A 111,963-nucleotide genomic window follows, 5' to 3' on the forward strand; every position below is an offset into this window, starting at 1 on the left:
GGGGCGGGGGGCGCCGGCCCCCGCCGGGGGGGGGCGGCCCCCCGCCCGGGGCCCCCGGGGGGGGGGGGCCCCGGGCCCCCCCCCCCCCCCCCCCCGCCCTTCGTACGGTGTCGCGCGGCTCAGCTGAAGGAGTCGCCGCAGGCGCAGGAGCCCGTCGCGTTCGGGTTGTCGATCGTGAAGCCCTGCTTCTCGATCGTGTCCACGAAGTCGATGGTGGCGCCGCCCAGATACGGGGCGCTCATGCGGTCGGTGACGACCTTGACGCCGTCGAAGTCCTTCACGACGTCGCCGTCGAGCGAACGCTCGTCGAAGAAGAGCTGGTAGCGCAGGCCGGAGCAGCCGCCGGGCTGGACGGCGACGCGCAGCGCCAGGTCGTCACGGCCTTCCTGGTCGAGCAGGGCCTTGACCTTGGCCGCGGCGGCGTCGGTCAGGATGATGCCGTCGGTGACGGTGGTGGTCTCGTCCGATACGGACATCTACATCTCTCCCGGGTTGTACGGAGACTGCTTGCCGACGGTTCCAACCGGCGGGGCCGCGGATTCATTCCGGGACGGACCCGTGGTGTGCTCCTCGGCCTTCTCCTCATGCTCGCACATGCCCGTCGGCGCGGACAGCGGCCCGGGAACCGGGATTCACGTCACATCGACACGATGGGCATCGTCAAAGTGACGTGAAGCGGTTATGATATATAGCGTCAGTTCGACGAAAACTAGAAAGGGTGCGTGTCGTGACCACCGCCCAACCCCAGGAGCTCGACGTGCAGCCGTCGCCCCTCGCCCTGCTGCTGCTCGGCCGCGAGGCCGACCCGAGGAGCGAGCGCGGCGTGGAGTGCCCCGGCGACCTGCCCTCGCCCTCCGACCCCGACCTGGTCGAGCGCGCCCGCGCGGCCAAGGAGAAGCTCGGCGACAAGGTCTTCGTCCTCGGGCACCACTACCAGCGCGACGAGGTCATCCAGTTCGCGGACGTCACGGGCGACTCCTTCAAGCTGGCCCGGGACGCGGCCGCACGCCCGGAGGCCGAGTACATCGTCTTCTGCGGTGTGCACTTCATGGCCGAGTCGGCCGACATCCTGACCTCCGACGACCAGAAGGTCGTCCTGCCCGACCTGGCGGCCGGCTGCTCCATGGCGGACATGGCGACGGCCGAGCAGGTCGCCGAGTGCTGGGACGTGCTGACCGAGGCCGGGATCGCCGAGCAGGTCGTGCCCGTCTCGTACATGAACTCCTCCGCGGACATCAAGGCGTTCACCGGCAAGCACGGCGGCACCATCTGCACCTCCTCCAACGCCGAGCGGGCCCTGGGCTGGGCCTTCGAGCAGGGCGAGAAGGTGCTGTTCCTGCCCGACCAGCACCTGGGCCGCAACACCGCGGTGCGCGACATGGGCATGTCCCTTCAGGACTGCGTCGTCTACAACCCGCACAAGCCGAACGGCGGACTGACCGCCGAGGAGCTGCGCGCGGCGAAGATGATCCTGTGGCGCGGTCACTGCTCGGTGCACGGCCGCTTCAGCCTCGACTCGGTGAACGACGTGCGCGAGCGGATCCCGGGCGTGAACGTCCTGGTGCACCCCGAGTGCCGGCACGAGGTCGTGGCGGCGGCGGACCACGTCGGCTCGACCGAGTACATCATCAAGACCCTGGAGGCGGCCCCGGCCGGTTCCAAGTGGGCGATCGGCACCGAGCTGAACCTGGTCCGCCGGCTGGCGAACCGTTTCGCTCCCGAGGGCAAGGAGATCGTCTTCCTCGACAGGACGGTCTGCTTCTGCTCGACGATGAACCGCATCGACCTGCCGCACCTGGTGTGGGCGCTGGAGTCCCTCGCCGAAGGCACCCTCGTCAACCGGATCGAGGTCGACAAGGAGACCGAGGCGTTCGCGAAGCTGGCGCTGGAGCGGATGCTGGCGCTGCCGTAGCCTCCGGCGGTCGTACGGACAAGGTCGTACGGGCAAGGGGGCCGCACCCCGTGGGATGCGGCCCCCTTCGTCATGCGGCCGGGCCGGTCAGACCTGTGCCGGCTCCGGTTCCTCGGAGACCTCCGGCTTCGGCTCCCGCTTCGCCGCCCGCTTCCTCGCGCGCCGCTCCTTGCGCAGTTCCAGCATCGCGTAGAGCGTCGGGACCAGCAGCAGCGTCAACAGCGTCGAGGTGATCAGACCGCCGATCACGACCACGGCGAGCGGCTGGGCGATGAAGCCGCCCTCGCCGGTGACGCCCAGCGCCATCGGGAGCAGGGCGAAGATCGTCGCCAGGGCCGTCATGAGGATCGGGCGCAGACGGTGACGGCCGCCCTCGATCACGGCCTCCACGACGCCGTACCCCTGCCTGCGGTACTGGTTGATCAGGTCGATCAGCACGATCGCGTTGGTGACCACGATGCCGATCAGCATCAGCATGCCGATCATCGCGGGGACGCCCATCGGGGTGCCCGTGGCGATCAGCAGACCGATCGCGCCGGTCGCCGCGAACGGGATGGAGACCAGCAGGATCAGCGGCTGGGCCAGCGACCGGAAGGTGCCGACCAGCAGCATGAACACGATCGCGATCGCCGCGAGCATGGCCAGGCCCAGGTTGGCGAACGCCTCGTCCTGGTCGGCGGTGACGCCGCCGATCTCGGCCGTGGCGCCGGCCGGCAGGTCCAGCGCGTCGATCCTCGACTGGAGCTCGGTGCCCACCGCGCCGGTGTTGTCGCCGGTCGGCTTGGCGGTGACGGTCGCCGCGCGCTGCCCGTCGATGCGGGTCATCGACACCGGGCCGTCCACCAGCTCGACCGTGGCGATGTCACCGAGCCTGACCGCGCCCAGGTTCAGCGCCTTCAGCTCGGCCAGCGTCCGGGCGGGCTGCGCCGAGCGGATGACGACGTCGCGCTCGGTGTCGTCCAGGACCGCCTTGGCGGCCGGGGTGCCGCGCACCGCCTGGCCCACGGCCGCGCCGAGGGTCTGGTCGGTGAAGCCTGCCTCGGCGGCCTTCGCGTTGGCCTTGACCGAGATCCGCGGCACGCTCTGGGACAGGTCGCTGGTGACGTCGGTGACGTCGTCGAGGTCGGCGACCGTCTCGCGGACCTGCTCGGCGGCCTCGCGCAGCACCTGCGCGTCGGCCGCCTTGACGACCACGCTCAGGTCCTGGCTGCCGAAGCCGTCACCGGCGGCGACCGTGGTGGTGCCGATGCCGTCGAGCTTCGCGAGCCCGGCCTCCAGGCGGTCCTGGACGTCCTCGGACGACGCGGAGTCCTCCAGCATCACCTGGTACGAGGCCTGGTTGGTGTCCGTGCCGCCGCCGAAGGCGGCCATGAAGCCGGACGAGCCGATGGTGACCTGGTAGTCCTTGACGCCCTCGGTGTCGCCGAGCAGCTTCTCGACCTTCTTCGCCTGGGCGTCGGTCGCGGCCAGGCTGGTGCCCGGCTCCAGCTCCTGCTTGACGCTGAGGACCTTCTGCTCGCCCGCGTCGAAGAAGTTCGTCTTCAGCAGCGGCGCCATGCCGAAGGTGCCGGCCAGGACGACGACCGCGACGGCCACGCTGGTCAGACGGCGGCGGGTGGCGAAGCGCAGGACGGGGACGTACAGGCGCTGCAGGCGGCTCTTCGCCTCCTTCTCCTCGGCCAGGCGCCGTGCCTCGTCGGCGTCCTCGGGGGTGCCCTTCGGGGCGCGCAGGAACCAGTACGACAGCACCGGCACGACCGTCAGCGACACCAGCAGGGACGCCAGCAGCGCGGCGGTGACGGTGAGGCTGAAGGAGCCGAACAGCTCGCCGACCATGCCGCCGACCAGACCGATCGGCAGGAACACGGCGACCGTGGTGAGCGTCGAGGAGGTGACCGCTCCGGCGACCTCGCGGACGGCCTTGAGGATGGCCTCCTGGCGCTCCTCGCCGTAGCCGAGGTGCCGCTTGATGTTCTCCAGGACCACGATCGAGTCGTCGACGACGCGGCCGATGGCGATGGTGAGCGCGCCCAGCGTCAGCATGTTCAGCGACAGGTCGCGCGTCCACAGCACGATCAGCGCCAGCACCACCGACAGCGGGATGGAGACGGCGGTGACCAGGGTGGAGCGGACGGACGCCAGGAAGACCAGGATGACCAGGACGGCGAAGACCAGGCCGAGGGCGCCCTCGGTGGTCAGGCCCTCGATGGCCTGGGAGACGGCCGGGCCCTGGTCGCTGACGACGGTCAGGGTCGCGCCGGAGCCGAGCTGCTCGCGCAGGCCGGGGAGCTTGTCCTGGACGGCCTTCGAGATGGCGACCGCGCTGCCGTCGTGGTCCATGGTGACGGCGACGGCGAGGGACGGCCTGCCGTTGGTGCGGGTGAGGGAGTCGGCCCTGGCCTCCTCCTCCTCGACGGTGGCGACGTCGCCGAGGCGCACCGGCTTCTTCACGCCCTCGCCGGTGACCATGAGGTTCTGGATCTGCTCGAGCGAGGTGAAGCCGCCGCCGACCTGGACGGTGCGGTTGGCGCCGCCCTCGTCGAAGGAGCCGGCCGGGACGGTCGCGCCGCCCGCCTGCAGGGACTGGGCCAGCGCCTGCGGGCTCGCCCCGGCCTTCGCGAGCTTCGCCGGGTCGGGGGTGACGGTGACCTGGAGGTCGCGCACGCCGTCGACGACGACCTGGGCGACCCCGTCGATGTCCTTCAGCTCCGTCACGACGGTCCTGTCGAGCTGGTCGGCCAGGGCCTGCTGGTCCTTGTCCGAGGTGACGGCGAGGACGACGGTCGGGATGTCGTCCGTCGAACCGGAGACGACCTGCGGGTCCACGCCGTCCGGGAGCTGGGCGCGGGCCCGGTTGACGGCCTGCTGGACGTCGGCGACGAGCTGCTGGGTGCCGTTGCCGTAGTCGAAGGACGCCATGATCACGGCGTTGCCCTCGGCGGCCGTGGAGGTGATGCCCGAGATGCCGTCGACCGCTTCGAGGCTGTCCTCGATCGGCTCGACGACCTGCTTCTCGACCACGTCGGGCGGGGCGCCCTGGTAGGGCGCCAGCACGGACACCATGGGCAGTTCGATGGTGGGCAGCAGCTGTTGTTTGAGCTGGGGGACGGCGATCGCCCCGAAGACGAGCGCGACGATCGACATCAAGCCTATCAGGGCCCGTTGCGCGAGGCTGAATCTCGACAGCCAGGACATGGATCAGGGTCTCTCTTCTGTGGCCGAGCGGAGGAAGGGCACACGTGAGCGCCCACCCCACACCCTGTGCCATGGGCGGCCCCGGTTCCCTAGGCCCCAGGTCCATTTCCTTATGCGGCGCATACTCCCGCCGCAGTACGGCCGGGCCGGGGTCACTCCACCCTCGGACGTACCAGGCCGGACTCGTACGCGGTGACGACCAGTTGGGCGCGGTCGCGGGCGCCCAGCTTGGCCATCGCCCGGTTGACGTGGGTCTTGACGGTCAGCGGACTGACCTCGAGGCGCTCGGCGATCTCGTCGTTGGAGTGGCCTCCGGCGACCTGCACCAGTACCTCGCGTTCCCGCCCGGTCAGCGAGGCGAGCCTCCCCGCGCGGTCCGGGTCGCGGTCCGCGCCGTCCGCGGCGCCCTCCTGGGCGAGGAAGCGGGCGATGAGCCCCTTGGTGGCGGCCGGGGACAGCAGCGCCTCGCCGCCTGCCGCGACGCGGATCGCGCTCAGCAGCTCCTCCGGTTCGGCGCCCTTGCCGAGGAACCCGGAGGCACCGGCGCGCAGCGACTGCACCACGTAGTCGTCGACCTCGAAGGTGGTCAGGATGACCACGCGGACGTGGGCGAGAGCCGGGTCGGCGCTGATCGCGCGGGTGGCGGCCAGGCCGTCCGTGCCGGGCATCCGGATGTCCATCAGCACCACGTCGGGACGCTGTTCGGCGGCCAGCCGTACCGCCTCGGCGCCGTCGGACGCCTCCCCCACCACCTCCATGTCGGGCTCGGAGTCGACCAGCACCCGGAAGGCGCTGCGCAGCAGTGCCTGGTCGTCGGCGAGCAGGACACGGATCGTCATACGGACTCCCCCGCGGCGTCGGTGCGGCCCTGGACCGCGTTCTCGACGGGAAGGATCGCATGGACCCGGAAGCCGCCTCCGTAGCGGGGACCGGTGGTGAGGGTGCCGTCCACGGCGGTGACGCGCTCGCGCATGCCGAGCAGGCCGTGGCCGCCGCCACCGGCGGCGGGGGCCGCCTCCCCGGCGCCGTCGTCGAGGACGGTGACCTCGATGCGCGGTCCCACCCGGACGATGCTGACCTCGGCCCTCGCCCGCGGGCCGGCGTGCTTGTGCACGTTGGTCAGGGCCTCCTGGATGATCCGGTAGGCGGCCAGGTCCACGGCGGTGGGCAGGGTGGTGCCCTGGTCGGTGCGGGCCACCTCGACGTGCAGTCCGGCGTGGCGGAAGGTGGCGACGAGTTCGTCGAGGCGCTGGAGGCCGGGCGCGGGCTCGGTCGGGGCCCTGGGGTCGTCGGACTGGCGGAGCAGGCCGACGGTGGCGCGCAGCTCGTTCAGCGCGGACCGGCTGGCCTCCCGTACGTGGGCGAGGGCTTCCTTGGCCTGGTCGGGCCGCTTGTCCATGACGTGGGCGGCGACGCCGGCCTGGACGTTGACCAGGGCGATGTGGTGGGCGACGACGTCGTGCAGGTCGCGGGCGATGCGCAGTCGTTCCTCGGCGACGCGGCGCCGCGCCTCCTCCTCGCGGGTCCGCTCGGCCTTCTCGGCGCGTTCCCGGATGGCCTGCACGAAGGCGCGGCGGCTGCGGACGGCGTCCCCGGCGGTGGCGCCGATGCCGGTCCAGGCGAAGACGGCGAGGTTGTCCTGCGCGTACCAGGGCAGGGGGCCGGCCAGCATGGCGGCGCCGGTCAGCACGGCCATGGTGAGCAGGCCGACCCGCCAGGTGGTGGAGCGGTCGGTGGTGGCGGCGACGGTGTACAGCGCGACGACGGCGGACATGACGACCGGGGCGCGGGGGTCGCCGGTGACGCACTCGACGACCGAGAGGCAGCCGGTGACCCCGAGGACGGCCATCGGGGCGCGGCGGCGCAGGACGAGCGCGGCGGCGCCGAGCCCCATGAGGACGAGGCTGAGCGGGTCGGGGGTGCGCATGTCCCAGGTGACGCCGTCGGGGCCGTGCGGATCGGCGAAGGAGCCGGCCACCATGCACACCAGGACGGCCGCGGCGAGGGCCGCGTCCAGGGCACAGGGGTGCGCGGCGAGACGGCGGCGGGCGCGGGCGAAGGTGCTCACGCGTGTTCACGGTATCGGTGTGGACGCCGGTGCGTGCGGCACCCTGCGTTACCGGTGGGCGGACCGAGGGCCGCGCCCCCGGGTCCCCGCTTCGGCCTGGACGGCCTCGTCCTCGGTCTCCCCCGCGACGGGCTGACGGTGTCCCGCGTCTTGGGAGCTCTCGTCTCAGGAACCGTCCGGAATGAGGCCGTCGTCGCTCAGGAGTTCCCGGACCTCCTCCAGGGTGGCGTCCGGGGAGGGGAGGATGAGGTCGGACGGCTCCAGGGAGTCGTCGGGCAGGGGTTCGCCCAGTTCACGGACCTTGGCCAGCAGGGCCTGGAGGGTCGCGCGGAAACCGGGGCCGTCGCCCTTCTCCATCTCGGCGAGGAGCTCGTCGTCCAGCTTGTTCAGCTCGGCGAGACGGCCGTCGGCCAGCGTCAGCTGTCCCTCCCCCATGATCCGTACGATCATGTCGCCCTCCTAGGCGTGCCCTACTGCTTGTCGAAACGCGGAGTGTCCTGCGGCTGCTGCTGGGGCTGCGCCTGGCCCTGGCCGCCCTCGATGGCCTGCCGGTCGGAGGTGCTGCCTCCGGCCAGCTCGGCCTTCATGCGCTGCAGTTCCAGCTCCACATCCGTACCACCGGAGAGCCGGTCCAGCTCGGCCTGGATGTCGTCCTTGTGCATGCCGGAGGGGTCGTCCAGGGCACCGGAGGCGAGGAGTTCGTCGATGGCGCCGGCCCGCGCCTGGAGCTGCGCGGTCTTGTCCTCGGCCCGCTGGATGGCGAGGCCCACGTCGCCCATCTCCTCGGAGATGCCGGAGAACGCCTCGCCGATGCGGGTCTGCGCCTGGGCGGCGGTGTAGGTGGCCTTGATGGTCTCCTTCTTCGTCCGGAAGGCGTCCACCTTGGCCTGGAGGCGCTGGGCCGCGAGGGTGAGCTTCTCCTCCTCGCCCTGGAGGGTGGCGTGCTGCGTCTCCAGGTCGGTGACCTGCTGCTGGAGGGCGGCGCGGCGGGACAGCGCCTCGCGGGCCAGGTCCTCCCGGCCCAGCGCGAGCGCCTTGCGGCCCTGGTCCTCCAGCTTGGACGACTGGGACTGGAGCTGGTTGAGCTGGAGCTCCAGGCGCTTGCGGCTGGTCGCCACGTCGGCGACGCCGCGGCGCACCTTCTGCAGCAGCTCCAGCTGCTTCTGGTACGAGTAGTCGAGAGTCTCGCGCGGGTCCTCGGCCCGGTCCAGGGCCTTGTTGGCCTTCGCGCGGAAGATCATCCCCATACGCTTCATGACACCGCTCATGGGCTTCGCGCGCCCCCTTCTGGCCGACTCCAGCTCCAGCGACTGCAACAGAACCCACAGTACGGGCCCTGCATCCATTACCGCACTGTCCGGGGGCGGATGCGCTCATCCCCAAGGACGACTGTGCACGCCCCCCGTCCGGCGTGAGGAGTAGGTGCTCCCCGCAGGGACGTCCCGGACCCGGCGCCCCGGGCCGTACGCAACGTCCCCTCTTGTCCTCATACAGACGTCCGGTGTTGCCGGATCGTTCCCCACCGGGCTGGGGTCCACACCCCCTCACCCCGTACCCTTGGGTTTTGTGTTCCGTAGCCGTGCCAAGGAAGAGAAGGCACCGAGCCTCGTCAAGACGCCGGTGACCGACTCCAAGCAGCCCCGCGACCCGCAGGCCCCGAAGGGCAGGCCTACGCCCAAGCGCAGCCAGGCCCAGTCCCAGCGCCGCAGCGTCGCCAACACGCAGATGACGCGCAAGGAGGCCGCCAGGCGTCAGCGCGAGGAGCGTCGCGCCGCGCTGGAGCGGCAGCGCCAGGCGCTGGCCAACGGCGACGAGCGGTACCTGCCCGCCCGTGACAAGGGCCCGGTCCGCAAGTTCGCGCGCGACTTCATCGACTCGCGGTTCAACATCGCCGAGTACTTCCTGCCGATGGCCGTGATCATCCTCGTGCTGAGCATGATCCGGGTGGCGTCGCTGCAGAACGCCGCGCTGCTGCTGTGGCTGGTCGTGATCGTGCTGATCGTGCTCGACTCGCTCGTCACCGGCTTCCGGCTGAAGAAGCAGCTCGCCGAGCGCTTCCCCGACGACCGCAGGCGCGGCGCGGTCGCCTACGCGCTGATGCGCTCCCTGCAGATGCGCCGGCTCCGGCTTCCCAAGCCGCAGGTCAAGCGCGGGGAGCGGCCCTGAGCACCACGCCGTTCACCCAGGGCGCGGCCGACGCCCGGTTGGAGAAGCCGGGCGGTCTGCGCGACGTCGTACGGCAGGAGCTGGTGGCCCGGCAGCTCGACGAGCAGATCATCGGCCGCTTCCCGGTCGGCAAGCGGCTGCGGGTGCTCGACGTCGGCATGGGCCGGGGCACCCAGGCGCTGCGGCTGGCGCGGGCCGGGCACCAGGTGACCGGCCTGGAGCGGGACGCGACGATGATCGCGGTGGCGCGTGAGGCCCTGGCGGGCCAGCCGGAGGGCATCCGGGAGCGGATGCGGATCATCGAGGGCGACGGCCGGGACACCGGCGTGCACTTCCTGCCGGGCAGCTTCGACGTGGTGCTGTGCCACGGCGTCCTCATGTACGTCGAGGAGCCCGACCCGCTGCTGGCCGGGCTGGCCCGCATGCTCGCCCCGGGCGGCCTGCTGTCGCTGCTCGTGCGCAACGGGGACGCGCTCGCCCTGCGCCCGGGTCTGCGCGGCGACTGGGCGGGCGCGCTCGCCGCCTTCGACACGACCGCCTGCCTCCCCCATTCTCGAACCGACTCGAACGGGGAGACCCCCACCCGCCTCGGCGTGGACGTCCGCGCGGACCGGCTGGCGACGCTGACGGCCCGCCTCGCCGGCATCGGCGCCCCGCTGCACACCTGGTACGGCGTGCGGGTCTTCACGGACACGGCACCCGACGGCGCGGCGGCCCCGGAGGACCTCGAGACCCTGCTGGCCGTCGAGGAACGGGCCGGCCGGACCGACCCGTACCGCGGCGTCGCGGCTCTGCTGCACCTGTGCGGGGTGCGGGGATAGCTTCCCGGCGGGCGCCCGTTCGGGTGCTTCCCGCAAGCAGCGCGTCCGGGCCGCCGTGAGACTCGGGGCATGGACGTCTCCCGCCCCCGCGTGCCCCGGTTCCGTGCCCCCGCCGCCGTGCTGGCGTGTTCCCTGGCGCTCGTCGCCGGGTGCTCCGCGGCCGGCCGGGACTCCGGTGCCGGCACCGGCGGTGAGCGGGCGGGCTCCGCGACCCGGGCCGCCGCCCCGCTCGCGGCCGAGGACCTGCAGAGCGGCTACCAGCGGGTGATCGAGGACGTCCTCCCGTCGGTCGTGCAGATCCAGGCCGGGGAGGACCTGGGGTCGGGGGTCGTGTACGACGGCCGGGGGCACGTCGTCACCAACGCCCATGTCGTCGGGGACCAGCGGACCTTCCGGGTGACGACGGCGCACAGCGAGGAGCCGTTGTCCGCGCGGCTCGTCTCCTCCTACCCGGAGCAGGACCTCGCCGTCATCAAGCTGGACGAGGTGCCCCAGGGGGTGAAGGCGGCCGTGTTCGGGGACTCCTCGAAGGTCGAGGTCGGGCAGATCGTGCTGGCGATGGGCTCTCCGCTCGGGCTGTCCTCCAGCGTGACGCAGGGCATCGTGTCGGCGACCGGACGGACCGTCACCGAGGGCAGCAGCGGCGGCGGTACGGGCGCGACACTCGGCAACATGGTGCAGACCTCGGCGGCCATCAACCCGGGCAACAGCGGCGGCGCGCTGGTCGGCCTCGACGGGCGGGTCATCGGCATCCCGACGCTGGCCGCGACCGACCCCGGCATGGGCGGCAGCGCGGCACCCGGCATCGGCTTCGCGATCCCGGCGTCGATGGTGCGGACGGTCGCCGACCAGATCATCAGGGACGGCAGGGTCACCGACTCGGGCCGGGCCGCACTCGACATCACCGCCCGTACGGTCGTCGGCGAGGACTACCGCCCCGCGGGCGTGGCGGTCGTCAGCGCCGAGGACGGCGGTGCCGCGGACCGGGCGGGCCTGAGGGCCGGGGACGTCGTCACCCGGCTCGGCGGCACGGACATCACCACGATCACCTCCCTCGCCGAGGCCCTGGCGTCGATGCGGCCCGGCGACCGCACGAAGGTGACGTACACCCGCGACGGCGACGAGCGCACCGCCGAGGTGACACTGGGCGAGCAGTGACGCCGGGGAGGGCGGCCCGCGGTGGCGGGCCGCCCTCCTGGCGGCCGGTCAGGCGTCCTCGGCGTGCAGGCTCATCGGCCCGTAGATCTCCGTGGAGTCCTCGAAGAGCCGGACCTGGTCCGTGCCGCCCTCCTTGAGCTCCTTCCAGTGCTCCCCGATCCAGGACTCGGCGTCCCCTTGCGTGGTGAACTCCTCGGGCTCCACCGCGGGCCGGACCTCCGTCCCGTCGGCCGTCTCGAACCGCCACGTCCATGCCGCCATGTACGCCTCCAAGAGGTGAGCATCTGCAGATCGGGGGCCGGACACCCCGGTCCGGCTCCCGTCCGCAGCCTATGCGCTGCGCCGGGCCCGTCGGGGAGGACCGGGGCAGGACGGTGCTCCACGGGGGCCTCGGGCGCGCACGTCGCGGGGCGACCGGCGAAAATCGGGGCGTGGACGTGACTCTGCTCGGCACCGGTGCCCCCGCGGGACTCCCCCGCCCCGACTGTTCCTGTGCGGCCTGTGCCGTGGCGCAGGGCGAGGACGCGCGCGCGGCGACCGCGCTGCTGGTGGACGGGGCGCTGCTCCTCGACCTGACGCCCGGTGCCGTGTTCGCCGCCGCGCGGGCCGGGCACTCCCTGGGCGGCGTACGGCAGGTGCTGCTGTCGCACCCGCACGACGGTCCGGCCGTGGAGGTGCCCGCCGGGCTGCCGCAGCCGGGGCGGGTGCCGGACGGGCGGGAGCTGGCGCTGCTGACCGGGCACCGGGTGCGGGCGGTGGCGATGGACGCGCCGGGCACCGGGTACGCCGTGACCGGTCCGGACGGGCAGCGGCTGCTGTACCTGCCGCCGGGCGGGGCGCCGGCCGGGCCGGCGGAGCCCGCCGAGCCCTACGACCTGGTCCTCGCCGACGTCGTGGGACGCCCGGACGCGCTCGCGCGGCTGCGGGCGGTGGGCGCGGCGGGGCCGACGACGGACGTCGTCGCCGTCCATCTCGGCCACGACGTGCCGCCGGGCCGGGAGCTGGCGCGGCGGCTCGCGGCGGCGGGGGCGCGGGCGGTGCCGGACGGGACGACGCTGCTGGTGGGCGTGTACGAGGACGTGCCCGACGTGCCGCGGCGCACGCTGGTGCTGGGCGGGGCCCGCTCGGGGAAGTCGGTGGAGGCCGAGCGGCGGCTGGAGTCCTTCCCGGACGTGCTGTACGTGGCGACCGGCGGGTCCCGGGGCGGGGACGGCGAGTGGGCGGCCCGGGTCTCGGCGCACCGCGAGCGGCGGCCGGGATCCTGGCGCACCGTCGAGACCTGCGACCTGGTCCCGCTGCTCGGGGAGGACGGGCCGCCGCTGCTCGTCGACTGCCTGTCGCTGTGGCTGACGGACGCGATGGACGCCGTCGGGGCGTGGGACGACGCGGAGTGGGCGGGCGGCGGCGAACGGGCCCTCAGGGAACGGGTGCGGGAGCTGACGGAGGCGGTGCGCGCGACCCGGCGCACCGTCGTCGCCGTGTCGAACGAGGTGGGGTCGGGGATCGTGCCGGCCACCGCCTCGGGCCGCCGTTACCGGGACGAACTCGGGCGGCTGAACGCGGCGTTCGCCGGTGAGTGCGAGCAGGTGCTGCTGGTGGTGGCGGGCCAGGCGCTGGTGCTACGGGGCTGACGGCTCCTTGCGGGCGACGAGACGTGCGTCCCTCGGGCCGGTGAGGACCGTGCAGCCGCGGGCCTCCAGTTCGGTGCGCAGAACGGCCGGGTGCGGCGTGCCCGGCGGCAGGGGGAACAGGCGGCGCGGTCCGGCGGGGCCGAGCAGCAGATGGCCGCCGGGGCGCAGCACGTGGAGGGCGGCGCGCAGTTCGGCGCGGGGGTCGGGGACGCGTTCCAGGTGGCCGAAGAGGCTGACCACGTCGTAGCGGGCGCGGAGCCGGGCGGTGATGTGCGGGTCCGTCAGCCGGCCGACGTACGCCTCCTCGATCCGGCCGGCCGCGCGGGCCCGCAGGACGCGGTGGGTGGGGTCCACGCCGTCGAACGCGGTGTACGGGAAGTACGCGCGTGCCGTACGGGGGAAGGCGGCGTCGCCGGTGCCCACGTCCAGCCAGCTCTCGGGCTCGGGGCAGCGGCGGAGCACGGCGCGGGCGGCCAGGGCGTGTCCGAGGCGGCCGGCGGCGCGGACTGCGGGGTGCTCGGGCCGGGGCCCGGGCGGGGGGTTGCGGAAGGCGTGCCGGCAGTCGAGGCACCGGTCGAGGACGGAGCGGGCGGGTGCGCCCCGCCGCGGGTCCTGGCGGCCGGGCCGGGAGCGCAGTCGCCGCGAGCCGCACCAGGGGCAGTCCGCGCGGTGCGGGCCGTGGAGGGGGACGGGGGGCACCGGGGGCACGGGAGACGGCACCGAGGGGGTGGAGGGCGCGGACATGGGCGGCTCCCGACAGGCGGAGGAACATACGACGATCCAGCGCAAAACGTTACGTACGGGATGGCGGTCCGGAGGGCAACGACGCCGGACCGGCGCGGTGCGGATATGACCTCCGTGGGGTTCGGCCGGGGCCGGTACTGTTCGGCGAATGAGCTCGCTGAATCTCGACGACTTCACCGATCTGATCGAGCGCCCCGACGGCGCGGTACGCCGCGACGCCGAGGCGCGCCGGGAGCGCCAGGTCGTACCGCCCGGGGCGCTGGGCAGGCTGGACGACCTGGGCGAGTGGCTGGCCGCGGCGCAGTCCGCCGTACCGGTGCGGCCGGTCGGACAGCCCCGGGTGGTGCTCTTCGCCGGTGACCACAAGGTCGCCGAGCTGGGCGTGTCGGCGCGGCCCGCGGGCAGCGCGGGCGACCTGGTGCGCGAGGTGCTGGAGGGCGGGCGGCCCGTGTCCGTGCTCGCGCGGAGCCAGGGCGTGCCCGTGCGGATCGTCGACATGGCGCTGGACTGCGATCCGCAGACGCTGCCGGCCGAGGTCGTGAAGCACCGGGTGCGGCGCGGCGGCGGGCGCATCGACATCGAGGACGCGCTGACCCCGGAGGAGGCGGAGGCCGCCTTCCGGGCCGGGATGGCGGTGGCCGACGAGGAGGCCGACTCCGGTACGGACCTGGTGGTGCTCGGCGACGTCAGCGTGGGCGGGACGACGGCGGCGGGCGTGCTGGTCGCGGCGTTGTGCGGGACCGACGCCTCGGTCGTCACCGGCCGGGGCGGACTGGCCATCGACGACCTGGCGTGGATGCGCAAGTGCGCGGCGATCCGCGACGCGCTGCGACGGGCGCGGCCGGTGCTCGGCGACCAGCTGCGGCTGCTGGCGACGGTGGGCGGTGCCGACCTCACCGCGATGACGGGCTTCCTGCTGCAGAGCGCGGTGCGGAAGATGCCGGTGCTGCTGGACGGAGTGGTGGCCGCGGCGTGCGCGCTGGTGGGCCAGCGGGTGGCGTTCCGGGCGCCGGACTGGTGGCTGGCTGCGCACGACAGCGGGGAGCCGGGGCAGGCGAAGGCGCTGGACCGGATGGCGCTGGAGCCGCTGCTGACGCAGGGCGTGACGGTGGGTGAGGGTGCGGGGGGTCTGCTGGCGTTGCCGCTGGTGCGGGCCGCGGCGGCGCTGGCGGCGGAGCTGCCGGAGGTCTCCGACGGGGGTGCGGGGGTCTCCGACAAGGGCGCTGAGGTCTTCGACGAGGGTGCAGGGGTGTCCGACGAGGGTGCGGGGGCGTAGGCGCCGGCGTTTGCCAGGTGCCCGGTGCGGGTGTGGGCCGGGGGTGGGTCGCGTGGCCCGGCGTTGCGGGGTGCCTCCCCCGGAGGGGGACTCCCATGAGCGGGCCCCCAGTGCCCTGGGGGTACCTCCCAGGCCGTTCGGGCACTGGGGGAGGCACGACTGCCCGCAGCTGGGGCGGGGGCCCCGCAGGTCAGGGGGGCGGGGGGTTCGGGCGGCCGCCGATCCAGTTCTGGAGGGCGCGCCGCGGGCCGGTCCAGCGGCGGTCGTGGCGGTAGGCGCGCAGGCGGGACCTGGCGCGGGCGCGCGGGCGGCTGCCGTAGAAGCGGCGGGCCCAGAAGGAGCCGGGGCGGGCCAGGCGGACGGCGCCGATCAGGGCGACGAACGGGACGATCACGCCGAAGACCGCGAGGCGTGTCTTGCCCTTGGCCAGGGAGAGGAGGGAGAGGACGAAGTTGCCCGCGACGGTCGCGATGACGTTGGCGCGGTCCTGTCGCTCGTCCTGGGAGACGCCGTCGACGCCGAACGGCGCGAAGCCGGCGAGGACCAGACCGACCAACGCCGCGGTGACCACCACGACCTCCACGCTCTTGCGGCCGGCTTCGGTCCAGTAGACGTCGTCGAGGTGCAGGATCAGCGCGAACTCGTCCAGGACGAGGCCCGCCCCGATGCCGAAGACCACCGCCGCGAGGGCGGACCCGAACCCGTGCCGGCCACCGGCGACCGCGCCGAAGCCGCCGGCGACGGTGAGGACGACGCCGGGGACCACGTGGTGGATGTGCACGCCCCCCGTCTCGACGTTCCCGAACGGGCCCTTGCCCGCCCGGATCAGACGGGTGACCGTCCGGGTGATCACGAACGTCAGCACGAAGGCGCCGAGGGCGAGGAGCAGTGGCAGCTTGCCCGGTTCCACGATGTCCCGATGCCACCAATCTCCCATATGAGCAGATTAGGGCGAGGTGCCCGGATGCCGCAGGTTCCCCGGGCGGCGGAGGCGCCGCGGGGAGCGCCGGGTAGTCTGCGCCGGTGTCCAGGACCCCCTCCTCCCACGGCCTCCGGTTCGCCTTCGGCACTCTCACCGTGTTTCCGGTGCGGGTGACCCGCTGGGACCGCGGGGCGGCGCGGGGCGGCATGCTGTGCGCTCCGCTGGCCGGGCTGGCCGTCGGGGTCCTCGCCGCCGCCGTCGGGCTGGCGTTGCTGTTCCTCGGTGCCGGCGCCCTGCTCGCCGCGGTCGCGACCGTCGCCGTGCCCGCCGTGCTCACCCGGGGGCTGCACCTGGACGGGCTGGCCGACACCGCGGACGGGCTGGGCAGCGGCAAGCCCGCCGAGGACGCGCTGCGGATCATGAAGCAGTCCGACATCGGGCCGTTCGGCGTGCTCGCCCTCGTCCTCGTGCTGCTGGCCCAGGTGGCCGCGCTGGCCCAGGCGTACGAGGGCTCGTGGGCGCGGGGCGCGCTCGCCGCCGTGGTGTCGGGGGCGGCCGCCCGGCTGGCGCTGACCCTGGCCGCCCGGGCCGGGGTGCCGGCGGCGCGTCCGGAGGGGCTGGGCGCGGCGGTCGCCGGGACGGTCCCGGCGGGCGGCGCACTGGCCGTCGGCGCCGCCGTCACGGCGGCCGGGGCGGTGGCGGGCGCCTTCCTCGGGCCGTACGACGCGGTCCGTACGGCGCTCGCCGTGCCGGGTGCCGTCGCCGTCGCCGAACTGCTGCTGCGGCACTGCGTCCGCCGCTTCGGCGGGGTCACCGGTGACGTGTTCGGCGGGGTGGCGGAGGCGGCGGCGACGGCCGCGCTGGTCGTCATGGTGCTGGGCTGACGCTCAGCAGGCCTCGCGCCAGGCCCCCAGTTCGTACTTCTTCAGCACCGAACTCAGCCGCAGCGCGCGGGAGTCGGCGCAGAAGCGGTCGGCCGGCAGCTCGTACTCGGCGTGGAAGACGGCCTTGTCCGCGTCGATGAAGGGCTTGTTGGCGGCGCACTCGCCGTACTGGGCGCACTGTTCGTTGACCGCGAAGTCGAAGTCGTCGACCAGTTCCGGGATCTGGTCGAGGTCGTTCTTCAGGCCGACGGCCATGCCGCGGTCGTGGGCGAGTTCCGCGATCAGCCGGTTGTAGCGGAGCTGGTCGCCGGCGGTGAGCGGGAAGCCGGTGTCGTTCCGGTAGCCGTCCATGTTGTCCGGTTCGACGGCGTCGAAGCCCTTGTCGCGGCACATGTCGAGACGCTCGGCCATCAGCGGCTCGAGGACGTCCGTCGCCCGGATGTCGAGCCAGCGCTCGCCCTCCCAGCCGTTGCCCTTGCCCAGCACCGCCTTCGGGAACTTCCCGGCGTCGGGGCGGAAGTCCTCCCAGGCGCCGGTGGAGACGTAGCAGACGACCTTGCGGCCGTCGTCGTGCAGGCCGGCGACCGTGGCCTTCGTGTGGTCGAAGCCGTCGATGTCGTAGACCGGCACGTCGACGGAGGTGTCGAGGGTGCCGCTGAGCTGCCACTGCCAGGCGGTGCCGGGGCGCGGCCGCCAGTGCCCGGCGTCGCTCCGCTCGTCGTCGGGGGAGGCCGGCGAGCAGCCCGCGAGCAGCAGGAGAAGGGCCGTCAGCAGGACCGGGCGTCTCATGGGCGTGCTCCAGGAATGCGGGCAGGAATGCGGGGGCGGCGTACCCCGGAATGATCCCTTACGCCCCCGCGGCGCGGGAAACACGGGACGGGGGAGGGAACCGGCGGCGGTGCGAGCGTAGGCTCGTGCCGGGTGTTCGCCTGTCCAGGCGAGGACCGCATCGCAGGAGGGCTCCAGGGTCGGTTGTCGGGCCCGGTCGACCCACCCGCATTCGGCCACTCAGGAACTTCGTACGGAAGCGAGATTTCACCACCGTGACTGCTCTCACTCTCTCCACCGCCGCGGTGCCCGGCCTGCGGGCCGACGCCATCGTGATCGGTGTCGCCAAGGGCGCACGCGGCCCCGTCGTCGCACCGGGCGCCGAGGCCGTGGACAAGGCGTACGACGGCCGCCTCGCCGGCGTGCTGGAGACCCTCGGTGCCTCCGGCGCCGAGGGCGAGGTGACGAAGCTGCCCGCGCCGTCCGGTTTCAAGGCACCCGTCGTGGTGGCGGTGGGCCTGGGGGCCGAGCCGGAGAAGGACGCCGGTTTCGACGGCGAGGCGCTGCGCCGGGCCGCCGGTACGGCCGCCCGCGCGCTCGCCGGTTCGAAGAAGGCCGCGTTCGCGCTGCCGCTGGCCGACGGCGCCGACGCCGGCGCCGTCGGCGAGGGCGTGCTGCTCGGCGCGTACTCCTTCGACGCCTACAAGGCGGAGGCCAAGGGCGCCAAGGCCAAGGACGCCAAGGCCCCGCTGGCGGAGGCCGTACTGCTCGGCGGCAAGCCCCGCGACAAGGCGTACAAGGCCGCGGTCGAGCGTGCCGTGGCCGTCTCCGAGGAGCTGAACCGCGCCCGCGACCTGGTCAACACCCCGCCGAACGACCTCAATCCGGAGGCGTTCGCGGCGGTCGCGCAGGCGGCGGCGAAGGAGCACGGCATCAAGGTGCAGGTGCTCGACGAGAAGGCGCTCGCCAAGGGCGGCTACGGCGGCATCCTGGGTGTCGGCGCCGGTTCGGCGTCGGGCCCGCGGCTGGTGAAGCTGTCGTACACCTCGCCCAAAGCGAAGAAGACCCTCGCCTTCGTGGGCAAGGGCATCACCTACGACTCGGGCGGCATCTCGCTGAAGCCGGCCGGGCACAACGAGACGATGAAGTGCGACATGGCCGGTGCCGCCGCCGTGTTCGCCGCGGTCGTCGCCGCCGCGCGCCTCGGCCTGGAGGTCAACGTGACCGGCTGGCTGGCGCTGGCCGAGAACATGCCGTCGGGCTCCGCCACCCGCCCGGGTGACGTGCTGCGCATGTACAGCGGCAAGACGGTGGAGGTCCTCAACACCGACGCCGAGGGCCGGCTCGTGCTCGCCGACGCGCTGTGGGCGGCCTCGCAGGAGAAGCCGGACGCGATCATCGACGTGGCGACCCTGACCGGCGCGATGATGCTGGCGCTGGGCAGCCGGACGTACGGCGTCATGGCGAACGACGACGCGTTCCGCACCGCGGTGTACGAGGCGGCCGAGGAGGTCGGCGAGCCGGCGTGGCCGATGCCGCTGCCGGAGCACCTGCGCAAGGGCATGGACTCGGCGACCGCGGACATCGCCAACATGGGCGAGCGGATGGGCGGCGGGCTGGTGGCCGGCCTGTTCCTGCGGGAGTTCGTCGGCGAGGGCATCACCTGGGCGCACCTGGACGTCGCGGGTCCGGCCTTCAACGAGGGCGGTCCGTTCGGCTACACGCCGAAGGGCGGCACGGGTACGGCGGTGCGGACGCTGGTGCGGGTCGCCGAACTGGCGGCTGCGGGTGACCTGGGCTAGGGGCGCCTGAGAGCTCGGGGCGCGGGTGATTCCGGCGGCCGCGGGTCCGTTGTGGCTCGTCGCGCCCACGCGGCGAAGCCGCAGATCGGACACAGCCTGCGCCCCCGAGGGCGTCTCCGCTCCCTTCGCCGCAAGCGAACGTGGGGCGTCTCACACACCGGCCCCACGTCTCGTCGGTCCCCCACAAGTGCGAAGATGGGCTCGGCAGGACAGGGCCCCCACCTAAGGGCCGAGAACAATGAGCGGCCGGACACCAGCCGCCGACCGGTCACTGGAGACCGGCGTGGCGCACATGCATGGAGGACGTGACGTGGCGAACGACGCCAGCACCGTTTTCGACCTAGTGATCCTCGGCGGTGGCAGCGGCGGTTACGCCGCGGCCCTGCGCGGGGCGCAGCTGGGCCTGGACGTCGCCCTGATCGAGAAGGACAAGGTCGGCGGTACCTGCCTGCACAAGGGGTGCATCCCCACCAAGGCCCTGCTGCACGCGGGCGAGATCGCCGACCAGGCCCGCGAGAGCGAGCAGTTCGGCGTGAAGGCCACCTTCGAGGGCATCGACGTGCCGGCCGTCCACAAGTACAAGGACGACGTGATCTCGGGCCTGTACAAGGGCCTGCAGGGGCTGATCGCCTCGCGCAAGGTGACGTACATCGAGGGTGAGGGCCGGCTGTCCTCCCCGACTTCCGTGGACGTGAACGGCCAGCGCATCCAGGGCCGCCACGTCCTGCTGGCGACCGGCTCCGTGCCGAAGTCGCTGCCGGGGCTGGACATCGACGGCAACCGGATCATCTCCTCCGACCACGCCCTCGTCCTGGACCGTGTGCCGAAGTCCGCGATCATCCTGGGCGGCGGCGTCATCGGCGTCGAGTTCGCCTCCGCGTGGAAGTCCTTCGGCGCCGACGTCACGATCATCGAGGGCCTCAAGCACCTCGTGCCGGTCGAGGACGAGAACAGCTCCAAGCTGCTGGAGCGCGCCTTCCGCAAGCGGGGCATCAAGTTCAACCTGGGCACCTTCTTCGAGAAGGCCGAGTACACCCAGGACGGCGTCAAGGTCACCCTCGCCGACGGCAAGGAGTTCGAGGCCGAGGTCCTGCTCGTCGCCATCGGCCGCGGCCCGGTCTCGCAGGGTCTGGGCTACGAGGAGGCCGGGGTCGCCATGGACCGCGGCTACGTCCTGGTCGACGAGTACATGCGGACCAACGTGCCGACCATCTCGGCCGTCGGTGACCTGGTTCCGACGCTGCAGCTCGCGCACGTCGGCTTCGCCGAGGGCATCCTGGTGGCGGAGCGGCTGGCCGGTCTGAAGACCGTCCCGATCGACTACGACGGCGTGCCGCGGGTGACGTACTGCCACCCGGAGGTCGCCTCCGTCGGTCTCACCGAGGCCAAGGCCAAGGAGATCTACGGCGCGGACAAGGTCGTCTCCATCAAGTTCCCGCTGGGCGGCAACGGCAAGAGCCGCATCCTGAAGACCGCCGGCGAGATCAAGCTCGTCCAGGTCAAGGACGGTGCCGTGGTCGGCGTCCACATGGTCGGCGACCGCATGGGCGAGCAGGTCGGCGAGGCCCAGCTGATCTACAACTGGGAGGCGCTGCCGGCCGAGGTGGCCCAGCTCATCCACGCCCACCCGACGCAGAACGAGGCGCTCGGCGAGGCGCACCTGGCGCTGGCCGGCAAGCCGCTCCACATGCACGACTGACCCCTTCGGTCTTCGGGCGCGACGACACAGACTTCCGCAATTTCGTAAGGAGCAACCGAAACCATGGCGGTTTCCGTAACCCTTCCGGCGCTCGGCGAGAGCGTCACCGAGGGCACCGTCACCCGTTGGCTCAAGGCCGAGGGTGAGCGCGTCGAGGCCGACGAGCCGCTGCTCGAGGTCTCGACCGACAAGGTCGACACCGAGATCCCGGCGCCCGCCTCCGGCGTGCTGTCCTCCATCAAGGTCGCCGAGGACGAGACGGTCGAGGTCGGCGCCGAGCTGGCCCTGATCGACGACGGCTCCGGCGCCCCGGCCGCCGAGCAGGCCCCGCAGGCCGAGCAGGTCGCCGAGCCCGCCCCCGAGCCGGCCGCGGCCGCCCCCTCCACCGAGCAGGCCGCCCCGGCGCCGGCTCCGACGGCCGAGGCCACCTCGGGCGGCGGCTCCGCGCAGGGCACGGACGTGGTCCTGCCGGCGCTCGGCGAGTCCGTCACCGAGGGCACCGTCACCCGCTGGCTGAAGTCGGTCGGCGACAGCGTCGAGGCCGACGAGCCGCTGCTCGAGGTCTCGACCGACAAGGTCGACACCGAGATCCCGGCGCCCGCCTCCGGCACCCTGCTGGAGATCGTGGTCGGCGAGGACGAGACCGCCGAGGTCGGCGCCAAGCTGGCCGTCATCGGCGAGGCGGGTGCCGCTCCGGCCGCCGCCCCGGCCCAGGAGGCCCCGGCCGCCCCCGCGCAGCCCGAGCCCGCCCAGGCCCCGGCTCCGCAGCAGGCCGCCCCGGCTCCGGCCGCCCCTGCCGCTCCGGCCCCGCAGGCGCCCTCCGCGCCCGCCCCGCAGCAGCAGACCACCCCGGCGCCCGACCCGGCTCCGTCCGCCCCGGCGCCCGCGCCGGCCCCGGCCGCAGCTCCGTCCGCCACCCGGCCGGCGGACGACGGTGCCTACGTCACCCCGCTGGTGCGCAAGCTCGCCGCCGAGAACGGCGTCGACCTGTCCACCGTCAAGGGCACCGGCGTCGGCGGCCGTATCCGCAAGCAGGACGTCACCGCCGCCGCCGAGGCCGCGAAGGCCGCCGCCCAGGCTCCGGCCGCCGCCGCCCCGGCCGCGCCCGCCGCGAAGAAGGCCCCCTCCCTGGAGGCCTCCCCGCTGCGCGGCCAGACCGTCAAGATGCCGCGCATCCGCAAGGTCATCGGCGACAACATGGTCAAGGCGCTGCACGAGCAGGCGCAGCTGTCGTCGGTCGTCGAGGTCGACGTCACCCGTCTGATGAAGCTCCGTGCCAGGGCGAAGGACTCCTTCGCGGCGCGCGAGGGCGTCAAGCTCTCGCCGATGCCGTTCTTCGTCAAGGCCGCGGCGCAGGCGCTGAAGGCCCACCCGGTCATCAACGCCAAGATCAACGAGGCCGAGGGGACCATCACCTACTTCGACACCGAGCACGTCGGTATCGCGGTGGACTCCGAGAAGGGCCTGATGACCCCGGTCATCAAGAACGCCGGTGACCTCAACATCGCCGGCATCGCCAAGGCCACGGCCGAGCTGGCGGGCAAGGTCCGCGCGAGCAAGATCACCCCGGACGAGCTGTCCGGCGCGACCTTCACCATCTCCAACACCGGTTCGCGCGGCGCGCTGTTCGACACGATCATCGTGCCGCCGGGCCAGGTCGCGATCCTCGGCATCGGTGCCACGGTCAAGCGTCCGGCCGTCATCGAGACGGAGGAGGGCACGGTCATCGGCGTCCGCGACATGACGTACCTGACCCTGTCCTACGACCACCGCCTGGTGGACGGCGCCGACGCCGCCCGTTACCTGACGGCGGTCAAGGCGATCCTGGAGGCGGGCGAGTTCGAGGTCGAGCTCGGCCTGTAATCCCCCTGCCAGTGGGCCTCTACGGTGCCCCCGCCCGGAGCTCTCCGGGCGGGGGCACCGTTGTGTTCCGGGCCGCACACGCCGTGTAAGTCTCGTCTCACCTGCGTAAAAGCGCCCCTGTGCGCCCCTCCCGCGCGCCGTGACCGCCGTATTGTCTAAGCGTCAACGCCCCGGGGCCCGCCCGCCGACGACCATCCCCCTCCACGAGGCCCTTCGGGCCGCCGCAGAGAATCCGTGCCCCTCCCGAAGGAGCCCCTCATGACCGCGCCCGTCGTCCACTCGCTGCGCGAACAGATCCGCGAGCACATCCTGGAAGGGATCATCAGCGGACGCTGGCAGCCGGGCGAGCGGATCGTGGAGCGGCGGATCGCCACCGAGCTGGAGGTCAGCCAGACCCCGGTGCGCGAGGCGCTGCGGGAGCTGGAGTCGCTGCGGCTGATCGAGTCGGCGCCGAACAAGGGCGTGCGCGTCCGCAATCTGACCGCCGCCGACCTGGAGGAGAGCTACCCGGTCCGGGCGGGCCTGGAGGCGATCGCGGCGGAGCTGGCGGCGGAGCGGCTCGCCGAGGACTGCTCGGCCCTGGAGCCGCACGTGGCCGCCCTGTACGAGGCCGACCGGGTGGCCGACGGGACGGGACAGGTGCGGCACACGGTGGGTTTCCACCGGGAGCTGGTGCGGGCGGCCGACAACTCGGTGCTGCTGCACACCTGGGAGGGGCTGGGCATCGAGGTGTTCACAGCGCTGTCGATACGGTGGCTGGGCACGGTGCAGCAGTCGTACGCGGAGGAGCACGAGGAGCTGGTCGCGGCGTTCCGGCGGCGTGACCCGCGCATCGCCGACCTGGTCAAGTCCCACGTCCTGGGCTGCGCGCCGCGGGCGTAGTCTCCTCGCCCCCGCCGCCCCTTCCCGTCCCGACCCCGGGGGCTGCGCCCCCGGACCCCCGGTTCGCGCCCACGCGGCGGAGCCGCACACCGGCACAGCCCCGCGCCCCTGAAAGGGTGCGGGGAACTGCGCGATCAGCCGCGACGCACCGGCAGACGCCGACTCACCGAACCACCCGAGCCGTACCGCGCTCACCTGCACAAATGCCCACCAAACAAGGTCACCCCGTGCCACCGCCGGAGGCACCCCGTGCCGACTTTCTCGAGATCGAGAGGTTTTGGCCGTCGACCCTTTGATCGATCATCGATCAGGGGGTTACAGTCGCCAACGGGCTTGTATCCAAGCTCCAGCCCTGTCCTGCCAAAGATCTAGGGCACCCCCGAACCCTTGCCGATGAGGGAACCCCCTTCGACTGAGGAAGGCGGCGACATGACCGACCCCAACGCCATCCAGCCGAGCGAGCTCGACCAGCTCCCGGACCGCGACCCGGAGGAGACCGCCGAATGGCAGGCCTCCCTGGACGCCGTCACCGAGGCGGCCGGGCCGCACCGTGCCGCGTACCTGATGCGCCGCACCCTGGAGCGCGCCGAGGGAGCCGGCATCGCGCTGCCGAAGCTCCTCGAGACGGACTACGTCAACACCATCCCCACCTCCGCCGAGCCGGCGATCGACGGTGACGAGGAGATGGAGCAGCGGATCACCGCCTGGAACCGCTGGAACGCGGCGGCGATGGTGACCCGCGGCAGCAAGTACGGCGTCGGCGGCCACATCGCCACCTTCGCCTCCGCGGCCTGGCTCTACGAGACCGGCTTCAACCACTTCTTCCGGGGCAAGGAGCAGGACGGCTCCGGCGACCAGCTCTACGTCCAGGGCCACGCCTCCCCCGGCATCTACGCCCGCGCCTTCCTCGACGGACGCCTGAACGAGGAGCAGCTCGACAACTTCCGCCGCGAGGCCGGCGGCAACGGTCTGCCGTCCTACCCGCACCCGCGGCGCCTGCCGTGGCTGTGGGAGTTCCCCACCGTCTCCATGGGTCTCGGCCCGATCTCCGCGATCTACCAGGCGCGGTTCAACCGCTACCTGACCAGCCGCGGCATCAAGGACCTGAGCAACTCCCACGTGTGGGCGTTCCTCGGCGACGGCGAGATGGACGAGCCGGAGTCCACCACCGCGCTCACCCTCGCCTCCCGCGAGGGCCTGGACAACCTGACCTTCGTCATCAACTGCAACCTGCAGCGCCTCGACGGTCCGGTCCGCGCCAACTTCAAGATCGTGCAGGAGCTGGAGGCCCAGTTCCGCGGCGCCGGCTGGAACGTCGTCAAGACGCTGTGGGGCACCGCCTGGGACGAGCTGTTCCAGCTCGACACCACCGGCGCGCTCGTACGCCGCCTGCGCGAGGTACCGGACGCGCAGGTGCAGACGTACCAGACGCGCGACGCCGCCTACATCCGCGAGGACTTCTTCGGCAAGGACCCGGCGCTCGTCGAGATGGCGAAGCTGCTGAGCGACGACAAGATCCTCGAGTGCTTCCACTACTCGCGCGGCGGCCACGAGGCCCGCAAGGTCTACGCCGCGTACAAGGCCGCGCTCTCCCACAAGGGCGCGCCGACCGTGATCCTGGCCCAGACGGTCAAGGGCCACACCCTCGGCTCCGGCTTCGCGTCCAAGAACGCCAACCACCAGATGAAGAAGCTCTCGGTGGACGAGTTCAAGGCCATGCGCGACCTGCTCGGCCTGCCGATCAAGGACAGCGACTTCGTCGACGGCGTGGTTCCCTACGGCCACCCGGGCGCCGACTCCCCCGAGGTCCGCTACCTCCAGGAGCGCCGCGCCGCCCTCGGCGGTCCGGCCCCGGCCCGCCGGGTGCACCCGGTCGCGCCGCTGCCCGCGCCCGCCGAGAAGGCGTTCGCCTCCTTCGACAAGGGCTCCGGCTCGCAGAACGTCGCCACCACGATGGCGTTCGTCCGCCTGGTCAAGGACCTGGTCCGCGACAAGGAGACCGGCAAGCGCTGGGTGCCGATCGTCCCCGACGAGGCGCGCACCTTCGGCATGGAGTCGCTCTTCCCGTCGCTCGGCATCTACTCGCCCAAGGGCCAGACGTACGAGCCGGTCGACCGCGACCAGCTGATGTACTACAAGGAGGCCAAGAACGGCCAGATCCTCAACGAGGGGATCACCGAGGCCGGCTCCATGGCCGACTTCATCGCCGCTTCGACGTCGTACGCGACGCACGGCGAGGCGATGATCCCGTTCTACATCTTCTACTCGATGTTCGGCTGGCAGCGCACGGCCGACCAGATGTGGCAGCTCGGCGACCAGCTCGGCCGCGGCTTCCTCATCGGCGCCACCGCCGGCCGCACCACGCTGACCGGTGAGGGCCTGCAGCACGCGGACGGCCACTCCCCCGCCATCGCGGCGACCAACCCGGCCGCGCTGACGTACGACCCGGCCTTCGCATACGAGGTGGCGGCGATCGTCAAGGACGGTCTGCGCCGGATGTACGGCGAGACGGCCCCGGGCGAGGACCCGAACGTCTTCTACTACCTGACCGTCTACAACGAGCCGCTGCCGCAGCCCGCCAAGCCGGCCGGTGTCGACGAGGGCATCGTCAAGGGTCTGTACCGCTTCAACACGGCGGAGTCGGCGGGCCTGACCCCGGCGGCGAACGCCCCGCGGATCCAGCTGCTCGGCTCGGGCACGGCGATCCACTGGGCGCTGAAGGCGCAGAAGCTGCTCGCCGAGGAGTGGGGCGTGGCCGCCGACGTGTGGTCCGCGACCTCCTGGACGGAGCTGCGCCGGGACGCGATGGAGGCCGACGCGGCGCTGCTGCGCGGCGAGGAGCGCACGCCGTACGTCCGCCAGGCGCTGCAGGGCGCCGAGGGCCCGGTCCTCGCGGTCTCCGACTACATGCGCCAGGTCCCGGACCAGATCGCGCAGTGGGTCGAGCAGGACTGGTCCTCGCTGGGCGCCGACGGCTTCGGTCTGTCGGACACCCGTGAGGCCGCCCGCCGTCACTTCGGTGTCGACGCCGAGTCCATCGTGGTCGCCGCCCTGGCCCAGCTCGCCCGCCGCGGCGAGGTCCAGGCGACGGCCGTGAAGGAGGCGCGCGAGCGCTACGGCCTGTGAGGCTCTGACCTGTGAGGAGGCCCCCGCTCCGGCGGGGGCCTCCTGCATGATGTGGGCATGCGCGCTGCCCGCCTCATCAAGATGGTGCTGCTGCTCCAGTCCCGCCCGTCGATGACCGCCGCCGAGCTGGCCCGGGAGCTGGAGGTCTCCGAGCGGACCGTGACCCGGGACGCGCAGGCGCTGTCGGAGGCGGGCGTACCGGTGTACGCGGAGCGCGGGCGGGCCGGCGGCTACCGGCTGATCGGCGGTTACCGGACGCGGCTCACGGGGCTGGCCCGCTCCGAGGCGGAGGCGCTGTTCCTGTCCGGGGTGCCGGAGGCGCTGCGGGAGATGGGGCTCGAGGACGCGGCGTCGGCGGCCCGGCTGAAGGTGTCGGCGGCGCTGCTGCCCTCGCTGCGGGACGCTCCCCGTACGGCGTCCCAGCGGTTCCACCTGGACGCGCCGAACTGGTTCCGGGACCCGCAGACGCCCGTGCTGCTGCCGGCGGTCGCGGACGCGGTGTGGGACGACCGGCGGATCACCGCGCGCTACCGGCGCGGGGAGAAGGAGGCCGTGCGGGAGCTGGAGCCGTACGGGCTCGTGCTGAAGGCGGGGATCTGGTACCTGTGCGCGCGGGTGGCGGACGGCGGCCCGTTCCGGGTGTACCGGCTCGACCGGTTCACGGCGGTGGAGCCGGACGGGGAGCGGTTCGCGCGGGACGGGGAGTTCGACCTGCCCGCGTTCTGGGCGGAGCGGGCCGGGCAGTTCGCGCGCTCGGTCCTGCGGGCCGAGGCCGTGGTGCGGCTCTCCCCGCGGGGCGTGCGCGCCCTGCCGCACGCCGTGGAGGCGCCGGCCGCCCGGGAGGCCCTGGCGGGCGCCGGCGCGCCGGACGCGGACGGGTGGGTGACGGTGACGCTGCCGGTGGAGTCCGAGGAGGTCGCCCACGACCAGCTGCGCGGGCTGGGGCCGGAGGCGGAGGTGCTGGCGCCCCGGGAGCTGCGGGAGCGCTTCGCGCGGGACGCCCGCCGGCTCGCCGCGCTGTACGGGACCTGACGGACGGGTGCGGACGGGTGCCCGGACGGTGTCCGGGGCCTCGGACCCGGCGGGCCGGTCCGGCCGCTCCGCGTGCGTCGCCTCCCTCCAGGGACGATGCTGGTCCCGTGATGGACGAGACGGAGTTCTGGGAACTGATCGACGCGACCCGCCGGGGCGCCGACGGTGATCCCGAGGACCAGGCCGACCTGCTCGTGGAGCGGCTGCTCGCACTGGACCCGGACCTCGTGCTCGACTTCGCCCGCCACTTCGAGGCCCGCTACAACCGCGCCTGCACCTGGGACCTGTGGGCCGCGGCCTGGATCCTGCTCGGCGGGGCGAGCGACGACGCCTTCGACTACTTCCGCTGCTGGCTGATCGGCCAGGGCCGTGAGGTGTACGAGGGCGCGGTGCACGAGCCCGACGCGCTCGCCGAGCTGCTGGACGACTTCGACGAGGAGCTGGACGGCGACGGCGAGGACCTCGGCTACGCGGCCGACGAGGCCTACGAGCAGCTCACCGGCACCGTCGCCCCCGACCTCGGCATCGCCCCCGCGCCCGCGGAGCCGCTGGGCAGCCCGGTCGACCTGGAGGACGACCGGGCCCTCGCCGAGCGCCTCCCGCGGCTGTGGCGGCGCTTCGGGCCGGACTGAGACGCCCCGCCGTCCGGACCGGCCGCGCCGCCGCTGTCGTCGCCGCCGCGGGTCAGCGGGCCGCTCTGCCCTGGATGCGGGCCGCGAGGTCCCTGATGTGGGGGAGGCGGGCGCTGAGTGCCTCGCCGGGGCAGCTGGTCGGGTACCCCTCCCCGTGCCCCGCGACGGCGGGCAGGGTGGCGGTGGTGCCGGCGGCGTAGCGGCTGAGGCCGTTGCTGGAGACCAGGCGGACCTCTCCGCGCGGGTCGGTGCCGGCCGGGCCCAGTTTCCAGGCGGCCAGGGCGGCGATCGCCTCGGCCAGCGCGTCCGGCACGGGGACGCCCTCCGTGAAGGTGCCGAGGGCGGCGATGCCGGTGGTGCGGTGGTTGAAGCCCTGTGTGTGGGCACCGGTGACGGCGCGGTCGATGCCGCCGGCGCGGCCCTCGTAGACGGTGCCGCAGCGGTCGACGACGAAGTTGTAGCCGATGTCGTCCCAGTCCCGGGCCCCCGTCTGTCCCGTGTAGACGCCACGCAGGATGGCCGGTACGTCGGCGCAGTCGTAGCCGTTCGGTGTGTCGGTGTGGTGGACGAAGACGGCGAGGACCTCGTCGTCGTAGCGCGGGGCCGGCTGGGGGCGGGCCTCGTCGCCCAGCCAGACGGACCGGGGCACGACGGCGGGCCGCGGGGCGGTGTACCGGGCGGTGGCGGCGCCGGCCGCCCGGGCGTCCGTCTCGGCGGCCTGCTCGACGCCGCGTGCGCACAGTGCCAGCGCGGCGACGGCGGCGAGACCGGGCACGCAGCCGAGCAGCACCCTGGCCGCGGCCGGCATGCGGTCCGCGCGCCGGTTCCGTGTGCCGCGCGGTCCTCGGGCTCGGAAGACACGCATGGTCCCACTGTCCGGTGGATCCGCTCCGGCCGCGACGTGTGCGGTGCCGCCCGGCGGAACCGGCCGCGCCCGGGGCGCCTCAGACCAGCGGCCGGCCCATCAGCACGTCGTCGACGTACCGGCCGTCGAGGTGGAACTCCTCCGGCTGGACTCCCTCGACGACGAAGCCCTCGGACTCGTAGAGCCGCCGGGCGGGCGTGTTGTGACCGAGGACGCGCAGGGTGATGCGGCGGGCGCCCAGGCGGCGGGCCTCCTCGACGGCGGCACGGACGAGGGCCCGGCCGACGCCCCTGCCGCGGGCCGCGTCGGCGACGGCGAGGCCGCGGATCTGGCGCACGTGGGCGTTGGAGGCCAGCGGGGTGGGGAAGCCGAGGCGGACGTAGCCGACGAGGGTGCCGTCGAGTTCGGCGACGAGGTGGTCACCGGGCCCCGCGTGCTCCCGGAAGAAGGGGTCGTCCGGGCCCGGCGCGGGTGAGACGGCGCGCCGGTACGACCAGGTCTCCCGGTCGAGCCGGCGCAGCGACGGTTCGTCCTCGGGCGTGGCGTGACGTATGTGCGCGGCGAGCATGGCGCTCACTGTACGGCGCGTGCCCGCGGGACCCGGCGCGGGTCCCGCGGGAAGCGGGCAGGATGGGCTCATGGACATGGCACGTTCCCGGATCGTGGTGGCCGGCGCGTCCGGCGTCATCGGCAGCGCACTGGTGCGGTCCCTGACCGCGGACGGGCACGAGGTGGTGCGCCTGGTGCGCCGTGCTCCGCGGGGCGCGGACGAGGTCCGCTGGGATCCGGAGGCCGGGCGCGTGGACGCGGCCGGGCTGGAGGGGTGCGACGCCGTGGTCAACCTGGCCGGCGCGGGCGTGGGCGACCGCCGCTGGACCGACGCGTACAAGGCGCGGATCCGCGACAGCCGGGTGCACGGCACACGGGCGCTCGCCGAGGCCGTCGCCTCGCTGCGGCGGCGGCCCCGGGTGTTCGTGAACGGCAGCGCGACCGGTTTCTACGGGGAGACGGGCGGGCGGCCCGTCGACGAGAGCGCGCCCGCGGGCGAGGGTTTCCTGCCGTCGGTGTGCGTGGAGTGGGAGGGCGCGGCGGCACCGGCCGGGGAGGCGGGCGTGCGGACAGTGTTCGCCCGGACCGGGCTGGTCGTCGCCCCTCACGGCGGTGCCTGGGGGCGGCTCTTCCCGCTCTTCCGGGCGGGGCTCGGCGGGCGGCTGGGCGACGGCTCGCAGTACTGGTCGTTCATCGCCCTGCACGACGAGGTCGCGGCGATCCGGCACCTGCTGGAGCGCGAGGACCTCTCCGGCCCCTTCAACCTCACCGCCCCACACCCGCTGACGAACCGTGAGATCACCGCGGCCATGGGGCGGGTGCTGCGCCGGCCGACGCCGTTCGCCGTGCCCGCGCCGGTGCTGCGGGCCGTGCTCGGCGAGATGGCCGGCGACGTCCTGGGCAGCGCCCGGGTCCTGCCGGCCCGCCTGCTGGAGTCGGGGTTCCGCTTCGCCTTCCCGGAGATCGACGGGGCGATCCGGGCGGCGCTGTAGCCGACGGGAGGCGCGATCGGGTACCGCTCGACCTCGCCCCCTTGTGACCGTTTGATGGCCGTACTCCGGCGATATGCGACCGTCGTGCGACCGTGCTCTGCCTCCGTGCGACTCCCCCGGCCCCGCCCCGGCCCTAACCTCGAGACGAACTCGGGTATCCCTCGGGCCGGTTGGGGGCATGACGTCTCCAGCACGTCTCCAGTGGCCGCGCAACCTCGAGGAGGGGCACGTGCTTGAGCCCGCGTACCAGGCGGACGTCGTCGTCGTGGGGGCCGGGATCGCCGGTCTCGCCGCGGCGCACCGGCTGGCCAGTGCAGGAGTGACGACGACGGTCCTGGAGGCCGCCCACGGCGTGGGCGGCCGGATGGCGACCGAGAAGGTCGACGGTTTCCGGCTCGACAGAATCGGACAACTGCTGTCCACGGCACATCCCGAACTGCGGCTCACCCCCGGGCTGGACGGCCTCGCGCTGCTGCCCTTCGCGCCCGGGGTGCTGCTGCACAGCGAGGGGCGCCATCACCGCGCGGGCGTGCCGGCGGGCGCGGGCGCACGGAGCGCAAGGGGCGCAAGGGGCGCACTGCACGCGGTGCGCGCTCTGGCGAGCGCCCCCCGGCCGGGTGCCGCGCCCCGGCGCACCGCCTCCGCGCCGCGTACGCCCGGGGCGGCCCCGTCCGTGCCCCGGCCCCGGACGGGTGCCCCGCTCGGCACCGCCGTCGACCAGGCCCGGCTCGGCGCGGCGCTGACCCGGCTCGCGGCCATGCCGGCCGAGCGGCTGCTGGCCCGCCCGGAACTGCCGGCCGCCCAGGCGCTGGCGGCCCGCGGGCTGCCGGCCCGCACGATCGACGGCTTCCTGCGTCCGCTGCTCGCCGCCCTGCTGTGCGACCCGGACCTCACCACCTCCAGCCGGTGCGCCGACCTCGCGCTGCAGGCCTTCGCCAGGGGGCGGTCGGTGCTGCCGGAGGGCGGTGCGGAGGCCGTGCCGGAGCTGCTGGCGCGGGCGCTGCCGCCGGGCACCGTGCGCACCGGGGTCCGGGTCACCTCGGTCGCCACCAACGCCGTGACCACGGCCGAGCACGGGGTGATCCGCTGCCGGGCCGTCCTGGTGGCGACCGACGCCCGCGCCGCCGCCGGGCTGCTGCCGGGGCTGCGGGTGCCGGACTTCCACCCGGTGACGGTCGTGCACCACACGACCGACGAGCCGCCGGCGACCGGCGCGTCCCTGCTGCTCGACGCGGACCGCGGCGGGCCGGTCGCCCACACGGCGGTGGTCAGCCAGGTGGACCCGTCGCGCGCGCCGGCCGGCCGTGCCCTCGTCTCGTCGACGGTGCTCGGTCCTCCCCCGTCCGACGTCGACACGGCCGTACGCATCCATCTGGCCCGCCTCTACGGCACGTCGACCGCCCGCTGGGAGACCCTCGCCGTACGCCACACGGCCGAGGCCGTGCCCGCGATGCGGCCGCCGCACGATCCGCAGCGGCCGGTGCGGCTGCTGGCCGGCCTGTACGTGTGCGGCGACCACCGCGACGCGGGCACCGTCCAGGGCGCGCTGCACTCGGCCCACCGGGCCGCGGCGGCGATCCTGACGGACCTGGGGGCGGGCCGGCCGATGCACACGGCCGACCCCCTGCCCACGGCGCACGCCGCCTAGGCGCAGGCGGCGTGCGCCCTCAGCCCAGGGCCGCCACCTTGTCCCGGTAGCCCCGCACGGGGGCCGCGTCCCGGTACGGCTCCAGGCGCCGTTCGAAGTCCTGGACGTACTCCGCCGCCCGCACCGATCTCATCTCCGCCGCCTGTCCGGCCGCCTCGGCGGCCAGCTGGCAGGCCTGGTCGAGTTCGCCGAGGCCGAGGCGGGCGGTGGCGAGGACGACGCGGCAGAACAGCCGGCTGCGGGCGTAGGCGGGGGCGCGCAGGAGGAGCGAGCGTTCCGCGTACTGGGCGGCGGCGCGGTACTGCTGCAGGTCCCGGTGGCAGTGCCCGAACTCGTCGGCGAGCTGGGCCTCGTCGAAGAAGCGCGCCCAGTGCGGCACCTCGTCGCCGGGCCGGGCGGACTCCAGGGCGCGTTCGGCGCGCGCCAGGGCGGCGGTGCAGGCCCGCACCTCGCCGAGGACGCCGTGCGCCCGCGCCTCGGCGGCGTGCAGCAGGGTCTGCACGACCGGCGGCACGGAGGTCCCCACGCCCTGCTGGGCGACGCGCGCCAGCTGCACGGCCTCGCGCCCGTGCCCGAGGTAGACGGCCTGGCGGCTCATGGTGACCAGCACGTACGAGCCGAACGCCCGGTCGCCGGCCGCCTGGGCGAGCCGCAGCGCCTGCACGAAGTACCGCTGGGCGAGCCCGTGCGCGGCGATGTCGTACGACGTCCAGCCGGCGAGCCGGGTCAGGTCGGCGGCGGCGGCGAACAGCCGGCGGCCGGTCTGCTCGCCGTAGGTGCCGCGCAGCATGGGCTCCAGCTCGTGCTCCAGGTAGCGCACGAGGGCCTGGCGGGCGTGGCCGCCGCCGTACCGGTCGTCGAGGCTGCGGAACAGCTCGCCCACCGAGCGCAGGGCGGCCAGGTCACCGCCGGTGACCCGCTGGCCGGGCCCGCGGTCGGCCGGCGCGCGTCTGCGGGAGGGGGCGGGCGGGACGGGGCCGCGGGGAGAGGCCGGGCGTCCCTGGGCGGGGATGCGGACGGGGACCTCGGCGCGGGCCACCTTCTCGTCGGCGCGGCCGATCAGCCAGTCGCGGCTGGGCACGACCAGGCCGGCCGGGGTGAAGGCGATCTTGCGCAGCTCCGCGTGGTTGCCGGAGTCCTTGCGCCACAGGCCGGTGACGATGTCGACGGCCTCCTCCGGGCCGGCGGCGAACTCCAGGCCCGCGTAGACGGGCGCGCAGGCGTCCAGGCCGAGGTCCTGGGCGGTCAGGCGGCGGCCCAGGCGCCGGGTGAAGACCTCGGCGATCAGGGCGGGGGTGGTGCCGCGGGGCTGCTGGCCGCGCAGCCACCGGGTGACGGACGTCTTGTCGTATCTCAGGTCCAGGCCGTGTTCGAGTCCGAGCTGGTCGACGCGACGGGCGAGACCCGCGTGGGAGAACCCCGCTTCGGCGATGAGCGCGGCGAGCTGACGGTTGGGAGTGCGCTGCGCGGGTCGTTCCGTCATGGTGCGGTGCGGTCTCCTGCCTTCCGGGGCGTCGATGTCCCGGAGCGCCTGTGAGCAGCCCTTATGGCCTCGTGAACGGCGTGAATGTAGCGGAGAGTGAGCACCCGACCGCAGAGTTTCCGGGGCATTCATCCGATCGTGTGAGAATTGCCCGTCGGGCTGACGACAGCGGCCCCCGGTGGAGCGCCGGCGCCCGGTCGTACAGTGGCGTGGGCACGGTTCGTGCCTTACGACTCGCAGGGAGGCTCTTGCCGTGAGTGAACTCCGGTTCATCCGCATGGGGTTCGGCGCCGAGCGCGTCGAGTACCAGGAGGCGTGGGACGAGCAGCGCCGGGTGCACGCCGCGCGGTTCGCCGACGAGATCCCCGACACCGTGCTGCTCCTCGAGCACCCGCCGGTCTACACCGCCGGCCGGCGCACCGCGGACGACGAGCGCCCCCTCGACGGCACGCCGGTCATCGACGTGGACCGCGGCGGCAAGATCACCTGGCACGGCCCGGGCCAGCTGGTGGGCTACCCGATCCAGAAGCTCCCGCGCCCGGTCGACGTCGTGGCCCACGTGCGGCGGCTGGAGGAGGCGCTGATCCGCACCTGCGCGGAGTTCGGCGTCGAGACCACCCGGGTCGAGGGCCGCAGCGGGGTCTGGGTGCTGGGCGACCCGGTGGAGCAGCGCCCGGCACTCGGCGGGCTCTCCCTGGACTTCGACCCGCGGCTGGCCGACGAGGAGTTCGACCCGCGGCTGAACGGGCCCGAGTACGCCCCGTCCAACGCGGGCCAGCGCCGCGAGGACCGCAAGATCGCCGCGATCGGCATCCGCGTGGCCAAGGGCGTCACCATGCACGGCTTCGCCCTGAACGTGAACCCGGACAACAAGTGGTTCGACCGGATCATCCCCTGCGGCATCCGCGACGCGGGCGTCGCCTCGCTCGCGAACGAGCTGGGGCGCGACATCACGATCGAGGAGGTGCTGCCGGTGGTGGAGCGCCACCTGCGGGACGTCCTGGAGAACGCGGAACTGAAGCCGAGGGTGATCGAGAAGGCGCCGGCGGCATAAATCCGGCCGGGCCGGTGTTCGACGTCGTGGCCGGGCAGGTCTGTCCGCAGGCCCCGGAGCGGTCCCCGTCCAGGCCGCCACCGCCGCCGGCCGACAAATCAACGGGCGTACCCTGGGGCACGCCGAAGAATCGAACGCTAGGGAGCCGGTCGTGTCCGCAGTCGCACCCGACGGACGCAAGATGCTGCGCCTGGAGGTCCGCAACAGCCAGACCCCCATCGAGCGCAAGCCCGAGTGGATCAAGACCCGGGCGAAAATGGGCCCCGAGTACACGAAGATGCAGAACCTCGTGAAGAGCGAGGGCCTGCACACGGTCTGCCAGGAAGCCGGCTGTCCCAACATCTACGAGTGCTGGGAGGACCGCGAGGCGACCTTCCTCATCGGTGGCGACCAGTGCACCCGGCGCTGTGACTTCTGCCAGATCGACACCGGCAAGCCCGAGGCGCTCGACCGCGACGAGCCGCGCCGCGTCGGCGAGTCCGTGGTCACCATGGACCTGAACTACGCCACCATCACCGGCGTCGCCCGTGACGACCTGCCGGACGGCGGCGCCTGGCTGTACGCGGAGACGGTGCGCCAGATCCACCGGCAGACGGCCGGGCGCCCGGACGGCCGTACCAAGGTCGAGCTGCTGGCCCCCGACTTCAACGCGGTGCCGGAGCTGCTCCGCGAGGTCTTCGACTCCCGCCCCGAGGTCTTCGCGCACAACGTCGAGACGGTCCCGCGGATCTTCAAGCGGATCCGCCCCGGCTTCCGCTACGAGCGCTCCCTGAAGGTGATCACCGAGGCCCGCGACTACGGCCTGGTCACCAAGTCGAACCTGATCCTCGGCATGGGCGAGACCCGTGAGGAGGTCAGCGAGGCGCTGAAGCAGCTGCACGAGGCCGGCTGCGAGCTGATCACCATCACGCAGTACCTGCGCCCGTCCGTGCGCCACCACCCCGTGGAGCGCTGGGTCAAGCCGCACGAGTTCGTGGAGCTGAAGGAGGAGGCCGAGCAGATCGGCTTCTCCGGCGTGATGTCCGGCCCGCTGGTGCGCTCCTCCTACCGTGCCGGGCGCCTCTACCGGATGGCCGTCGAGAAGCGGGACACCGTCATCGCCGGGCAGGCCGTCTGACGCCCCCTCAGGCTCCGTCCGCCGGGTGACGCGACGAGCGTGTGAATTCACGCACAAGACGCTACTCGGCGGTATCGGCCGATACGCCGCGGCCCCGACCGTCCTCGCAGATGAGGGCACCGGTCGGGGCCGCGGTGCCGTTCCGGCCTCCGGCATCCCCGCTTCATGTGCGTTTGACCGGGGGGTCACGCCCTGGTAACACCAATCAGTGACCCTGGAATCACGCCACGTACATCCACGCGTGCGTCCGCACGCGCACCCGTACCCGGATCCGTACCGAGGGGGGACCTCCACGATGCAGGCCGCGCCCGTCCGCGCCACCGCCATCCCGTCGTTCACCGACGCCCTGCGGGCCGTCGAGTCGCTGCTGATGGGCAGCGGCCAGCGCACCGCCCGGCGCAACGCCTGGACCGCCGTGCTGGAGGACCGCCGCCGCGCCAAGGACCGCATCGAGACCGAGCGCGTCCTGCGGCAGCAGGTGGCCGGCGGCCGCCTCTGACCGTCCCCCCGACGGCGGTGCCCGGCACCGCCGTCGTCGGTGCCTTCCGCGCCACGTAGACTTCACGTCATGGCGAGGAAGGAACCTGCAGCGGACGCTGCGAACCCCGGGCGACTGAAGCAGATCGCTCTGACCTACAAGATGACCCGCAAGGCCGACAAGAAGATCGGTCTTGTGCTCGCGGGTGTCGGCATCGTCGTCTTCGGTGTCCTCCTCGCGATCGGTTTCCTGGTCGGTCACCCCATCTATCTGGGCATCCTGGGCCTGCTGCTCGCCTTCCTCGCGACGGCGATCGTCTTCGGGCGACGGGCCGAGCGGGCGGCCTTCGGGCAGATGGAGGGCCAGCCGGGCGCCGCCGCGGCGGTACTGGACAACATCGGCCGGGGCTGGACGACGACCCCCGCGGTGGCGATGAACCGCAACCAGGACGTGGTGCACCGCGCGGTCGGCAAGGCCGGCATCGTGCTGGTCGCCGAGGGCAACCCGAACCGGGTCAAGTCCCTGCTGGCGGCCGAGAAGAAGAAGATGAACCGGATCGTCGCCGACGTGCCCGTCCACGACCTGATCGTGGGCACCGGCGAGGGCCAGGTCGAGCTGAAGAAGCTGCGCACCACCATGCTCAAGCTCCCGCGCGTCCTCACCGGCCCGCAGGTCACCGCGACCAACGACCGGCTGCGCGCCCTCGGCGACCTGATGAGCAACATGCCTCTCCCCAAGGGCCCGATGCCCAAGGGCATGCGCATGCCGAAGGGCGGCAACCCGAGGCGCTGAGCCCCGCGGGACCCGTCCTCGCGCACCCCGCGACGCGTACGGCGACGGGGGCGTCCGGCCGGCCACGATGCGGCTTCCGCCGCGTGGCTCCGGGCGCCCCCGTCGCCGTACCGGCTCGCACCGCCGCGGCTGTCGCCCTCGCGGGGGAGCCGCGGCCGTGGGTGCCGGAGGCTAGATCCGGACCTCCACCGTGCGCGCCAGCCGGTCGTGCAGCCCCCGGCCGTCCCGGTCCCAGATCAGCGCCGGGACGGCGACGCACAGCAGGACCGAGCGCAGCAGGGCGCGCACCGGGTTCACACGGCCGGTGCCCAGCTCGACCACGCGCAGGCCGAACAGGCGCTTGCCCGGGGTGCAGCCGACCGTGCCGACGGTCAGGACGCTGAGCACGAAGAAGATCAGCAGCGCCCAGTTGCCCGACGTCTGCCCGAAGCTGCCCGTGACCAGGCCGTAGGCGATCAGGGAGCACAGGGCCCAGTCGACGGCCAGCGCGCCGAGCCGGCGGCCCGGGCGGGCGAGGGACCCCGGTCCCTCCTCGGGCAGCCCGAGCTGCTCGCCCCGGTACCCGAGATCGGCGCCGGCCCCCTCGATGGCCGCGCGCGGCCCGGAGAGCCACGATCCGATTGCTTGCCTGTTGTCCACCCGTCCACGGTACTGCGCCCGTATATGCCCGGTGCACGGCGGGGGTGTGACGCGCGCGGAGGACGCCTAGGCTGGAACAAGGCCGGTTAACTTCTGTGAAACAAACGGGTCACGCCCGAGAAATCACCCGTCCCTAGGGTCGAGGCAACGTGTGCCACCCGCACTGGCCGCACGAACGATCTACCACCCCGGCGGGACGGTCGGGAGTAGGAGGAGCTGGATGTTCCAGAACGCCGACGAGGCCAAGAAGTTCATCGCGGACGAGGACGTCAAGTTCGTCGACGTCCGGTTCTGCGACCTGCCGGGCGTCATGCAGCACTTCACGTTGCCCGCCGAGGCGTTCGACCCCGACGACGAGCAGGCCTTCGACGGATCCTCGATCCGCGGCTTCCAGGCCATCCACGAGTCGGACATGTCCCTGCGCCCCGACCTGTCCACCGCGCGCATCGACCCGTTCCGCCGGGACAAGACCCTCAACATCAACTTCTTCATCCACGACCCGATCACGGGCGAGCAGTACTCCCGCGACCCGCGGAACGTGGCGAAGAAGGCCGAGGCCTACCTCGCCTCCACCGGCATCGCCGACACGGCGTACTTCGGCCCGGAGGCCGAGTTCTACGTCTTCGACAGCGTGCGCTTCAAGACCGCCGAGAACGAGTCCTTCTACCACATCGACTCCGAGGCCGGCGCCTGGAACACCGGCGCGCTGGAGGACAACCGCGGTTACAAGGTCCGCTACAAGGGCGGCTACTTCCCGGTCCCGCCGGTCGACCACTTCGCCGACCTGCGCGCCGAGATGTCCCTGGAGCTGCAGCGGTCCGGCCTCCAGCTGGAGCGCCTGCACCACGAGGTGGGCACCGCCGGCCAGGCCGAGATCAACTACAGGTTCAACACGCTGCTGGCCGCGGCCGACGACCTCATGCTCTTCAAGTACATCGTGAAGAACGTGGCCTGGCGCAACGGCAAGACGGCGACCTTCATGCCGAAGCCGATCTTCGGCGACAACGGTTCGGGCATGCACGTCCACCAGTCGCTGTGGGCGGGCGGCGAGCCGCTCTTCTACGACGAGCAGGGCTACGCCGGCCTGTCGGACATGGCCCGCTACTACATCGGCGGCATCCTCAAGCACGCCCCGTCGCTGCTGGCCTTCACCAACCCGACGGTGAACTCCTACCACCGCCTGGTGCCGGGCTTCGAGGCGCCGGTGAACCTGGTGTACTCGCAGCGCAACCGCTCGGCCGCGATGCGTATCCCGATCACGGGCTCCAACCCGAAGGCCAAGCGCGTCGAGTTCCGCGCGCCGGACGCCTCCGGCAACCCGTACCTGGCCTTCTCGGCGCTGCTGCTGGCGGGCCTGGACGGTATCAAGAACAAGATCGAGCCGGCCGAGCCGATCGACAAGGACCTCTACGAGCTGGCTCCCGAGGAGCACGCCAACGTGGCGCAGGTCCCGACCTCCCTCGGCGCGGTCCTCGACCACCTGGAGGCCGACCACGAGTTCCTCCTCCAGGGCGACGTGTTCACGCCGGACCTGATCGAGACGTGGATCGACTTCAAGCGGGCGAACGAGATCGCCCCGCTGCAGCTGCGTCCGCACCCGCACGAGTTCGAGCTGTACTTCGACGTGTGACCGACGCCCCCGTCCCGTCCGACGGCGCCCCCGTCCCCCGCCCGTCCGGCGGGGGCGGGGGCGCCGTCGTCGGCCGGAAAGCTTCACACCGGGAAACGGGTCCGGAATCATGTCCAGTGACACGGTTGTTCGAGTCGGGGAACGGGGAGAGGGTCCGGGCATGTCCGAGCGGGACGACGAGGAGCGCGAGTTCGACCTGAAATGGGCGGACGGCGCCGTGCACAAGGAGCCCTCCGCGCGGGCCCGGATGCTCGCCGCGCGCTGGAAGGAGAACCCGCCCGGACCGGTCCCCTTCCGCGCCGGCCCGGAGCACCGGGGATCGTCCCGCCGCTCGTCGTGGGTCTCGACGGCCGTGGTGCTCGGGTGTGTCGCCGCGGTGATCGTGCTCCTCGGCTACATCGACTTCCGGCCGTACTGATCCCGTCGGCGCACCGTGCCCGCCGGGCCCCTGGCACGCGTGCCCGCCCGCGCACCGGCTACTCGGCCCGGGCGACGGCGACCGTCGGTGAGGTCCGGGAGGCGTGGAGGGCGGGCACCGCACCCGCGGCGGCGGTCACCAGGACGAGGGCGGTGAAGACCGCCGCGAGCTGTCCGGCCGGCACGGTGAACGGGGCGCTCGTCTCGGCGACACGGACCACCAGCCAGGAGTACGGCAGGCCGAGGGCCAGACCGAGGACGCCGCCCAGTACTCCGTAGAGCGCGCATTCCACCGTGACCGTGCGGTGCACGGCCGCTCCGCCGAGCCCCAGGGCCCGCAACAGCCCGAACTCCCGCTTGCGTTCGACGACGGTGAGGCTCGCCGTGGTCGCGACCCCGGCGACCGCCACCAGGACGGTCAGGCCCAGGACCATGATCACTGTCGTGGCCATGGTCCGCAGGTCGTCCGAACCTCCGGCCTGTCCGGCCGCGTCCTCGGCGACGACGCGGCCGTCGCCGCGCTCCGGGCCGGTCAAGGTGTCGGTGATGGCCCGCTGTGCGCGTATCCGCCCCTGGGCGCCGTCCTGCGAGGCGTTGGCGGTGACCGCGGTGGGCGCCGGGTCCGCCCCCATACGGGTGAGGTCCGCAGCGGGGACGAAGAAGTTCCCTCCGTAGGGGCCGGCGCCGGGCAGCGTCGCGGCCACGGTGAGGTGGACGGGGCGGCCCTCGAACGTCAGCGTCAGGCGGTCGCCCGCCCGGACGCCGAGCCGGTGGGCGTGGCCGGCGTCCACGACGACGTGGGCGGGTGGGAGATCGTCGAGGGAGCCGGTCCGGGCGGTCAGGCTCACGCCGGAGCGGACGGTGCCGAGGTCGAGGTCGGAGATCGTCGCGCTGCGGCCGCCCTCGGCCACCTCCGCCGTGCGGAACGCGGTCACGTCGGCGAGTTCGGGGTGCGAGGCCAGATCGGCGGCCAGCGACCGGTCCAGCGGCGCGCTGTCCCTCGCGTGCAGGGAGAAGTCGGCGGGTGCCTCCACCGCCTGCCGGTACCGCTCGTAGGCGTTCAGGGAGGCGAGGCAGGTCAGGGTCGAGCCGACCAGGCAGACGCCGAGGGCCACGACGACCGAGACCGAGGCCGCCCTGCCCGGCGCGCCCCCGACGCCCGCGACCGCGAGCCGGCCGGCCGCACCGGTACGGCGCAGGGGCACGGCGACGGCCGACAGCACCGGCCGGACCAGACGGGGGCCGAGGGCGATCAGGGCCAGGAAGGCCAGCCCTCCCGAGAGCACCACGGCGGTCAGCGCCGCGAACCGGTCGTACTCCGTGTCGCCCGGCCGGGGCAGCCCGCCGTACTGCTGCCGGGCGAGGAGTACGGCGCCCGCGGCGCACAGCAGGCCCAGCAGGGTGCGGCCGATGCCGCTCGCCGCGCCCTCCCCGGACGCCGCGCTGCGCAGGGCCTGCAGCGGGGAGACCCGTGAGGCGGTCAGGGAGGGGGCCAGGACCGCCAGGACCGCCAGGAGACCGGTGCCGGCGACGGTGAGGACGGCCTCCGTCAGCGGGAGGGCAAAGGGGGCGGACAGGTCGTGCCCGAACCGCCGGGCGGCCGGGGGGACGAGCTGTCCGCAGCCCCAGGCCGCGAGCACCCCGGTCGCACCGGCCAGCAGGCCGACCACCGCCCCCTCGACGACGAGCGCGGCGGCGAGCCGTCGCGGGGTCGCCCCGATGGCGCGCAGCAGCGCCAGCTGGCGTACGCGCCGTGCGAAGACGATGCGGAAGGTGGAGGTCGCGACGAGAACGGCCGCACCGACGGCGACGGCGAGGAAGACGGTGACCAGCTCCAGGGTGTCCTTCGCCTCCGCGACCGCCTCGCGGGCCTCCTCGTCCCGCACCTCGTCCCCGGACCGCACCCGCGCTCCGGGCACCGCCCGCCGGATCCGCTCCGTCAGCTCCGCCGGCACGGAGCCGGACGCGGAGGACGCAGAGGCCCCGAAGGACGCGGCGTGCGCGCCGTCGGTGCGGATGTCGATACGGGAGTAGCCCGGCACGCCGAGCAGCTCGCCGACCCGGGAGCCGGGGGCGTACCCGGTGGGCTCCGCGTCGTCCGTGGCGGTGCTGCGGACGATTCCGGTGACCTCGACCGGCACCCGCCGGGTCCCCTCGCCGTCGGGTCCGGGCCGCAGCAGGGTGAGCGACGATCCCGGAGCGAGGCCGTACTCCCGCGCGGCCCGCGTGTCGACGGCGAGCCGGCCCGGGCCGGAGGGGTACGTGCCGTCGAGCAGGCGGACCTTCGACAGGGCGCCGGTGCCCGGGTCCGCGGAAAGGGCGAGGTAGCGCTCGACGGCGCTGCCGTCCAGCGGGCTGCCGCCCTCGATCCGGCCGACGGCCTCGGTGACCCCGGGCGTCCTCCGGATCTCGCGGAGGCGGGCCTCGCCGATGTCCTCCCCGTCGCCGGGCGTGACCACCACGGACACCGCTTCGGGTGTTCCGCGGAACTTCTCGACGACGGTCGCGGTGACGATCTGCTGGGCCACGACGGTCCCGAAGACGACGACGGCCGCGATCAGCAGCGACAGTCCGGTCGCCGCGAACCGCCCGGGCCGCCTCAGGAGTTCGGCCACCTGGGAGCCCAGGACGGTGGCACGCCACGGTGTCCTCATCGCCGCCTCCCCGTGACGTCGAGGGCGGGTGCGGCGGCGCGTCCGGAGGGGGTGACGTGCTCGTCGTCCACGAGGCGTCCGTCCGCGAGGGTCAGTACCCGGTCCGCGTACCGTGCGGCCGCGGGGTCGTGGGTGACCATCACGACCGTCTGGCCGAGGTCGTCGACGGACCGGCGCAGCATGGTGAGGACTTCGGCACCGGTCCGGGAGTCGAGGTTTCCGGTGGGTTCGTCGGCGAAGACCACGGCCGGCCGGGCCACCAGCGCCCGGGCCACGGCGACCCGCTGCTGCTGGCCCCCGGACAGCTCTGCGGGGCGGTGCGTCAGCCGGTGGGCGATGCCGAGGACTTCGCAGAGGTGGTCCACCAGGTCGCGGTCGGGGCGCCCGCCGGACATGGTGACGGGCAGCACGATGTTCTCGTAGGCCGTCAGCTGCGGCAGCAGGTTGAACGACTGGAAGACGAACCCGATCCGCTCCCGGCGCACCCGGGTGAGCTGCCGGTCGGACAGCCCGGTGATCTCCGTTCCGTCCAGGACGATGCTGCCGGAGGTGGCGGTGTCGAGTCCGGCGACGCAGTGCATCAGGGTCGACTTCCCCGACCCGGAGGGGCCGACGACGGCGGTGAAGCGGGCGCGCCGGACACCGACGGACACCCCGTCGAGGGCCCGCACCTCGGTGGTGCCCTGACGGTAGGTCTTCACCAGGCCGGTGGCGGTGATGACGTCGTCCGGTGTGTGGCCGCGGGCGGCGGTGTGGTCAGCCATGGTGACGGTTCCCGCGGTCCGGGTCAGGAGCCGAGCGGCGGCATGGTCAGGGTGACGCCGGCGTCCGAGCAGTGTCCCCGAGCCTCCTCCTGGAGGTTCTTCACGTCCTTCGCGGACGGCGCTTCGGGGGACTTCTGGGCGGTCGCGAGTGCCCACCCCTCGTACCGGGAGATCTTGGCTCCGAGATAGCCGTCCTTCATCTGCGCGCGGCGCTCGTCTCCGGTCTCCTTCCACCACTTCTCCGCCTCCGGCGCGGATCCGGTGGCGATCTCCCCGCCCTCGGTGACGATGCGCTGCGCCAGCCGGCAGTCCTCGGCGGAGGCCTGGCTGAGCTCGTCGCGGTCCTGCCACCAGTACCCGGCCCCGGCGGCCAGGGCCGCGACGATCACGGCCGTGGCCGCGCCGATGACGATGCGGTTGCGCTTGCGGTTCTGCGTGGTGGGCGTGGTGGTGGTCATCGGGTCCTCCAGTGGCTTCTCGGCCGTGTTCGGCGACAGTGAGAAGTCTGGAGTCCGGCGGCCCGCCGGAGATCGGCCACGGAGCCGAGATCACAGGCGGCGGTTCTGACCCGCCGGGCGGGGTGGTTCTGCACCCCCGGGGGCAGAGCGCCGGGGCGCTTCTGCCCCCTCAGGGGGAGGGACGGACCAGCCCGGACCGATAGGCGAACGCGACGGCCTGGGCACGGTCCCGCAGATGCAGTTTGGCCATGAGGTTGCCCAGGTGCGTCTTCACCGTGGCCTGCGCGACATACAGGTCCGCCGCGATCTCGGCGTTGGACAGTCCCCGGGCGACCAGGGCGAGCACGTCCCGCTCGCGCGCGGTGAGGACGTCCAGCCGTTCGTCCCGTCCGTTCGCCGGTGCCAGCTGGTCCGAGACCCGGTCGAGGAGCAGTCTGGTGATACGCGGCGCCACCACCGACTCCCCCGCGGCCAGGACCCGGATGGCGTTCACGACCTCCGCGGCGGGAGCGTTCTTCAGCAGGAAGCCGCCGGCCCCGGCGCGCAGGGCCGCGAACGCGTCCTCGTCGTTGTCGAAGGTGGTGAGCACCAGCACGCCGGGCGGATCGTCCAGCCGCATCAGCCGCTCCGTGGCCTGGATGCCGTCCATGACGGGCATGCGGATGTCCATGATGACGACGTCCGCCTCGGTCTCGCGCAGCAGTTCGAGGGCCTGGGCCCCGTTCTCCGCCTCGCCGACGACCTCGATGTCGTCCTGGCCGGCCAGGACCATGGAGAAACCGGCCCGGATCAGCGGCTGGTCGTCCACCACGGCCACCCGGATCGGCCTGTCTGCCTGCGTCATCACTTCGTCCTTGTCGGAATCGAGGCACGTACGTGCCATCCGCTGCCGAGCCGGGGGCCGGCCTCGAAGCTGCCGCCGGCGAGCTCCACCCGCTCCCGCATCCCCACGAGTCCGTTCCCTCCGGAGCGCCCGCCGACGCCACGGCCGGCGAGGGTGCCCGCTCCGTCGTCGGCCACACTGATCAGCAGTGTGCCCTGCTCCTCGTGGAGCCGGATGTCGACCCCGGCTCCGGCTCCGGCGTGGCGGAGCACGTTGGTGAGGCACTCCTGGACGATACGGAAGGCCGTCATCTCCTCCGCCGGCGACAGCCGGTCCCTGCCGACCTCGACCGACACGTCCACGCTCAGCCCGGCGGCCCGTGCGCGTTCGGCGACGACCTCGATCTCGTCGAGGGTGACCAGGCGCCGTGGCGGGCCGCCGTCGGCGGAGTCCGGGTTCCCCTCGCGCAGCACCCGGACGATGCGGTGCATGTCGTCGATCGCGTCCCGGCCCGTGGCGGCGATCGTCCTCAGGGCGGACTCCGCCATGTCCGGCGACTTCCGCAGCACCGACCCGGCGCCGTCGGCCTGGAGGATCATCACGGCCAGGCTGTGCGCCACCACGTCGTGCAGTTCACGGGCGATCTCGGCCCGCTCCCGGGCCGCGGCCAGCCGGACCCGCTGCTCCTGTTCCCGCTCGGCGTGCCGGGCGCGGGCCGCCTGGCTCTCGGCGTAGAGGCGCCGTGTGTGCAGGGCGAAGGCCGTCAGCCAGACCGTCAGCGTCAGGCCCCAGAGGAGCAGGAGCGTCTCGAGGTCGACGAACGACTCGTCGCCGGAGACCGGCACCCGCACCGCCCCGGCCACCGTGGCCAGCAGCACCACGGCGCCGGCGAGATACGGCATCCAGGTGGTCCGGGAGTGGTGGACGACCGACATCATGGCGAACAGCACGGCCGCGTCGTACGAGGCCGGTGCCGACGTCAGCGGCAGGTCGGGCAGGTGGTACAGGGCGAACTGGGCGACGCTCAGCGCCAGGACGACCGCCATCACCGTGCCGGGGAACCGTCTGCGGGCCAGCAGGGACAGCGCCATCAGCCCGCCCAGGAGCAGGTCGTACTCGGCGCTGTAGCGGTCCGCCGCCACCAGGACCACCAGCGCGATGCCGATGTCGCAGGCCCGGGCGAGGGCGCGTCCGTACCGGCCGGTCAGCGCCGTCCAGGCCGACGGGACCGGGGCCGTCCTCTCCTCAGCCAACCGTCGTCCCCTTCTCCTCCGGCAAACGCGCGACCGCGTGGCCCGCGGCACAAGCCCCTTCAGGCAGCGGGGACTTCACGATGAGGGCGGTGCCCTCACGCGCCCATACTGCCTCAGCGCGGGGCCGGCGCGCCGCGTCGCCGGGCGCCCCGTGGACCGGGGGCGCCCGGCGACGGTGACGGGCTCAGCGGTTGTAGCGCATGAACGCGCGCACCATGCGGCACGTCGTGGCCGACGGCGGGTGGACGCCGATCGTCTCCGCGGCCTCGCGTATCGCCTCGTCGCGGGCCTGGTCGGGCAGGTAGACGCCGGAGTCGAGCAGGGCGATGGCGAGACGCATCGCCTTGAGCCGGCGGTTGTGCGTGATGTACCACTCGCGGGGGCGGCCCGCCGGCAGCGGACGCTTCTCCACGGGCGCGTAGGGCCGGTCGAGCAGGACGGGGCGCTTGGCGGTCGACTGGGTGGGCAACGGCTTCTGCTTCAGTGCGGCAGCGGGCACGGGCATCCTCCTGTCGCGTCAGGACGCCGCCGGCCACCCCGGCGACACCCTTGGACACTGCTTCCATTTTACTGCCGACCACTGACAAAAGCCCCTGGCCACAAGGGCTTTGGGGGCCACTGGGGCGTGCGGGGAGAACGGGTTCCGCGCCCCTCGGGCTACCGTGTGCGGCATGGAGATCTGGATCAACCCGGCCTGTTCCAAGTGCCGCAGCGCCATCAGCCTGCTCGACGCCGAGGGCGCCGACTACACCGTGCGCCGCTACCTGGAGGACGTACCGAGCGAGGACGAGATCCGTGAGGTCCTCACCCGTCTCGGCCTCGAACCGTGGGACATCACCCGCACCCAGGAGGCCGCCGCCAAGGAGCTGGGACTGAAGGACTGGCCCCGTGACGAGGCGTCCCGGGACCGCTGGATCGCCGCGCTCGCCACCCACCCGAAGCTCATCCAGCGCCCCATCATCACCGCGGACGACGGAACGGCCGTCGTGGGCCGCTCCGAGGAGGCGGTCCGCGAGGCGCTGTCCCACCGGACGTGAGACGGGGCACAGCGGCGTCAGGTAACACGGGGTTCACACAAGGGCAACGGACGGGAAATCGCCTGTTGACAGGCTGCACGGCAGTAGACGCGGCGTCCGGTGCCGCAGCACCCGCAGTGCGCCCAGACCCACCCCGAAGGATGTGTCCCCCGTGACCTTCAAGGCCGAGTACATCTGGATCGACGGCACCGAGCCGACGGCCAAGCTCCGTTCCAAGACGAAGATCATCACGGGTGCCCCCGCCGGCCTGGACGCCCTGCCGCTGTGGGGATTCGACGGCTCCTCCACCAACCAGGCCGAGGGCCGCTCCTCGGACTGCGTGCTGAGGCCGGTCTTCTCCTGCCCGGACCCGATCCGCGGCGGCGACGACATCCTGGTGCTCTGCGAGGTCCTGGACACCGACCTGACCCCGCACCCGACCAACACCCGCGCCGAACTGGCCGGGCTCGCCGAGCGGTTCGCCGCGCAGGAGCCGATCTTCGGTATCGAGCAGGAGTACACCTTCTTCAAGGGCGCCCGCCCGCTCGGCTTCCCCGAGGGCGGCTTCCCGGCCGCGCAGGGCGGCTACTACTGCGGCGTCGGCTCGGACGAGATCTTCGGCCGTGACATCGTCGAGGCGCACCTGGACAACTGCCTGAAGGCCGGTCTCGGCATCTCCGGCATCAACGCCGAGGTCATGCCCGGCCAGTGGGAGTTCCAGGTCGGCCCGCTGGCGCCGCTGGAGGTCTCCGACCAGCTGTGGGTGGCCCGCTGGCTGCTCTACCGCACCGCCGAGGACTTCGGCGTCTCCGCCACCCTGGACCCCAAGCCGGTCAAGGGCGACTGGAACGGCGCGGGCGCGCACACCAACTTCTCCACCAGGGCGATGCGCGAGGGCTACGACGCGATCATCACCGCCTGCGAGTCGCTCGGTGAGGGCTCCAAGCCGATGGACCACGTCAAGAACTACGGCGCCGGCATCGACGACCGTCTGACCGGCCTGCACGAGACCGCCCCGTGGAACGAGTACTCCTACGGCGTCTCCGACCGCGGCGCCTCGGTCCGCATCCCGTGGCAGGTCGAGAGGGACGGCAAGGGCTACATCGAGGACCGCCGTCCCAACGCCAACGTCGACCCGTACGTGGTGACCCGCCTGCTGGTGGACACCTGCTGCTCCGCGCTGGAGAAGGCCGGGCAGGTCTGACCCGCCGCCTCCCCGCACGAAGAGCGTACGAAGGGCGCCCGCCGCGGCACAGTGCCGCGGCGGGCGCCCTTCGGCGTGACACGGGCGTCGCGTCCACGCAGTGAGAAGGCCCTCCTCTCCCGGGCGGCCGTCTGCTTCAATGGCCCCATGTCCGCCTTCCAGAAGCACGCCGCGACGGGTCGCCATGACCTCGAGCCCTTCTGGCCCTCCCGTCAGCACGACGATTTCGACCGGGTGTGTTGCCGCGCGACGAACGCGCCGGCCCTCTGAAGCCGTAGCCCGGTCTTCCCGCCGACGCGCACGACGTACGTCCCCCGGCGCGCCCCGGACCTTTTCCGCGGCCGTCGTCCTGCCGGCGAACTCCTCGCGCGAAAGAGCTGACCTGTCATGGCGACCTCCCCTTCCCTCTCCTCCCCTTCCCTCTCCTCCCCTTCCCTCTCCTCCCCTTCCCTCTCCTCCGCTCCCCTCGCCGTCCCCGCCGCGGCCCGTCACCGGCTGCGGGCCGTGGACCGCGACGATGTGACGGACGTCAAGGACCTCCTGCCGCCGGGCGCCACCTGGATGCCCGCTCCCCCGCACACCCTGCCCGCCCTGCCGGGCCGGCCGCCCATGGTCGGCTACCTGGTGCTCGTCCCCGCCGGCCAGCGGCCGCCCTTCGCACCGGTGGCCGTACCCGACACGGCGCACCGGGACGCCGGGACCGCCGGGGAGAGCGGGGAGACCGGCGTCCTCGGCGACCCGCTCGTACGGATCGACACCGCACGCCGCACCGCCGCTGTCGACGGGCGCGAACTCGACCTGACGTACCTGGAGTTCGAGCTGCTCGCGCACCTGGTCGCGCATCCGCACCGGGTGCACACCCGCGACCGGCTGGTGACCACCGTGTGGGGCTACGGCCACGTCGGCGACGGCCGCACCGTGGACGTGCACATCGCCCGGCTGCGCCGCAAGCTGGGCGCCGAGCACCGGCGGACGATCCAGACGGTGCGGCGCGTCGGCTACAAGTACACGCCGCCCGGCGGCCGTTGAGGTCTGCCGTCGGCAGAAAGCCGTTCCTCCGGTCCGCCGCGCCGGGCAGAGTGGCCGGCATGAGACTACTGGTGCTGGGCGGTACGGAGTTCGTGGGGCGGGCCGTGGTGGAGGCGGCGCTCGGACGCGGCTGGGAGGTGACCGTCCTCCACCGGGGCCGGCACGCGCCCCCGCCCGGGGTGCGCGCGCTGCACGGCGACCGCACCACGCCCGAGGGGCTCACCGCGCTCGGCGGGAACACCGGGGACGCCGAGGGCGCCGAGGGCCCCTGGGACGCGGTCGTCGACACCTGGTCGGGGGCGCCCCGCGCGGTGCGGGACGCGGCACGTCTGCTGGCCGGCCGCGCCGGGCGGTACGTGTACGTGTCCAGCTGCTCGGTGTACGCGTGGGCGCCGCCCGCCGGGTACACCGAGGACGCCCCGCTGGTGGAGGGCGCCGCCCCGGACGCCGGGCAGACCGACTACGCCCGGGACAAGCGGGGCGCCGAGCTGGCCGTCCTGGACGCCTTCGGCGAGGACCGGTCGGTGCTGGCACGGGCCGGTCTGATCATCGGCCCGTACGAGAACGTCGGACGGCTGCCGTGGTGGCTGAACCGCACGGCGCGCGGCGGCCCCGTCCTCGCGCCGGGGCCGCGGGACCTGCCGCTGCAGTACGTCGACGTCCGCGACCTCGCCGCGTGGATCCTCGGCTCGGTCGAGCGGGGGCTGAGCGGGCCGTTCAACCTGATCTCCGAGTCCGGGCACGCCACCATGGGCACCCTGCTCGACGCCTGCGCGGCGGCCACCGGCGGTACCGCCGAGCTGCGCTGGACGGACCCCGGCGTCATCCTCGGCGCCGGAGTGGAGCCGTGGACGCAGCTGCCCGTGTGGGTGCCCCCGGGCAGCGACCTGCACGACGCCCTGCACAGGGCCGACGTCTCCCGGGCGCTGGCGACCGGGCTGCACTGCCGGCCGGTCGCCGAGACCGTCTCCGACACGTGGACGTGGCTGACGGGCCTCGGCGGCGTCGCGCCGCAGCGCCCGGACCGGCCGTCGGTGCGGCTGGACCCGGAGACGGAGGCGAAGCTGCTCGCGGCGGGCGAAGGGGAGGACGTCCGTGACACCGCCCCCTGACCGGGTCCTGGCCGGGATCTGGCCGGGATCTGACCGGGGCCTGCCCCTGCGGCCCGTCCGCGCCGGTGTCCGGCCGGGGCCGGGGCACGGGCTGCCGCCAGACGGCCGGCGGCGACGGCGCGGTGCGCGGGTGCGGGACGCGGCCCCGGCCGCCGTACGGGCCCGGCCCGCCGGCACCCGGGGCGGGCAAAGGCCGCGGGGACGGCCGCGAGGCGTGAAGTGCCCGCAGGAGGCGGCGTGTTCGCGGCCCCGGCCGTCCGGCGGCGGTGTGACCAACCGCTGATTCGCTCGTTCTGCTGAACGTGCAGTCACAGGATGTCGCCCCGCGCCCCGCACGGTCCGCCGCCGGTCCGGTCGTCGACGTCGAGCAGGCGGAGGCCGCGCTCGTCGAGCACTATCCGCGCCTGGTCCGGCTCGCCTACCTGGTGCTGCCGCCGGGCCTCGGCCGGGGCCGCCGCGTCCTGTCCGCGCACTCCCTCACCCAGCGCGCCCTCCCCCGGAGCCGGACGACGGCTCCCGTGATCCCGGCCCAGCCCACCGGCCGCGGCATCGACCCCGGTTACGCCCTGGTGCGCCTCCGCGTCGTCCGTACGGCGCTGGAGGCCGGCCGCCCGCTCCGGTGGCGTGCCCGGCCCGGGCGGCCCTCGCTGCCGCTGCCCCAGGTATGGGGCCTCAAGCTGTTCCCGCGCTCCGGCGGCGCCGACGAACTCGCCCTGGACCAGCGGCTGTCGTCCCTCTCCGCGCCGGCCCGGGCGGCCTACGTGCTGCGGGGCCTGGAGAGGCTTCCCGACGGGGACGTACGGCAGTTGCTCGTCGCCGCCGGGGTCGCCGACCCGGACGCCGCGCTGCGGGAGGCCGGCGAGGTGCCCGCGCGGTACGCGCCGCTGCTCGCCTCCCCCGAGTTCGACGCCTGCTCGCTGCAGGCGCGGCCCACGGACCTGATGCGCCGGCGCCGGCACACGAGGGCCGCGCTGGTCGCCGGGGCCGCGCTGGTGGTGTGCGGGACGCTGCTGGGCGTGCCCGGCGAGGGGTGGGGGCCGAACGGCGCCGCCGCGCCCCCGTACGCGCGGAACCCGGCGGCCGAGGCGGCCCTGGACCCCGGCAGGCTGACGAAGGCCGCTCCCGCCGCGTGGAAGACCTCCGCCCGCACCGACTTCTCCGTGTGGCCGGCGCGCGGCGACCTCACCGGTGACCAGGAGCTGCTCCGCCGGGCCCTCGCCGTCTGGGCCCGCCCCGGCGAGAACGTGGGGGTCTCGGCGACGCCCGGCACCCCGACCGGCGGCCCCTCCGGCCCGCCCCGGCTGCTGTACGCCGGGACCGTCGACAACGCGCGCGTGGTGATCCTCCACGACGGTCTGCGGCTGGCCAGGTACGCCGAGCCGAAGGACGGCACGGCGGGCGCCGCCCTGGACCTCGCGCGCACCGACGGCGCCGGCCGGGCCGAGGCCACCGCGGTGGTCCTGGGCCGCGCCGACGGCAACGTCCGCTACCTGACGGCGCCCTGGGTGAGAGAGGCGGCCGTGCGGGACCTCGCCGACCCGGACTCCGGCGCCCGCGCCCTGACGCTGACCGACGGGATCACCTCGCCGCTGGCCAGCCCCGTGCAGCGGTCCGGCGCGTGCACCTCGTGGAACGTGCTGGAGCTGACCGACGGCTCCGACACCCGTCTGGCGGCCGACCTCGGCGAACTGGTCCCGGCCCGGCTGACCACGGGCCGCCCCGGCTCGGCGGAGGACGTGTCCGTGGCGAAGGCGCGGGCGCACTGGGCGCCGTACGCCTGCTCGCTCGGCGCGGTGCGCGGACAGGGCGTGCGCTCGGTGAACGCGTGGCGGTTCGCGACACAGCCGCTGCCGGACGGGAGCGGCTCGGGCGCGTGGGTGTGCACCCGGGCCGAGACCTGGCGGGGCGAGGGGGCGCGGGTGCTGGCCCAGTTCCGCACGCCGGGCGGTGCCCAGGGCGCGGTGGCGGCGAAGGCGCAGGACGTGCCGGCGTGCGGTGAGCGCGATCCGCACGTGCTGGCCGGGGTGCTGTGGAAGTCGGAGGACGGGCACTGGTATCTGCTCGCCGCCGGCGACCGCGACACGGAGTCGGTCGAGGCGGCGGGCGGCATCAGCGGCAGCGCCGACGGCGGCCTGCTGACCGTGCGGACCGAGCAGGGCGCGCAGGCCGAGCTGAAGGGCACCCTGGAGGACGGCCGGACGATCGGCGGACTGCGGTAGCCCCGCCGGCCGGCCCGGTGGCGTGGATCAGATCTCGGCCTTGCGGTAGGACGGGTCGAGGTCGCGGACCTCGGCCGACAGGTGCAGCCGGATCCCGTCCCTGGGCCCGACGTGCTTGCGCAGCAGCTCCACCACGGCCTCGGTGAGCCGCGCCTTCGTCTCGTCGCTGCGTCCGGCGAGCAGGGCGATCGAGACGTTCACGATGGCGTGCCCCTCCTTCTCGGCGCCGACGACGTCCTCCTCGCCGCGCAGCACCCGCGTCTTGCACGCCTCCGGCCTCGCCGCGGCCGTCTCGACGACCACCGGGTGCAGGGCGAGCGCGAACTCCTCCCAGTCGACGTCGTCGAGGGCTCCGGAACGCTGGACGGTGATCTGCGGCATGGGTGCTCCTGTTCTACGGCGGACAGGAGCACCCTAACCGCGGGTTCCGCTAGCCCGCGCGGGTGAAGACCGCCACGGTGCGGGCCGGGACCGTGAAGGTGCCCGATTCCTGTGCGTAGGCGGCCTTCTTCACGACGGGGTCCGCTCCGGACGCCTGCACCGGGTGCAGCCGGTAGCCGGTGCCGGCCGCCTCGTCCACCCGCTGCCGCTGCTCCCCGGGGGTCGCGTTGAAGACGACGACCAGGTCACCGAGGCGCATGGTGATCACGCCGGGGGTCTCGTCCTTCCCGGAGAGCGGGAAGGAGAGCCGGGACTGCACCTGCCCGGCCGTGGCGAGGGAGAAGTCCTTCTCGCCGGTGCGGATTCTCAGCAGGTCCCGGTACGCGGCCGAGGCGCCGGTGATCTGCGGGCAGCCGGCCTTCACCGTGCCCAGCAGGGGCCCCGCGTAGGGCCACTTGTCCTTGTTGTCGGCGGCCGGGGGCAGTCCGCGGCCGAAGCCGTTGCCGTCGGCGCAGTTCCAGTGGATCGCGTTGAACCAGTCGCCGCTGTCGTAGGAGTTGCGGTCCAGGGACTTGGAGCGCAACAGGTCGGTGCCGGCCTGGGAGAGCGCCGGGCCCTGCGAGAGGGCGGCGGTCGCCATGGCGAGGACCTGCATGCGGGCCCGGTCGTCGGCGGAGGTGTCCTTCGGCAGTTTGAAGGCGAGCGCGTCGAACAGGGTCTCGTTGTCGTGGGCGTCGGCGTAGGCGAGGGCGTCGCCGGGCGCGGCCGCGTATCCGGCGGGGGCGCCGTTGTAGTCGACCTGGGAGCCCTTGACCTCCTTGCCGCTGGTGTCGGTGAAGCGGTAGTCGGCGAGGTTGCCGCTCAGGCCCACCTTGATGAGGTCCTGGTAGTGCAGCAGGCGGGCCTTCTGCTCGGCCCGGGTGCCGTTCCCCTTCGAGGAGTTGGGGTCGGTGAACAGGCCGGAGGCGAAGCCCTGGACGCCGGGGTCGGCGTCGAAGGGGCCGCCGCCGCGCACGGCGTCGCGGGCGCGGTCGGAGAAGGTGGCGATGCCGGTGCCGGCCATGTTCTTCTGGGTGGCCTGGACGAAGCGGGCGTCGTCGGCGATCTCGCCGAAGTTCCAGCCCTCGCCGTACAGGATGATCTTCTTGCCGTCGACGCCGTCCTTCTCGGCGGTGAGCGCGTCGAGGGCCTTGCGGACGGCGAGGATGTTGGCCTTGGGGTGGTGGCCCATGAGGTCGAAGCGGAAGCCGTCGACCTTGTACTGCTTGGCCCAGGTGACGACCGAGTCGACGACGAGCTTGCCCATCATGGCGTTCTCGGTGGCCGTGTTGGCGCAGCAGGTGCTGTCGGCGACCGAGCCGTCGGCGAGCAGCCGCTGGTAGTAGCCGGGGACGATCCGGTCCAGGACGCTGGTCCTCGCCCGGCCACTGGCCGCCGTGTGGTTGTAGACGACGTCCATGACGACGCGCAGGCCGTCCTCGTTCAGGGCCTTGACCATCTTCCGGAACTCGACCGTGCGGGCGGTGCCGTCGGGGTCGGTGGCGTAGGAGCCCTCGGGGACCGTGTAGTGGTACGGGTCGTAGCCCCAGTTGTAGGCGTCCTTCGCCGCCGCCTTCGCCACGCACTCCTGCTGCTTGTCGGAATCGGCGGGGAGAGCGGCGAGGTCGCAGTCGACGGTGGCCTGGTCGGACTTGTCCTCCGGGATCGTCGCGATGTCGAACGCCGGCAGCAGGTGCACGTACGACGTGCCGGCCTCGGCCAGCTCACGCAGGTGCCTGGAGCCGTCGCTGTCCTTGTCGGTGAAGGCGAGGTAGGTGCCCCGGTGGTCCGGGTCGGCGCTCCGGTCCGCGACGGAGAAGTCGCGGACGTGCAGCTCCTGGATCTGGGCGTCCCGCAGCGGCACCGTCTCGGGCTTGTCGTACGTCGACCAGTCACGCGGCTTCAGGGACCGGTCGTCGAGGTCGACGACGAGGCTGCGCTCGGAGTCGGTGGTCAGGGCGACCGAGTACGGGTCGGTGACCTTTTCGGTGACGACCTCGCCGGCGCCGGGGGCCCAGACCTGGACGGCGTACCGGTAGGGCTTGCCCTTCCAGGACCCGGGGCCGGTGACGGACCAGACGCCGGTGGCGTCGTCGCGGCGCATGGCGACGGTGCGGCCGTCGATCTCCAGCCTCACGTCCTGCGCGGTCGGCGCCCACACGGACAGGGTGGGCCGGCCGTGGCGGAAGACCGGGCCGAGGGCGGCCTTCGTGGCGCCGGCCGCGTAGAGGTCGTCCAGGACGCCCGCGATCTGCACGCCGGTCGCCGCGAGGACAGCGCCGTTGGCGGCGCGCTGGGCGGCGACGACCTGCCCGCGCAGGGCGGCGCGGACCCGGTCGCGGTCGCGCGGGTCGACGGACCAGGCGGTGTACTCCTTCAGGTGCGGGAACTTCGCCTTCTGGGCGTCGGTGAGGGCCGTCTTCGTGAGGCGGAGCCACCGGACGTCGTCACCGGTGAGGGTGGCGTCCACGGCCTTGACCGAGCCGGTGCGGGAGGTGAGCAGCTGGGTGGAGGCGGCGCCGTCAAAGCCGTTCCAGGCGACGGTGTCCCGGTCGATCCAGACCGCCTTCGCGGTGGTGAGGTCGACGGCGGCGGCCGAGCCGGCCGGCTGCGGCAGCAGGTACTTCTCCTGGCCGCTCAGCAGCCACACCTCGTGGCCGTTCGTCCTGAGGTCCAGGGTCTGGTCGGTGGGCAGGTCCTTCTCGTCGCCCTTGTGCAGGATGTAGCCGAGGCTGGTGGCGCCCTCGGCGAGGGGCACCTCGAAGACCGCGCCGTAGGGGTCGGTCCGCACCGGCGTCAGCGGCTTCGACCAGTCGGTGGGGTTCGCGGCGCCGCCCCACACGTGCAGGCCCCAGCCGTCGTAGTCTCCGTCGGCGCGGTGGTAGTGCAGGACGGCCTTGGTGGTGTCCTGCGCCGGGTACTCGGGCCGCTCGGTGACGACCTGCTCCTTGCCCTGTTCGACCCAGACCTCGCCCGTCCGGGTGACGTCGATGGTGCGGTCGGTGGCGACGTCCTTGTTGCCGTCCTTGTCGATGACGAGGAAGGAGACGTTCGACGCGCCGGGCTTGAGCTTGACATGGGCGAAGGCGCCGTAGGCGTCGCGGCCGGTGAAGGGGTGGCTCTTCGGCCACTCGGTGGCCTCGCCCTCGGCGAGGTCGCCCCAGGCGTACAGACCCCAGTCGTCGTAGTTCCCGTCGGCGCGCTTGTAGTGGACGATCGCGTGGTCGCGGGAGGCGGCGGTGGGCGGCTGCTCGACGGGCGGGGTGCCGGTGACCGAGGTGGCCGTGGCGCTCGCGGTGCGGCCCGCCGAGTCGACGACGACCGCCTTGTAGCGCAGGGCGGTACCGGCCGGGGTGTCCTCGCCGATGGTGTGGGTGACCTTGTGGGGGGCGTGGTCGGCGGTGCCGAGGGTGTGCCACTTCCCGTCGCCGGTCTGTGCGGCGAAGACGACCCGGTTGAGCTGTCCGCCGGTGACGCCGGCCGTCAGCTCGACGGTGCCGGTGGCGCCGGGCTCGGGGGCCGTGAGGGTGACGGCCGGCTCGGTGGCGGGCTCGGCGAGGCGACCGGCGGCCTTGAGGACGATCGCCGACCCGGCCGGGACGGTGACCGTGATCTTCCTGTCGGCGCCGGACCTCACGTCGTCGTCGGTGCCGTAGACGCCTCGGAAGGTCATGTCCGCGGAGCCGGTCGCGAAGGTCGCCGTCTTCGCCTCCTCGGCGTTGTTGAAGGCGACGACGTACTCGGTGCCGTGCTCGGCGTCCGTGCGGGAGAAGGCGTAGACGCCGGCGCCGTCGGCCGCGTACCGCTCGGTCTGGACGCCGTCGGCGAGGGCCGGGTGGGCCTTGCGGAGCTTCGCCAGGGCGCTGATCCGCCGGTACAGGGGCGCGCTCGTGTCGTAGGCGTCCTCGGCGTGGGTGCGGTCGGTGCCGAGCAGGTCGTCGTCCAGGTAGTCGGCGGTACGGGAGGCGAACATGGTCTGGCGGGCGTCCTTGTCGCCGCCCGCGCCGGTGAAGCCCTGCTCGTCGCCGTAGTAGATCACCGGGTTGCCGCGGCTGAGGAACATCAGCTCGTGGGCGAGCGTGTCCTTCTTCAGCAGCTCGGCGTCGCCGGCCTTCGGGTCGTCCTGCTTGAGGAAGGTGCCGAAGCGGCCCATGTCGTGGTTGCCGAGGAAGGTGACCTGTTCGTAGGCGTTGGCCTTGTCGGTCGTGTACTTCCAGTCGTCGCCGAAGACGGCGGCGAGCTTCCGGGCGCTGCCGCCCTGGGAGACGTAGGCGCGGGCCGCGTCCTGGAAGGGGAAGTCCAGCGTGGAGTCCAGGCGGCCTTGGGTGACGTAGGGGGCGGTGACGGAGGTGTCGGCGGAGTAGACCTCGCCGAACATGAAGAAGTCGTCACGGCCCCTCTTCGCCGCGTAGGCGTCCAGGGCGGTGGCCCACTGGGTCCAGAACTCCATGTTGACGTGCTTCACGGTGTCGATCCGGAAGCCGTCGATGCCGAAGTCCTTCACCCACCGCTGGTAGATCTTCTCCATGCCGCTGACGACCTCGGGCCGTTCGGTCCACAGGTCGTCGAGGCCGGAGAAGTCTCCGTACGTCGTCGACTCGCCGGCCCAGGTGGAATCGCCCCGGTTGTGGTACATCGTGGGGTCGTTGAGCCAGGAGGGGACCTTGAGGTCCTTCTTGGCGGCCGGGACCGTCGGCGTGCGCGGGAAGGAGCCGGAGTCCACGCGGGGGAAGCGGCGGGTGCCGTCCGCGTAATCGGCGTCGTCGAAGGGCTCGCCGTCCTTGGTCAGGTACGGGAAGGCGCCCTTGGAGAGGTAGTCGTAGGACTTCTCCTCGTAGTCGACGACGTCGGCGGTGTGGTTGGTGATGACGTCGAAGAAGACCTTCATGCCCTTGGCGTGCGCCTTGGCGATGAGGTCCTTCAGGTCCTGGTTGGTGCCGAAGTGCGGGTCGACCTGGGTGAAGTCGGTGATCCAGTAACCGTGGTAGCCGGCGGAGGCGTTCGCCCCCGTCCCCTGCACGGGCTGGTTCTTGAAGAGGGGCGCCATCCAGATGGCGGTGGTGCCCAGACCCTTGATGTAGTCGAGCTTTTGGGTGAGGCCCTTGAGGTCGCCGCCCTGGTAGAAGCCCTTGTCGGTGGGGTCGTAGCCGGTCGCGAGGCGGCTTCCGGTCAGTCCGCCCTCGTCGTTGCGCCTGTCGCCGTTGGCGAAGCGGTCCGGCAGGACGAAGTAGAACTGCTCGCGGGTCAGGTCGTGGCGGGCGGCGGTCTTCGCCAGCTTCGCGTCCGACGGGGGCGGGGGCGGGGCGTCGGCCCGCGCGGCGAGGGGCGTCAGGAGTGTCGCCGCGAGCGCGGCGACGGTGACGGCCGCGATCCGCGGGACGGCAACGGCCCCTGGGAACGCGGCGGTTCGGCGCTTCGCAGGCGCCGGCCATCTCGGTATCACCGGTGTGAACTCCTTGCGGTTACGGCTCGATCGGGTCCGACCCCGGCGTGACCGTAGCGCCCGCGCAAGTCTTGCAGCAAGGGTCGTGAAAGTAACGGAAAGGAATTCCAGCCCCGTTGCTCGTGACACCGGCTCCACCGGACGGTGGGCTGCGGAGGGCTTTTCCCGCACAAGGGGCGCGCGAGGATGCCGGCGCCCGGCGTGCGGGACCCCAGCCGAAGAGCGCGCTTGCGGCCCCTTCAGGTCTTGTCGGCGAGAAGCAGCGCGAGCGGCCCGCCCTGGAGCAGGAACCGTCCGTCGGCGGCGGCCCGGAGCGCCTCCGCCATCGGCCACCACATCAGCTTGAATCCTGCCTCGTCCGGGGTCAGCCGCTGCGGGCCGCAGGTCAGCCCCTCGGCGAGGAACAGGTGCACGCGGGCCGGGGATCTCAAGGTGATGGCGTACGAGCCCAGAGCCCGCCAGGCGAGGGCGGTGACCCCGGCCTCCTCCAGGAGCTCCCGCCGCGCGCATTCCTCGGCGCTCTCACCGTCCTCGAACCGGCCGCCGGGCAGGAACACATGGACACCGCCGTGATCAGGGAAGTCGGCGGACAGCACGGCGACCTTTCCGGCGTCGTCACGGGCCACGACGACGGAGGCGTCACGCGTCGTCTCCTCCTGGGATGTGCCGGTCATGCCCCGTGAGCGTAGCCACCCGGGCAGACAGCCAGGCGGCGAACGGCACGTCGGGAACAGCCGGATGAGCGATGCCGCGCCCGCGGCACAGAGCACCGCGGAGATACCCCGAGGGCCCGCTGCTCCCGGGCGGGAAGCGGCGGGCCCTCGGGCGGCCGTCAGGCGGGCGGTGTCACGCGGTCGTCCACCACACCGTCGTGTCCGCCGGGACCTTCGCCTCGCCGGCCGTCTCGGTGATCTCGCCGCTGGCCAGCAGGACGCGGCCGTGGGCGGGCACCGTCACCGACTCGCCGGTGGTGTTGGCGACGCACACGAACTCGCCGCGCCGGAAGGCGAGGACACCCTCGGGGGCGCGCAGCCACTCCACGGCGTCACCCGCGCCCAGATCGGGGTGGTCCCGGCGGACGGCCAGCGCGGTGCGGTACAGCTCCAGGGTGGAGCCGGGCGTGCCGGTCTGCGCCTCGACGCTCAGCTCGCCCCAGCTCTCCGGCTGCGGCAGCCAGCTCCCGCCGTCGCCGAAGCCGTACGAGGAGCCCGTGCGCGTCCACGGGATCGGCACCCGGCATCCGTCGCGGAAGCCGTCCTGGCCGGCGCCGCGGAAGTACGCCGGGTCCTGGCGCACCTCGTCGGGCAGGTCGACGACGTCCGGCAGGCCGAGCTCCTCACCCTGGTAGACGTAGGCCGAGCCGGGCAGGGCCAGCATCAGCAGGGTGGCGGCGCGGGCGCGGCGCAGGCCCAGTTCGCGGTCGCCGGCCAGGCGGATCTGGGTGCCGAGGCCGGGCGGGTTGGCGAAGCGGGTGGCGTGCCGGGTGACGTCGTGGTTGGACAGCACCCAGGTGGCGGGGGCGCCGACCGGGCGCATGGCGTCCAGGGTGCGGTCGATGACCGCGCGCAGCTCCTCGGCGTCCCAGTGGGTGCCCAGGTACTGGAAGTTGAACGCCTGGTGCAGCTCGTCGGGGCGGACGTAGTTGGCGGTGCGCTCGACGGTCGGGGTCCACGCCTCGGCGACGAAGATCCGCTCGCCGGAGTACTCGTCCAGGATGCGCCGCCACTGACGGTAGATGTCGTGGACGCCGTCCTGGTCGAAGAACGGCATGACATCGTTGCCCAGCAGCTTCAGCTGCTCGTGGTCCCCGAGGTCCGGCAGGCCCTCGGCCTTCACCATGCCGTGGGCGACGTCGATGCGGAAGCCGTCCACGCCCATGTCCAGCCAGAAGCGCAGGATGGACCGGAACTCGTCGCCGACGGCCGGGTGCTCCCAGTTGAAGTCGGGCTGCTCGGGCGCGAACAGGTGCAGGTACCACTCCCCCGGCGTGCCGTCGGGCTCGGTGACCCGGGTCCAGGCGGGGCCGCCGAAGATGGACTCCCAGTCGTTGGGCGGCAGTTCGCCGCTCTCGCCCTTGCCGGGGCGGAAGTGGTAGCGCTCCCGCGCCGGGGAGCCGGGGCCCTCGGCCAGCGCGCGCTTGAACCACTCGTGCTGGTCGGAGGAGTGGTTGGGGACCAGGTCGACGATGATGCGCAGGCCCAGCGCGTGGGCGTCGCGGATCAGCGCGTCGGCGTCCAGGAGGTTGCCGAACATGGGGTCGACGGCCCGGTAGTCGGCGACGTCGTACCCGGCGTCGGCCTGCGGGGAGGCGTAGAAGGGGCTGAGCCACACGGCGTCCACACCCAGGTCGCGCAGGTACGGCAGGCGGGTGCGGACACCCTCCAGGTCACCCATGCCGTCGCCGTTGCTGTCGGCGAAGCTGCGCGGGTACACCTGGTAGATCACCGCGTCGCGCCACCAGTCGCGGCGGCGCGTGGCGGTGGCGGAGGCGGGGGCCGGTGCGGCGGAAGGCTGCTGGCTCATGACGTCCTTGGGATGAGACGGAGATCTGGTCGTGGAGGCATGGATGGGGGGAAAGGCGGCCGGCCGCGGTGCTGCGGGGTCGGATTGGGCACCGCGGCCGGACGTTTACCGGCCGGGCGTCAGCCCTTGGTGCCGCCGGCGGTGAGGCCGGTCACCAGGTTCTTCTGCACCAGGTAGAAGAACGCGGAGACGGGGATCGCGACGAGCACGGCGGTGGCCGCCATCAGGTTGCGCTGCGCGTCGTGCTCGCTGACGAAGCTCTGCAGACCGACGGCGAAGGTGTACTTCGTGTCGCTCAGCATGAACGTCGAGGCGAAGGCGACCTCGCCGAAGGCCGTGATGAAGCTGTAGAAGCCGGCGACCGCGAGACCGGGCCTGGCGAGCGGGAGGATCAGCCGGAAGAACGTGCCGAAGGGGTTCAGTCCGTCGACCCGGCCGGCCTCGTCGATCTCGAAGGGGATGGTGTCGAAGTAGCCCTTGAGCAGCCAGGCGCAGTAGGGCACCGCGGTCGAGCAGTAGACGAGGATCAGACCGAGGTAGTTGTCGATGAGCTGGAGCTCGGACAGGATCTGGTACATCGGCACGATCAGCACCGCGATGGGGAACATCTGGGTGACCAGCAGGATCCACATCAGCTTCCGGTACCCCGGGAAACGCATCCGGGAGACCGCGTAGCCGGTGGTGGCGGCGACCATGACGCCGATGACCGTGGTGCCCAGCGAGACGATCAGCGAGCTCTTCAGCCAGTCGAAGAAGTTCGTGTGCTGGAGCACGAACGCGTAGTTGTCGAAGGTCATCTTCGACCAGATGCGTCCGGGGTGCAGGTAGTCGTCCTTGTCCGGGCCGAGGGACAGGAAGACCAGCCAGGCGATCGGGAAGAGCGCGACGAGGCTCGCGACGGTCAGGATGCCGTGGGAGGCGAGGGAGGAGGCGAGGCTGCGCTCGCTCCGGCCGCGCACCCGGCGCGGGGGCGTGGCGGGCGCGGAGGACTTCTCCGCCGGAGCCTTGTCCGGCACGGTGGTGATGCTCATGGGGGCTCCTGCCTCAGTTCGCGAGCTGCTGCTCATTGCGGTCCAGCCAGCGGCGGTAGAAGGAGGTGAAGACGATCAGGACGGCCAGCAGCAGGATTCCGTAGGCGGCGGACTGCGCGAAGTCGCGCGGCTGCTGTCCGAAGCCGAGCTGGTAGGCCCAGGTGACGAGGATCTGCGCGTCGGGGGCGGTGTTGCCGAAGAGCAGGAAGATCACGGCGAACTGGTTGAAGGTCCAGATGATGCCGAGCAGGACGACGGTGGAGCTGACCGTCCTGAGGCCGGGCAGGGTGATGTGGCGGAACCGCTGCCAGGCGTTGGCGCCGTCCATCTCGGCGGCCTCGTACAGGCTGGCGTCGATGGACTGCAGGCCGCCGAGGAGCGAGACCATCATGAACGGCACACCGCACCAGGTGTTGACCATGATCGCGGCGAACCGCTGCCAGAAGACGTCCTCCAGCCACAGCGGCGTCGGCAGGTGCAGTGCCTCGAGGCCGGAGTTGATGATGCCGCTGTCGGCGAGCATGAAGCGCCAGCCGAAGACGGTGACGAAGGTCGGCACGGCCCAGGGCAGGACCAGGATCAGCCGGTAGAAGGTGCGGCCGCGCAGCTTCTGGTCGAGCAGCAGGGCGAGGCCGAGGCCGATGAAGTAGTGCAGGCCGACGCAGAGCGCCGTCCACACGACCGTCCAGATGAAGTGCGACCAGAACCGGTCGTACGCCGTCGGTCCCCACAGGATGTCGGCGTAGTTGTCCAGGCCGACGAACTTGTAGGTGGCCTCGATGTGGTTGACGCCGATGGTGCGCGCGGAGTTCAGGCTGTTGGCGTCGGTGAGCGTGAGGTACAGGCCGTAGGCCAGGGGGTACAGCACGAGGACGCCGAGCACGACGGCCACCGGCGCGATCATCGCGTAGGCGTACCAGTGCTTCTGGTATCCGTCTCTCAGACGCCGGCCGAGGCCGGGCCGCGGGGTGCGGTCACCGCGGCGCTTGCCGGTCGCGCGGTCGATGGCGACTGTCATGGTTCGACACCTTCGGGAGCTGCTGGAGGATCAGGGGGACGACGCCGCGGGACGGCCTCGGGCGGTGGCCGCCGGGTCCCCGTCCCCGTGCACGGGGACCCGGCGGCCACGCGGACTCACTTGCTGAAGTCCGGCACCAGCTTGGCGATCGCGGTCTCGGCGTCGCCCAGACCCTCGTCCAGGGACTTCTTGCCGCCGGCGATCTGCGGCAGCTCGTCGTCGAGCGGGGTCCACAGGGAGCTGTACTCCGGCAGCGCCGGGCGCGGCTGGGCGGCGGGCAGGACCGTCTGGAAGCCGGCGATGCCCGGGTCGGCCTTGACCTTGTCGGTGTAGGCGTCGTCGCGGGTGGGCAGCGTGGAGTTCTTCAGGGCGACGGTCTCCTGGGACTTCGCCGAGGTCATGAAGTTCACGAACTTCAGCGCGGCCTCCTGCTTCTCCTTGCCGGAGCCGGCGTAGACCGAGAGGTTGTGGCCGCCGGTCGGGGCGCCCGCCTTGCCGGTGGAGCCGGCCGGGACGGTGACGATGCCGAGGTTGTTCCTGTCCTTGAACGCGGAGCCCTTGTAGAAGTTGGTGATCTCCCACGGGCCCTGGATCGTCGAGGCGACCTTGCCGTTGACGAACGCGTCCTGGATGTGCGCGTAGGCGTCGGCGGTGGTGTCGGCCTTGTGCAGGCCCTTGCCGTCGAACAGGCTCAGCCAGGTGCCGTAGGCCTTCTTGGCGGCGGGCGAGTTGACGGTGATCTTCTTGGCGCCGACGTCGAGGGTGTCGGTGCCCTCGCCGTACAGGAACGGCTGCGCGTAGTAACCGGCGGTGGAGCCCCAGAAGCCGTCGACGCCGGTCTTGTCCTTGATGGCGGCGGCGGCCTTCTTCAGGTCGTCCCACGTCTTGGGGGGCTGGACGCCGGCCTTCGCGAACAGCTCCTTGTTGTAGACGAAGGCGAGGGTGTCGGTGACCAGCGGCACGCCGTACGTCTTGCCCTCGTACTTGGCCTGCTCGATCAGGTTGGGCTGGAACTTGTCCTGGTCGGCGAGGGCCTCGGTGCCGTCCAGCGGCAGGAAGAAGCCCTTCTTGGCGAAGGCGGGGGTCCAGCCGACCTCGGAACGCAGCACGTCCGGGGCGCCCTTGGAGCCGGCGGCGGTGTCGAACTTGTTCTGCGCCTGGTCGAAGGGCACGTTGACGAAGTTGACCTTGATGCCCTTGTTGGCGGCCTCGAACTCCTTGACCAGGGCCTTGTAGGTCGGCGCCTCGTTGGTCGCGTTGGAGGTGTCCCAGTAAGTGATGGTGACCGGTCCCCCGGACCCGCTGTCACTGCCGCCGTCCCCGCCGCAGGCCGTCGCCGCGAGGGCGAGGGACGCCACCAGAGCGGTGGCCGCTATGCCACGCCGCATGAGTTCTCCTTGAGGGTGAAAGCCCGTGTGGTGCAGGGTGCGGGCCCGTCCGCCGCTCCTGCCGACTACCGACTGCGCCGTTGCCGCCGTCGGGCGACGTGAACGTAACAGCGTTGTAAGCGGCGCGAAAGGTCTTGCAGCAAAAAAGTGCAAGAAGTCACCGAAGTTATCCGGGCGTGACGTACCGGCGACCGTCGCGTAACGCTTGTTTACGGGGCCGGAGCGGTATCCGGCCCGCTTGTGCAAGACTCTGCAAGCTCTTGCCGCCACTTTCTCGAGGGAGCGCGATGACGCAGCAGCCCGCGCGGGGCCGTTCCACCGGCCGCACACGGCGCCCGATCGGTGGGCAAGGTGCCGCCCGACAGGTACAGTCCACCCCTGTGACCACACGGCTTGCCGACATCGCCGCCCAGGCGGGGGTGAGCGAAGCGACGGTCAGCCGCGTCCTCAACGGGAAGCCGGGCGTCGCCGCCACCACCCGTCAGTCCGTCCTCGCCGCCCTCGACGTCCTGGGTTACGAGCGACCCGTGCGGCTGCGGCAGCGCAGCGAGGGCCTGGTGGGTCTGATCACCCCGGAGCTGGAGAACCCCATATTCCCGGCCCTGGCCCAGGTCATCGGCCAGGCGCTGACCCGCCAGGGCTACACCCCGGTCCTCGCCACCCAGACCCCGGGCGGCTCCACGGAGGACGAGCTGACGGAGATGCTGGTCGACCGCGGCGTCGCCGGCATCATCTACGTCTCCGGACTGCACGCCGACACCACCGCCGACATGGAGCGCTACGAGCGGCTGCGCGCGCAGGGGGTGCCGTTCGTCCTCGTCGACGGTTTCTCGCCGAAGGTGCAGGCGCCCTTCATCTCCCCGGACGACCGCGCCGCGATGAACCTCGCCGTCACCCACCTCGTCTCGCTGGGCCACACCCGCATCGGGCTGGCCCTCGGACCGAAGCGTTTCGTGCCGGTGCAGCGGAAGATCGAGGGTTTTGTCCGTTCCGTCCGGGAGCAACTGGACCTCGACGCGCGGACCGTGGAGACGGAACTCGTCCAGCACTCCCTCTACACCCTGGAGGGCGGGCAGGCGGCGGCCGGCGCGCTCATCGAGCGGGACTGCACGGCGGTGGTCTGCGCCAGCGACATGATGGCGCTGGGCGCCATACGGGCGGCACGGCAGCGCGGGCTGGAGGTGCCCAGGGACTTCTCGGTCGTCGGCTTCGACGACTCCCCGCTGATCGCCTTCACCGACCCGCCGCTGACGACCGTCCGCAAGCCGGTCCCGGCGATGGGGCAGGCGGCGGTGCGCACGCTGCTGGAGGAGATCGGCGGGACGCCCGCGCCGCACAGCGAGTTCGTGTTCATGCCGGAACTGGTGGTGCGCGGTTCGACCGCCTCGGCGCCCGGTGAACGAGGCAGGTCCTGAGCCCTCCCCGTAGTGGCCGGATGCACAGGGGATCCTTCCGGAGGATGATCGGTGGAACAGGGCTTTTCTGGCAGACTTCATGCCTATGGGTGACGTGACCGTGAGGACTCCGGAACGCCTGGACGAGGGCGTTCCGCATCCCGTCGCGAAGGCGACGGGGCGGAGCCTCGTGCGCCGGCTGCGCACACCGCGCCGGCCGCGCCTGTGGTTCGAGATCCTGCTGATCGCGCTCAGTTACTGGACGTACTCGCTCGTGCGCAACGCCGTCCCGGAACAGCGGGGGCAGGCGCTGCGCAACGCCGACTGGATCTGGCGCGTCGAGCACCAACTCGGCATCGCCGTCGAACAGACGGTCAACCATGCCGTCAACTCGGTGACTTGGCTGGTCGTCGGCATGAACTACTACTACGCCACCCTGCACTTCGTGGTGACGCTGGGTGTCCTGGTGTGGCTGTACCGCAGTCACCCCGGGCGCTACGCGGCGACCCGGCTGGTGCTCTTCGCGACGACGGGTGTCGCCCTGGTCGGTTACTACCTGTATCCGCTCGCACCGCCCCGGTTGATGAACGGGGGGCACTTCATCGACACGGTGCTGGTCCACGAGACCTGGGGGTCGATGGCCTCCGGGGACCTGAAGAACATGTCCAACCAGTACGCGGCGATGCCGTCGATGCACATCGGCTGGTCGGTGTGGTGCGGGCTGACGATCTTCGCGCTGGCGTCGGTGCCGTGGGCGCGGGTGCTGGGGCTGGCGTATCCGGCGCTCACACTGGTGGTGATCGTGGCGACCGCCAACCACTTCTGGCTGGACGCGGTGGGAGGCGTGCTGTGCCTGGGGTTCGGGTACGCCGTGGCCAGGGTGTGGTACGGGAGCCTGCCGCACGCGTTGCCGCGGGTGGTGCCGGGGGGCGTGCCGCGGAGGGTGTGGCTGCCGGGGCGCGCCTGAGAGAGCGGGGGGCCTCGGGGGTGGGGTGACAGCGTCCGGACGGGTCAGTCGTCGTAGAAGAGGGACTCGACCACTGTTCTCGCGCGGCGGGCCGTGCGGCGGTACTCGTCCAGCATGTCGCCCGCGTGACCCGAGCCGTGGCCCAGGTAGCGGCCCACCGCCGCGAGCTCGCGGGGGTCGGTGGGGAAGGTGTCGCCGGCCCGGCCGCGCACCAGCATGACCGCGTTGCGCACCCGGCCGGCCAGCACCCACGCCTCGTCGAGGATCGCCGCGTTCTCCTCGGAGACGAGCCCCGCCGCGGTGGCCGCCGCGAGGGCCTGCCGGGTCCCGGTCGTGCGCAGGCCCGGCTCGGCGTGGGCGTGCCGCAGCTGCATCAGCTGCACGGTCCACTCCACGTCCGCCAGCCCGCCCGGCCCCAGCTTGGCGTGCAGCTTGGGGTCGGCGCCGCGCGGCAGCCGTTCGGACTCCATACGGGCCTTGAGCCGCCGGATCTCCCGCACCGCTTCCTCGGTCAGCCCGCGCGCCGGGTACCGCAGCGGGTCGATCAGCTCGGTGAACCGCCGCCCCAGCTCCTCGTCGCCGGCGACGAACTCGGCCCGCAGCAGCGCGTGCGACTCCCAGGTGAGCGACCAGCGCCGGTAGTAGGCCGCGTAGGACCTGAGGGTGCGCACCAGCGGCCCGGACCTGCCCTCCGGGCGCAGGTCGGCGTCGATGATCAGCGGCGGGTCGGCGCTGGGCACCTGGAGCAGACGGCGCATCTCGGCGACCACCTTGTTCGCGGCGTCCGCGGCCTCCCGCTCGTCCACCCCGTCCCGGGGTTCGTGGACGAACAGGACGTCGGCGTCCGAACCGTAGCCCAGCTCGTGTCCGCCGAAGCGGCCCATGCCGATGATCGCGAACCGGGTGGGCAGGGTGTCCCCCCAGCCCTCGCGGACCACGGCCCGCAGCGTGCCCGCCAGGGTGGCCGCCGTCAGGTCGGAGACGGCGGCACCGACCCGGTCCACCAGGGCGCCCTGGTCGGCCTCGACGGGCCGGGCCTCGGTGCCGTAGGAGCCGACGATGTCGGCGGCGGCCGTACGGAACAGTTCGCGGCGGCGTACGCCACGGGCCGCGGTGACCGCCTGGACGGCGCCGTCGGCGCGGCCGACGGCGGCGAGGATCTCCTGCTCCAGCTGGGCCCGCCCGCGCGGCGCCAGCCCTGCGGAGTCGCCGTCGCCGAGGAGCGCCACGGCCTCGGGCGCCCGCAGCAGCAGGTCGGGGGCGAGCCGCCCGGCGGACAGCACCCGGGCGAGGTTCTCGGCGGCGGCGCCCTCGTCCCGCAGCAGCCTGAGGTACCAGGGGGTCTTGCCGAGCGCGTCGGAGACCTTGCGGAAGTTGAGCAGGCCGGCGTCCGGGTCGGCGGAGTCGGCGAACCAGCCCAGCAGCACCGGCAGCAGGGTCCGCTGGATGGCGGCCTTGCGGGAGACGCCGGAGGCCAGCGCCTCCAGGTGCCGCAGGGCGGCGGCCGGGTCGGCGTAGCCGAGGGCGACCAGCCGCTCGCGGGCCGCGTCGGGACGCAGCCGGGTCTCCCCCGGCGTCAGCTGGGCGACGGCGTCGAGCAGCGGCCGGTAGAACAGCTTCTCGTGCAGCCGGCGGACGACGGCCGCGTGCCGCTTCCACTCGCGCAGCAGCCCGGTGACCGGGTCGTTGCGCAGGCCGAGGGAACGGCCCAGGCGCCGCAGGTCGGCCTCGTCCTCGGGCACGAGGTGGGTGCGGCGCAGCCGGTACAGCTGGATGCGGTGCTCCATGGAGCGCAGGAAGCGGTACGCCTCGTCGAGCTGGGCGGCGTCCGTCCGGCCGACGTAGCCGCCGGCGGCGAGGGCCTTCAGCGCGTCCAGCGTCGTACCGCTGCGCAGGGATGTGTCGGCGCGGCCGTGCACGAGCTGGAGCAGCTGTACGGCGAACTCGACGTCGCGCAGGCCGCCGGGGCCCAGTTTGAGCTGGCGGTCGACCTCGGCGACGGGGATGTTCTCCACCACGCGGCGGCGCATCTTCTGCACGTCGGCGACGAAGTTCTCGCGCTCGGCGGCCTGCCACACCAGGGGCTGGAGGGCGGCGGTGTACTCGGCGCCGAGGGCCGGGTCGCCGGCGACCGGGCGGGCCTTGAGCAGCGCCTGGAACTCCCAGGTCTTGGCCCAGCGCTGGTAGTAGGCGACGTGACTGCTGAGGGTGCGCACCAGCGGCCCGTTGCGGCCCTCGGGGCGCAGATTGGCGTCGACGGGCCAGATGGAGCCCTCGACGGTCGTCTCGGAGCAGATCCGCATCATGTGCGAGGCGAGCGAGGTCGCGGCCCGCAGCGCCTTCGCCTCGTCGGCGTCGGCAAGGCCCTCCGCCGCCTCGCCGACGAAGATGACGTCGACGTCGGAGACGTAGTTCAGCTCGTGGCCGCCGCACTTGCCCATCGCGATCACGGCCAGCCTGCACAGCGCGGCGTCCTCGGGCGCGGCCTCCTCGGCGAGGCGGAGGGCGGCGCGCAGGGTGGCGGTGGCGAGGTCGGCGAGCTCGGCGGCGGTCTCGGCGACGTCGATGGTGCCGCACACGTCGCGGGCGGCGATGGACAGCAGGCAGCGCCGGTAGGCGACGCGCAGCGAGACGGGGTCGGTGGCGTCGGCGAGGCCGCGTTCGAACTCCTCGACGCCGCGGTGCAGGTCACGGTGTTCGAAGGTGACGAGGGCCTGCCAGTCGCCGGAGTGCCGGGCGAGGTGGTCGGCGAGCGCCTCGGAGGCGCCGAGCACGCCGAGGAGACGGTCGCGCAGCGGCTTGGCCGCTATCAGGGTGTCCAGCAGCTTCCGGCGCGCGGTCGGGTCGGGCTGGGCCTCCAGGAGGCGGACCAGTCCGTCCAGGGCGAGGTCCGGGTCGGCGGTGGCGCCGAGCGCCTCCAGCAGCACCGGGTCGTTGCGGACGGGGGCCAGCTCCATGCCGTCCAGCAGCCGTTCGGCGGCCGAGGGGTCGGTGAAGCCGTGCCGCAGCAGCCGCGTGAAGGTACTGCTTCTGCGCCCCGGCGCCGTCATGTCGGCCTCCTGTCGGACCTGCGGGGCCGGGAGGGGAGCCGGGCCCGTCGGATCGTGGTCGTACGGCCTGAGGGTAACCGGGGAGCTGCGGGGCGGCGCAGGGACGGCCCGGCCGCCGGTCGTGGTCCGGTCGCCGGTCGTGTCCCGGCCGCCGCCGCGCATGCGGAGTCCCGTCTTCCCGTCTTCCCGTCTTCCCGTCTTCCCGTCTTTCCGTCTTTCGGTGGCGCGTCGGTCCGGCATCGGCTTCCGTGGAGACATGGACTTCACCCTCGAAGTGATCCCGCTGCCCGTGACCGACATCGACCGCGCCCGGGACTTCTACCGGGACAAGGTCGGCTTCCACGTCGACATCGACCAGGAGGTGATGCCGGGGATGCGGATCGTGCAGCTGACACCGCCGGGCTCCGGCTGTTCGATCGCCCTCGGCAACACCATCTGGGAGATGACGCCGGGCCCCAGGCCGGCCCCCGGTTCCTACCAGGGCCTGCAGTTGTGCGTCACCGACATCAAGGCCGCCCACGCGGAGCTGACGGGCCGCGGCCTGGACGTCTCCGAGCCGGTGCAGTACGCCCCGGACGACGGCGCCACGTTCATGTACTTCAAGGATCCGGACGGCAACGGCTGGGCGGTCCAGGAGTACCGGCGCCGGGAGACGGAGCCGCTGCACCAGGTACTGGCCGACCTGAAGCGGCAGCGTTAGCGCCCCGGTGGCCGGTCCCGGCGGGGAGCGCCGGGACCGGCCACCGTCCGTCCGTCCTCCGGGGGCGCCGGAGCCGGGGCGTCGCATGATCCGGGGTCGCGGGCCGCAGGAATGGCCCGATCGAACACGCGGCCTCTACGCTGCGGGGGAGCGGCACACACGCACCGGCGGCGTTCAGGCCGGAGCCGACCGGACGATCAAGGTCCGCAACGCGTACGAAACGGTGCTGTGGTGTGATGCTCAGGTGCCCGACCGCCTTCCGCCGTACCGGAGACAGGCGGCCTGACCAGCAAGGATGGGGAAGCGGAAGATGGACAAGCAGCAGGAGTTCGTGATCCGGACGCTCGAGGAGCGCGACATCCGGTTCGTACGCCTGTGGTTCACGGACGTGCTGGGCTTCCTCAAGTCCGTGGCCGTGGCACCGGCCGAGCTGGAGCAGGCCTTCGACGAGGGCATCGGCTTCGACGGCTCGGCGATCGAGGGCTTCGCCCGGGTCTACGAGTCCGACATGATCGCCAAGCCGGACCCGTCCACCTTCCAGATCCTTCCCTGGCGCGCGGAGGCCCCCGGCACGGCCCGCATGTTCTGCGACATCCTCATGCCGGACGGCTCCCCCTCCTTCGCGGACCCGCGCTACGTCCTCAAGCGCGCCCTGGCCCGCGCCTCCGACCAGGGCTTCACCTTCTACACCCACCCGGAGATCGAGTTCTTCCTGCTGAAGGACAAGCCGGTCGACGGCACGGTCCCCACCCCCGCCGACAACTCCGGCTACTTCGACCACACCCCGCAGAACATCGGCATGGACTTCCGCCGCCAGGCCATCACCCAGCTCGAGTCGATGGGCATCTCGGTGGAGTTCTCCCACCACGAGGGCGCCCCCGGCCAGCAGGAGATCGACCTGCGCTACGCGGACGCGCTGTCCACGGCCGACAACATCATGACGTTCCGCCTGGTCATGAAGCAGGTCGCGCTGGAGCAGGGCCTGCAGGCCACCTTCATGCCGAAGCCGTTCTCGGAGTACCCGGGCTCGGGCATGCACTCCCACCTCTCCCTCTTCGAGGGCGACCGCAACGCGTTCTACGAGTCCGGCGCCGAGTACCAGCTCTCCAAGGTCGGCCGCTCCTTCATCGCGGGCCTGCTGCGGCACGCCGGGGAGATCTCGGCGGTCACCAACCAGTGGGTGAACTCGTACAAGCGCATCTGGGGCGGCTCCGAGCGCACCGCCGGCGCGGGCGGTGAGGCACCGTCGTACATCTGCTGGGGCCACAACAACCGCTCGGCACTGGTCCGCGTCCCCATGTACAAGCCCGGCAAGACCGGCTCGGCCCGCGTCGAGGTCCGCTCCATCGACTCCGGCGCCAACCCGTACCTGGCCTACGCCGTCCTGCTGGCCGCCGGCCTCAAGGGCATCGAGGAGGGCTACGAGCTCCCGCCGGGCGCCGAGGACGACGTGTGGGCCCTGTCCAACGCCGAACGCCGCGCCCTGGGCATCGAGCCGCTCCCCCAGAACCTCGGCGAGGCCCTCGCCCTGATGGAACACAGCGACCTGGTCGCCGAGACCCTCGGCGAGCACGTCTTCGACTTCTTCCTCCGCAACAAGCGCCAGGAGTGGGAGGAGTACCGCTCCCAGGTGACGGCGTTCGAGCTGCGCAAGAACCTGCCGGTGCTGTAGCCGCCCGGCGAGCGGAGTTCTCGGGCGCGGGTGCCGGGAAACCGAGGTGCCCGGGCGGGCACCGGTCGGGTACCGTGCGGGCCATGTCGAGTCCTGAGTCGGACAGGGTGGGGGCTTTCGGTCACGCCGTCAGCCCCCTGAACCACTGAGCCCGTAGCCCTGCCGCCGCGCCGCGTTGCGCGGCCGTACGCGTGTGCCTTCGGGGCTGACCGCGGTGACGAGATGACCTTCTCGTTCTTCTCCTCACCCCGGAGCCACTCGATGCCTCTCCCGCTGTATCTGCTCGCCGTGGCGGTCTTCGCCATGGGCACCTCGGAGTTCATGCTCGCCGGCCTGCTGCCGGACATCGCCCCGGATCTCGGCGTCACCGTCGGGACCGCGGGCACGCTCACCTCGGCCTTCGCGGTCGGCATGGTCGTCGGCGCGCCCCTGGTGGCCGCGCTCGCCCGCACCTGGCCGAGGCGCTCGAGCCTCCTCTGGTTCGTCCTCGTGTTCGCCACGGCTCACGCCGTGGGCGCCGTCACCGGCAGCTTCCCGGTCCTGTTCGCCACCCGGATCGTCGCCGCGCTCGCCAACGCCGGTTTCCTCGCCGTCGCCCTGACGGCCGCGGCCGCGATGGTCCCGCCCGACAGGAAGGGGCGTGCGCTGGCCGTACTGCTGTCGGGCACGACGGTGGCCACGGTCGCGGGTGTTCCCGGCGGGGCGGTGCTCGGCACGGCGCTCGGCTGGCGGGCCGTCTTCTGGGCCGTCGCCGCTCTCTGCCTGCCCGCGGCTCTCGGCATCCTGAAGGCCGTACCGGCCGCAGACGTGAAGGAGGAGGCGACCGGTGCGCCGGTCCTGCGGACGGAGCTCGCCCGGCTCACGAGGCCGCCGCTGATCCTGGTGATGCTGCTCGGCGCGCTGGTGAACGCGGCCACGTTCGGAAGCTTCACCTTCCTCGCGCCCGTCGTGACCGGCACCGCCGGGCTGGGTGAATGGTGGGTCTCCGTCGCCCTGGTGCTCTTCGGCACCGGTTCTTTCGCCGGTGTCACCGTCGCCGGACGGCTGTCCGACCGGCGTCCCCGGCTGGTCGTCGCCGTCGGCGGTCCGCTGCTGCTCATCGGCTGGCCGGCCCTGGCGGTGCTGGCCGACGAGCCGGCCGCCCTGCTTGTCCTCGTGTTCGTGCAGGGCGCCCTGTCGTTCGCGCTGGGCGGCACGCTGATCACGCGGGTCCTCTACGAGGCCGCGGAAGCCCCCACCATGGCCGGGGCGTACGCGACCGCGGCACTCAACGTCGGCGCCGTCGTCGGTCCCCTCGTGGCCGCGGCCGCCCTCGGCACCATGGCCGGGAACCTCGGGCCGCTGTGGGCGAGCGGGCTCCTGGTGGCGATCGCCCTGCTCGTCGCGTTCGCCTTCCGCGCCGTGGTCGGGGCCGGCCGGAGCGCCGAGGCGCCGCGGTGACGCGTCCGGCCCCGTACGGGCTCGGCCCGGAACGGGGCCGTCAGACCTCGCCCGCCCCGGCCACGAACTCCGTCCAGGCGGCGGGGGTGACTGCGAGACGGGGGCCGTCCGGGCGCTTGGAGTCGCGGACGTGGACGGTGGCGGAGGTTATCGCCACCTCGACGCAGTCGTTGGGATTGCTGCTGTCGCTGTGGCTGCTCTTGAACCAGGTCAGTCCGGGGACGTTTCGGGACGTGTCGTGGCGGCTCATGTCTCTCCCAGCAGTTGTCCGATGAAAGCGGTCGATTCCCGGGCGGTCAGTGCCTCGGCCCGGATGATTCCGTAGCGCAGTTCGAGAATGCGCAGGTGACGGGGGTCGGTGACGGGGCGGTTGTCGAACTCGTCATCGGCACGGCCGACCGCCGTGCCGTCACCGAACTTGAGCACCTGGATCCGTCCTCCCGTTCCTGGATGGCCACCACGAGACGTCGGCATCACCTGGATCTCGACGTGTCGCAACCCCGCGACTTCCAGCAGGTGTTCGAGTTGCCTGCGCAGCACCATCCTGCCCCCGACGGGTCGCCTCAGGGTCACCTCTTCCTGGACAAAACTGAGTTCAGGGGCGGGGTTTCGCTCGAAAATCGACTTGCGGGTCATCCGCGCGGCGACCGCTCTCTCCAACTCGTCCTCCGAGAGCGTCGGCCGCCGCGTGGCCAGCAGGGCGCGGGCGTACTCCTCGGTCTGCACGAGGCCGTGCAGATTGTGGATGCCGTAGGACAGCAGCTCGACCGCCTGTGACTCCATCTTCGCCAGGTCACGCACATGCTTCGGGTAACGGACCTTCTTCACGTCCTCCCAAGTCGCCGCGACGAGACCTCCCGCCCCCAGCACCTCGTCCGCCTTCTCCAGGTACTCCCGGCGGGGAATCCGCTTCCCGCCCTCGATCTTGTAGACGAGGTCCTCCCCGTACCCCACCGCCGCCCCGAAGTCGCCCGCGCGCATCCCCGCAGCCTCGCGTCGCAGCCTCAGCTGCCGCCCGACGGTGGCGAGGACCGCGACGCCCCACTCGTCGTCCGGGTCGACCTCCCAGCCCGACCCGTCCACCCCACCGTCCATCGGCCCTCCCCTCGTCGGTGTCGTATCGCGACGGCGACACGGTAGGGGACGGTGCTACGCGTCGGGGTGAGAACGGGGCTCCGCGCACGCCATCGGGTGATGGTCCAGCAGCGACGTCAGGATCGCCTCGGGATGGGTCCACAACAGCGCGCCGCCGGTGCCCGGGACGATGTGGTGTCGGGCGGTGGGGATGCGGGTGGTGAGGAGGGCGCCTTTGTCGGGCGAGTGGCTCTCGTCCTGTTCGCCGTACCAGATGTCCACCGGGACGGTGATCCGGTCGAGCGCGAACGGCCAGCGGCCCATCGCGAGGACCGTGTCGCGGGCGTAGCCGGCCGCCGCGCCCTGGGCGAAGCCCTCGGTCAGGGCCCGGCGGTACGCGGCCGAGAAGCCTGGGTCCCGGTAGGCGGCGAGGTCGCAGTCCGGGCTGCCGCCCATGACCATGTTCCACATCGCGTCCGCGTCGAAGCCGGCGAAGAACTCCTCGGCGCCCGACGGGTCCTCCACCACCCGCTCGGTCAGTGCCCGCAGCCCCGTGGGAAGGGAGGCGGCGAACTCGGGTGCCGCCACCTCGTCGGCCGCCGAGACGAGCGCCAGCGCGGAGGCGACGCCGGCCTCGGCGCAGGCGAGGGCGAACGGCGCGCCCTGGGAGTTGCCGACCACGGCCGGGCGGCCCAGGTCCCGCAGGGCGCACAGGGCGCGCATGTCGTCGGCGAAGCCGGCGAAGGTCCGGCCGGGGGCGGGGGTGGAGGCGCCGAGACCCGGGCGGTCCACGGAGACCAGGCGGACGCCGAGCCCGTCGACGACGCCCGCTCCGAAGCCGAGCCGGCGGCTCGTGGCCGCGCCGGGGCACAGCAGGACGGGCACCCCGTCCGGCGGGCCCCACTCGGCCCAGCCGAGCAGGCGGCCGTCCGGCAGGCGGGTCTCGCCGAGGCGGGCGGGTTCGGCGGTGCGGGCGACGGTCACGGTCCCCATCATGGGGCGGGGCCGTGCGCGTCGCACGGTGTTTTCCCCGCCCTCGCGCGCCGGTGCGGTACGGGCGCGGTGCCTCAGGCGTCCGGTACGGGTGTGGCCTGGTGGTAGTACATCCGCCACCCGGTCTCCTCGTCCCGCTTCCGCCAGATCGAGCTCCTCCTGGCCCGCCTGCCGTCGAGGTCGGTCTCGAACGTCAGGTGCACGATTCCCGGGGCCAGTACGGTGCCGGTCATCTCGGTCGGCACGTACTGCGGGCCGTCGTCGGCCGCGCCCTGCATGTCCGGCAGGGCCGAGAGCATCGACCGGCGGTCCCATCTGCATCCCGAGGCGCCCACCTCCGTGTACTCCGGGTCGAGGAGCTGTTCCGCCAGTGCCCTGGACGACCGCACGGCCGGGCTCATCAGCCGCAGCTCCCGCTCGATGACCTCGGCCACGCCGCCGTTCACGTCCCCGTCCCCGCCCCTGTCCACGTTCATCGGGGCATCATGCCCCGGCCGGCCCGGGTCTCCGCAAGCGCGTCGAGGAGTCGGCGGGGCCTTGGCCCTGCGGTGCCGGACGGACTGAGCGGTCCGGACGGTGAGCGGGAAGCCCGACCCGGGCGGTACACAAGCTGTACCATCGGATACATGGCTCTGAAGCGCACCAACGTCTACGCCGAGGACGGCGACCTCGCGCTCATCAAGGAGGCCGCCGCACGCCTCGGTGTCGCCGAGGCGGAGATAATCCGCGAGGGCATCCACCGCATCGCCCTGGCGCACCGCGTCTGGGAGGAGCCGTTCGTCTCCGACGAGGAGACCTTCGACCTCGGCGGCCCTGTGGACAAGGACGAGATCCGGGCGGCGGTCACGGACGGACACGAGGAGCGCGAGCGCCGGAACCGGGGCAGCGCCGCGTGATCGCCGTGGCCGACACCTCCGGCCTCCTCACCCTTTTCAACCGCTCCGACCCGGACCACCACGCGGCCAGGGAGGCCGCCGACGCGTGCGGCTTCCTCGTCGCCACCCCGCTCGCGCTCACCGAAGTGCATCAGGTGGCGACCAGCCTGGCCGGGCGCGTGGCCGCCGACGGGATCCTCCGCTCTCTGACCACGCGCGTACGGCAGATGCGGCTGGTGCTCGCCCCGCCCACGCCCGAGATCCTGGATGCCGCTCTGGGCGTCCGGGCACGCTATGCGTCGCTCGATCTGGATCTGGTGGACGCGGTGAACGTGGCCCTGGCCGCCGAGTACGGGACGGACGCCGTGCTCACGAGGGACCTCCGGGACTTCCGGGCCGTACGGCCGCTGGGCGGGAGACACGGCTGTTTCCGGATTCTCCCCGACGACCTCTGACCGGCCGTGCGGCCGGCCGTCACCGTCGTACCGGCTGCGGGGCCTCGGGCAGGTGGCCGGCGACGACCCGCTCCCGGCCGTGCACCGGGTCGGCGGCGTCCCGGCGGCGGTCCACCGCCCACGCCGCGCCCGCGACCGCGAGGCCGAGGGCCGCCAGGGCCGCGCCCGCCGTGGCCGGGGACGTGGTGCCGAAGCCGGCCGCGAGGACGACGCCGCCGATCCAGGCGCCGCCGGCGTTGGCGAGGTTGAAGGCGGCCTGGTTGGCGGAGGAGGCCAGGGAGGGGGCCGCCGAGGCCTTCTCCATGACCATGAGCTGCAGGGGCGAGCCGGTGACGAAGGCGGCCGTGCCGAGCAGGGCCACCGCGACGGCCGCCGTGACCTCCGTGCGCATGAGGACGGGGAAGAGGGCGAGGACGACGACCAGGGAGACGAGGCCGCCGAAGAGGGTGCCGCGCAGGGAGTGGTCGGCGAGGCGGCCGCCCAGCAGGTTGCCCGCGGTGGCGCCGACGCCGAACAGGGCGAGCAGCAGCGTCACGCTGGTCCCGGCGAAGCCGGCGGTGTCCGTGAGCATCGGGGTGATGTAGCTGTAGGCGGCGAAGAGCGCGCCGAAGCCGGCGACCGTGGTGCCGAGGGCCAGCCAGACGGGCAGGGAGCGCAGGGCGGCCAGTTCGCCGCGCAGGCCGGTGGCGGGGGCGGGGGCGTTCTCGCGCGGGACGAGGACGGCCAGCGCCGCTATCGCCGCGACGCCGATCGCGCTGACGCCGAGGAAGGTGGCCCGCCAGCCGAGCTGCTGGCCCATGGCGGTGGCCGCGGGGACGCCGACGATGTTGGCGACGGTGAGGCCCAGGAACATCAGGGAGACGGAGCGGGCCTTGCGTTCCGGCGCGACCATGCCGGTGGCGACGACCGCGCCGACGCCGAAGAAGGCGCCGTGCGGCAGGCCGCTGACGAAGCGGGCGGCGAGCAGGGACAGCTCGCCGGGGGCGACGGCGGAGAGGGCGTTGCCGATCACGAACAGCGCCATCAGGGCGATGAGGACCGTGCGGCGGGACATCCGCGCGGTCGCCGCCGCGAGCAGCGGGGCGCCGACGACGACGCCGAGCGCGTACGCCGAGACCAGGTGGCCGGCGCTGGGGATGGAGATGCCCAGGTCGCCGGCGACGTCGGGCAGCAGGCCCATCATCACGAACTCGGTCGTGCCGATGCCGAAGGCGCCCACGGCGAGGGCGAGCAGAGCCAGGGGCATGGAGGGGTCTCGCCTTTCGGGAGCGGAGTGTGCGTACGGGGTGGGGACGATTGAAAGTTCCCGTACGGAACAAAGCGTCTCAGGGCGAGTATTCCGGCGGCGAATCTCAGGAGCCGGTTGTGTCGACCCTCACACGCGCCGCGATCGGGAGGTGGTCGCTGCCGGTCGCCGGGAGGGTCCAGCTGGTCGTCGGCTCGACGCCCGCGACCAGGATCTGGTCGATGCGGGCCATCGGGAAGGACGCCGGCCAGCTGAAGCCGAAGCCGTCGCCGACGGCGCCCTGCGGGGAACGCATCTGGGAGGTGATCGCGGTGAGCGCGCGGTCGTTCATGGTGCCGTTGAGGTCGCCGAGGAGGATCTTGCGGGGCAGCTTCTCGGCGGCGATGGCCTCGCCGAGCGCTTCGGCGCTCTTGTCCCGCTGCCGGGCGGTGAAGCCGGCCTCCAGCTTCACCCGGACGGAGGGCAGGTGGGCGACGTACACGGCGACCGGCCCGGAGGGCGTGGCGACGGTGGCGCGCATCGCGCGCTTCCAGCCCAGCCGGATGTCGACCGGCCGCACGTCGCTCACCGGGTAGCGGCTCCACAGCCCGACGGTGCCGACGACGGAGTGGTGCGGGTACTTCGCCTCCAGCGCCTTCTCGTACGTCGGTACGGCCGACGCCTTCAGCTCCTCCAGGGCCAGCACGTCCGCGCCGGCGGCGGCCACGGCGCGGGCGGTGCCGGCCGGGTCGGCGTTGGCGGCGTTGACGTTGTGCGTGGCCACCGTGAGGTCGCCGCCGGTGCCGGTCTTGTCGGAGAGCAGTCCGCCGAAGAGGTTCAGCCACACGCCCGCCGGCAGGAGGAGGGCGATCAGCGCCGTCGCCGACCTGCGGACGAGGGCGATCACCAGCAGGACCGGGATCAGCAGGCCGAACCACGGCAGGAAGGTCTCGGTGAGGCTGCCGAGGTTGCCGATCGCGTTCGGGATGTGCGAGTGCGCCGCCATGGCCACGGCCAGCAGCACGGCCACCGCCGCGGTGATCAGGCCGCGGCGCCAGATCCGCCGGTCGCCGCGCCAGCCGGCGGTCGCCCGTTCCAGCAGGCGCCGGAGCCGGGGTGTCCGGCGCTCGGGTCCGGGGCCGCCGTTGTCCGTCTCCGTCATGTATGCCTGCTGCGCCATACCGTCGCCTCACTGCCTGCCGTGCACACCGTCGCCCCCCGTGCCTCAGCACCCTAGGGGATGATCGGTTCCGTTCCCGCCGTCCCATGACGGCCGTACGGGCACGAGGACGTGCGAGCCCGCGTCCGGAGTTCCGGACACGGATGGGGCGCGGGCCTTCGTGACAGAACGATCACATGCGGAGGGCTATGGGCGGAGTGCGGCGGCAGGGCTCGCGAGCCGCGTCCGGCGGGGCCCGTGGCATCGGGCGGTCTCCGGTGGGTCCCCCTAGCCGTCCCGCGGGACGGGGTGCCACCATGGAGGGGATCCGGGGACGCCGTCAGGGCGCCTCGAGATGACATGAAGGAGCCGTTGTCATGACGCAGCCTTCCGCTGCCCAGACGCCTCAGGCCAAGCCCGCCGACGGCGGCAGGTCGCTGTACGGGGGCAAGAGCACCCGCCGCATCACCGTCCGGGACATCACCGCCGCCAAGGAGCGCGGTGAGAAGTGGCCCATGCTCACCGCCTACGACGCGATGACCGCCTCCGTCTTCGACGAGGCCGGCATCCCGGTCATGCTCGTCGGCGACTCCGCGGGCAACTGCCACCTCGGCTACGAGACCACCGTGCCCGTCACGCTGGACGAGATGACCATGCTCTCGGCGGCCGTGGTCCGGGGCACGAGCCGCGCCCTGATCGTGGCCGACCTGCCCTTCGGCTCCTACCAGGAGGGTCCGGTGCAGGCGCTGCGCTCGGCGACCCGGCTGGTCAAGGAGGCCGGGGTCGGGGCGGTCAAGCTGGAGGGCGGTGAGCGCTCGCACCGGCAGATCGAGCTGCTGACCGAGTCCGGCATCCCGGTGATGGCCCACATCGGTCTCACCCCGCAGTCCGTCCACACGATGGGCTACCGCGTGCAGGGCCGCGGCGAGGAGGCGGCCCAGCAGCTGCTGCGCGACGCCAAGGCCGTGCAGGACGCGGGCGCCTTCGCGGTCGTCCTGGAGCTGGTGCCGGCCGCGCTGGCCGCCGAGGTCACGCGCACCCTGCACATCCCCACCGTCGGCATCGGCGCGGGGCCGGAGACCGACGCGCAGGTGCTGGTGTGGACCGACATGCTCGGGCTGACCGGCGGGCGGGTGCCGAAGTTCGTGAAGAAGTACGCCGACCTGCGCCAGGTCATGGGCGACGCGGCGAGGTCCTTCGCGGAGGACGTCGTCGGCGGAACGTTCCCGCAGGAGGAACACTCCGTCTGACCCGCGTCCGGACCGGTACCGGCGCCCCCGCGGACCCGGCCGCGGGGGCGCCGGCGCGCTGTCGGCGACAAGCGGGTGACGTGTCGGCGGCATGCCGGTGGCGTGCCGGTCGCGCCGGGCGGCCGTCGGCGGGATGTCGGTGGTCTGTCGGCGGGTGCTGACAGCGTCGTCGGCATGAAGCGAATCGACGACACTCCCCCGGCCGCGGGCAGCGCGGTCACCGTACGGGGGCTGGTCAAGCACTACGGCGAGACCAAGGCGCTGGACGGCGTCGACCTGGACGTGCGCGAGGGCACCGTGATGGGCGTCCTCGGGCCGAACGGCGCCGGCAAGACCACCCTCGTGCGCATCCTGTCCACCCTGATCACGCCCGACGCCGGCCGGGCGCTCGTCGCCGGCTACGACGCCGTACGGCAGCCGCGGCAGCTGCGGCGGGTAATAGGTCTCACCGGGCAGTACGCGTCCGTGGACGAGAAGCTCCCCGGCTGGGAGAACCTCTACATGATCGGGCGGCTGCTCGACCTGTCCCGCAAGGACGCCCGCAGGCGGGCCGACGAACTGCTGGAGCGGTTCTCGCTCACCGAGGCCGCCAGGCGGCCGGCCTCCACCTACTCGGGCGGCATGCGGCGCCGCCTCGACCTGGCCGCTTCCATGATCGGGCACCCGGCGGTGCTGTACCTGGACGAGCCCACCACCGGCCTGGACCCGCGCACCCGCAACGAGGTGTGGGACGAGGTCAAGCGCATGGTCGGCGACGGCGTCACCGTGCTGCTGACCACCCAGTACATGGAGGAGGCCGAGCAGCTCGCCTCCGAGCTGACCGTCGTCGACCGCGGCAAGGTCATCGCGAAGGGCGGCATCGAGGAGCTGAAGGCCAAGGTCGGCGGACGCACCCTGCGCGTCCGCCCGGCCGACCCGCTGCAGCTGCGCCCGCTCGCCGCGCACCTCGACACGCTGGGCATCACCGGGCTCGCCGGTTCCACCGTGGACGCCGAGCGCGGTGCCGTGCTGGTGCCGGTCCTCAGCGACGAGCAGCTGACCGCCGTGGTCGGCGCGGTCACCGCGCGCGGCATCACCCTCGCCTCCGTCACCACCGAACTGCCCAGCCTGGACGAGGTCTTCCTGTCCCTCACCGGCCACCGCGCCGGTGCCCCGCAGGACCCCGCGCCCGCCGGCACCCGCGAGGAGGTCGCCGTATGAGCGCCCGCCCGTCTCCCACCGCCACCCTGCCCGAGGCGCTCGGCGCCGCCCCTCCGGCCGCTGTCGCTCCCGTCGCTCCCGCCCCCGACGCCCGGATCCCGCTGCGCGGGCATCTGCGGCACACCGGCGCGCTGGTCCGCCGCAACCTGCTGTGGATCCGGCAGGACCCCGAGTCGATGTTCGACGCCATCCTGTTCCCGGTCGTCTTCACGCTGCTGTTCGTGTACGTCTTCGGCGGCTCCATCGGCCAGTCGCTGGGCGGCGGGCAGCAGGCGTACGTGCAGTACGTCGTCCCCGGCCTGATGGCCATGATGGGCATGAACATGGCCCAGGGCGTCGGCACCGGCTTCAATCAGGATTTCCACTCCGGTGTCATGGACCGCTTCCGGTCCCTGCCGATCGGGCGCGGCTCGGTGCTGTTCGCCAAGATCGCCGTGGAGCTGCTGCGGATGCTGTTCGCGACCGTGGTGCTCCTGGTCGTCGGCGTTCTCGTCGGCTTCGACATCACCGACTGGGCCGGGCTGCTGGCCTCCGTGGGACTGTCGGTGCTGTTCGGCTCGGCCCTGATGTGGATCTTCCTCACCCTGGGCGTGACGATGAAGAACGCCCAGTCCGTGCAGGCGATGGGCTTCCTGGTGCTGATGCCGCTGCAGTTCGGCTCCTCGATCTTCGCGCCGACGCAGTCGATGCCGGGCTGGCTGGAGACCTTCACGGACTACAACCCGCTGTCCAGCCTCGCCGACGCCGCGCGCGGCCTGATGGTGGGCGGCCCCGTCGCCCACGACCTGTGGATGACGGTGGGCTGGTCGGTGGCGATCACGGCGGTGATGGCGCCGGTCGCCGTCCACAAGTTCCGTACGAAGACCTGACGCCGGCGCCTTCCGGCGCGTCACACGAGGGCGGCGGCCTCCCGCACGGAGAGGCCGCCGCCCTCGGCGTACGCGGTCTCGTACGCCTCGTCGCCGAGCGCCTCGCGGACCCGCACAGCCGCCTGGTCGCGCGCGTCCCGCTCCAGGCCCATCGCGACGTGTCCCGGCGGCAGCGCCGCGTCGGCGGCACCGATGCAGCGCGCGGCGTCCTCGGCCCGGCGTCCGCCGTCCACCCGGGCCAGCGCCATCGCCGCGACGGTCAGACATCCGGAGCACAGGTGCGGGGCGATGAGGGCGGACAGCGGTTCCTCGGCCCGCTCCAGCGCCTCGCGGATCATGACCAGGCTCTCCTCGTTCCGGTCCTCCAGGGCGGCGATCCAGGCCTCCGCGGCGAGCAGGAAGGCGTCGAAGACGACGAAGCGGGAGAGGGTGAAGTTCTCGCGCAGCAGCCGGATCTGCTCGCGTGCCTCGGCCGTCCGGCCGGTCATGCCGAGCCGGCCGGCGAGGTAGAGCCGGGCGGCCGGCATGGCACCGTGGTGTCCCGCGTCCTGCGTCCGGGCGATCACCGCGCGCAGCATGCGCTCGCCCCGCTCGACGTCCCCCGCCTCCAGCAGCACGCTGCCGAGCCGGGCCTCCAGGATGTCCATCTGGGCGTGCGCGCCGAGCCGTTCGGCCAGTTCCGCGGCGGCCTCGTAGTCGGCGGCGGCGAGCCGGTACTCGCCCCGGTGTTCACGGGCCTCGGCGCGGGCGGCGAGCGCCTCGGCGGTGCCCCAGGTGTCACCGAGGCGGCGGTAGATCTCCAGCGCCTCGTCGGCGTCGCGGGCCGCGTCGCCCGCCCAGTCGGTGCGGTTGGCGAGCATCTGGGCGCGCATCTGCAGCACACCGGCCAGCTCCCAGTCGTATCCCGGCGTCTCACGGCAGGTGCGCACGGAGGCCTCCATGATCTCGTGCAGGCGTTCCGTGTCGCCGGACAGCAGCACGGCGAAGACCCAGAGCAGGCCGGGAGGGAAGCAGGTCTGCGGCAGACCGGGCTCGTAGGTCTCGGCGATGGCACGCAGTTTCCGCTGGGCCCGTGGATTCTGCCAGGCGTCCAGCTCGGTGTCCATGCAGGCCAGGTGGGCCAGGTGGACGCCGCGCCGGGCCTCGGCGAGCACCTCGCCGGTCATCGGGGGCGGGGCCGCCGTGCACCGCTCCCACACCGGCTCGGCGCGGCTGACCGGCTCGGTGAACGGGTCCGGGCCGAGGGCCATGATCTCGCTGAGCCAGTTCCTGGCCTCCACCCGCATGTCGCGCATCTGCCAGTACCAGACCAGCGACAGCGACAGGCTCAGCGCCTCCTGCTCGTCGCGTTCGGCGAGGGCGTGGCGCAGGGCGGTGCGCAGGTTCTCGTACTCGCGCTCCAGCCGTTCGACGGCGGGCTGTTGTCCGGGGCCGCGCAGCAGCGGGTCGGTGGTGCGGGCGAGTTCGCGGTAGTACGTCAGATGCGCGCGTTCGGCGGCGGCCCGGCCGCCGGTCTCGTCGAGGCGTTCGGCGGCGTACTCGGCGACGGTCTCCAGGAGCCGGTAGCGCATGCCGTCGCCGCCGGACGGCGCGGCCACCACCAGGGACTTGTCGACGAGGGAGCCGAGGGCCTCCAGGGCGGCGGGTCCGCACACGGCCTCGGCGGCGGCCAGGTCGCAGCCGCCCGCGAAGACGGACAGACGGCGCAGCACGTCCCGTTCCTCCTCGTCGAGCAGGTCCCAGGACCAGTCGACGACGGCGCGCAGCGTCTGCTGGCGGGGCAGGACGGTGCGGCTGCCGGAGGTGAGCAGGCGGAAGCGGTCGTCGAGGCGGTCGGCGATCTGGCGCGGGGTGAGCATGCGCAGCCGGGCGGCGGCCAGTTCGATGGCGAGCGGCAGGCCGTCGAGGCGGCGGCAGATCTCGGCGCAGGCGGCCGCGGTCTCCTCGTCGGCGTCGGGACGGAAGCCGGGGCGGGCGGCCGCTCCCCGGTCGGCGAGCAGCCGCAGCGCGGCCGGCTCGGGAAGCGGCTCGACCGGGCGCAGCAACTCCCCCGTCACGCCGAGGGGTTCGCGGCTGGTGGCGAGGATGCTCAGGTGGGGGCAGCGGGTGAGCAGTTCCTCGGCGAGGCGGGCGGCGGCGTCGATCACGTGCTCGCAGTTGTCGAGGACGATCAGCATGCGGCGCCGGCCGCAGTGCTCGACGAGGCGCTCGAGGGCGGTGGACCGCCGGTCGGCGGTGGTGACGGCCCGCATCTCCTCGGCGCCGGCGCCGTACAGCACGGTCTCGCGGGCGCCGAGCGCGGTCAGTACGGCCTCCGGTACGGCGCCGGGGTCGTCGACGGGGGCGAGCTCGGCCAGCCACACGCCGTCCTGTGCCGTGTCACCGGCGCCCTCGGCGGCCTCCTGCGACAGCCGGGTCTTGCCGGCGCCGCCGGGCCCGAGCAGGGTGACGAGCCGCGCGGTCGCCAGGTCGGCGCGCAGCGCCCGGATGTCGGCGTCCCGGCCGACGAAGGAGGTGAGCCGGGCCCGGAGGTTGCCCCGGGGACGGGGGCCGGGCTCGGGGGCGGGTGGCTCGGTGGTGCCGGGGGCGGTGGTCGTCGCGGGGGCAGTAATCGTCGCGGGGTTGGTGGGGTCGGCGGCCGCGGCGGGCCGCACGGGTCCGGCGGGTATCCCGGTTCCCCCGGCCTCCGCCGACCCGGCGGGTCCGGCAGGCCCGGCGGGCGTCATGGAGCCCGCGGGTCTCCCCGGACCGGCGGTCCTCCCGCCACCGCCGGGCGCCACCGCCCCACCGGTCGCCGTGTGACGGAGCAGCTCCCCGTGCAGCGCCCGCAGTCCGGGCCCCGGATCGGTGCCGAGCCGGTCCGCGAGCAGACGGCGTACGTCCTCGTAGGCGGCCAGCGCCTCGGCGGTGCGGCCGGTGTCGCGCAGGGCGCGCAGCCGCAGGGCCTGGAGGGGCTCGTCCAAAGGGTGGCCGTCGCACAGCGCGGTCAGTTCGGGCAGGGCGTGCTCCGCCTGTCCGAGGTCCAGGGCGGCGGTGTGGCGGGCGCGCAGGGCGGCCAGATGCCGGGTCTCCCAGCGGGCCGCCTCGGCGGTGCGGTCGGGCAGGTCGGCGAGGACCGGGCCGCGCCACAGGGCGAGGGCGTCGTCGAGGAGCTCGGCCGCCTTGTCGGGGTCGCCGTCGGCCAGGGCGCGGGTGCCCTCGCCGGCCAGCCGGTCGAAGCGGTGCAGGTCGATGTCGTCGGGGGCGGCGGCGAGCCGGTAGCCGCCGTCGGCGGAGGCGACCGCGTCCGCGCCGAGCGCCCGGCGCAGCCGCCCGACCAGTGCCTGCAGGGCGCCCGGCGCGTCGGCCGGCGGGTCGTCGCCCCACACCTCCTCCACCAGCAGCCCCGCGGGCACGGCGCGGCCGGGCCTGAGGGCGAGCACGGTCAGCAGGGCGCGCAGCCGCGCCCCGCCGACCGGGACGGCGGTGCCGTCGGGGCGGAGTACCTGGGTGGTGCCGAGGATGCGATAGCGCACGGGCTCCATTGTCCCCGGTGCCGTCGGCGCCGGTCACCGGGTTTACGCGGTGCGGTGCGGCAGCGCCCGGCCGGGGCCTCGCCGAACGGGTGCCGCGCCGGGTACGGTCGGGCAGTCCCCGCGATCACCACGGGCCCGGCCGTTACCCACCGCAAGCGCGAGCAAGCAAGTCAGCCAGCCAGTCAGCCAGCCAGTCAGTCAGTCAGTTCAGTCAGGGAGACCCATGACCGCCGCCACCACCCGTCCCGGCGACCGCCGGGTCAGTCCCGTGTTCCTCGGGATCCTGGCCGTCACGGCGGTCACGGGGTGGGCCACCTGGACCGGGTTCGCCGAGCAGCCGGGCGTGGCCGTGTTCCTGTTCGTGACGGCCGCGTGGATCGTCTCGCTGTGCCTGCACGAGTACGCGCACGCGCGCACCGCGCTGCACAGCGGCGACGTCTCGGTCGGCGCGAAGGGCTATCTCACGCTGAACCCGGTGAAGTACACGCACGCCCTGCTGAGCGTCGTGCTGCCGGTGCTGTTCGTGATCATGGGCGGGATCGGCCTGCCGGGCGGCGCGGTGTTCATCGAGCGCGGCCGCATCCGCGGGCGCTGGCGGCACAGTCTGATCTCGGCCGCGGGCCCGCTGACGAACGTGCTGTTCGCCGCGGTGTGCACGGCCCCGTTCTGGCTGGACGCGCTGGACGGCGTCCCGCGCGACTTCCGGCTCGCGCTGGCCTTCCTCGCGCTGCTCCAGGTCACGGCGGCGATCCTGAACTTCCTGCCGGTGCCGGGCCTGGACGGCTACGGGGTGATCGAGCCGTGGCTGTCGTACGGGGTGCGGCGGCAGGTGGAGCCGTTCGCGCCGTTCGGGCTGCTGTTCGTGTTCGCGCTGCTGTGGCTGCCGGCGGTCAACGGCGTGTTCTTCGACGCGGTCGACGCGATCCTGCGCTCCCTGGGGATCAGCGACTTCGACACGTACTGCGGTTTCGAGCTGTACCGGTTCTGGCAGACGGACGAGTTCTGCTCGGTCGCTTCCTAGTTCCCGGCCGGCTCGCGGCGGGCGTCCCGGCCGCGCTTGAAGTAGTACCACCACATGTTGGACGACAGGCCCGTCAGCAGCACCCAGACGACGCCCATCAGCACGCTGCCCTGGACGAAGGAGACGACGGCGGCGACCACGGCGAGCACGCAGACGATCAGGGCGTAGACGGCGAGGCGGGGCATGGGCGGAGCTCCTGTCGGGGGGACACGTGCGGGTACTGCGGCACTGCGGGTACGGCCGGCGCACGCGCACCGGCACCCACCAGTGTCCCCCATCGCCTCATACGTCCGTGACGCGGAGCCCGGCGTGTGCCTTGTAGCGGCGGTTGACGGAGATCAGGTTGGCGACCAGCGACTCGACCTGGTGGGCGTTGCGCAGCCGCCCGGCGAAGACGCCGCGCATGCCGGCGATGCGCCCGGCGAGGGCCTGGACGGTCTCCACGTCGGCCCGCTCCTCGCCCAGCACCATCACGTCGGTGTCGATCTCGTCGATCTCCGGGTCCTGGAGGAGGACGGCGGACAGGTGGTGGAAGGCGGCGGTGACCCGGCTGTCCGGCAGCAGGGCGGCGGCCTGCTCGGCGGCGCTGCCCTCCTCGGGCTTGAGGGCGTAGGCGCCCTTCTTGTCGAAGCCGAGCGGGTTGACGCAGTCGACGACGAGCTTGCCGGCGAGTTCCCCGCGCAGGGACTCCAGGGTCTTGCCGTGCCCTTCCCACGGGACGGCGACGATCACGATGTCGCTGCGGCGGGCGGTCTCGGCGTTGTCGGCGCCCTCGACGCCGTACCCGATCTCCTCTGCGGCGGCCCGGGCGCGCTCGGCGGCGCGGGAGCCGACGATCACCTTCTGGCCGGCCTTGGCGAGACGGTAGGCGAGGCCCTTGCCCTGCGGCCCGGTCCCGCCGAGCACGCCGACGACCAGACCGGAGACGTCGGGCAGGTCCCAGGGGTCCTTGGCGGGGGCCTTCTGTGCGGCACTGTCGGTAGTGGTCATGGGCCCGACCCTACGTCCGCCCCGTCCCCCGCACCGGGCCGGGTGCCGCCGGGCGGGACACCGTCCCCGGCCCGGGGTGATCCGGGGCTGGGCGCTGTCCCCGGGTCGGGGGAAATCAGGGCGAACCGCGGGCCGGGCGGACCGGTTTGCGGCAGGATGCGGGCGCATGGACGCCGTACGGGTCGCGCTGCTGCGGGACGTGCTCGCCGGGACGGAGTGGCTGGAGGCCACCCGGCGCTTCGCGGGGGCGCTGCGGGGGTCGGTGGTGCCGCACGGGGGCGGGCTGCTGCTGGTGGGCACGGCCGGGTACGAGCCGTGGCATCTGGCCGCGCATCTGGTGGACGAGGCCGCCTGGTCGGGGACGCCGGAGCTGGCGCCGACCCTGGTGCGGCACGGTGCGCGTCCGACGGATCCGGCGCATCTGGCGGTCGGGCTGGGCCGGCTGGCGGCGGCCCGGCGCGGGGAGACGCTGCTGGTGGTGGCGCCCGACGAGCCCGGCGCCCCGCTGCTGGAGCGGGTGCACGACGCCCGCCGGGCCGGCGCGACGGTGCTCGCGCTGGGCGGCGGTGAGCGGGAGCTGACGGCGATGGCGCACGAGGCGCTGACCGTGCCGGACGGTGCCGAGCTGGACCTGGACACGGTGCAGCACCTGGTCAGCGCGGCGGCCGGGGAGAACGCGGTGCCGCCGCCCCGGGGCCGCCGCCGCTTCCGGGACCGCCTGTCCCGCCTGGCCGACCATCTGACGGCCCCGCCGCCACCGCGCTGGTGAGCCGGCCGGTCCCATCGGTCCCGGCCGGCCCTGTCAGTCCTCGGCCGGGCGGCCGGACGGGTCGTCGGCCGGGGCGTCGTGCCACTTGGGGTCGTTCTCCCACTGCAGGTTGCGTTCGCGCGCCGTCTGCATCGCCTGCTCGGCCTCCGCCCGGGACGCGTACGGCCCGAAACGGTCCTTGGCCGGGCACTCCGGGCCCTCCTCGACCTTGCCGTGCTCCAGGCAGTAGTACCACTCGCCCGGCTTGCCGGCCGTGCGCTTCTTGAACAGGGCCATGACCGTCTCCTCTCGCCACCGACATCCTCCCCCGTGCCCGCTGGTTAGACTCGCGGCATGTCTGGCCAGTCGCTGCTCGTCCCAGGGGAGCTGTCTCCCACCCGTTCCGTACCCGGCAACATCCGCCGGCCCGAGTACGTCGGCAAACCCGCGCCGGCGCCGTACACCGGGCCGGAGGTGCAGACGCCGGAGACGATCGAGGCGATGCGCGTGGCGGGGCGGATCGCGGCGCGGGCGATGGCCGAGGCCGCGAAGCTGATCGCGCCCGGCGTGACGACGGACGAGCTGGACCGGGTGGCGCACGAGTACATGTGCGACCACGGCGCCTACCCCTCGACGCTCGGCTACCGCGGCTTCCCCAAGTCGCTGTGCACGTCGGTCAACGAGGTGATCTGCCACGGCATCCCCGACTCGACGGTGCTGCGCGACGGGGACATCGTCAACCTGGACGTGACGGCGTACATCGGCGGCGTGCACGGCGACAACAACGCGACCTACCTGGTCGGCGAGGTGGACGAGGAGAGCCGGCTGCTGGTCGAGCGGACCCGGGAGTCGCTGAACCGCGCGATCAAGGCGGTCAGGCCGGGCCGGCAGATCAACGTCATCGGCCGGGTCATCGAGTCGTACGCCAAGCGCTTCGGGTACGGCGTGGTGCGGGACTTCACCGGGCACGGCATCAACTCGTCGTTCCACTCCGGCCTGATCGTCCCGCACTACGACAGCCCGCACGCGACGACCGTCATCCGGCCCGGGATGACCTTCACGATCGAGCCGATGCTGACGCTCGGCACGCACGAGTACGACATGTGGGACGACGGCTGGACCGTCGTGACGAGGGACCGCAAGCGGACCGCCCAGTTCGAGCACACCCTGGTGGTGACGGACACGGGCGCGGAGATCCTCACCCTGCCCTGACCCGTCCCTCCCCGAAGAGCCCGCCCTCCCCACGGAGGGCGGGCTCTTCGCGTTCCCCGCAGCCGCCCCCTTGCCGACGAGCTGTCGGAAACTTTACCGACGAGCCGTCGGCAAACCATTGACTTAGGTAAACCTAACCAAGCATGATCTGTCCCATGACCTCCTTCTCAGCCCTCATCCGCACGGCCTCCCACGAGCAGCACACGGAGGCGGAGAGCTCCACGTTCATGAGCGATCTGCTCGGCGGCCGGCTCGGCGTCGAGGCGTACGCGCGCTACACGGAGCAGCTGTGGTTCGTCTACGCGGCGCTGGAGGCCCCCGCCGGGCGGCTGGCGTCGGACCCGGTGGCGGGGCCCTTCGTGCGTGCGGAGCTGATGCGGCTGCCCTCGCTGGAGCGGGACCTGGAGCACCTGCGCGGTCCCGGCTGGCGGACGGGTCTGGCCGCCCTGCCCGCGACCGAGGAGTACGCGGCCCGGGTCCGCGAGTGCGCCGAGCGGTGGCCGGCGGGTTACGTGGCGCACCACTACACGCGCTACCTCGGCGACCTGTCCGGCGGGCAGATCATCCGCGACCGGGCGGAGCGGGCCTGGGGCTTCGCGAAGAAGGGCGACGGGGTCCGCTTCTACGTCTTCGAGGAGATCACCAACCCGGCCGCGTTCAAGCGGGAGTACCGCGAACTGCTGGACGGCATCCGCGCCGACGACCTGGAGAAGCAGCGGATCGTCGCCGAGTGCCGGCGGGCCTTCGCCCTGAACACGGCGGTCTTCCGGGCCCTGGGCGAGGAGTTCCCGCTCTCGGCGTGACGACCGCCGGGCGGGCCGGGCGGTTTCGGCGGCGCCGGTCCGCCGGTTCAGCGGTCCGCCGGTTCAGTGCATGAACTTCAGGCCGACGACGCCGCCGACGATGAGCGCGAGGCAGATCAGACGGCCGGCGGTGGCGGGGTCGTGGTGGGCGACCATGCCGTACACGGCGGTGCCGACGGCCCCGATGCCGACCCAGATGGCATAGGACGTGCCGATGGGGATGGCGCGCATGGCGTAGGACAGGCCCGCCATGCTGAGCACCAGGGCGCCCACGAACAGGAGGGCGGGCCGCAGCCGGGTGAGGTTGTGGGAGGCGTCCAGGGCGGCGGCCCAGACGGTTTCCATGATTCCGGACAGGATCAGCACGATCCACGCCATGACGGCATTCCTCCTGGCGACATCGGGTGCATCGGGTGCGGGGAGTCCCCCTGCTGCCGACATGATCGCGTAGAGGCGCGCCGGGCCGGGCCGACGGCGGAGCGTGGCGCCGGACTGCGGCCGTCAGCGCTCCAGGTTCACCCGGCCGCCGATCTCGATCCATCCCTCCGGCTGCGGCGCCGTCAGGATCTGCGAACCGGCCCCCTGCGTGATGTTGAGGGCGCGGCCCAGCCGCTGGGTCAGCAGCAGCGCCGCGGCCCCGGTCGCCTCGTCCTCCTCGATGCCGTCGTCCCGTCCGGGGAAGCCGCGCGCCCGGACACGCCCCGCGGGCTCGTCCTCCCAGGCCCAGGCATAGATCCACTCCCCCGGTGGCGGCACCACCAGGTCGTCCACCTCGGCAGGGGACGGGTACTGACGCAGCGTGCGCGGCGGGGCCCACTCGGGGCGGGCCTCGATCCAGCTGAACTCGCCGTCCTGCCGGGCGCCCACCACCCCTGCCGGGGTGACGAGTTCGGGCACGTCGAGCAGCCAGGCCGCGCCGACGCAGGGGTGGCCGGCGAAGGGCAGGCGCAGGGTGGGCGTGTAGATGTCGATCACCCCGCGCTCGGGGTCGTCGACGAACACGGTCTCGCTGAAGCCGAGTTTGGCGGCCAGCTCCTGCCGTCCGTCCCGTTCGGGCAGGACGGATCCGTCCCGGACGACGCCGAGCTCGTTGCCGTATCCGCCGTTCGGCGCGCAGAAGACGCGCAGTACGTCGTAGTCAGTCACCGGGGCATTCAAGCATCGCCGGGGAGGGTGGGGGCGGCCGGCCGCCCCCACCCGTGGGTCAGCCGGACGTCGCCCGGCGCCTGCGCGTCGCGAACACCGCGCCCGCGCCGGCCGCCGCCGCGCCCAGTGCGGTGCCGGCCCGCCGGGGCGGCAAGGCGCCCCGGCCCAGGGCGTGTTCGGCGTCCGGCCCGGTCCGGCCGTCCCCCATGTCACGGTGCGGCCGCTGTACCCGGTCCCCCCGCCCGGCCCGTCGCCCGTCCCGGTAGGGTTCGCCTCCGGGAAGGGGAAGGTGAAGAAAGCTGATGAGCAGGGATCGCGGCCCTCGTAGGCCCCGCAGGCTCGGCCGCAGCGCGCTGACGGCCGTCTCGGTCTGCGCCTTGATGCTGACGGCGAGCGGCTGCGTCGTGGTGCACGGCGAGCGCGAGGTGCTCCCCGCGGCCACCCGGGCAGAGGCCGCGAAGGCCCTCGAACAGTTCACGGCCGCGTACAACAAGGCCGACAAGGCCTACGACGGCTCCCTGGACGCCGAGTACACCACCGGCGCCCTCGCCGCCATCGACCAGGCACGGCTGAAGGCCGGCCGCGTCAACAACCCGGGCGGCAACCCGTCGCACACGCCGCTGGAACTGACGGACGCGAAGTTCACGATCCCGAAGAAGGCGGGCTGGCCGCGGTGGTTCCTCGCGGACGCCGCGGCCAACAAGGGCGGTACGTCGCGCTGGCTGCTGGTGTTCACCCGCAACGGTCTGGAGGAGACCTGGGAGGTGGCGTACCTGACTCTGGTCGCCCCGGGGAAGGTGCCCGACTTCAGGACCGACGAGGACGGCTGGGCCGAGGCCGTCCCCGCCGACGCCGCCGGCCTGGCCGTCCCGCCCGCGAGCCTGAGCAAGGAGTACGCGACGTACCTCGAGGACGGCGGGAAGACCTTCGCGGACGGGACCCACACCAGCGCCTGGCGTGAGCTGCGCGAGAAGCGGGCGGTCCGGCCGGGTCTGGTCACCCAGTACATCGACGAGCCGCTGACCGACGGCGACTACGCGCCGCTGGCGCTGCGCACGAAGGACGGCGGGGCGATGGTGTTCTTCGCCACCCGGCACTTCGAGAAACAGACCGCCGCGCAGGGCACCTCCGTGCCCGTGCCGAACAAGGACGTGCAGGCGCTGACGGAAGGTGACGTCAAGCAGTCCCTGACGATGGAGTTCGTCTCCGCGGAGGTCGCCCTCGATCCCGCGGGGAGCGGTCAGGTGTCCGTCCTCGGGCGGGTGCAGGGGATGACCTCGGCCAAGGGCGAGTAGCGCCGCCCTCCGCGGACCGGCGCCGGGGCCGGTGGCGCCGGGCTCAGTGGCGCAGGGGCCAGGCGGTGTCCGCGTGGCCGCTGCCCTCGCCGGCGTGCCGGGCGCAGGCGTCGGTGAGGGTCTCCAGCAGGGTCAGCGGGTCGGGCAGCGGATGCTCGGGGCCGCGCACCCAGTGCACCGTCTGGCCCTCGCCGGGCAGCCGGGCGGGCGGTACGAGGACGTAGGAGCCGCGGCAGTGCCAGCGCAGGCCGGGGTGCTCGTCCATCGTCTCGGGGTGGCAGTCCAGCTCGCACGGCCACCACTCGTCCTCCTGCTCGGGGGTGCCGCGGGTGAGGGTGAAGAACAGCATGCGGCCGTCGTCGCTCTCGGCGACGGGGCCGACCTCGACGCCCGCCTCCAGCAGCCGCCGCAGTGTCTCGCGGCCGGCCTCCAGCGGCACGTCGAGGACGTCGTGCACCATGCCGGTCGCGGTGATGAAGTTCGCCTCCGGCTGGTGCCGGGCCCAGCGCTCGACCTGCGCGCGGTCGGTGGTGGACTGGGTCTGCCAGGCGAAGGACACCGGGTGACGGGCGGGAGTGGGGCAGCCGACGCGGTCGCAGGAACAGCGGTAGCCGACCGGGTGCGCGGCGGGCGCCAGGGGCAGTCCCGCGGCGGCGGCGGCGAGCAGCAGGGACTCCCGGCCGCCGTCACCGGCGGCCTCCTTCGGGCGGCCTCCCCGCAACCACTGGGAGAGTTTGTCCCGCAGGCCGCTCCGGCCGCCGAAGTCCGCGCTCATCTATCCCCTCGCCTCGCCGTCGTGCGCACCAGCATGCCCCATGCTCCCACCCTTCGGCGTCCGCGGGGGCGGAGAAGGGACAAACCTCACTGGTCGGCGGGAACGGGGCGGCGGGAAGGGGACCGCGAGAAGGGGACCGCGGGAAGGGTCAGCGGGGAGCGAGGCCGTACAGGGCGTAGTCGACGAGCGTGTCGGTGTAGTCGTAGGAGATCGGGGCCGTGCGCTGCAGCCAGCGCTGGGCGAGCGGGGAGACGAAGAGCTCCAGGGCGATGCGCGGGTCGATCTCCGGCCGGACCTGGCCGGCGTCCTGGGCGGCGCGCAGGCGGTCGACGTAGAGCTGGAGCGACGGCTCCAGGAGCTTGGCGACGAACTCCCGGCCGAGCTGCTCGTTGACGACGCCCTCCGCGGCGAGCGCGCGCGAGGGCGCCTCGTACTTCGGGTCGGTGAGCTCGTCGACGGTGGCGCGCAGTACGGCCTTGAGGTCGGCGGCGAGATCGCCGCTGTCCGGGATGGCGTACGTCTCGGTGCCCTGTCCGGCGGCCTGCGCGGCCTGTTCGCCGAGGTCGAGGAAGGCCTCCAGCAGGACGTCGGCCTTGGAGGCCCACCAGCGGTAGATCGTCTGCTTGCCGACGCCGGCGCGGGCGGCGATGCCCTCGATGGTGGTCCGGGGGTAGCCGACCTCGGCGACGAGGGCGAGGGCGGCGTCGTAGATGGCCCGGCGGGAGCGGGCGCTGCGGCGCGTGACGTCCGGCTGCGGCCTGCCCGGGGGCGGGCTCGGGACCTGGGGTGTTCTCTGGCTGGCCATGGCTTCGAATCTAACAGGTTGACAAGACGATGCGTCTCGCCGGACAGTGGTGCGGAGAGATGCGAGACGAACCGTCTCGTCTATGTGTGTGGAGGGAAGGGAGCACCCGATGTCCCGAGGCGGAGCGGGAAACATGCTGGGAGTCGGCGGCACGCGCCGCACCCTGGGCCGCGAGGCGCTGCGCGGCGGCGGCCGCGGCGGCCGGACCGGCGGCGCGCCGGACGCGCGTGCTCAGAAGCGGGAGCTGCTGCGCCGGCTCCAGGAGAGGCAGGAGAGGCAGGGGAAACGGGAAGGGGGCAGCGGGAACGGGGCGTGACTACGGCTGCGCCGCCGGGGGCCACTCGTCGCCCCAGTCCGCGTCGCGGGCCGCCTTGTACAGGTCGCCGTGGCGCTTGGTGACCGTCCGGCGGCGCAGCTGCTCGTCGGTCTCGCACAGGTCGAGCAGGACCTGCCCCTTGCGGATCTGCGGACGCCGGATCACGCGGGAGGCGGCGGGGGCGACGGGGAAGCGGGCGGCGGCGACGTAGCTGAACTTCTCGTCCTCGTAGGCGAGGGAGCCGCCCTTGACCTGGCGGTGCAGGGAGGAACGGCTGACCCGCGCCGAGAAGTGGCACCAGTCCGTGCCGGGCACGATCGGGCAGGCGGCGCTGTGCGGGCAGGGCGCGGCGACGTGGAAGCCGGCGGCGATCAGCCGGTCGCGGGCCTCGATGACCCGGGCGTAGCCGTCGGGGGTGCCCGCCTCGACGATCACGACGGCACGGGCGGCGCCGGCGGCGGCGTCGACGAGGGCGGCGCGGTCGGGGGCGGTCAGTTCGTTGAGGACGTAGGAGACGGTGACGAGGTCGGTGTTCTCGAGGGTGAGCGCCGCGCCGATGCGGGAGCGCTGCCAGCGGGTGCCGTGCAGGGCGGGGTGGGCGTCGGCGATCTCCTTGCCGAGGGCGAGGGCGGGCTCGGCCCAGTCGAGCACGGTCACGGGCCGGCTGCCGCCCCAGGTGTCGTTGACGGCCCAGGTCGCGGCGCCGGTGCCGCCGCCCAGGTCGATGTGGCCGGCGGGCGTCCACTCCGGCACGGCGTCCGCGAACGCCGCGAGCGCGGAGCGTACGGCGGCGAAGGTGGCCGGCATGCGGTAGGCGGCGTACGCGACGACGTCCGCGCGGTCGCGGAGGATCGGGGCGTCGGTGGGGGTGGCCCCGCGGTAGGCGGCGATGAGCCGCTCGACGGCCTGCGCGGCCTGGCGGGGCGGGAGGCCGTCGACCAGGGTGGCGAGGCGGGTGCGCAGGAGGTCGGCGGGGGTGGCGGGGGCGTTCACCCGGGGATTCTACGGGCGAGGCGGGGCCGGCACCTGGCGTGAGTGCGGGGTGAGGTGGGGCGGGGCAGGGCGGGGCGGGTGGCCCGGTACTGGCGGGTGCCCGGGATGGGGGCGGGCGGGGTGGGTGCGCAGCCCGGCGTTGCCGGGTGCCTCCCCCGGAGGGGGGTCCCAGCGCCCACCCGTGCCACCCCTGGGGGCACCTCCCAGGCCGTTCAGGCACTGGGGGAGGCACGACTGCCCGCAGCTGGGGGGAGGAGAGGCCGGTAACTAGGTGGTGTGGACTGCTCGGGCCAGGTGGGTCGCCAGGGTGGCTCGGGGGGTGTTGTCCGGGGGGCGACGGCGGGGGTGGACGGTGTTGGCGAGGAGGACCGCGAAGGTGTCCGTGGCGCGGTCGAGGACGAGCATCGTGCCCGTGAAGCCGGTGTGCCCGGCCGCCCCGCGCCCCGCCAGCTCGCCCATGAACCACGGCTGGTCCACGGCGAAGCCCAGTCCCGGCCCGGCGAGGAGCAGGTCCACGAAGTCGGGGCCGAGGATGCGCGCCTGCCCGTACGAGCCGCCCGCGAGCAGTGTCCGGCAGAACACCGCGAGGTCCCGGCCGGTCGAGAACAGCCCCGCGTGGCCGGCCACCCCGCCCAGCGCCCACGCGTTCTCGTCGTGGACGACGCCCCGCAGCATCCCCCGGTCCGCCTTGGCCCACGGCCGCCGCTGGTCCTCCGTGGCCGCCGCCTCCGGGCAGGGCCCGAAGCGCGTCGCCGTCATGCCCAGCGGCCGGGTGATCCCGTCGCGCACCAGGACGTCGAGGCGGCGGCCGGTGACGCGCTCCAGCACCTGCTGGAGGAGCAGCATGTTCAGGTCGGAGTAGCAGTACGTGCCGGGCACCCCGACCGGCGGCTCCGCCCGCAGCCGCGCCAGCCGTTCCGCGTCGTCGGCGCAGTCGTACAGGGGGAGTTCGGGCCGCAGTCCGGAGGTGTGGGTGAGCAGTTGCCGCACGGTGACGTGGTGTGCGGCGGCGGCGCGGAAGTCGGGCAGGCAGGCGCCGGCCTCCGCGTCGATGCCGAGCGTGCCCCGTTCGATCTGCTGCACGGCGGCGACCGCGGTGAACAGCTTGGTCAGCGACGCCAGGTCGAAGGGCGTCCCGGTGGTCGCCGGTACGCGCTCCCCGGCGGGCAGTTCCACGCCCGTGTCGGTGTCCGGGTCGTAGGCGGCGTACCGCACGGCCCAGCCCGCCGCCTCCTCGACGGCGAGCACGGGTCCGCGCCCGACGGCCACGACGGCGCCCGCGGCCCAGGGCCGCTCGCCGGCCGTGAGGGCGTGCACGTCCTCCACGATCCGGCGCAGCCGCCCCGGGTCGAGCCCGGCCCGTCGCGGGGAGCCGCCGCGCAGTCTGGGGGTGCTCAGCTCTCCGCTCCCTCCGCGGTCGTGCGCCGGGCCCGCCGGGCCGGGGTCCGGCACAGGCCCAGGAAGCAGGCGAGTGCCACCACCGCCGCCACCAGCTGGACGATCGCCATCGGCAGGGCGGTGTCCTCGCCCGCGATCCCGACCAGCGGGGAGGCGACGGCGCCGATGAGGAAGGAGGACGTGCCGAGCAGCGCGGAGGCGGAGCCGGCGGACCGCTCGACCCGCATCAGGGCGAGCGCCTGGGTGTTGGGCAGGCTGATGCCCATCGCGGACATCAGCACGAACAGCGCGGCGGCGACCGGCGCGAGCCCGACCTCGCCGAAGACGCCGAGGGTCATCAGCAGCAGGGCGGCCGCGGCGGCGATGACGATCAGGAGGCCGACGCACAGCACCCGGTCCAGGCCGACCCGTCCGACGAGGATCTTGCCGTTGATCTGCCCGACCGCGACGAGGCCGATCGAGTTGAGGCCGAAGAGCAGGCTGAAGGTCTGCGGAGAGGCGCCGTAGATCTCCTGCACGACGAACGGGGACGCCGAGATGTAGGCGAACAGCGCGGCGAAGGCGAAACCGCCGGCGAGCATGTACCCGGTGAAGGCCCGGTCGGCGAGGAGTGCGCGCATCGCGCGGAGGGTGTCGCCGACCCCGCCGGCGTGCCGCTCGGCCTTCGGCAGCGTCTCGGGAAGCTTCGCCCACACCACCGCGCCGAGCAGCGCCCCGACCACGGTGAGCAGGACGAAGACGCCCCGCCAGTCCGTGACCCGCAGGATCTGTCCGCCGATGAGCGGGGCGACGACCGGGGCGACGCCGGAGATCAGCATGAGGGTGGAGAAGAAGCGGGCCATGGCGACGCCGTCGTACAGGTCGCGGACGACGGCCCGGGCGATGACGATCGCGGCGGCGCCCGCGAGGCCCTGCGCCAGGCGGAACGCGACGAGCAGTTCGACGGTGGGCGCCAGCGCGCACAGGGCGGTGGCGACGACGTAGACGGCGAGGCCGGCCAGCAGCGGCCGGCGGCGGCCCCACTTGTCGCTCATCGGACCGACGACGATCTGGCCGAGGGCCATGCCGGCCAGGCAGGCGGTGAGCGTGAGCTGCACGGTGGCGGCCGACGCGTGCAGGGAATCGGTGACCTCCGGCAGCGCCGGCAGATACATGTCCATCGCCAGCGGCGGGGTGGCGGTCAGGCCGCCGAGGACGAGCGTGACGAGCAGACCGGCGCGACGGGTCGCGCGCAGCGCCGGGGAGGCCGGCTCCGCGGGCGAACCGGCCGCCGCGCGCGGCGCGTTCGTCCCCGGCGCGTTCGTCCCCGGCGTGTTCGGTTCCGGGGTGTTCGTTTCTGAGGCGTACGCCCGCGGGGTGTTCGTTTCCGGCGTGTTCGCTTCCGGGGCTTTCGTCCCCGGGGTGCGGGGATGTGAGGTGTTCGACGGTGACGCGTGCGGTATGGACGGCCCGCGTTCGGGCATGTGCCCCTCCCTCTTCGACTGATCCGCCACCTATGCTCTCAGCTCGTACGGACTTGTCGGAACGTGAGCGAGGGTGGGGCACGGTGGCCGAACAGAAGGTGCGCTGGGGGATTCTGGCGACCGGCGGCATGGCGGCGACGTTCACGGCGGATCTGGTCGATCTGCCGGACGCGGAGGTCGTGGCGGTCGCCTCGCGGACCGAGGCGTCGGCGAAGGCGTTCGCGGAGCGGTTCGGGATACCCCGGGCGTACGGCGACTGGGAGACGCTCGCGCTGGACGAGGACGTCGACGTCGTGTACGTCGCCACTCCGCACGCCGCGCACCGGGCCGCCGCCGGCCTGTGCCTGCGGGCCGGCCGGAACGTGCTGTGCGAGAAGCCGTTCACGCTGAACGTGCGCGAGGCGGAGGAACTGGTCGCCCTCGCCCGGGAGAACGGCAGCTTCCTGATGGAGGCGATGTGGATGTACTGCAATCCGCTGGTGCGGCGCCTGAAGACGCTGGTCGACGACGGCGCGATCGGCGAAGTCCGCACCGTCCAGGCGGACTTCGGCCTGGCGGGCCCCTTCCCCCCGGCGCACCGGCTGCGGGACCCGGCCCAGGGCGGCGGCGCGCTGCTGGACCTGGGCGTGTACCCGGTGTCGTTCGCGCAGCTGCTGCTCGGTGAGCCCTCGGACGTGGCGGCGCGGGCGGTGCTCTCCCCGGAGGGCGTCGACCTCCAGACGGGCGCGGTGCTCTCCTACGACGGCGGCGCCCTCGCCTCGGTGCACTGCTCCATCACCGGCGGTACGCCCAACTCCGCGGCGGTCACCGGCTCCGAGGGCCGCATCGACGTCCCCGACGGTTTCTTCTTCCCGGAGCGCTTCGTGCTGCACCGGGCCGGCCGCGACCCCGAGGAGTTCACGGCCGACCCCGCCGACGGCCCCCGGGCCAGCCTCAGGCACGAGGCCCGTGAGGTGATGCGCGCGCTGCGGGCCGGTGAGACCGAGTCGCCGCTGGTCCCGCTGGACGGCACGCTCGCCGTGATGCGGACGCTCGACGCGATCCGGGAACGCGTCGGCGTCCGCTACCCGGGAGAGGCCCCGGGCGAGGGCGAGGCGGTCACCGGCGGGGCGGCCACGGGCCGTGAGGTCACGCCGGCTTGAGCCCCTGCTCCCCCACCTCCGTCACGAAGGAGGCGGCGGTCGTGAGCGGCGCGCCCTCGGTGGTCACGTGGGACACCGTCTTGAAGTCGGCGCGCGCCAGCTTCCGGCCGAGCGTCACCGTCGTGTAGCCGCGCAGCCCGTTGTAGAACCTGAGGTGCGGGTTGGCGGCCAGGTAGGTGGCCCAGTTGGACGGCTTCGCGGAGCCGTTGCCGCCGCTGGTGACGGAGGAGGTGACGATCTCCGTGCCCAGGGTGCGGGAGTCCGGGTCGGAGAAGTCGCGCTTGATGTCGAAGCCGTAGTGCACGTGCACGTCGCCGGTGAGGACCATCAGGTTCTCGACACCGGCGGCCTGCGCGCCGGCCAGGACCCGTTCGCGGGAGGCCGGGTAGCCGTCCCAGGAGTCCATGGAGACCTTGGACGGCAGCGTGGTGGAGTTGTACCGCCGGGAGAAGGTGACCTGCTGGGGCACCACGTTCCACAGCGCGTTCGAGCGGTGCCAGCCGTTGATCAGCCAGCGCTCCTGGGCGGCTCCGGTCATGGTGCGGCTCGGGTCCTCGGACTCGGGGCCGGGGAACTGCCAGCCGTCGCCGTAGGCCTGGTCGGAACGGTACTGGCGGGTGTCGAGCACGTCGAACTGGGCGAGCCGGCCCCAGTGCAGACGCCGGTACAGCCGCAGGTCCGGCCCGTCGGGCAGCTGCGGGCGGCGCAGCGGCATGTTCTCCCAGTACGCCCGGTAGGCGGCGGCCCGGCGCAGCAGGAACTCCTCGGGCGGGACGCTGTTCTCCGGGGTGCCGTCCGCGTAGTTGTTCTCGGTCTCGTGGTCGTCCCAGGTGACGACGAAGGGGTGCGCGGCGTGCGCGGCCCGCAGGTCGGGGTCGGACTTGTAGAGGGCGTACCGCAGCCGGTAGTCCTCCAGGGTCACCGTCTCGCGGTTGAAGTGGCCGGGCAGGGTGCCGGCCGGGTAGGCGCGGGAGCCGCCGACGGCGTTGACGGCGTACTCGTACAGGTAGTCGCCGAGGTGGAAGACGACGTCCACGTCCTCCTCTGCGAGGTGCTTGTACGCGGTGTAGTAGCCCTGGTCGTAGCGCTGGCAGGAGACCAGGCCGAAGGTGAGGTCCGCGGTCCGGCTGTGCGTCGCGGGGGCGGTGCGGGTGCGGCCGACGGGGCTGACGAAGCGGCCGGCGCGGAAGCGGTAGTAGTAGACGTGGCCGGGGGCGAGGTGGCCGACCTCGACGTGGACGGTGTGATGGAACTCGGGGTGGGCGGTGGCGGTTCCCCGTCTGACGACGCGGCGGAACCGTTCGTCCAGGGCGAGTTCCCAGCGGACGTCGACGCGTTTGGCGGGCATGCCGCTGTCGGCCTGGTAGGGCGCGGGGGCCAGACGCGTCCACAGCAGGACGGAGGTGGGCAGCGGGTCGCCGGAGGCGACGCCGAGGGTGAAGGGGTCGCCGGTGAGCTGCGCCGGGTCGAGTTCGGCGGCGCTCGCGGTGCCGGCGGTGGGCAGGTTCACGGAGAAGGCGAGCGCGGCGGCGGCGCCGGTGACCGTCAGGAAGCGGCGGCGGCCCAGGTGGCGGGCGGCGGCGCGGAGTTCGGGGGCGTGTGCGGGCCGGGGGGCCTGGGCGCGGCCGGGGGCCTGGTGGTTCGCGGGTGTCATCCGTTTCTCCCCTTGCGGTAGGTGCAAGGGGCATTCGAATCGCCCGGGACGACGTCACCTTGGCGCGGACATGACCGAGCTGTGGCGGGGTCGTGGCGGAACGACGAGTTCCGCATGATCGCCCGCCGCTCCCCCACGCGTACGCTGCCGCCTCATGAACACCGTGAGAAGCACCGACGAGGGGACGGGTGACATGACGAGCGGGGACGACATGAGGGGCAGGGACGGCATGACGGGCAGGGACGGCATGACGGGCAGGGAGAGGATCGCCGTGGTCACGGGTGCCGGTTCCGGCATCGGCCGCGCGGTCGCCGCCGAACTGCTGCGCGCGGGCTGGTCGGTGGCCCTGGCCGGCCGCCGCACCGGAACCCTGGAGGAGACGGCCGCGCTCGTCCCCGACGGCACCGCCCTCGCCGTACGGGCCGACGTGTCACGGCCCGAGGACGTGGCCGCCCTGTTCTCCGCCGTGCGCGACCGCTTCGGGCGGCTGGACCTGCTGTTCAACAACGCCGGGACCTTCGGCCCGGGCGGCGTGCCGGTCGAGGACCTGCCCTACGACGCGTGGCGGCACGTGGTGGACACCAACCTCAACGGGGCGTTCCTGTGCGCGCAGGCGGCGTACCGGCAGATGAAGGAGCAGGACCCGCAGGGCGGCCGGATCATCAACAACGGCTCGATCTCGGCCCACACCCCGCGCCCGCACTCGGTGGCCTACACGGCGACCAAGCACGCACTGACCGGCCTGACCAAGTCACTGTCCCTGGACGGCCGTCCCTACGGCATCGCGGTCGGCCAGATCGACATCGGCAACGCGGCCACCGACATGACGGCCGGCATGCAGACCGGCGCGCTCCAGGCCAACGGGGAGACGGCACCCGAGCCGGTGATGGACGTCGCCGACGTGGCGCGCACGGTGCGGCACATGGCGGAGCTGCCGCTGGAGGCGAACGTGCAGTTCGCGACGGTCATGGCGACGACGATGCCGTACATCGGACGCGGCTGAACGGGCCGCGCGGGCAGGGCTCCTGGCACACCGTCGGCGCCCCGCGCAACCGGAATACAAAAGTCCGCGATCTCGGTTCGCGCCCTTGCGACCGATGGCTGACGTGTGCTCAACTTTCCTTCACCGAAGCTTCACACCCGGAGCGTCGGCCTTCCAGAACCTCCGCAGGCCATATCGAGGGGGGAAGGCGGCAGCCGCTCCGTCCACCGGAGGGGGGTGGGTCCCGCGGCACCGCGGGCCCGCACCGGCGGACGGAGCGGCTGCCGCGTACACGGGGACGTGTCGCGGGGCGGCGCGGAGCGGCGGAGCTATTGCGACATTTGCGGCACTACGGGGGGTACTACGCCTGCCCGGTCTCGAACCGCGCGATACGTCCGTCCTCGTCCACGGTGAAGCTCCACCGGGTGCGCATCTCGCCCCAGGCGTCGTTGCGGTGGCGGGCGATGAGGGAGCGCCCGCCGTTCGACTCCCTGTCGACCTCCAGGTGGCCGTTGGAGGAGAAGATCTCCTGGTCGATCCACTGGGCGAGGTCCCGGTCGTCGCCGTCGTCGGCCATCGTGGCGTCCGGCGCGAGCAGCGCGAGGAACGCCTCGCGGTCGCGTGCGTTGACGGCGGTGACGAAGGCGCGGACGGCGGGGTCGCTGAGTCGGGCGGTCTGGATCGTCATACCGGTCAGCGAAACACCGGCCCCCTCGCCCCGCCACCCGAACGGCGTGCGCGAAGGGCCGCCCGGGTGCGGGCGGTGCGACGGTGGGAACGCGAGGAGGGGACACCGACGCACGTTCTGCCGAAGGAGCCGACATGACCTGCTACGACCGACGCGACCTCGGACTGCTGCTGCTCCGTCTGGGGACGGGGGGCGTCCTGGCCGCCCACGGCGCGCAGAAGCTGCTCGGCTGGTTCGGCGGCGGGGGGCTGGAGGGGACCGGTCAGGCCATGGAGGCCATGGGCTACTCGCCGGGCCGGGCCAGCGCGACCGCGGCGGGCCTCGCCGAGGCCGGGGGCGGTCTTCTGCTGGCGCTCGGCCTGGCCACCCCGGCCGCGGGCGCGGCGGCGGCCGGCGCGATGACGGGCGCCGCCGCGGTGCACACGCCGAACGGCTTCTTCGCCCAGTCCGGCGGCTACGAGTACGCGGCCTCCCTCGGCCTGACCGCCGCCGGCCTCGCGGTCACCGGTCCCGGCCGCCTCTCCCTGGACCACGCCCTCGGCCACGCGGTCAACCGCAACTGGATGGTCCCGGCGGCCTTCGCGGTGACGGCGGCGGCCACGACGGTGATCGTGGGGGCGCGGAACAGGCGGGTCCGCAGGGCGGCGGAGGGACAGCAGGAACCCCTGTTCGACTGACGTGCCGGGCGCCTCGGCCGCCCCGCCCCTCCGGCCGCCGTGGCAGGCTGCCCCGCATGACCGACGACCACCACGGCACCCCCGCCACCGACCCCTGGACCACCGTCGACGCCCTGTGGAAGTGGCTGGAGGCGGACCAGCCCGTCGGCGGCCGCGAGGGCCTGCTGCTGCGCATGCTGAAACTGTCGGAGGAGGTCGGCGAGGTCGCCGAGGCCGTGATCGGCGCGACCGGCCAGAACCCGCGCAAGGGCGTCACCCACACCTGGTCCGACGTCGAGGCGGAACTGTGCGACGTCGTCATCACGGCGATGGTGGCCCTGCGCACCCTCACCCCCGACGCCCGTGAGGTCTTCACCCGGCACCTGTCGCGGGTGGCCCGGCGGTCGCTGGGGCCGGGGGCCTGACGCGGGACGTGCGGTGCGGCGACCGAGCGGCGACTACCGCACCCCACACCCGCCACTCTCCGGTCAGCCCGTGGAACGGCTGACGGACAACCAGGTCCGGGGGCCGTTGCACTTGGCCGTCAGCGCCCTGCGGCCCTGGGTGACCGGCAGTAGTGTTCCAGGTCGGCATCGTCTTCGTCGAGGACGACGGCGGGCCCTGAAAAACAGGGCGATCAACACCTTCGGGTCACTCGTCATCTTCGGCGTCATCCAGATCGAAGTCGAAGGCCAACTGGTCCGACGACGCAGCGCTCATCGCAGCAGGGAGCTGAGGAGACGCAACGGGATCCAGCACTTCCTCGATCTCGTGCGGCAGGGCGTAGTCGTCCGCGAGTCGTGCAAGATGCAGGATCAGGGGCAGAGCCAGGCCTTCACGACCGGCGCGGTAGTCCTCGCTGAAACGCTGCTGATGGACGAATGCCGCCCACGCCTCCGCGTCGTCACCAGGCTGGAGGCAGGCCACGGTCAGTTCGAGGAGGTCCGGGTTCCAGGCATTCACCGTCGGTCGGTAGGCGTTTTTACCCGACGGGTTGGTGTGCGGGGTCAGCTTGGCGTCGTCGTTGGTGAGTTTGGACTGCGTGCCGGACTTGCCGATCGTGCTGTAGAAGACCCGGTCGGAGTCACCCTCCACCCTCGGCCGCCACAGCCCCATCGCAATGCCGCCGCTCTGCTTGCCCTCCAGTTCAGGATGACGTTCCTCGACTTCGGCCCAGCACTGTGCCGTCTCGTCCCGGCTGCCGTCGGCGATCCGGACGATGCGCAGCTGCTTGCCGTACTTGACAATCCGCTGGATGGGGCCTCCGTCGAAGCCGAGCCTGTCCTGTTCCAGGCCGTCGTTCCGCAGCCACGGCCAGCGCTTCCGGACGTCCTGGGCGTGTACCAGGACAAGCGTCGGAGCGCTGCGCAGCTGCGCGAGCGTCTTCTTCACGAAGGCCGCCGTGAGTGCCGATTGCTCCGCGCTGTTCTTCCTGCCTTCGACCCGTCCCGTCAACGACTTGAGGAGTTCGGGGTACGGCACCCATTCGTGCATGTCGGCCGACTTCCCCAGCACGCACTTCGCGCCCGGCCGGATGAGCACCGCGATCGGCGTGAACTGCTGCTTGCCCGTGGGGCCGTCGAGGCGGCGTTCCACGAGGTGGAAGGCCACCTGGTTCAGCTCCGCGGGGATGAGCTCGTCACCGAGTGTGTGCTGGGGCACCAGCCGTACACCGGTCTGACGCAAGCCGTCCGACCAGGCCGCAGCGGCCCGCAGACCCGCATCGGCGAGGGCCTCCTCGGCGTCCGCGCCCAGGTCCGGGGGACGGATGAACTGGGTCACCAGGCCTGCGTCGGCGCAACCGAGACGGATCGCGTGCTTGGGGTCGGCCCGCCGTTTGGCGTGGCGGAAGGCGTCCTGGCCGTCGAGTTCCACGAAGGCCAGCCGCACCCCGGGGACGGCTTCCCGCAGAGTGGCCATGGCCCGCGCGACACCGGTGCGGCGCTCCTCGATGGCCTTGTCGTGTTCCTGCCCCCGGCGCGGTACGTCGTCGCCTCCCAGCGGTGCGCCGAGAGCGCCCAGGGGGCGTGCGTGCAGCCGGACGGTCAGCTCCTCCGCCTCCCACACCCAGGTATCGGGGCCCTGCGCACGCCGGTGACCGGCCAGTCCCAGGCCCGTCTCCGCCGCGGTGATCAGCTGATCGCGGATGGTGTCGTTCTGGTGGAGCACGACCGCGGTGAAGTCCTCCCCTTCGAGCGCCTCAGCCAGGCGTGCCCGCAGGACCTGAGCGTTGTGGGCGGCGGTCAGCTCACGCTTCTCCAGGATGACCGCGAGGTCCGCGGGATCCTTCTTCTCCTTGTTCCTGGGAACGGACGGCAGCTTCTCGAGCTGTTTCTTCGGCGGTCGTGTGTACGCACTGCGCTCGAGCTTCGGAACGGGCACGAACTCGGGAGCGATCGCCTGCTCCGCCCACTCGATCAGCCGTCGGCGTTCGCTGGGCATCAGGCCGGTGCCGATGGTGTGCCTGCCCATGGCCGCCTGGTGCCCGATCGCGATCCGGATGCCGTCCCGGCCGTGGATCCAGTGGTCGGCCTCCTTCACGAGTCGGTCCGGGGACGGCAGCGCGTCGAGCGCGCTGACCCTGGTGAGCATTCCCTCCGCTCCGCCCTGACGCCAGTCCGTGGTGCCGTTCTTCCACTCCAGCATGGCGACCGCGAAACGCTGCGGCCGGGGACCGCCGTGAACGAGGGAGTCGTCCGGAAGCAGGTACGCGGACACACCCTTGCCGTACGGCATGTAGACCTTGCCGGTGACGAACCGACGCACGCCCGCGGCGATGTGGACGCGCGGCACGGGTGAGAAGGGAACGGTGCGCACGGTGATGCGGAGGGTCGCCGCGTAGTAGGCCGGCTTGCCGTCGTCGCCACCACGCCGCCTGGGTACGTACTCGATCACGTCCGACATCAGCTCGGCGCCCCCGCTTCCCTGCCCCCGGGCACCCGTGCGGCCGGCGACCTGCCGGAACGACAACCGCTGTCCGTGGTGTTCGTACGGTGCCTGGCGCGCGATCCGTTCGGCGAGGACGTCGGGAAGCAGCCGGTACACGTGCGGGGCTGGTACAGCGGTGCCCGCGGGCGACAGTTTCTGCTCGAGGAGGTCGACCGTGCCGGGCCACCAGTCGAGGCCCACGGTGTCCAGGTCACGGAAGCAGTCCATCAGCAGGGCCGCGGCCTCGGGGGCGTCGGGATCGCGCTGGAGGCTCTTGAGCCAGGTGGCGATGTAGAGGTTCGTCACCGCCGTCGGGTACGCGTTCTGGCAGTACAGCCAGGGGTTCTCGGAGCCGAACCGTGCCGTGGAGTCGACCGTGACGATGTCTGGCGCGGTGGCGCGCATCAGCTGGTTGACCGCCGCTGTGGGGACGCGGCGCCGTCGCTGGGCCTGCGCCTCGGTCATTCCGCCGTGGTGGAGGCGCAGTAGTGGTTCCTCCCAGTGGGAGGGCAGGGAGAGGGTGTGCATCGGGACGACGAAGGGTCCCTGGGCCGGGTCGTGCAGGTACGCCGCCGGACGGTTGTACTGGTACTGGGCCATGGTGCCGGTTCTCCTCGGGAAGGCGTGAAGTGTCGGACGCGACGCGGGCACGTCGCGGGTATGTCTGGTGGCGGACGCCGTCAGCCCATGTCCACCAGGGCGCGGTAGAGCGGTTCGTACAGCTCGCGGACGAGGGACTTGTCGATCGGGGCGGGGGCGTGCTCCGCCGTGTTCCCGTCCTCGAAGTAAGGGGCGAGCACCTCGCGCATGCTCGCCAGCAGGCTGGTGTCGGGGGTGTCCGCGTCCTGGAATCCGGCCTCCCGGGGAGAGAAGGCCGCGTCGACGAAGACCACCCGGGCCGGCACTCCGCCGCGTACCAGCCGGCCGATGACCTGCCACATGACGACGAGCTGATCCCAGGTGAACGCCTCCTTCTCCTCGTCACGCAGGCTGGACCAGGCCAGGCGCCGCGTGAGGAAGCGGTTCCACCGGTGCCGTGCGCGGCTGCGGAACGCCTTCGCCGCCTGGTCGGGTGTGGCGGCGGCGAGCGCGCTCTGCCGGAAGGAGCCGTCGGCGTCGCGGAGTTGGCGTACGGCCCAGTCGTTGATGGACTGGATGGCAAGTGAGATGTCGTCGGGTCGCGGGTGGGGGCGTGCCAGGAAGTAGACCGTGCCGATGGCCGCCTTGCCGCCGCGCAGGACGATGTTGTGTCCTCGCTCCACGGCGAGGAGCGGCGCGACGAGGATGTCACCCCCTACCGAGGGGAACGCCTTCACGTCGCCGCGGGGCAGGGACCGGGTGGCGGCGTTCTCCGGCAGCCGGGTCCAGGCGGTGTCGGAGTCCGCGTCGTCGGACACCAGCCGGGTGACGCGGCCGTTCCACTCGGGGATCTGGTTGAGGTACTCGGCTGCCCGGCGTGCCTCGTCGTAGCTGCCGACGAGCAGGAGGATGCGGCGGCGGTCCGGGTCGTCGATCTCCTTCAGCTCGGTGTCCAGCATGCTCTCGGCGTCGGGCAGACTGCGGTCGGGCACCGCGAGCTGGTGCAGCATGTGCACAAGGGCCTGCGGCCGTTCTTCGGGGTCGCATCCGGACAGGCGCAGTGGCCTCGGCCGGTCGTTCCCGGGCCAGTACAGGAACTCCTTGCGGAACTCGCTGCCCAGCACGGCTTCGACCTCCTCGTCATGGGGACGCAGGATCGCCCCGACCTCGGCGTGCACGTGGTATCTGCTCGACGTGCCGGCCCAGCTCGTCGCGGACATGAGCAGGACGTGCGGGCCCGGGCGGCCGTCCACGGCGCAGAGGTCACCGAGCCGCATCAGCAGTTCGCGGCCCACACCGTTGCAGTGGAAGAAGCGGAGTTCACCACTGCGGTCGCCGTCGCGCTCACGATCGTCGTGACGGAACTGGAAACCGAGCACATTCCCCATGGGCGACTCGGGGATGACCGCCTCGTAGTCCTTGGGGGGCCTGCGGGAGAGCACGTTCGAGGCGCTCTCGAGATTGAGTGCGGCCTCGACGCGCGGCCACAGCGTGGTCATGAAGTCGAGACGGCTGTGCAGTGCGGCGAGGAGCAGGGTGAACTCGAAACGCCGGGCCTGGAGGTCGGCGTCCGCCAGTACCGTGCTGTCGTTGCCGACGATGCCGGTGAGCGTGTCGCGCAGCCTTTCCCGCGTCCGTGCTCCCCGGGGCGCGTGCAGGAGTTCCAGGGTGAGGTGGACGAAGGTGTTCACCAGAGGTGTCACTTCGTCGTCGTCACCCTCGCTCTGCTGCTCGTGCAACGGGTCGTCGCGGAACCGGCCGAGCGCATCGTCCAGCGTCCGGGCCGCCACAACCGGGCGTTCGCCCTCCTTCCGCCCGGGGAACCAGCTGTCCAGCAGCAGGTTGTGGAGGGTGAAGGCGCTGAAGTAGTCGACGCTGATCCACCGCCTGAGCTTGTCGTCCTTGACGAGGAGGGCGAAGAGGCGGTCGGTGGCGGCGCTGACCGTGTTGACCGCGTTGGTCCAGTCGTCGACGTCACGGGCGGACAGCTGGAGCCGTCCGTCCCGGGCCATCTGCTGGAACTTGTGGACCGCGACCTCGTCGAACCAGGAGTTCGGGGCCTTGCCCACCAGGGTGCTGGCCGGTGCGAAGGCCGTGTCGAGCTGCATCTGCACCCGGTCCGCCTCGTCGACGATGACCAGGTCGCTGAGCCGGCACGCGAGTTCGAGGTAGCGGAGCTGTTCCTGGTGCTGGTGCAGCGGGACGGAGCTGTGCACCAGGCCGGCCGGGGTGGCGACCCACACCTGTGCGTCGACCAGATCACGAGCCGCACGGTGACGGGGGCAGCGGTTCCACAGCGGGCACAGTCTCCGCTGCGGCTTCGGGCCTCGCGCGTCGTGCCGCGTCCGGTCCTCGTCGTCGAGGAGGGGATCGCCGTCCGTGGTCTCCTGCTCGGGGACGGTGTACAGCGTGATGCACGGTGCTTCGCGGATGCCGAGCGGCCGGCGGGCTTCCAGGCCGCGCAGCACGTCGACGGGGCAGGCGCTGCTGAGGTGGGCGAAGCCCGCGTGGTCGTGCCCGAGCATGGTGGCGGCGCCTGCCGTCGCGGTACGCCGGTGCAGCCGGTTGATGTTGCGTTCCCGGGTGGAGTGCCCGAGGATCGGCGCCGCCCGCACCCCGAGCCGGTCGAACTGGTCCACCACGGCGAGCATCTCGGCGACGTCGCCGACGACGATGGTCACCCGGCGGGGGGACCGGGACACGATGTGGTAAGTCAGGATGTCGCGGAGGGTGGACTTGCCGGCTCCCACCATTCCCACGAGGTGCAGCAGCCGGTCGATCCTCAACCGGCCCTGCTGGGTGAATCGGCCGAGTTCGGTGTCGCGCACGAGCAGTTTCACCCGCCGGAGCCGCCCGGCCCAGCCGTTGTGCGGCCCTTCCGGCACCGTCGCCTCGACGGCGTCCATCTCACCGGCGGCCTTCTCCAGCTCTTCCCAGGTGACGTCGATGGGCTCTCCGAGCCCGGCCGGTGGCGCGTCGAGGGCGTGGGCGCGCGGCAGGGTGTCCGTCAGCAGTTCCTCGTCGAACACCACGGAGTGGGTGCGGTCCTGCACCCGGAACGTGTGCTCCCCCGCCTCGGCGAAGGGAATGGACCGGGTCGCGAACCGTGGCGGGGTGCTGAGCAGTTCCTCGAAGACCTCGAACCGGCGTCCGGCGCGCGACGTCTCACGGCGGCGCGGCACGGCATCGGGTCCGTCGACGTCGTATCCGCGCAGGTGCTGGGGGACCTTCAGGTAGTCGGCCAGGGCTTCCCGCCAGGCGTGCCGTCGCCGCATGTCCCACAGGTAGTGGCGGGCGCGCAGCACCCGCAGCCGCTGTTCCTCGGTGCGGACGTCGCCGAACACCTCGCTGTACGGGTAGCCGCCCAGCAGCGGCCAGACGTCGGCGGCCGTCCGGGTGGGCGTCACGTCCTGCAGGAGGTACAGGCCCAGTTCCACGTCGAGGAGGTCACCCGGGCGGAAACTGCCGAGGTTCGCCGGCCACACCTCGTTGAGCTGCTGCGGTGAGCAGCGCCGGTGCCATCCCCTACGGTCACGCACGGTGTCCTCCTTCGGCACGCGGGTCCCCCGCCTTGTCGCGCGGGACGGAGATCTCTTCGGCGACCAGCCTCAGGAAGGCCCGGTCGTCCAGGAGGACGACCCGGTCGGCCAGGTCCTCCGGCAGGTTGCGGCGGAACTGCCGCCCGTACGCCTCGTTCTCACGGAAGCGGTACCGGGGCACGACGAGGAACGCCCGGTCGTAGGGCGGCTCGTTCCTGAACGGCGTGAGGGAGCGCGCCAGGAGAACGGGATTCACCCGGTCCTTGACGTCCACCGCCCAGTGCCGTCGCCCCGGCAGGGGGACGCGCAGGTCGTAGGCGTCGTAGTTGGGCCACATCTCGGCGGTGATTCCGAACTTCTTCTTCAGCGCGGCCTGCAGATCGGTCTCCGCG

99 protein-coding genes (1 of these 99 only partly in view) are annotated in these 111,963 nt (G+C 73.0%); 48 read left to right on the forward strand and 51 right to left on the reverse strand.

Annotation, left to right across the window (positions count from 1 at the left end; all coding sequences use genetic code 11):
* Nucleotides 1-119 precede the first annotated feature (119 nt).
* Complete coding sequence (erpA, locus tag ACFYOJ_RS07050; RefSeq protein WP_356555379.1) at nt 120-476, reverse strand: iron-sulfur cluster insertion protein ErpA; 357 nt, start codon at nt 474-476, stop codon at nt 120-122.
* 251 nt (nt 477-727) lie between these two features.
* Between erpA and nadA the strand changes: the two genes are divergently transcribed.
* Nucleotides 728-1,912, forward strand: a complete 1,185-nt coding sequence (gene nadA / locus ACFYOJ_RS07055; protein WP_356555380.1) for a quinolinate synthase NadA — start codon at nt 728-730, stop codon at nt 1,910-1,912.
* An 87-nt stretch (nt 1,913-1,999) separates the two neighbouring features.
* Here the strand turns inward: nadA and ACFYOJ_RS07060 are convergent, their stop codons facing one another.
* From ACFYOJ_RS07060 to ACFYOJ_RS07080, 5 genes are all read right to left on the reverse strand, one after another.
* Complete coding sequence (locus tag ACFYOJ_RS07060) at nt 2,000-5,107, reverse strand: efflux RND transporter permease subunit (protein ID WP_356555382.1); 3,108 nt, start codon at nt 5,105-5,107, stop codon at nt 2,000-2,002.
* Between the two features lie 152 nt (nt 5,108-5,259).
* Nucleotides 5,260-5,946, reverse strand: coding sequence for a response regulator transcription factor (locus tag ACFYOJ_RS07065; RefSeq protein ID WP_356555383.1), 687 nt, complete (start codon nt 5,944-5,946; stop codon nt 5,260-5,262).
* Nucleotides 5,943-7,175: a histidine kinase gene (locus ACFYOJ_RS07070; RefSeq protein WP_356555385.1), complete on the reverse strand. Its 1,233-nt coding sequence runs from the start codon at nt 7,173-7,175 to the stop codon at nt 5,943-5,945. The genes ACFYOJ_RS07065 and ACFYOJ_RS07070 overlap by 4 nt, the downstream gene beginning before the upstream one ends.
* A 165-nt stretch (nt 7,176-7,340) precedes the next feature.
* Nucleotides 7,341-7,625 (reverse strand): hypothetical protein, encoded by a 285-nt coding sequence (locus ACFYOJ_RS07075; RefSeq protein ID WP_356555386.1) that lies wholly within the window; start codon nt 7,623-7,625, stop codon nt 7,341-7,343.
* Between the two features lie 20 nt (nt 7,626-7,645).
* Nucleotides 7,646-8,431 carry a PspA/IM30 family protein gene (locus ACFYOJ_RS07080; RefSeq protein ID WP_356555388.1) on the reverse strand — a complete coding sequence of 262 codons (786 nt, stop codon included), beginning with the start codon at nt 8,429-8,431 and terminating at the stop codon, nt 7,646-7,648.
* A gap of 232 nt (nt 8,432-8,663) precedes the next feature.
* Between ACFYOJ_RS07080 and ACFYOJ_RS07085 the strand changes: the two genes are divergently transcribed.
* The 3 genes from ACFYOJ_RS07085 to ACFYOJ_RS07095 all read left to right on the forward strand — a co-directional run bounded on the left by ACFYOJ_RS07085 (nt 8,664) and on the right by ACFYOJ_RS07095 (nt 11,320).
* Nucleotides 8,664-9,341, forward strand: a complete 678-nt coding sequence (locus ACFYOJ_RS07085; protein ID WP_356555543.1) for a DUF3043 domain-containing protein — start codon at nt 8,664-8,666, stop codon at nt 9,339-9,341.
* Nucleotides 9,342-9,424: 83 nt separating this feature from the next.
* Entirely contained in the window at nt 9,425-10,162 is a 738-nt protein-coding gene (locus ACFYOJ_RS07090) for a methyltransferase domain-containing protein (protein ID WP_356555545.1), read from the forward strand.
* Nucleotides 10,163-10,231: 69 nt separating this feature from the next.
* On the forward strand, nt 10,232-11,320 hold the full coding sequence (locus ACFYOJ_RS07095; protein ID WP_356555390.1) for a trypsin-like peptidase domain-containing protein: 1,089 nt from the start codon (nt 10,232-10,234) through the stop codon (nt 11,318-11,320).
* Between the two features lie 48 nt (nt 11,321-11,368).
* Here the strand turns inward: ACFYOJ_RS07095 and ACFYOJ_RS07100 are convergent, their stop codons facing one another.
* The gene (locus ACFYOJ_RS07100; protein ID WP_356555392.1) at nt 11,369-11,581 is read right to left on the reverse strand and encodes a hypothetical protein; all 213 of its coding nucleotides are present in this window, start codon (nt 11,579-11,581) and stop codon (nt 11,369-11,371) included.
* Nucleotides 11,582-11,751: 170 nt separating this feature from the next.
* On the opposite strand from ACFYOJ_RS07100, the gene ACFYOJ_RS07105 reads away from it, so the two are divergent.
* Complete coding sequence (locus ACFYOJ_RS07105) at nt 11,752-12,951, forward strand: bifunctional adenosylcobinamide kinase/adenosylcobinamide-phosphate guanylyltransferase (protein ID WP_356555393.1); 1,200 nt, start codon at nt 11,752-11,754, stop codon at nt 12,949-12,951.
* Here the strand turns inward: ACFYOJ_RS07105 and ACFYOJ_RS07110 are convergent.
* Complete coding sequence (locus tag ACFYOJ_RS07110; protein WP_356555395.1) at nt 12,940-13,695, reverse strand: class I SAM-dependent methyltransferase; 756 nt, start codon at nt 13,693-13,695, stop codon at nt 12,940-12,942. The two genes, ACFYOJ_RS07105 and ACFYOJ_RS07110, sit on opposite strands and share 12 nt — an antisense overlap.
* Nucleotides 13,696-13,843: 148 nt before the next feature.
* Between ACFYOJ_RS07110 and cobT the strand changes: the two genes are divergently transcribed.
* Entirely contained in the window at nt 13,844-14,971 is a 1,128-nt protein-coding gene (cobT, locus tag ACFYOJ_RS07115) for a nicotinate-nucleotide--dimethylbenzimidazole phosphoribosyltransferase (protein ID WP_356555397.1), read from the forward strand.
* Between the two features lie 190 nt (nt 14,972-15,161).
* Here cobT and ACFYOJ_RS07120 read toward each other — a convergent pair whose 3' ends face one another.
* Nucleotides 15,162-15,908 carry a hypothetical protein gene (locus ACFYOJ_RS07120; protein ID WP_356555399.1) on the reverse strand — a complete coding sequence of 249 codons (747 nt, stop codon included), beginning with the start codon at nt 15,906-15,908 and terminating at the stop codon, nt 15,162-15,164.
* An 86-nt stretch (nt 15,909-15,994) separates the two neighbouring features.
* On the opposite strand from ACFYOJ_RS07120, the gene ACFYOJ_RS07125 reads away from it, so the two are divergent.
* The gene (locus ACFYOJ_RS07125; protein WP_356555401.1) at nt 15,995-16,777 is read left to right on the forward strand and encodes an adenosylcobinamide-GDP ribazoletransferase; all 783 of its coding nucleotides are present in this window, start codon (nt 15,995-15,997) and stop codon (nt 16,775-16,777) included.
* Between the two features lie 3 nt (nt 16,778-16,780).
* Here the strand turns inward: ACFYOJ_RS07125 and ACFYOJ_RS07130 are convergent, their stop codons facing one another.
* Nucleotides 16,781-17,566: an endo alpha-1,4 polygalactosaminidase gene (locus tag ACFYOJ_RS07130; RefSeq protein WP_356555402.1), complete on the reverse strand. Its 786-nt coding sequence runs from the start codon at nt 17,564-17,566 to the stop codon at nt 16,781-16,783.
* A 254-nt stretch (nt 17,567-17,820) separates the two neighbouring features.
* Between ACFYOJ_RS07130 and ACFYOJ_RS07135 the strand changes: the two genes are divergently transcribed.
* From ACFYOJ_RS07135 to ACFYOJ_RS07165, 7 genes are all read left to right on the forward strand, one after another.
* Nucleotides 17,821-19,347, forward strand: coding sequence for a leucyl aminopeptidase (locus ACFYOJ_RS07135; RefSeq protein WP_356555404.1), 1,527 nt, complete (start codon nt 17,821-17,823; stop codon nt 19,345-19,347).
* Nucleotides 19,348-19,657: 310 nt separating this feature from the next.
* Nucleotides 19,658-21,046: a dihydrolipoyl dehydrogenase gene (gene lpdA / locus ACFYOJ_RS07140; protein ID WP_356555406.1), complete on the forward strand. Its 1,389-nt coding sequence runs from the start codon at nt 19,658-19,660 to the stop codon at nt 21,044-21,046.
* A gap of 63 nt (nt 21,047-21,109) precedes the next feature.
* Entirely contained in the window at nt 21,110-22,909 is a 1,800-nt protein-coding gene (gene sucB, locus ACFYOJ_RS07145; protein WP_356555408.1) for a 2-oxoglutarate dehydrogenase, E2 component, dihydrolipoamide succinyltransferase, read from the forward strand.
* Nucleotides 22,910-23,167: 258 nt separating this feature from the next.
* Nucleotides 23,168-23,791, forward strand: coding sequence for a GntR family transcriptional regulator (locus ACFYOJ_RS07150; protein ID WP_356555409.1), 624 nt, complete (start codon nt 23,168-23,170; stop codon nt 23,789-23,791).
* 429 nt (nt 23,792-24,220) lie between these two features.
* Nucleotides 24,221-26,917, forward strand: a complete 2,697-nt coding sequence (gene aceE / locus ACFYOJ_RS07155) for a pyruvate dehydrogenase (acetyl-transferring), homodimeric type (protein ID WP_356555411.1) — start codon at nt 24,221-24,223, stop codon at nt 26,915-26,917.
* Nucleotides 26,918-26,974: 57 nt separating this feature from the next.
* Nucleotides 26,975-27,949, forward strand: coding sequence for a YafY family protein (locus ACFYOJ_RS07160; RefSeq protein ID WP_356555413.1), 975 nt, complete (start codon nt 26,975-26,977; stop codon nt 27,947-27,949).
* Between the two features lie 110 nt (nt 27,950-28,059).
* Nucleotides 28,060-28,581, forward strand: coding sequence for a DUF4240 domain-containing protein (locus ACFYOJ_RS07165; protein ID WP_356555547.1), 522 nt, complete (start codon nt 28,060-28,062; stop codon nt 28,579-28,581).
* Nucleotides 28,582-28,633: 52 nt separating this feature from the next.
* Here the strand turns inward: ACFYOJ_RS07165 and ACFYOJ_RS07170 are convergent, their stop codons facing one another.
* Together ACFYOJ_RS07170 and ACFYOJ_RS07175 are read right to left on the reverse strand one after the other, a co-directional pair.
* The gene (locus ACFYOJ_RS07170; protein ID WP_356555415.1) at nt 28,634-29,446 is read right to left on the reverse strand and encodes a peptidoglycan recognition protein; all 813 of its coding nucleotides are present in this window, start codon (nt 29,444-29,446) and stop codon (nt 28,634-28,636) included.
* 79 nt (nt 29,447-29,525) lie between these two features.
* Nucleotides 29,526-30,014 (reverse strand): GNAT family N-acetyltransferase, encoded by a 489-nt coding sequence (locus tag ACFYOJ_RS07175; RefSeq protein WP_356555417.1) that lies wholly within the window; start codon nt 30,012-30,014, stop codon nt 29,526-29,528.
* A 76-nt stretch (nt 30,015-30,090) separates the two neighbouring features.
* On the opposite strand from ACFYOJ_RS07175, the gene ACFYOJ_RS07180 reads away from it, so the two are divergent.
* Nucleotides 30,091-30,987: a TIGR01777 family oxidoreductase gene (locus tag ACFYOJ_RS07180; protein ID WP_356555548.1), complete on the forward strand. Its 897-nt coding sequence runs from the start codon at nt 30,091-30,093 to the stop codon at nt 30,985-30,987.
* Between the two features lie 229 nt (nt 30,988-31,216).
* Entirely contained in the window at nt 31,217-32,635 is a 1,419-nt protein-coding gene (locus ACFYOJ_RS07185; RefSeq protein WP_356555419.1) for an NAD(P)/FAD-dependent oxidoreductase, read from the forward strand.
* Between the two features lie 19 nt (nt 32,636-32,654).
* On the opposite strand, the gene ACFYOJ_RS07190 is transcribed toward ACFYOJ_RS07185, so the two are convergent.
* Nucleotides 32,655-34,118 (reverse strand): regulator, encoded by a 1,464-nt coding sequence (locus tag ACFYOJ_RS07190; protein WP_356555421.1) that lies wholly within the window; start codon nt 34,116-34,118, stop codon nt 32,655-32,657.
* 253 nt (nt 34,119-34,371) lie between these two features.
* Here ACFYOJ_RS07190 and lipB point away from each other — a divergent pair, with 253 nt between their 5' ends.
* The 4 genes from lipB (at nt 34,372) to ACFYOJ_RS07210 (ending at nt 37,559) form a co-directional block, all read left to right on the forward strand.
* Nucleotides 34,372-35,172, forward strand: coding sequence for a lipoyl(octanoyl) transferase LipB (gene lipB, locus ACFYOJ_RS07195; RefSeq protein WP_356555422.1), 801 nt, complete (start codon nt 34,372-34,374; stop codon nt 35,170-35,172).
* 151 nt (nt 35,173-35,323) lie between these two features.
* Nucleotides 35,324-36,289, forward strand: coding sequence for a lipoyl synthase (gene lipA, locus ACFYOJ_RS07200; RefSeq protein ID WP_356555423.1), 966 nt, complete (start codon nt 35,324-35,326; stop codon nt 36,287-36,289).
* Nucleotides 36,290-36,584: 295 nt separating this feature from the next.
* Nucleotides 36,585-36,788, forward strand: a complete 204-nt coding sequence (locus ACFYOJ_RS07205) for a hypothetical protein (RefSeq protein ID WP_356555425.1) — start codon at nt 36,585-36,587, stop codon at nt 36,786-36,788.
* Nucleotides 36,789-36,857: 69 nt separating this feature from the next.
* The gene (locus ACFYOJ_RS07210; RefSeq protein WP_356555426.1) at nt 36,858-37,559 is read left to right on the forward strand and encodes a DUF4191 domain-containing protein; all 702 of its coding nucleotides are present in this window, start codon (nt 36,858-36,860) and stop codon (nt 37,557-37,559) included.
* A gap of 171 nt (nt 37,560-37,730) precedes the next feature.
* Here ACFYOJ_RS07210 and ACFYOJ_RS07215 read toward each other — a convergent pair whose 3' ends face one another.
* Entirely contained in the window at nt 37,731-38,198 is a 468-nt protein-coding gene (locus ACFYOJ_RS07215) for an RDD family protein (protein WP_356555428.1), read from the reverse strand.
* Between the two features lie 220 nt (nt 38,199-38,418).
* Between ACFYOJ_RS07215 and glnA the strand changes: the two genes are divergently transcribed.
* Nucleotides 38,419-39,828, forward strand: coding sequence for a type I glutamate--ammonia ligase (glnA, locus tag ACFYOJ_RS07220; protein WP_356555429.1), 1,410 nt, complete (start codon nt 38,419-38,421; stop codon nt 39,826-39,828).
* Between the two features lie 160 nt (nt 39,829-39,988).
* On the forward strand, nt 39,989-40,246 hold the full coding sequence (locus ACFYOJ_RS07225; RefSeq protein ID WP_356555431.1) for a hypothetical protein: 258 nt from the start codon (nt 39,989-39,991) through the stop codon (nt 40,244-40,246).
* Between the two features lie 58 nt (nt 40,247-40,304).
* Here ACFYOJ_RS07225 and ACFYOJ_RS07230 read toward each other — a convergent pair whose 3' ends face one another.
* The 6 genes from ACFYOJ_RS07230 to ACFYOJ_RS07255 all read right to left on the reverse strand — a co-directional run bounded on the left by ACFYOJ_RS07230 (nt 40,305) and on the right by ACFYOJ_RS07255 (nt 46,696).
* A complete protein-coding gene (locus ACFYOJ_RS07230) occupies nt 40,305-42,899 on the reverse strand; it encodes an ABC transporter permease (protein WP_356555432.1) in 2,595 nt (864 codons plus the stop codon).
* The gene (locus ACFYOJ_RS07235; protein ID WP_356555433.1) at nt 42,896-43,663 is read right to left on the reverse strand and encodes an ABC transporter ATP-binding protein; all 768 of its coding nucleotides are present in this window, start codon (nt 43,661-43,663) and stop codon (nt 42,896-42,898) included. Before ACFYOJ_RS07235 ends, ACFYOJ_RS07230 begins: the two co-directional genes overlap by 4 nt.
* Nucleotides 43,664-43,686: 23 nt before the next feature.
* Nucleotides 43,687-44,121, reverse strand: coding sequence for a hypothetical protein (locus ACFYOJ_RS07240; protein ID WP_356555434.1), 435 nt, complete (start codon nt 44,119-44,121; stop codon nt 43,687-43,689).
* Nucleotides 44,122-44,290: 169 nt separating this feature from the next.
* Nucleotides 44,291-44,965: a response regulator transcription factor gene (locus tag ACFYOJ_RS07245; RefSeq protein WP_356555436.1), complete on the reverse strand. Its 675-nt coding sequence runs from the start codon at nt 44,963-44,965 to the stop codon at nt 44,291-44,293.
* Nucleotides 44,965-46,197: a histidine kinase gene (locus ACFYOJ_RS07250; RefSeq protein ID WP_356555438.1), complete on the reverse strand. Its 1,233-nt coding sequence runs from the start codon at nt 46,195-46,197 to the stop codon at nt 44,965-44,967. Before ACFYOJ_RS07250 ends, ACFYOJ_RS07245 begins: the two co-directional genes overlap by 1 nt.
* A 184-nt stretch (nt 46,198-46,381) precedes the next feature.
* Nucleotides 46,382-46,696: a hypothetical protein gene (locus tag ACFYOJ_RS07255; protein ID WP_356555439.1), complete on the reverse strand. Its 315-nt coding sequence runs from the start codon at nt 46,694-46,696 to the stop codon at nt 46,382-46,384.
* A 172-nt stretch (nt 46,697-46,868) separates the two neighbouring features.
* On the opposite strand from ACFYOJ_RS07255, the gene ACFYOJ_RS07260 reads away from it, so the two are divergent.
* The 6 genes from ACFYOJ_RS07260 to ACFYOJ_RS07285 all read left to right on the forward strand — a co-directional run bounded on the left by ACFYOJ_RS07260 (nt 46,869) and on the right by ACFYOJ_RS07285 (nt 52,777).
* Complete coding sequence (locus ACFYOJ_RS07260) at nt 46,869-47,234, forward strand: arsenate reductase family protein (RefSeq protein ID WP_356555440.1); 366 nt, start codon at nt 46,869-46,871, stop codon at nt 47,232-47,234.
* 151 nt (nt 47,235-47,385) lie between these two features.
* A complete protein-coding gene (gene glnII, locus ACFYOJ_RS07265; RefSeq protein ID WP_356555442.1) occupies nt 47,386-48,417 on the forward strand; it encodes a glutamine synthetase in 1,032 nt (343 codons plus the stop codon).
* 147 nt (nt 48,418-48,564) lie between these two features.
* A complete protein-coding gene (locus ACFYOJ_RS07270; RefSeq protein WP_388596280.1) occupies nt 48,565-48,687 on the forward strand; it encodes a hypothetical protein in 123 nt (40 codons plus the stop codon).
* A 117-nt stretch (nt 48,688-48,804) separates the two neighbouring features.
* On the forward strand, nt 48,805-49,446 hold the full coding sequence (locus ACFYOJ_RS07275) for a winged helix-turn-helix domain-containing protein (RefSeq protein WP_356555444.1): 642 nt from the start codon (nt 48,805-48,807) through the stop codon (nt 49,444-49,446).
* A 59-nt stretch (nt 49,447-49,505) separates the two neighbouring features.
* On the forward strand, nt 49,506-50,558 hold the full coding sequence (locus tag ACFYOJ_RS07280) for an NAD-dependent epimerase/dehydratase family protein (RefSeq protein ID WP_356555445.1): 1,053 nt from the start codon (nt 49,506-49,508) through the stop codon (nt 50,556-50,558).
* A 302-nt stretch (nt 50,559-50,860) separates the two neighbouring features.
* Complete coding sequence (locus ACFYOJ_RS07285) at nt 50,861-52,777, forward strand: hypothetical protein (RefSeq protein ID WP_356555447.1); 1,917 nt, start codon at nt 50,861-50,863, stop codon at nt 52,775-52,777.
* A 27-nt stretch (nt 52,778-52,804) separates the two neighbouring features.
* On the opposite strand, the gene ACFYOJ_RS07290 is transcribed toward ACFYOJ_RS07285, so the two are convergent.
* The 7 genes from ACFYOJ_RS07290 to ACFYOJ_RS07320 all read right to left on the reverse strand — a co-directional run bounded on the left by ACFYOJ_RS07290 (nt 52,805) and on the right by ACFYOJ_RS07320 (nt 64,600).
* Entirely contained in the window at nt 52,805-53,158 is a 354-nt protein-coding gene (locus ACFYOJ_RS07290; RefSeq protein WP_356555448.1) for an isomerase, read from the reverse strand.
* A gap of 49 nt (nt 53,159-53,207) precedes the next feature.
* Nucleotides 53,208-58,640, reverse strand: a complete 5,433-nt coding sequence (gene pulA, locus ACFYOJ_RS07295) for a pullulanase-type alpha-1,6-glucosidase (protein WP_356555450.1) — start codon at nt 58,638-58,640, stop codon at nt 53,208-53,210.
* A gap of 239 nt (nt 58,641-58,879) precedes the next feature.
* Nucleotides 58,880-59,314, reverse strand: a complete 435-nt coding sequence (locus tag ACFYOJ_RS07300) for an NUDIX hydrolase (RefSeq protein WP_356555451.1) — start codon at nt 59,312-59,314, stop codon at nt 58,880-58,882.
* Nucleotides 59,315-59,486: 172 nt separating this feature from the next.
* Nucleotides 59,487-61,163 carry a glycoside hydrolase family 13 protein gene (locus ACFYOJ_RS07305; RefSeq protein WP_356555453.1) on the reverse strand — a complete coding sequence of 559 codons (1,677 nt, stop codon included), beginning with the start codon at nt 61,161-61,163 and terminating at the stop codon, nt 59,487-59,489.
* A gap of 119 nt (nt 61,164-61,282) precedes the next feature.
* Nucleotides 61,283-62,194 carry a carbohydrate ABC transporter permease gene (locus tag ACFYOJ_RS07310; protein ID WP_356555454.1) on the reverse strand — a complete coding sequence of 304 codons (912 nt, stop codon included), beginning with the start codon at nt 62,192-62,194 and terminating at the stop codon, nt 61,283-61,285.
* Between the two features lie 13 nt (nt 62,195-62,207).
* A complete protein-coding gene (locus ACFYOJ_RS07315; protein ID WP_356555456.1) occupies nt 62,208-63,212 on the reverse strand; it encodes a sugar ABC transporter permease in 1,005 nt (334 codons plus the stop codon).
* 116 nt (nt 63,213-63,328) lie between these two features.
* Nucleotides 63,329-64,600, reverse strand: a complete 1,272-nt coding sequence (locus ACFYOJ_RS07320) for an extracellular solute-binding protein (RefSeq protein WP_356555457.1) — start codon at nt 64,598-64,600, stop codon at nt 63,329-63,331.
* A gap of 380 nt (nt 64,601-64,980) precedes the next feature.
* On the opposite strand from ACFYOJ_RS07320, the gene ACFYOJ_RS07325 reads away from it, so the two are divergent.
* Together ACFYOJ_RS07325 and ACFYOJ_RS07330 are read left to right on the forward strand one after the other, a co-directional pair.
* Complete coding sequence (locus ACFYOJ_RS07325; RefSeq protein WP_356555459.1) at nt 64,981-66,015, forward strand: LacI family DNA-binding transcriptional regulator; 1,035 nt, start codon at nt 64,981-64,983, stop codon at nt 66,013-66,015.
* A gap of 85 nt (nt 66,016-66,100) precedes the next feature.
* Nucleotides 66,101-66,961, forward strand: a complete 861-nt coding sequence (locus tag ACFYOJ_RS07330; RefSeq protein WP_356555460.1) for a phosphatase PAP2 family protein — start codon at nt 66,101-66,103, stop codon at nt 66,959-66,961.
* Between the two features lie 44 nt (nt 66,962-67,005).
* Here ACFYOJ_RS07330 and ACFYOJ_RS07335 read toward each other — a convergent pair whose 3' ends face one another.
* On the reverse strand, nt 67,006-70,011 hold the full coding sequence (locus tag ACFYOJ_RS07335) for a bifunctional [glutamine synthetase] adenylyltransferase/[glutamine synthetase]-adenylyl-L-tyrosine phosphorylase (protein ID WP_356555462.1): 3,006 nt from the start codon (nt 70,009-70,011) through the stop codon (nt 67,006-67,008).
* A 256-nt stretch (nt 70,012-70,267) separates the two neighbouring features.
* Between ACFYOJ_RS07335 and ACFYOJ_RS07340 the strand changes: the two genes are divergently transcribed.
* The 3 genes from ACFYOJ_RS07340 (at nt 70,268) to ACFYOJ_RS07350 (ending at nt 73,823) form a co-directional block, all read left to right on the forward strand.
* Nucleotides 70,268-70,711 (forward strand): VOC family protein, encoded by a 444-nt coding sequence (locus ACFYOJ_RS07340; RefSeq protein ID WP_356555464.1) that lies wholly within the window; start codon nt 70,268-70,270, stop codon nt 70,709-70,711.
* A 310-nt stretch (nt 70,712-71,021) separates the two neighbouring features.
* A complete protein-coding gene (locus tag ACFYOJ_RS07345; RefSeq protein ID WP_356555466.1) occupies nt 71,022-72,383 on the forward strand; it encodes a glutamine synthetase family protein in 1,362 nt (453 codons plus the stop codon).
* 261 nt (nt 72,384-72,644) lie between these two features.
* Nucleotides 72,645-73,823 (forward strand): Cmx/CmrA family chloramphenicol efflux MFS transporter, encoded by a 1,179-nt coding sequence (locus ACFYOJ_RS07350; RefSeq protein WP_356555467.1) that lies wholly within the window; start codon nt 72,645-72,647, stop codon nt 73,821-73,823.
* Nucleotides 73,824-73,863: 40 nt separating this feature from the next.
* On the opposite strand, the gene ACFYOJ_RS07355 is transcribed toward ACFYOJ_RS07350, so the two are convergent.
* The 4 genes from ACFYOJ_RS07355 to ACFYOJ_RS07370 form a co-directional block, all read right to left on the reverse strand.
* Nucleotides 73,864-74,073: a DUF397 domain-containing protein gene (locus ACFYOJ_RS07355; protein ID WP_356555468.1), complete on the reverse strand. Its 210-nt coding sequence runs from the start codon at nt 74,071-74,073 to the stop codon at nt 73,864-73,866.
* Nucleotides 74,070-74,918, reverse strand: coding sequence for a helix-turn-helix transcriptional regulator (locus ACFYOJ_RS07360; RefSeq protein WP_356555470.1), 849 nt, complete (start codon nt 74,916-74,918; stop codon nt 74,070-74,072). Before ACFYOJ_RS07360 ends, ACFYOJ_RS07355 begins: the two co-directional genes overlap by 4 nt.
* Before the next feature lie 54 nt (nt 74,919-74,972).
* The gene (locus ACFYOJ_RS07365; protein WP_388596286.1) at nt 74,973-75,881 is read right to left on the reverse strand and encodes an alpha/beta fold hydrolase; all 909 of its coding nucleotides are present in this window, start codon (nt 75,879-75,881) and stop codon (nt 74,973-74,975) included.
* An 83-nt stretch (nt 75,882-75,964) separates the two neighbouring features.
* On the reverse strand, nt 75,965-76,366 hold the full coding sequence (locus ACFYOJ_RS07370; RefSeq protein ID WP_356555472.1) for a DUF4440 domain-containing protein: 402 nt from the start codon (nt 76,364-76,366) through the stop codon (nt 75,965-75,967).
* A gap of 150 nt (nt 76,367-76,516) precedes the next feature.
* On the opposite strand from ACFYOJ_RS07370, the gene ACFYOJ_RS07375 reads away from it, so the two are divergent.
* On the forward strand, nt 76,517-76,786 hold the full coding sequence (locus ACFYOJ_RS07375) for a hypothetical protein (protein ID WP_356555474.1): 270 nt from the start codon (nt 76,517-76,519) through the stop codon (nt 76,784-76,786).
* Nucleotides 76,783-77,220: a PIN domain-containing protein gene (locus ACFYOJ_RS07380; protein WP_356555476.1), complete on the forward strand. Its 438-nt coding sequence runs from the start codon at nt 76,783-76,785 to the stop codon at nt 77,218-77,220. The genes ACFYOJ_RS07375 and ACFYOJ_RS07380 overlap by 4 nt, the downstream gene beginning before the upstream one ends.
* A gap of 19 nt (nt 77,221-77,239) precedes the next feature.
* Here the strand turns inward: ACFYOJ_RS07380 and ACFYOJ_RS07385 are convergent, their stop codons facing one another.
* Nucleotides 77,240-78,466, reverse strand: coding sequence for an MFS transporter (locus ACFYOJ_RS07385; protein WP_356555478.1), 1,227 nt, complete (start codon nt 78,464-78,466; stop codon nt 77,240-77,242).
* Nucleotides 78,467-78,572: 106 nt separating this feature from the next.
* Nucleotides 78,573-79,625 carry an endonuclease/exonuclease/phosphatase family protein gene (locus ACFYOJ_RS07390; RefSeq protein ID WP_356555480.1) on the reverse strand — a complete coding sequence of 351 codons (1,053 nt, stop codon included), beginning with the start codon at nt 79,623-79,625 and terminating at the stop codon, nt 78,573-78,575.
* 356 nt (nt 79,626-79,981) lie between these two features.
* Here ACFYOJ_RS07390 and panB point away from each other — a divergent pair, with 356 nt between their 5' ends.
* The 3 genes from panB (at nt 79,982) to ACFYOJ_RS07405 (ending at nt 82,923) form a co-directional block, all read left to right on the forward strand.
* Nucleotides 79,982-80,854, forward strand: a complete 873-nt coding sequence (gene panB / locus ACFYOJ_RS07395) for a 3-methyl-2-oxobutanoate hydroxymethyltransferase (RefSeq protein ID WP_356555481.1) — start codon at nt 79,982-79,984, stop codon at nt 80,852-80,854.
* Between the two features lie 174 nt (nt 80,855-81,028).
* Nucleotides 81,029-82,054, forward strand: a complete 1,026-nt coding sequence (locus ACFYOJ_RS07400) for an ATP-binding cassette domain-containing protein (RefSeq protein WP_356555483.1) — start codon at nt 81,029-81,031, stop codon at nt 82,052-82,054.
* Nucleotides 82,051-82,923, forward strand: coding sequence for an ABC transporter permease (locus ACFYOJ_RS07405; RefSeq protein ID WP_356555485.1), 873 nt, complete (start codon nt 82,051-82,053; stop codon nt 82,921-82,923). The genes ACFYOJ_RS07400 and ACFYOJ_RS07405 overlap by 4 nt, the downstream gene beginning before the upstream one ends.
* A 20-nt stretch (nt 82,924-82,943) precedes the next feature.
* Here ACFYOJ_RS07405 and ACFYOJ_RS07410 read toward each other — a convergent pair whose 3' ends face one another.
* Complete coding sequence (locus tag ACFYOJ_RS07410) at nt 82,944-86,447, reverse strand: BTAD domain-containing putative transcriptional regulator (RefSeq protein ID WP_356555487.1); 3,504 nt, start codon at nt 86,445-86,447, stop codon at nt 82,944-82,946.
* Nucleotides 86,448-86,661: 214 nt separating this feature from the next.
* Between ACFYOJ_RS07410 and ACFYOJ_RS07415 the strand changes: the two genes are divergently transcribed.
* A complete protein-coding gene (locus ACFYOJ_RS07415; protein ID WP_356555488.1) occupies nt 86,662-87,459 on the forward strand; it encodes a site-2 protease family protein in 798 nt (265 codons plus the stop codon).
* Here the strand turns inward: ACFYOJ_RS07415 and ACFYOJ_RS07420 are convergent.
* Complete coding sequence (locus tag ACFYOJ_RS07420) at nt 87,456-87,644, reverse strand: hypothetical protein (RefSeq protein WP_356555490.1); 189 nt, start codon at nt 87,642-87,644, stop codon at nt 87,456-87,458. The two genes, ACFYOJ_RS07415 and ACFYOJ_RS07420, sit on opposite strands and share 4 nt — an antisense overlap.
* Before the next feature lie 97 nt (nt 87,645-87,741).
* Complete coding sequence (gene npdG, locus ACFYOJ_RS07425; RefSeq protein ID WP_356555491.1) at nt 87,742-88,449, reverse strand: NADPH-dependent F420 reductase; 708 nt, start codon at nt 88,447-88,449, stop codon at nt 87,742-87,744.
* Nucleotides 88,450-88,615: 166 nt separating this feature from the next.
* On the opposite strand from npdG, the gene ACFYOJ_RS07430 reads away from it, so the two are divergent.
* Nucleotides 88,616-89,218, forward strand: a complete 603-nt coding sequence (locus ACFYOJ_RS07430) for a hypothetical protein (RefSeq protein WP_356555493.1) — start codon at nt 88,616-88,618, stop codon at nt 89,216-89,218.
* Between the two features lie 33 nt (nt 89,219-89,251).
* On the opposite strand, the gene ACFYOJ_RS07435 is transcribed toward ACFYOJ_RS07430, so the two are convergent.
* Nucleotides 89,252-89,494: a hypothetical protein gene (locus ACFYOJ_RS07435; protein WP_356555495.1), complete on the reverse strand. Its 243-nt coding sequence runs from the start codon at nt 89,492-89,494 to the stop codon at nt 89,252-89,254.
* 57 nt (nt 89,495-89,551) lie between these two features.
* Here ACFYOJ_RS07435 and map point away from each other — a divergent pair, with 57 nt between their 5' ends.
* On the forward strand, nt 89,552-90,409 hold the full coding sequence (gene map, locus ACFYOJ_RS07440; protein ID WP_356555497.1) for a type I methionyl aminopeptidase: 858 nt from the start codon (nt 89,552-89,554) through the stop codon (nt 90,407-90,409).
* Nucleotides 90,410-90,564: 155 nt separating this feature from the next.
* A complete protein-coding gene (locus ACFYOJ_RS07445) occupies nt 90,565-91,212 on the forward strand; it encodes a biliverdin-producing heme oxygenase (RefSeq protein ID WP_356555499.1) in 648 nt (215 codons plus the stop codon).
* Nucleotides 91,213-91,275: 63 nt separating this feature from the next.
* Here ACFYOJ_RS07445 and ACFYOJ_RS07450 read toward each other — a convergent pair whose 3' ends face one another.
* The 3 genes from ACFYOJ_RS07450 to ACFYOJ_RS07460 form a co-directional block, all read right to left on the reverse strand.
* A complete protein-coding gene (locus ACFYOJ_RS07450) occupies nt 91,276-91,590 on the reverse strand; it encodes an SMR family transporter (protein WP_356555501.1) in 315 nt (104 codons plus the stop codon).
* A gap of 123 nt (nt 91,591-91,713) precedes the next feature.
* Entirely contained in the window at nt 91,714-92,358 is a 645-nt protein-coding gene (locus tag ACFYOJ_RS07455; RefSeq protein WP_356555503.1) for a PhzF family phenazine biosynthesis protein, read from the reverse strand.
* A 58-nt stretch (nt 92,359-92,416) separates the two neighbouring features.
* Nucleotides 92,417-92,566 (reverse strand): hypothetical protein, encoded by a 150-nt coding sequence (locus ACFYOJ_RS07460; protein ID WP_356555504.1) that lies wholly within the window; start codon nt 92,564-92,566, stop codon nt 92,417-92,419.
* Nucleotides 92,567-92,660: 94 nt separating this feature from the next.
* Here ACFYOJ_RS07460 and ACFYOJ_RS07465 point away from each other — a divergent pair, with 94 nt between their 5' ends.
* The gene (locus tag ACFYOJ_RS07465; RefSeq protein ID WP_356555505.1) at nt 92,661-93,653 is read left to right on the forward strand and encodes a hypothetical protein; all 993 of its coding nucleotides are present in this window, start codon (nt 92,661-92,663) and stop codon (nt 93,651-93,653) included.
* Nucleotides 93,654-93,696: 43 nt separating this feature from the next.
* Here the strand turns inward: ACFYOJ_RS07465 and ACFYOJ_RS07470 are convergent, their stop codons facing one another.
* Entirely contained in the window at nt 93,697-94,428 is a 732-nt protein-coding gene (locus ACFYOJ_RS07470) for a bifunctional DNA primase/polymerase (RefSeq protein ID WP_356555507.1), read from the reverse strand.
* 148 nt (nt 94,429-94,576) lie between these two features.
* Entirely contained in the window at nt 94,577-95,233 is a 657-nt protein-coding gene (locus ACFYOJ_RS07475; protein ID WP_356555509.1) for a TetR/AcrR family transcriptional regulator, read from the reverse strand.
* 133 nt (nt 95,234-95,366) lie between these two features.
* On the opposite strand from ACFYOJ_RS07475, the gene ACFYOJ_RS07480 reads away from it, so the two are divergent.
* Entirely contained in the window at nt 95,367-95,549 is a 183-nt protein-coding gene (locus ACFYOJ_RS07480) for a DUF6243 family protein (RefSeq protein WP_388596293.1), read from the forward strand.
* Here ACFYOJ_RS07480 and ACFYOJ_RS07485 read toward each other — a convergent pair whose 3' ends face one another.
* The 3 genes from ACFYOJ_RS07485 to ACFYOJ_RS07495 form a co-directional block, all read right to left on the reverse strand.
* Nucleotides 95,550-96,542, reverse strand: coding sequence for a small ribosomal subunit Rsm22 family protein (locus ACFYOJ_RS07485; protein ID WP_356555512.1), 993 nt, complete (start codon nt 96,540-96,542; stop codon nt 95,550-95,552).
* Between the two features lie 267 nt (nt 96,543-96,809).
* Nucleotides 96,810-97,994, reverse strand: a complete 1,185-nt coding sequence (locus tag ACFYOJ_RS07490; protein WP_356555513.1) for a serine hydrolase domain-containing protein — start codon at nt 97,992-97,994, stop codon at nt 96,810-96,812.
* On the reverse strand, nt 97,937-99,403 hold the full coding sequence (locus ACFYOJ_RS07495) for a Bcr/CflA family efflux MFS transporter (RefSeq protein WP_356555514.1): 1,467 nt from the start codon (nt 99,401-99,403) through the stop codon (nt 97,937-97,939). The genes ACFYOJ_RS07490 and ACFYOJ_RS07495 overlap by 58 nt, the downstream gene beginning before the upstream one ends.
* An 83-nt stretch (nt 99,404-99,486) precedes the next feature.
* Here ACFYOJ_RS07495 and ACFYOJ_RS07500 point away from each other — a divergent pair, with 83 nt between their 5' ends.
* Complete coding sequence (locus tag ACFYOJ_RS07500; RefSeq protein WP_356555515.1) at nt 99,487-100,545, forward strand: Gfo/Idh/MocA family oxidoreductase; 1,059 nt, start codon at nt 99,487-99,489, stop codon at nt 100,543-100,545.
* Here the strand turns inward: ACFYOJ_RS07500 and ACFYOJ_RS07505 are convergent.
* Nucleotides 100,532-102,199 (reverse strand): alkaline phosphatase D family protein, encoded by a 1,668-nt coding sequence (locus ACFYOJ_RS07505; protein ID WP_356555517.1) that lies wholly within the window; start codon nt 102,197-102,199, stop codon nt 100,532-100,534. The genes ACFYOJ_RS07500 and ACFYOJ_RS07505 overlap by 14 nt on opposite strands.
* A 247-nt stretch (nt 102,200-102,446) precedes the next feature.
* Here ACFYOJ_RS07505 and ACFYOJ_RS07510 point away from each other — a divergent pair, with 247 nt between their 5' ends.
* Nucleotides 102,447-103,202, forward strand: a complete 756-nt coding sequence (locus ACFYOJ_RS07510) for an SDR family oxidoreductase (RefSeq protein ID WP_388596302.1) — start codon at nt 102,447-102,449, stop codon at nt 103,200-103,202.
* 340 nt (nt 103,203-103,542) lie between these two features.
* On the opposite strand, the gene ACFYOJ_RS07515 is transcribed toward ACFYOJ_RS07510, so the two are convergent.
* On the reverse strand, nt 103,543-103,869 hold the full coding sequence (locus ACFYOJ_RS07515) for a nuclear transport factor 2 family protein (RefSeq protein ID WP_356555518.1): 327 nt from the start codon (nt 103,867-103,869) through the stop codon (nt 103,543-103,545).
* Nucleotides 103,870-104,003: 134 nt separating this feature from the next.
* Here ACFYOJ_RS07515 and ACFYOJ_RS07520 point away from each other — a divergent pair, with 134 nt between their 5' ends.
* Nucleotides 104,004-104,546: a DoxX family membrane protein gene (locus tag ACFYOJ_RS07520; protein WP_356555519.1), complete on the forward strand. Its 543-nt coding sequence runs from the start codon at nt 104,004-104,006 to the stop codon at nt 104,544-104,546.
* A 56-nt stretch (nt 104,547-104,602) separates the two neighbouring features.
* Complete coding sequence (locus tag ACFYOJ_RS07525; protein ID WP_356555521.1) at nt 104,603-104,950, forward strand: MazG-like family protein; 348 nt, start codon at nt 104,603-104,605, stop codon at nt 104,948-104,950.
* Nucleotides 104,951-105,176: 226 nt separating this feature from the next.
* Here the strand turns inward: ACFYOJ_RS07525 and ACFYOJ_RS07530 are convergent, their stop codons facing one another.
* The 3 genes from ACFYOJ_RS07530 to ACFYOJ_RS07540 form a co-directional block, all read right to left on the reverse strand.
* Nucleotides 105,177-108,053, reverse strand: a complete 2,877-nt coding sequence (locus tag ACFYOJ_RS07530; protein ID WP_356555522.1) for a pPIWI_RE module domain-containing protein — start codon at nt 108,051-108,053, stop codon at nt 105,177-105,179.
* 80 nt (nt 108,054-108,133) lie between these two features.
* Complete coding sequence (locus tag ACFYOJ_RS07535) at nt 108,134-111,571, reverse strand: signal recognition particle (protein WP_356555524.1); 3,438 nt, start codon at nt 111,569-111,571, stop codon at nt 108,134-108,136.
* On the reverse strand, nt 111,564-111,963 hold the end of the coding sequence (locus ACFYOJ_RS07540; protein WP_356555525.1) for a hypothetical protein. Its footprint extends 779 nt past the window's final position; only the last 400 of its 1,179 coding nucleotides appear in the window; its start codon lies off the right edge, out of view — the gene reads right to left on this strand; its stop codon occupies nt 111,564-111,566. Before ACFYOJ_RS07540 ends, ACFYOJ_RS07535 begins: the two co-directional genes overlap by 8 nt.

The sequence above is a fragment of the Streptomyces sp. NPDC006384 genome, from assembly GCF_042870695.1.
GTDB lineage: Bacteria > Actinomycetota > Actinomycetes > Streptomycetales > Streptomycetaceae > Streptomyces.

Excerpts from the sequence above, each read along its gene's own strand:
- erpA (WP_356555379.1), bottom strand. The coding sequence starts at position 476 with ATGTCCGTATCGGACGAGACCACCACCGTCACCGACGGCATCATCCTG.
- ACFYOJ_RS07060 (WP_356555382.1), bottom strand. The coding sequence starts at position 5,107 with ATGTCCTGGCTGTCGAGATTCAGCCTCGCGCAACGGGCCCTGATAGGC.
- ACFYOJ_RS07065 (WP_356555383.1), bottom strand. The coding sequence starts at position 5,946 with ATGACGATCCGTGTCCTGCTCGCCGACGACCAGGCACTGCTGCGCAGC.
- ACFYOJ_RS07075 (WP_356555386.1), bottom strand. The coding sequence starts at position 7,625 with ATGATCGTACGGATCATGGGGGAGGGACAGCTGACGCTGGCCGACGGC.
- ACFYOJ_RS07080 (WP_356555388.1), bottom strand. The coding sequence starts at position 8,431 with ATGAAGCGTATGGGGATGATCTTCCGCGCGAAGGCCAACAAGGCCCTG.
- ACFYOJ_RS07095 (WP_356555390.1), top strand. The coding sequence starts at position 10,232 with ATGGACGTCTCCCGCCCCCGCGTGCCCCGGTTCCGTGCCCCCGCCGCC.
- ACFYOJ_RS07100 (WP_356555392.1), bottom strand. The coding sequence starts at position 11,581 with ATGGCGGCATGGACGTGGCGGTTCGAGACGGCCGACGGGACGGAGGTC.
- ACFYOJ_RS07110 (WP_356555395.1), bottom strand. The coding sequence starts at position 13,695 with ATGTCCGCGCCCTCCACCCCCTCGGTGCCGTCTCCCGTGCCCCCGGTG.
- cobT (WP_356555397.1), top strand. The coding sequence starts at position 13,844 with ATGAGCTCGCTGAATCTCGACGACTTCACCGATCTGATCGAGCGCCCC.
- ACFYOJ_RS07120 (WP_356555399.1), bottom strand. The coding sequence starts at position 15,908 with ATGGGAGATTGGTGGCATCGGGACATCGTGGAACCGGGCAAGCTGCCA.
- ACFYOJ_RS07130 (WP_356555402.1), bottom strand. The coding sequence starts at position 17,566 with ATGAGACGCCCGGTCCTGCTGACGGCCCTTCTCCTGCTGCTCGCGGGC.
- sucB (WP_356555408.1), top strand. The coding sequence starts at position 21,110 with ATGGCGGTTTCCGTAACCCTTCCGGCGCTCGGCGAGAGCGTCACCGAG.
- ACFYOJ_RS07150 (WP_356555409.1), top strand. The coding sequence starts at position 23,168 with ATGACCGCGCCCGTCGTCCACTCGCTGCGCGAACAGATCCGCGAGCAC.
- aceE (WP_356555411.1), top strand. The coding sequence starts at position 24,221 with ATGACCGACCCCAACGCCATCCAGCCGAGCGAGCTCGACCAGCTCCCG.
- ACFYOJ_RS07160 (WP_356555413.1), top strand. The coding sequence starts at position 26,975 with ATGCGCGCTGCCCGCCTCATCAAGATGGTGCTGCTGCTCCAGTCCCGC.
- ACFYOJ_RS07165 (WP_356555547.1), top strand. The coding sequence starts at position 28,060 with ATGGACGAGACGGAGTTCTGGGAACTGATCGACGCGACCCGCCGGGGC.
- ACFYOJ_RS07170 (WP_356555415.1), bottom strand. The coding sequence starts at position 29,446 with ATGCGTGTCTTCCGAGCCCGAGGACCGCGCGGCACACGGAACCGGCGC.
- ACFYOJ_RS07175 (WP_356555417.1), bottom strand. The coding sequence starts at position 30,014 with ATGCTCGCCGCGCACATACGTCACGCCACGCCCGAGGACGAACCGTCG.
- ACFYOJ_RS07180 (WP_356555548.1), top strand. The coding sequence starts at position 30,091 with ATGGCACGTTCCCGGATCGTGGTGGCCGGCGCGTCCGGCGTCATCGGC.
- ACFYOJ_RS07190 (WP_356555421.1), bottom strand. The coding sequence starts at position 34,118 with ATGACGGAACGACCCGCGCAGCGCACTCCCAACCGTCAGCTCGCCGCG.
- ACFYOJ_RS07205 (WP_356555425.1), top strand. The coding sequence starts at position 36,585 with ATGCAGGCCGCGCCCGTCCGCGCCACCGCCATCCCGTCGTTCACCGAC.
- ACFYOJ_RS07210 (WP_356555426.1), top strand. The coding sequence starts at position 36,858 with ATGGCGAGGAAGGAACCTGCAGCGGACGCTGCGAACCCCGGGCGACTG.
- glnA (WP_356555429.1), top strand. The coding sequence starts at position 38,419 with ATGTTCCAGAACGCCGACGAGGCCAAGAAGTTCATCGCGGACGAGGAC.
- ACFYOJ_RS07225 (WP_356555431.1), top strand. The coding sequence starts at position 39,989 with ATGTCCGAGCGGGACGACGAGGAGCGCGAGTTCGACCTGAAATGGGCG.
- ACFYOJ_RS07230 (WP_356555432.1), bottom strand. The coding sequence starts at position 42,899 with ATGAGGACACCGTGGCGTGCCACCGTCCTGGGCTCCCAGGTGGCCGAA.
- ACFYOJ_RS07235 (WP_356555433.1), bottom strand. The coding sequence starts at position 43,663 with ATGGCTGACCACACCGCCGCCCGCGGCCACACACCGGACGACGTCATC.
- ACFYOJ_RS07240 (WP_356555434.1), bottom strand. The coding sequence starts at position 44,121 with ATGACCACCACCACGCCCACCACGCAGAACCGCAAGCGCAACCGCATC.
- ACFYOJ_RS07245 (WP_356555436.1), bottom strand. The coding sequence starts at position 44,965 with ATGACGCAGGCAGACAGGCCGATCCGGGTGGCCGTGGTGGACGACCAG.
- ACFYOJ_RS07260 (WP_356555440.1), top strand. The coding sequence starts at position 46,869 with ATGGAGATCTGGATCAACCCGGCCTGTTCCAAGTGCCGCAGCGCCATC.
- ACFYOJ_RS07270 (WP_388596280.1), top strand. The coding sequence starts at position 48,565 with ATGTCCGCCTTCCAGAAGCACGCCGCGACGGGTCGCCATGACCTCGAG.
- ACFYOJ_RS07275 (WP_356555444.1), top strand. The coding sequence starts at position 48,805 with ATGGCGACCTCCCCTTCCCTCTCCTCCCCTTCCCTCTCCTCCCCTTCC.
- ACFYOJ_RS07280 (WP_356555445.1), top strand. The coding sequence starts at position 49,506 with ATGAGACTACTGGTGCTGGGCGGTACGGAGTTCGTGGGGCGGGCCGTG.
- ACFYOJ_RS07290 (WP_356555448.1), bottom strand. The coding sequence starts at position 53,158 with ATGCCGCAGATCACCGTCCAGCGTTCCGGAGCCCTCGACGACGTCGAC.
- ACFYOJ_RS07300 (WP_356555451.1), bottom strand. The coding sequence starts at position 59,314 with ATGACCGGCACATCCCAGGAGGAGACGACGCGTGACGCCTCCGTCGTC.
- ACFYOJ_RS07305 (WP_356555453.1), bottom strand. The coding sequence starts at position 61,163 with ATGAGCCAGCAGCCTTCCGCCGCACCGGCCCCCGCCTCCGCCACCGCC.
- ACFYOJ_RS07310 (WP_356555454.1), bottom strand. The coding sequence starts at position 62,194 with ATGAGCATCACCACCGTGCCGGACAAGGCTCCGGCGGAGAAGTCCTCC.
- ACFYOJ_RS07315 (WP_356555456.1), bottom strand. The coding sequence starts at position 63,212 with ATGACAGTCGCCATCGACCGCGCGACCGGCAAGCGCCGCGGTGACCGC.
- ACFYOJ_RS07320 (WP_356555457.1), bottom strand. The coding sequence starts at position 64,600 with ATGCGGCGTGGCATAGCGGCCACCGCTCTGGTGGCGTCCCTCGCCCTC.
- ACFYOJ_RS07330 (WP_356555460.1), top strand. The coding sequence starts at position 66,101 with ATGGGTGACGTGACCGTGAGGACTCCGGAACGCCTGGACGAGGGCGTT.
- ACFYOJ_RS07335 (WP_356555462.1), bottom strand. The coding sequence starts at position 70,011 with ATGACGGCGCCGGGGCGCAGAAGCAGTACCTTCACGCGGCTGCTGCGG.
- ACFYOJ_RS07340 (WP_356555464.1), top strand. The coding sequence starts at position 70,268 with ATGGACTTCACCCTCGAAGTGATCCCGCTGCCCGTGACCGACATCGAC.
- ACFYOJ_RS07345 (WP_356555466.1), top strand. The coding sequence starts at position 71,022 with ATGGACAAGCAGCAGGAGTTCGTGATCCGGACGCTCGAGGAGCGCGAC.
- ACFYOJ_RS07350 (WP_356555467.1), top strand. The coding sequence starts at position 72,645 with ATGCCTCTCCCGCTGTATCTGCTCGCCGTGGCGGTCTTCGCCATGGGC.
- ACFYOJ_RS07355 (WP_356555468.1), bottom strand. The coding sequence starts at position 74,073 with ATGAGCCGCCACGACACGTCCCGAAACGTCCCCGGACTGACCTGGTTC.
- ACFYOJ_RS07360 (WP_356555470.1), bottom strand. The coding sequence starts at position 74,918 with ATGGACGGTGGGGTGGACGGGTCGGGCTGGGAGGTCGACCCGGACGAC.
- ACFYOJ_RS07370 (WP_356555472.1), bottom strand. The coding sequence starts at position 76,366 with ATGAACGTGGACAGGGGCGGGGACGGGGACGTGAACGGCGGCGTGGCC.
- ACFYOJ_RS07375 (WP_356555474.1), top strand. The coding sequence starts at position 76,517 with ATGGCTCTGAAGCGCACCAACGTCTACGCCGAGGACGGCGACCTCGCG.
- ACFYOJ_RS07385 (WP_356555478.1), bottom strand. The coding sequence starts at position 78,466 with ATGCCCCTGGCTCTGCTCGCCCTCGCCGTGGGCGCCTTCGGCATCGGC.
- ACFYOJ_RS07390 (WP_356555480.1), bottom strand. The coding sequence starts at position 79,625 with ATGGCGCAGCAGGCATACATGACGGAGACGGACAACGGCGGCCCCGGA.
- panB (WP_356555481.1), top strand. The coding sequence starts at position 79,982 with ATGACGCAGCCTTCCGCTGCCCAGACGCCTCAGGCCAAGCCCGCCGAC.
- ACFYOJ_RS07400 (WP_356555483.1), top strand. The coding sequence starts at position 81,029 with ATGAAGCGAATCGACGACACTCCCCCGGCCGCGGGCAGCGCGGTCACC.
- ACFYOJ_RS07405 (WP_356555485.1), top strand. The coding sequence starts at position 82,051 with ATGAGCGCCCGCCCGTCTCCCACCGCCACCCTGCCCGAGGCGCTCGGC.
- ACFYOJ_RS07410 (WP_356555487.1), bottom strand. The coding sequence starts at position 86,447 with ATGGAGCCCGTGCGCTATCGCATCCTCGGCACCACCCAGGTACTCCGC.
- ACFYOJ_RS07415 (WP_356555488.1), top strand. The coding sequence starts at position 86,662 with ATGACCGCCGCCACCACCCGTCCCGGCGACCGCCGGGTCAGTCCCGTG.
- ACFYOJ_RS07420 (WP_356555490.1), bottom strand. The coding sequence starts at position 87,644 with ATGCCCCGCCTCGCCGTCTACGCCCTGATCGTCTGCGTGCTCGCCGTG.
- npdG (WP_356555491.1), bottom strand. The coding sequence starts at position 88,449 with ATGACCACTACCGACAGTGCCGCACAGAAGGCCCCCGCCAAGGACCCC.
- ACFYOJ_RS07430 (WP_356555493.1), top strand. The coding sequence starts at position 88,616 with ATGGACGCCGTACGGGTCGCGCTGCTGCGGGACGTGCTCGCCGGGACG.
- ACFYOJ_RS07435 (WP_356555495.1), bottom strand. The coding sequence starts at position 89,494 with ATGGCCCTGTTCAAGAAGCGCACGGCCGGCAAGCCGGGCGAGTGGTAC.
- map (WP_356555497.1), top strand. The coding sequence starts at position 89,552 with ATGTCTGGCCAGTCGCTGCTCGTCCCAGGGGAGCTGTCTCCCACCCGT.
- ACFYOJ_RS07445 (WP_356555499.1), top strand. The coding sequence starts at position 90,565 with ATGACCTCCTTCTCAGCCCTCATCCGCACGGCCTCCCACGAGCAGCAC.
- ACFYOJ_RS07450 (WP_356555501.1), bottom strand. The coding sequence starts at position 91,590 with ATGGCGTGGATCGTGCTGATCCTGTCCGGAATCATGGAAACCGTCTGG.
- ACFYOJ_RS07460 (WP_356555504.1), bottom strand. The coding sequence starts at position 92,566 with ATGGGGGACGGCCGGACCGGGCCGGACGCCGAACACGCCCTGGGCCGG.
- ACFYOJ_RS07465 (WP_356555505.1), top strand. The coding sequence starts at position 92,661 with ATGAGCAGGGATCGCGGCCCTCGTAGGCCCCGCAGGCTCGGCCGCAGC.
- ACFYOJ_RS07470 (WP_356555507.1), bottom strand. The coding sequence starts at position 94,428 with ATGAGCGCGGACTTCGGCGGCCGGAGCGGCCTGCGGGACAAACTCTCC.
- ACFYOJ_RS07475 (WP_356555509.1), bottom strand. The coding sequence starts at position 95,233 with ATGGCCAGCCAGAGAACACCCCAGGTCCCGAGCCCGCCCCCGGGCAGG.
- ACFYOJ_RS07480 (WP_388596293.1), top strand. The coding sequence starts at position 95,367 with ATGCTGGGAGTCGGCGGCACGCGCCGCACCCTGGGCCGCGAGGCGCTG.
- ACFYOJ_RS07495 (WP_356555514.1), bottom strand. The coding sequence starts at position 99,403 with ATGCCCGAACGCGGGCCGTCCATACCGCACGCGTCACCGTCGAACACC.
- ACFYOJ_RS07505 (WP_356555517.1), bottom strand. The coding sequence starts at position 102,199 with ATGACACCCGCGAACCACCAGGCCCCCGGCCGCGCCCAGGCCCCCCGG.
- ACFYOJ_RS07510 (WP_388596302.1), top strand. The coding sequence starts at position 102,447 with ATGACGGGCAGGGAGAGGATCGCCGTGGTCACGGGTGCCGGTTCCGGC.
- ACFYOJ_RS07515 (WP_356555518.1), bottom strand. The coding sequence starts at position 103,869 with ATGACGATCCAGACCGCCCGACTCAGCGACCCCGCCGTCCGCGCCTTC.
- ACFYOJ_RS07520 (WP_356555519.1), top strand. The coding sequence starts at position 104,004 with ATGACCTGCTACGACCGACGCGACCTCGGACTGCTGCTGCTCCGTCTG.
- ACFYOJ_RS07525 (WP_356555521.1), top strand. The coding sequence starts at position 104,603 with ATGACCGACGACCACCACGGCACCCCCGCCACCGACCCCTGGACCACC.
- ACFYOJ_RS07530 (WP_356555522.1), bottom strand. The coding sequence starts at position 108,053 with ATGGCCCAGTACCAGTACAACCGTCCGGCGGCGTACCTGCACGACCCG.